Raw genomic sequence first — 83,461 nt, 5'->3', positions numbered from 1 at the left:
GCCTGCTGGGCCAGCCAGCGGCACAGGTTGCCCAGGGAAATAATATAGTTGCCTTCGTTGTGCATGGTCTTGGGCACGAAGAAGTCAGGGATTTTGCTCGCGGCCTCGGCGTTTCTCAGGACATAAATGTCATCGCGTGTGACAGGCGTATTCAGCGGCGCGCCGAGTTCTTTCCAGTCCGGGAAGAGTTCGTTCAGGGCGCGGGGCTCGAACACCGCGCCGGAGAGGATGTGGGCACCGACTTCTGAACCTTTTTCGACCACGCAGACGCTGATTTCCTTACCGGCTTCGGCGGCCTTCTGTTTCAGTCGGCAAGCGGCAGACAGGCCAGCGGGGCCGGCACCGACGATGACCACGTCGAATTCCATGTATTCGCGTTCCACAGGCTATCTCCTACTCAAGGCTCACAGTTTTTCTAATTGGAGGTTTGGCGTCGCATCCGTTGTTTCCTTCGCGAAAAGCGACGAAAGCGACAATGGATGAACCGCGGGTCTCTCTTAAGCGGCGCATTATATCTACACCACTCTCAGGGTCCAATACAAACGTTTGTTTGAAATTGCCGCAGCCCAGATAAATCACTGACGTACGGCTTATGACTGACCATTTTGCCGTATTGACCGGAATAGGCGTTCCGGTCAAGATACGGGCGGTTTTGCGCTCGCCGTAGGCTGACTGTTGGTTTCAAGAGCACCTCTAAAGACAGGGCGAAGGCAGCACAAAGTGACGTATTGCGCGGTTCCGAGGCGCAGTTTACACGCCGCGATAATGAATGACCCATCGGTCATCACTGACGAATGGTCTTCACTCCCGTGAGCAGGGTCATGTGTGGTTCATGCCGGCGTTTTTAGAGGTGCCCTTGCGCCCATGAGCATCAACCGCCAGGTTCGCCTAGGCGACTTTTTTTCACCGGAGAGTAACGAGGAATCCATGAAGGTTCTTGTAGCTGTCAAACGAGTGGTCGACTATAACGTCAAGGTCCGCGTCAAAGCGGACAACTCCGGCGTCGACCTCGCCAACGTCAAGATGTCGATGAACCCTTTCTGCGAAATCGCCGTAGAAGAAGCCGTGCGCCTGAAAGAAAAAGGCGTGGCGACTGAGATCGTCGTCGTCTCCATCGGCCCGACCACCGCCCAGGAACAACTGCGTACCGCGCTGGCTCTGGGTGCCGACCGCGCCATCCTCGTCGAATCCGCCGAAGACCTGACCTCCCTGGCCGTGGCCAAGCTGCTCAAGGCCGTTGTCGACAAGGAACAGCCTCAGCTGGTGATCCTCGGCAAACAAGCCATCGACAGCGACAACAACCAAACTGGCCAGATGCTCGCTGCACTGAGCGGCTACGGTCAGGGCACGTTCGCGTCCAAGGTCGAAGTCAGCGGCGACAGCGTTGCCGTGACTCGCGAGATCGACGGCGGCGCGCAGACCGTTTCCCTGAAACTGCCGGCCATCGTCACCACCGACCTGCGTTTGAACGAGCCGCGCTACGCGTCCCTGCCAAACATCATGAAAGCCAAGAAGAAGCCGCTTGAAGTGCTGACGCCTGACGCTTTGGGCGTTTCCACCGCCTCCACCAACAAGACCCTCAAAGTCGAAGCGCCGGCTGCACGCAGCGCGGGCATCAAGGTCAAGTCGGTGGCTGAACTGGTCGAGAAACTGAAAAACGAAGCGAAGGTAATCTAAACATGACTATCTTGGTAATCGCCGAACACGATAACAAGGCGCTGGCTCCGGCCACGCTGAACACCGTTGCTGCTGCCGCCAAAATCGGTGGCGATGTGCACGTCCTGGTGGCCGGGCAGGGCGCAAGCGCCGTTGCCGAAGCCGCTGCGAAAATCGCGGGCGTGGCAAAAGTGCTGTCGGCCGACAACGCCGCCTACGCGCACCAGTTGCCGGAAAACGTGGCGCCACTGGTAGCCGAGCTGGGCAAGGGCTACAGCCACATCCTGGCAGCCGCCACTTCCAACGGCAAAAACATCCTGCCGCGCGTCGCCGCTGCGCTGGACGTCGACCAGATCTCCGAGATCATCTCGGTAGAAAGCGCCGATACCTTCAAGCGTCCGATCTACGCCGGTAACGCCATTGCCACCGTGCAGTCGAACGCGTCGGTCAAGGTCATCACCGTCCGTGCCACCGGTTTCGACCCGGTTGCCGCCGAAGGTGGCTCGGCTGCCATTGAAGCTGTTGCTGCTGCCCACGACACTGGGATCTCCAGCTTCGTCGGCGAAGAACTGGCCAAGTCCGATCGTCCTGAACTGACCGCTGCCAAGATCGTCGTTTCCGGCGGCCGTGGCATGCAGAACGGTGACAACTTCAAGCACCTCTACGCCCTGGCCGACAAGCTGGGCGCTGCCGTCGGCGCTTCCCGCGCGGCGGTGGACGCAGGTTTCGTACCCAACGACATGCAGGTCGGTCAGACCGGCAAGATCGTTGCACCACAGCTGTACATCGCCGTCGGTATCTCCGGCGCGATCCAGCACCTGGCCGGCATGAAAGACTCCAAGGTGATCGTAGCGATCAACAAGGACGAAGAAGCGCCGATCTTCCAGGTGGCCGACTATGGCCTGGTAGCGGACCTGTTCGAAGCCATCCCTGAGTTGGAGAAGCTGGTCTAATCCGGCGTCTTCACTTATAAAGAGCCCGGCCCTTTGGCCGGGTTTTTTATTTCTGCACTATTTGTTTTCGCTGCAAGGGGAGCGTATTGCCATGGATCTTCGCCGTTTGGCCGGCTGGTCGTTGCTGTGGGCGTTGGCGGGTGTGCCGGGCCTATCTGCCGCCGCTGGCAAGTGTGAGCGGTTGATCGCCACCGGCAGCCCGGATGCGCCCCCCTACCTTTGGCAAGATCCTCAAGACCCCAAGCACTTGATTGGCGCTGGCGCCGACCTGCTCGCGCAGGTGGCGGGGGAGTTGGGCATCAAGATCGAATTGCTTTACGCCGGCAAGCGCGCCCAGGCAATGGACGAAGTGCGCAGCGGCCGCATGGACCTGCTCACCGATGCTCCGCTGACCAGCACCGGGCTTGAAGCCTTCGACTATGTTCATCCGCCCTTGTTGGAAAACGATTACCTGGTCTGGACCCGCAAGGATTCGACACTGGTCATCAACCAGCTCGAAGACTTACAGGGCCATCCCGGCGCGTTGTCGGAAAAGGCCCGTATGACCCAGGAATTCGGCGTTTTTGCCGAGCAGAAATTATCTCTGACCCGCACGCCTAACCTGACCCAGGCCTTTCAGAAATTGCTGTTGGGGGAAGTGGAATATGTCCTGGCGGGGCGCTATTCGGGCCTGGCGATGGCGCAGACACTGGGCATGGCCAACGACCTGCAAGCCGCACCGCAACCGGTGGACAAACCCGGGCTGTTCCTCGCGGTTTCCCACAACTCCGCCTGCAACGACCCATGGTTACGCGGACAGCTGGCGCAAAAGATGACAGAATTGGCCGCGTCCGGTCTGACGGAGGCTGTGTTGCAGCGCAATCTCGAGCGCTGGAAAACACAGTTGCAGCCACCTGTCAGTGCCCCAAAACAGTAGGGAACATTAGTGACTATTCGACCTCTTTTCGCTGCCCTGGCCGTTCTGGCTCTGGCGGGCTGCGCAGCCGATCCGGCGCCGAATGAACAGATCCGCCTGACCGAACAGGCACTGCAGCAAGCCCGGGCCGTTGGCGCTACTGCCGACGAAGTGCCCGAATTGAAACTGGCGGAAGAAAAATTCGCCCGCGCCAAATCCAACATGGCCGACGAATCCTACAAGAAGGCGCGCATGCGGGCCGAACAGGCTGAACTCGACGCACGCCTGGCCGAAGCGAAGGTGTTGACCCTCAAGAGCCAGGAGCAACTGAACGTGCTCGACACCCGCATCAAGCGCTTGCGCAAACAGCTGAGGGAGGATGCCCAATGAAGCACTCCCACGTATTGGGCGGTCTGGTCCTCGCTGGACTGGCCAGCTTGTATGGCTGCGCCGGCCAACGCAGCGAAGCGGCGCTCGAGCAGGCCAGTACCGATTTCCAGAAGGTCAAGGAAGACGCCAACGTATTGCGCGCCGCCCCCCGGGACGTGATCCGCGCCGGTGAATCCCTGGCCCGTGCCGATCGCTTGTCCAGTTACTGGGGCAGTGGCGAGGATGTGCAGCATTACGCCTACCTGAGCCAGCGCTACAGTGCGATCGCCCGGGAGCACAGCAATCAGGTGCTCAACGAGGAGCGCGCGGCGAAGCTCGAACTGGAGCGCCAGCGCTTGCAGCTGGCCCTGCGTGAATCCAAGTTGCTGAGTGTGCAGCAGCAGGGCAAATGGCTCGAAGAACAGATCATGGCGATGGCGACCACCCAGACCGATCGCGGCCTGGTGATGACCCTGGGCGACGTGCTGTTCGACACTGGCGAAGCGGAACTGAAGAATTCGGCCAACCGGGTGGTGCTCAAGATTGTGCAGTTCTTGCAGCTCAATCCCAAGCGCGTGGTGCGTATCGAGGGGTACACCGACAGCACGGGCGGCAAGCAGGAAAACCTCAAGTTGTCCCGAGACCGCGCACAGTCGGTGGCGGATGTGCTGGTGGACCTGGGGATCGATGAAAAGCGCATCCAGGTCGAAGGCTACGGTGATGAGTACCCGGTGGACGTTAACGCTACCGAGCGGGGCCGGGCACAGAACCGTCGCGTTGAAATTGTGTTCTCCGACGAAAAAGGCCAGCTCGGCGCCGCCCGCTAAGGGTTGCGTCACTGGAAAACCCGGCCCCTGTAGAAGGCGCCGGGTTTTTTTGGCCCTGCAATCGACGCGCTATGAGTACAGTTAGAGCTGTCACTCCACTGTACTGTCGAGTAATCTGGCAACTGTCCCAGTACACTTCTAAACTGTTCCGGTATCGTTTCCGACAAGAATAAAATGCCCGTGAAATCGAGTGCTGTGTCATGACCAACCTCCTGCTCTATCAACGTATTGCTCAACAGCTGGCTGAAGACATCCGGCGCGGTGTGTATCAGCCCGGTGAACGCGTGCCTTCGGTGCGCAAGATGAGCTCGCAACTCAACGTCAGCCACGCCACAGTGTTGCAGGCCTACGCGAACCTTGAAGATCAGGGGCTGATTCGTGCACGGCCGCAATCGGGCTACTACGTGCACCAGACACCGGCCCTGACGGCTCCGACGCCGGACATTGCCCGGGTAGAGCGCCCGGGGCTGGTGACGCGCAGCAGCATCATCCAGCAGGTATTGGTCGAGTCGCGCCGCGAAGGGGTGTTCCCCCTGGGCGCGGCGGTGCCGAGTGTCGAGTACCTGCCTGTCCGGGCCTTGCATCAGCAGTTGGCCAAGGTCACGCGTTTCCACAGCCCACGGGCGTTCAGCTACATGTTCAGCCCGGGCTTCGAGCCGTTGCGGCGCCAAGTGGCGATTCGCATGCGCGATGCCGGTGTCGTGGTGGACCCTTCCGAGGTGGTCATCACCCACGGCTGCGTCGATGCGCTGCAGATGTCCTTGCGGGTGCTGACGCGGCCGGGGGACTTGATCGCCGCCGAGTCGCCGACCTATTACGGCTTGCTGCAACTGGCGGATCTGTTGGGCCTCAAGGTCATCGAGATCCCCAGCGATCCGGTCACCGGCATGAGCCTGGAGGCCTTGCAGTTGGCGGCCAACCAGTGGTCGATCAAGGCGTTGGTGCTAACCACGCGCCTGAGCAATCCCCTCGGCGGCACCATGCCTGAAGAGCGGCAAAAACAATTGCTGCGCCTGGCGTCGGACTTCGACATCCAGATCGTCGAGGACGATATCTATGGCGAGCTGATGTTCGAGCAGGGCCGCACCAAGGCCCTCAAGGCCTACGATCGGCTGGACCGGGTCATCTACTGTTCGAGTTTTTCCAAGACGTTGTCGCCGGGTGTGCGCATCGGTTGGATGATCGCAGGGAAATTCCAACAGGAAATCCAGCGGCTCCAGACCTTCAGTACTCACTCGGCGTGCAGCGTCACGCAGATGGGCATTGCCGCCTACCTGGAAAACGGCGGCTATGACCGGCACTTGCGCTATATCCGCCAGGAGTACCGCAAGAACCTCAGCGCCTTTCAGCTGGCGGTGCAACAGCACTTCCCCGAAGGCACGCAAATGAGCCGTCCCAACGGCGGTTTCATCCTGTGGGTCAGCCTGCCGGGACGGGTCAATACCCAGGAATTGCACGTGCGGGCGCTGCAACAAGGCATCAGTATCGCGCCAGGGCTGATTTTCAGTAACACCGAGCAGTTCAACCACTGCATCCGCTTGAACTGCGGTACCCCCTGGAACCGTGAGGCAGAGCGGGCCTTGATGACGCTGGGGTTGTTGGCGACTCAATTGTGCCAAGAAACGGCCAACGGCCTTCTATAGAAATCAGCGGCTTAGCTTGATGTGCTTGTCAGCGCCTCATTATCAGGCGAGCATGGGGTTTTCTGCCGTCAGTACCGTTGTGTCTATGAAAGCCAATGTTCCTGTTGCCTGGATTTTGATCGGCCTGTTCAGTGTCTTCCAAATGGGAGGCGTCGTCGTGGCGGCTCCGGCGCAGGAAAAACCGGCCGTCAGTGCCACGAAGAATGCGCCGAAAAAAACCGCAGTGGCCAAGAAGCCTTCCGCTAAAAAGGCGACTGCGACGAAGAAAAAAAAGCGTGCGCCCATTGCTTCCAAGAGCAAATCCGCCCACGAGGTCGCCAAGACTCCATTGCCGCCGGCCAAGCTGGACCTGAGCCTGCCCCATGACATGGTCGAACAGCTGGAGCCACCGGGTAAGGTTGCGCCGCTCAAGCGCGAACCGCTCTTGCCGTCCATGTTCGGAGATAAACCCGGACCGTTCCAGCTCAATGGCCGGTTGTTGAGCAATGAAATGCAACTGCCGCTGCGCAATCAGGAGCGTAACGAGGTGGAAGGCGCAGCGCTGGATTTCGAATTCAAGCAGTAAGCCTTGCACAGGACATGCAGCTCGTCGCTGACCGTTCGGTCATTTGGCCAACGGTAAAAAAACACGCAGACGGTAATTTAAAACGAGTGTTTTAGCCGTTACTCTGTCTTCTGTTACTCATCATTACCCGCCGCGAGGATGTTGTCGTCATGAAGTGCCGTGAAGGCTGTGGCGCCTGTTGCATCGCCCCTTCCATCAGCTCACCTATCCCTGGCATGCCCCAAGGCAAACCGGCGGGAGAACGTTGTGTGCAACTGTCGGTCGATAACCTGTGCCGGATCTTCGGCCAGCCGGAGCGTCCGGCGGTGTGCTCGGCGTTCGAAGCCAACATCGAGGTGTGCGGCGGCAGCCGTGAAGAGGCCATCCGCTTGATCGGTTGGTGGGAGCAAGTCACGGCCGCGTAATGGGTCAATGAACAGATCCGAAATGAACGAACTTGGACAATAAGGAAAAAACTATGGGTTCGCTGCATCGTATGGCTGTGTTGTGTGGGTTGACCGTGTTGCTGGCGACGGCCACCGCCCAGGCAGAGGACTGGCAGGTTGCCAAGGAGAAGGAAGGTATCAAGGTTTCCCTCAGTGAAGTGGGGGGCTCCAAGTACAAGGCCTATCGCGGCGTGACGGTGATGAAAACCACCATGGCCAAGCTGCGGGCCCTGCAGGAAGACGTTCCCGGCGCCTGCGCCTGGATTCATGAGTGCAAGAGCCAGAAACTGCTCAAGCACGAAGGCGACAAGAGCTGGACTTATACCCAATTCAACACGCCATGGCCGGTGACGCCCCGGGACTCGGTGCTGGAAGTCACCACCGAGGAGGGGGCCGACGGCAGCCTGACCCGCAAGCTCAAGGGCGTGCCGACATACCTGCCTGAGGAGCAAGGTTTCGTGCGGGTGGCCCAGGTCGACGGCTTCTGGAAGTTCACGCCAAAGGGCGCGGACCAGATTGAAGTCGTTTATCAAGTCCACACCGAACCGGGTGGTGACGTGCCGTCCTGGCTGGCGAACAAGTTCGTGGTGGATGCGCCGTTCAACACCCTCAAGGCCCTGAAGGAACGCGCCGAAAAGTGATCGGCCAAGGCTGCACGAAGGAGACCGCCCCCGAGGCGGTCTTTTCATGTGTGCCGCCCAAGCACCCAGCGGAACGATTGTCCGCCGCTCAATGTCGAGATGAAGGTAAGCCCTGCCCTGAATTGATCAAGGAGACACTGATGCAAAAGTGGGAAATCACTTTCATTGACGATCACGGTGAAACCACCGTCGAGCAGTTCGACTATGACCACAAGCCCACCATGGAGCAGGCCGCCCAACTGATCCGCGAAAGGTTGCTACCCGTGCTCAGCCAATTGGACCTCAACGACCTGGTGGACCGCACCGAAGACCCGACCGTCAAAAACCTCAAGTCCCAAAACAGTATCGAAATCCTCAGCATTACACCGATTTCATGAAACGGTGGCTGGTCTCGCTTGGCAGTGGCCACCACTTGCGGCTACTCTGCAATTGAGATCAGCGAAAGGATCGCCAAGGTCCGGTCTTGTCAGCTACATGCTTGTGTCCCGACGGCCATTTGATGCCGTATCGCTTGCAGCCTGAAGGCTTCACGCACGGGAAGACGGAAAGTCTATCCATCGGTTTTAGGAGGACGTTTCATGAGCACAGCCTATCAAGAAGACATCAGCACCAGCGTATTGCGCCGCATGAAAGAAGGCGGTTTCGATTTTTCCCGATTCCATCCCATTGAGTTCTACGCCATTTTCCCGGACGAGGAGCGGGCGCGCAGGGCGGCAGGTCATTTTCGGGGCGAATCGTTGAACGCGCAGATCAGTGCACGGGACGACGGGGCTTGGTCATTGGAACTGAGCCGGGTGATGTACGCCACTTACGATGATATTGGCGACTTCGAGCAAGACTTCGAAGCCGTTGTCGAACCTTTGGGGGGTGTTATCGAGGGTTGGGGCGTCAAGCAAGAGATCCGGCGCCTGCAGGCCTGACAGTCACTCACCGCAACCACAGCAACGGCTGACCTTTGTGTCGGCCGTTTTCATGTCTGTGAGCTAACCGAGAGTCCCTGTGGGAGCCGAGCTTGCTCGCGATGGCGGCTGCAGGATCAACATCTTACCCGCTGACACACCACAATCACTTCCCCAGGTTTTGTACCTAACTGTATCCATACCAAGCCGCTTCGTTTTTCCATGGCTATGCTCAGGAGAGCGACGCCCCTGCGTCGCAATGAAGCGGGGGGCAGCGGGTGGGGGGTATTTGTCGCACCATAAAGGTGCGCTGCCTTTCGGTGGGGATTCCAACCCGTTGATCATAAAGCGTTTATGCCGATGGCACGGGGCTTGCGAAGCCTTGCTGCCAGGGTGACAAGGAGCACGGCATGATCCGCAGCGGTTTTGATGAAATGTACGATGCCGAAGGCCAGGTCCGCCCGCACTACCAGGCATTTGCCCGCTGGCTGGCCGACACGCCTGACGAACTGCTGGCGCAACGCAGGCGCGAAGCCGATCTGTTGTTTCACCGGGCCGGCATCACCTTCACGCTCTACGGGGACGAGCAGGGGACCGAGCGCCTGATCCCGTTCGACACGATCCCGCGCAGCATCCCGGCCAGCGAATGGCGGGTGGTCGAACGTGGCTGCATCCAACGGGTCAAGGCGCTGAACATGTTCCTGGCCGACCTCTACCACGAACAACGGATCATCCGGGCCGGCATCATCCCCGCCGAACAGGTGCTGGCCAACGAACAGTACCAACTGGCGATGCAAGGGCTCGATCTGCACCGTGACATCTACGCGCACATTTGCGGTGTCGACCTGGTACGCGACGGTGACGGCACCTACTACGTGCTCGAAGACAACCTGCGTACGCCCAGCGGCGTCAGCTACATGCTCGAAGACCGCAAGATGATGATGCGCCTGTTTCCCGAACTGTTCGCCGCCCAGCGCATCGCCCCCATCGATCATTATCCGAACCTGCTGCTCGACACCCTGAAAAGCTCCAGTCCACTGGATGACCCCAGCGTCGTGGTGCTGACGCCGGGGCGTTTCAACAGTGCATTTTTCGAGCACGCCTTCCTGGCCCGGGAGATGGGCGTGGAGTTGGTGGAAGGCGCTGACCTGTTCGTACGGGATGACAAAGTGTTCATGCGCACCACCGACGGGCCGAAGGCAGTGGATGTGATCTACCGTCGCCTCGACGACGCGTTCCTCGATCCACTGGCCTTCAATCCGGATTCGATGCTCGGCGTACCGGGGCTGTTGTCCTCCTACCGTTCCGGCAACGTGGTGCTGGCCAATGCCATCGGCACGGGGGTGGCGGACGACAAGTCGGTGTACCCGTTCGTCACCGACATGATCCGTTTTTACCTGGACGAAGACCCGATCCTGAAGAACGTTCCCACCTGGCAGTGCCGTAATCCTGCAGAGCTTTCCCATGTACTGGCGAATCTTCCCGACCTGGTGGTCAAGGAAACCCAGGGCTCCGGCGGGTATGGAATGCTGGTGGGGCCGGCCGCGACGGCCGCGCAAATCGATGCCTTTCGCGAGCGGATCAAGGCCAAGCCGCACGCCTACATCGCCCAGCCGACGCTGTCGCTCTCGACGTGCCCGACCTTTGTCGAAAGCGGTATCGCCCCACGTCACATCGACTTGCGCCCGTTTGTGCTGGCCGGCCGCGAGACCCGCGTGGTCCCTGGCGGGCTGACACGGGTGGCGCTGCGCGAAGGCTCCCTGGTGGTGAATTCATCCCAGGGCGGCGGTACCAAGGACACTTGGGTGGTCGAGGATTGAGGAGCTGCCATGCTGAGTAGAACCGCCTCGGACCTGTACTGGATGTCGCGCTACCTGGAGCGGGCGGAAAACCTCGCGCGGATGCTCGACGTCAGCTATTCGTTGTCACTGATGCCCCAGGACGGGCGTGGCGACGGCCTGCACGAACTGGCCATGCCATTGCTGATCACTGGCACGCTGGACGATTACCGGGAGCGACACGGCGATCTGCACGCCGAGCGCCTCCTGCACTTCTTTGCCCTGGAAGCGGCCAACCCGGCCAGCATCTACAGCTGTCTCGGTTCCGCGCGAGCCAGTGCCCATGCGGTACGTGGCCGAATCACCGCCGACATGTGGGAAAACATCAACGCCACCTGGCTAGAAATTCGTGGTATCGGCCAGCAAGGCTTGAATCGCTACGGCATGAGCCGTTTCTGCGAGTGGATCAAGGAGCGCTCGCACCTGTTTCGTGGCGCGACCTACGGCACCATCATGCGTAACGACGCGTTCCGGTTCATTCGCCTGGGGACCTTTATCGAAAGGGCCGACAACACCCTGCGCTTGCTCGATGCCCGCTACGAAATGGCCGGTGACCAGGCCGACGCAGTCAGCGACGGCACGGCCCACGCCTACTACCAATGGAGCGCCTTGTTGCGAGCCTTGTCGTCCTTCGAGGCCTATACCGAGATCTACCGTGAGGCCCCGGGCGCTCGCCATGTGGCTGAGTTGCTGCTGTTGCGCGCCGACGTGCCGCGCTCGCTGCGTGCCTGTACCGAAGAAATCGACCAGATCCTCGCGAGCCTGCCGGGCACCAACGGTCGGCAGGCACAACGACTGGCGGCGGAAATGGACGCACGCCTGCGCTACACCGGCATCAACGAAATCCTCGACGGGGGCCTGCATGCCTGGCTCACCGAATTCATCCCACTGGTCCGTGAACTGGGCAATACCATTCACAGTTCCTACCTGGAGGTCATATGAGACTCTCGATCAGCCACGAAACGGCCTACCACTATGACGATCAGGTTCGCGCCAGCATCCAGTACCTGCGCCTGACGCCCCACGACAGCGAACGCCAGCATGTGCTGAGCTGGCAGCTTGATTTGCCACGGCCGGTGCGGGCGCAACTGGATCCGTTTGGCAACATCCTGCACGTGCTGACCCTGGATGAACCCCACGAAACGGTCATCATCGGCGCCCGCGGACAGGTGGATATCGATCCGTTGCGCGAAGCCGAACACGAGAGCCAGTCGGCGCTGCCATTCCTGCGCTTCACCCGGCTGACCGAGGCGGACGAGGCCCTCCGAAACTTCGCCGCGCAGCAATGCCAGCAGCGTCGCGACCGCACCGCGTTGATCGACCTGATGCATGGGTTGAACCAGCACATGATCTACACCCCTGGCACCACGGCAGTCGAGACCAGCGCAGCCCAGGCGTTCGCCGGGCGTAGCGGGGTGTGCCAGGACCATACCCATGCCTTCCTGGCCTGCGCTCGTAGCCTGGGTGTGCCGGCGCGGTATGTGTCGGGTTATCTGTTCAGCGAAGAGAGCGAGCACCTGGCGAGCCATGCCTGGGCAGAGGCCTGGCTGGACGACGCCTGGTACAGCTTCGATGTGACCAACCAACTGGCTCGCCCGGAGCGCCACCTGAAACTGGCCGTGGGCCTGGATTACCTGGACGCCTGCCCAGTGCGTGGCATGCGCCGCGGCGGCGGTGGCGAGCAGATGCATGCCAGGATGATCGAGACCCCCGGCGCCCCAGCGATCACTGTGCAAATCCAGTAACCACCTGGCGAACGAGCCTTTGTGGCGAGGGAGCTTGCTCCCGCTCGAGTGCGAAGCGCTCGCAAGCTCGTCAAGAGGCTGCTGCGCAGCCCGGCGGGAGCAAGCTCCTTCGCCACAAAAGCGATCTCATGGAGCCAGCGGCTGCTTGCGTCCCGCCATATGCTTCAAGTAACCCACCAGCAAAGCCAGGTCCGAATCCGGCAACACCGCTGCCGAGAACCCAGGCATCTTGCCCTGGGGCCAGTGTCGCAGGCCTTGAGGGTCGCGAATGTAGCGCTTGAGGAAATCTCCGGAGAAGTATTCGGTGGGATTGAAAGGAATGTTCAGGTCAGGGCCGAACTGTGCGTCGCCAGCGCCATTGAGCCGATGACACGCCAGGCAGTTCTTCTGGAACAGTTCGAAACCTTTATTGATCGGGTCGTCCTTGGCCAGGTTGGGCGCTGGTAGCAGGGCCGGGAAGCGTTCAGCCACCGCCGACAGGCGCTTGATGTTGGCCACTGCATAGGGCCATTGTTCCGGGCTGATACGGCCAGCCTGCGGGTCGGTCCAGACCAGATAGAAAGGTCCGGCACTGGACTTGCCTTCCCCCAGCGACGGCCACGGCTTGGCCGGGTCTTCGATCGCCAACCAGGCCCGGGCCCCGCTCTTGTTGAGTAACGGCGCCGCGGGCATCTCGGCGGCGAAGCCATCCAGGGCAACGGCCTGCAGGTGGTCGTCCGGCTGGATGCCCGTCAACAGTGACGTCATCGGCACGGCTCGATAACTCATGGGCTTCTTGTAGGAAACGTCCTCAGCAATCTCGACCGTTTGAGCGTCCGGATGCTTGAGCAGTTCTTCGGTTTGCCAGGTGCGCGTGCTCGCGCCCAACTCCAGCACCAGTTGCGCGGCATACAGGGGCGTGCTGAGCAGCAACGCCCCGAACACAATGAGAGCTTTCAAGTCGATCGCCTTCCATGTCGAGGGGGAGGCCGCAAAGGTTGGCACAGCCATCGCAGCTCGAACAGTGAACCCATCACATTTTTTGGCGATACAACGTATTGGATGAAACAGGTGCCCCCGCGCAGGATTCAGCCAATCACCTTGGTGATATTCGGCAAAATCAACAGCAGCGTCGTGGCAAAGAGAATGAGTCCGGCTTGACGAACTTTCGAATGTTTGAACATGGCTGATCCGCCTTTTTTGTTATGTCCTGAAAACCAGCCTGCATATCCATGACAGCTGGCGTTGCACTTCCTGTTCCGACAAGTGCCTCGGCAAAACCCGACGACTGACTTGTACAAGGATTACATTAGGGGCCACGACCGCCTTGGCTTAGATCCAATTCGTATCAGCTTGGCACATATCGCTATTAAAACGGTATGAGGCCTAGTGCCACCTTCCTGCTGGCCCTTTTGCTAGACAGCTTGCCTTCCTGAATCGGTTAACCCGATAGCTCGCTACCGTTCGTCTGAGCGTGCCCGTCAACGCCATTGAGCACTGTGGTCATTGAATCCGGCGCCGCTGGGCTTATGGTTGGAGGCGTCGCATTACCCCCGTGGTTTCGAGGATGTCATGACCCAAGCTTTGATTTTCGACGCATTACGCACGCCTCGTGGTAAAGGCAAGGCTGATGGCGCCCTGCACAGCGTCAAGCCGGTGAACCTGGTGGGCGGCCTGCTCAGTGCCTTGCGCCAGCGCATGGATTTGGACACCAGCCAGGTCGACGACATCGTGCTCGGTTGTGTGACGCCAGTGGGCGAGCAAGGTGCCGATATCGCCAAGACCGCAGCGTTGGTGGCCAATTGGGATGTCAGCGTGGCGGGGGTGCAACTCAATCGTTTTTGCGCCTCGGGCCTGGAAGCGGTGAACCTGGCGGCGATGAAGGTGCGTTCCGGTTTCGAAGACCTGGTGGTGGCCGGCGGCGTCGAATCCATGTCCCGGGTGCCCATGGGCAGCGATGGCGGTGCATGGGCGCTGGACCCGCAATCCAACCTGCAGGGCCACTTCATTCCCCAGGGTATCGGCGCCGACCTGATCGCCACCCTGGAAGGTTTCAGCCGCGAGGACGTCGACCGCTACGCACTGCACTCCCAGCAAAAAGCGGCACGCGCCCGGGCCGACGGTTCGTTCGATAAATCCCTGGTCGCCGTGCGGGACCAAAATGGCATCGTGTTGCTGGACCACGACGAATTCATCCGCGCCGACTCCACCCTCGAAGGCCTGGGCAAGCTCAAGCCGAGTTTCGAAGCCATGGGCCAGATGGGGTTCGACGGCACGGCGCTACGGGTCTACAGCCATGTCGAACGCATCCATCATGTGCACACGCCGGGCAACAGTTCCGGCATCGTCGATGGCGCGGCGCTGATGTTGATCGGTTCCGAAGCCAAGGGGCGCGCCATGGGCCTGCAACCCCGGGCCCGGATCGTCGCCACGGCCGTCACCAGTACCGACCCGACCATCATGCTCACCGGCCCGGCGCCGGCCACCCGCAAGGCCCTGGCCAAGGCCGGGCTGCGGGTGGAGGACATCGACCTGTTCGAAGTCAACGAAGCCTTCGCCTCGGTGGTACTCAAGTTTATCCGGGACATGGCCATCGATCCCGCCAAGGTCAACGTCAACGGTGGCTCCATCGCCCTGGGGCATCCCTTGGGGGCCACCGGCTGCGCAATTCTTGGCACGTTGCTCGACGAGTTGGAGGCGCGTCGCCTGCGCTATGGCCTGGCGACCCTCTGTGTCGGCGGCGGCATGGGCATTGCCACCGTCATCGAACGCCTCTGAGCCCCTTCAAGGAACATTTTTCATGACCGCTGCCATCCGTTACGAAACCGGCCAGGACCGGATCGTCGTCCTGACCCTGGACATGCCGGGCCAGAGCGCCAACACCATGAATGCACGCTACCGCGAGGCCATGGCCGCTTGCGTTACCCGTTTGAAGGCTGAAAAGGACTCGATTGCCGGTGTGATCATCACTTCGGCCAAGCAGACGTTCTTCGCCGGTGGTGATCTCAATGAACTGGTCAAGGTCGGCAAGCCCGAGGCCAAGGCATTCTACGACATGGTCCTGCTGCTTAAAGCGCAACTGCGGGCCTTGGAGACCCTGGGCAAGCCCGTGGTGGCAGCCATCAATGGTGCGGCCCTCGGCGGTGGTTGGGAGATCTGCCTGGCTTGTCATCATCGCGTGGCGCTGGAGCAGCCATCGGTGCAGCTCGGCTTGCCGGAGGTCACTCTCGGGCTGCTGCCGGGGGGCGGTGGGGTGGTGCGGATGGTGCGCCTGCTCGGTTTGGAAAAGGCCCTGCCGTATCTGCTCGAAGGTAAGAAGGTCAATGCACAACAAGCGCTGCAGGCCGGATTGATCGACGAGCTGGCCAAGGATCGTGAGGAACTGCTGGCCAAGTCCCGGGCCTGGATTCTGGCCAACCCCAACGTCGTGCAACCCTGGGATGCAAAGGGCTATCGGCTCCCGGGCGGCACGCCGTCCGACCCGAAAGTCGCGCAAATGCTGGCGATCGCCCCCTCGATCCTGCGCAACAAGACCCAGGGCTGCCTGCCGGCACCGGAGAAAATCCTCTGCGCGGCGGTGGAGGGGGCCCAGGTGGATTTCGACACCGCGCACCTGATCGAAACCCGCTACTTCACCGAACTGACCACCGGCCAAGTGGCGAAGAACCTGATCGGTACCCTCTGGTTCCAGCTCAACGAGATCAAGGCCGGTGGCTCTCGCCCACAAGGTGTGGCGCCTTATCTGACAAAAAAAGTCGGCGTGCTCGGTGCAGGCATGATGGGGGCGGGAATCGCCTATGTCAGCGCCGTGGCCGGCATTGCCGTGGTCCTCAAGGACGTCGACCTGGCGGCAGCCGAGCAGGGCAAGGCCCGCTCGGCGGCGTTGCTGGATAAAAAGGTCGGCCGTGGCCAACTCACGGCCGAGCAGCGCGACGCCACGCTGGCGCGGATTCAAGCCACCGACAACAATGCTGACCTGGCCGGTTGCGACTTGATCATCGAAGCGGTGTTTGAAGATCGCGCCCTGAAAGCCAGCGTGTCGGCTGCCGCCCAGGCGGTGGCGGGCGACGACGCGGTGATCGCTTCCAACACCTCGACCTTGCCCATCACCGGCCTGGCCATGGCCGTGCCGGACCCGACGAAGTTCATCGGCCTGCACTTCTTCAGCCCGGTGGAAAAAATGCCCTTGGTGGAGATCATCAAAGGCGCGCGTACCAGTGACGCGACGTTGGCTCGGGGTTTCGATTTTGTCCTGCAGATCAACAAGACGCCGATTGTGGTCAACGACAGTCGCGGTTTCTTCACGTCGCGGGTGTTCGGTACCTTTACCAATGAGGGCATCGCCATGCTCGGCGAGGGCGTGAGTGCACCGATGATCGAGACGGAAGCGCGCAAGGCCGGGATGCCGGTCGGGCCTCTGGCGATCTCTGACGAAGTTTCCCTCAGCCTGATGAGCCATATCCGCGCGCAAACCGCCAAGGACCTGCACGCAGAAGGGAAAACGCCGATTGAGCACCCGGCATTAGCCGTGATTGACTTGCTGCTCAACGAATACAAGCGGCCGGGCAAGGCCGCCGGCGCCGGTTTTTATGAATACCCGGCCAACGGGCAGAAGTACCTGTGGCCGCAGCTAAAGAGCCGCTTCGAGCAAGCCGATGGGCAGATTTCGCCCCAGGATATCCGTGATCGCCTGCTATTCATCCAGGCCTTGGAGACCGTGCGCTGCGTGGAGGAGGGGGTGCTGACCTCGACGGCCGATGCCAACATCGGCTCGATCTTTGGCATTGGTTTCGCGGCCTGGACCGGCGGTGCGTTGCAGTTCATCAACCAATACGGCTTGCAGGACTTTGTCGGTCGCGCCCAGTACCTGGCCGAGCAATACGGCGAGCGTTTCTCACCGCCGGCCTTGTTGCTGGAGAAAGCCGCCCGGCACGAACTGTTCTGACAGACCGGGGAAGGGGCTTGCCTTGGAACCGTGTTTCAGGGCAGGCTCTGGGTGTGCAATATTCCCATCATCGTGTCAGGTATTTTTTATGTCGCTACGCATCTGCATTCTGGAAACCGATATCCTGCGTCCGGAACTGGTCGACCAATATCAGGGTTACGGGCAGATGTTCCAGCGCCTGTTTTCACAGCAGCCCATCGCGGCCGAATTCATCGTGTACAACGTGATGGAGGGGTATTACCCCAGCGATGATGAGCAGTTCGACGCTTATCTGGTGACGGGCAGCAAGGCTGACTCCTTCGGCACCGACCCTTGGATTCAAACCCTCAAGACCTACCTGCTGGAGCGCTACCAGCGGGGCGATAAATTGCTCGGTGTGTGCTTTGGCCATCAGCTGTTGGCGTTGTTGCTGGGCGGCAAGACCGAACGCGCCACCCAAGGCTGGGGCGTCGGCACCCATCGCTACAAACTCGCCGCCAAGGCGCCGTGGATGAGCCCGGTGATGGAAGAGCTGACCTTGCTGATCAGTCATCAGGACCAGGTCACCCAACTGCCCGAAAGCGCGACGGTCATCGCCTCCAGCGATTTCTGCCCGTTCGCTGCCTATCACATCAACGACCAGGTACTGTGCTTCCAGGGCCACCCGGAGTTCATCCACGATTATTCCCGGGCCTTGCTGGAGATTCGTCAGCAACACCTCGGCGAGCAGATCTACAGCCAGGGCATGGCGAGCCTGGCCCACGAGCATCACGGCACCACGGTGGCGGAGTGGATGATGCGTTTCGTCGCACACAAGCCGCAGGCCGAAACCACCCAAGGCTAACGATCACCCCTCTCCAATGTGGGAGCGAGCCTGCTCGCGATGCAGGCCGCGCAGCTCCCCCAGGAGAACAGGCCTACAGCCAACCCGACCGCTTGAAACTCGCCCACAAAGCCGTACATCCAATCCCGATGAATCCGAGCACCAGAAAGTAGCCATAGTGCCAGGTCAACTCCGGCATGTTCTCGAAGTTCATCCCGTAAATCCCGGCCACCGCGGTGGGGAATGCCAGAATCGCCGCCCACGCTGCAAATTTTCGCTGCACCACGCTCTGGCGTGAGGCTTCCAGCAGCACCCCGACTTCAATGGTCTGGCTGGCAATGTCCGCCAGGGTGGCCAAGTCTTCCATTTGCCGCGTGACGTGGATCTGCACGTCGCGGAAGTACGGCCCCATGTTCTTGTCGATAAAGGGGAAGTCCAGCCGCTGCAGCTCCTCGCTAATCTCCACCATGGGCGCCGCGTAACGACGCAGGCGCAATACATCGCGGCGCAAGCTGTGCAGGTTCTGGATGTCTCGCTCATTCAGGGCGCTGCACAGCACGTTGCGCTCCAGCTCATCGATCTCGGCGTGAATGGCTTCACCCACCGGTAGGTAGTTTTCGATCACGAAATCGAGGATCGCGTAGAGCACGAAATCTTCGCCATGCTCCAGCAGAATAGGACGAGCCTCACAGCGCTGTCGGACGTGGGCGTAGGAGGCTGAATGACCGTTGCGAGCGGTGATGATGTAGCCCTTGCCGGCAAAGATATGGGTTTCGATAAACTGCAGCTTGCCGTCCTTGCGTATCGGCGAATACGTGACGATGAACAGCGCATCGCCAAAGGTCTCCAGCTTGGGCCGGCTGTGTTTCTCCATGGCGTCTTCAATGGCCAATTCGTGCAGGTTGAATTGACGCTGCAGGTTGGTCAGCTCCAGGGCGCTGGGCTCTTCGAGACCGATCCACACAAAATGACCAGGTTTGGCAGCCCAGGCACTGCCTTCGTCGAGGGTGATATTGGTGACTTTCTTACCGGCGCTGTAAACCGCAGCAGCAACGACTCTACCCATAATGGTGGTTCACTTCTTATTGGAAAATGGCAGTAGCAGGCAATGTCCAGCTTAGCGCGCCCTCTAGCCTGAGAGTCAGCAAAATCTGCGGAGTTCGGCGGCAAAAGAAAACCCGCCGAGGGGCGGGCTTTCCATTAGGCAGTTTGCAACTGCCGGTCCATTACCGCGATGCATTCGCGCATCTGCTCACGGCATTGGGCGATGAGCCGGGGCATGTCATCCATGCTCAATCCGGCCGTAGGAATCGCCGGCAACGAGCGTATGAGGATGTCACCGCTGCGCCAGCGATCGAGGCGCATGTGCTTGATGTAGCTGCTGACGCACACCGGAATAATCGGGACCCCGGCGGCGATTGCCATCTGGAATGCGCCTTTCTTGAAAGGCAGCAGATCCTCGCCCAGATTCCGTGTGCCTTCCGGAAAGACCCAGATCGAGGTGTCCTCGTGTTGCAACGTATGGGTGGTGGTCAGCATTGACCGTCGTGCCTTGATCGCGTTGCTACGGTCGATCAACACATTGCCCGCCAGCCAGAACAACTGCCCGAACAGCGGCACCCATTTCAGGCTCTTCTTGCCGATGCACACAGTGCGGCGCGGCACTACGTTGCCGAACATGAACAAGTCATAGTTGGATTGATGGTTGGCGATGATGACGCAGCCGTTGGGCTTATCCACTAGGGTGTCGACCTGCGCCCGGACCCGCAGGCGCAAGATGCACATGGCCGGCAACGCGTACAGCCTTGCACATAAACGGCTGTTGTCCGGATTGAACGGCCTGCACAGGCCCAGAATCACTCCGAGCACACCCGCCAGGACAAAGTGCAGGCCCATCAACAACATACGCAATACAAACAGCATCTACAGGCCCCATCGGGACAAAAGGTGGCGCAGTGTACGGATGTGCACTGTTTTCGGCAATTGCCCCTATAGAGGTAGGAAATGGACGATGTTTAAGCGCATGTTTCCACATTGCGTGAGGGAAGCGGCCTAGAGCGGTTACGGACTTTTAAACGATGCGCGTAGGAAAAAGCCCCGCCCTAGGGAGGGGACATCTGTGACGAGGGCGCTTGCTCCCGCTGGGCTCGTAGGCGCTGACTCGCTCCGCTCGACAGCGCCTACAAGCGTCAGCCCATATGCTCCTGATCCAGCAAAATCGCAGTGTCCAGCGTCTCCAGCAGGGCCTTGCGAACTTTCAGCTTGGTGTTCTTGTGGGCGGACATGTTGATTTTCTTCAACTGACGCGCTGCTTCCAGGGCCGCGTCTTGCAGTTCCTCGGCCGACACCACCTTGTCGAGGAAACCCGCATCCACAGCGCTCTGGGGATTGAACATCTCGGCATTGATCACCGAGCGGTGAAACGCCGACTTGCGCAGGCGATCACGCGCCAGCTCGATACCGGCGTGGTGCATGGTCATGCCGATCTGCACTTCGTTCAGGCCAATGCTGAACGGCCCCTCCACACCAATGCGGTAATCCGCCGACAACAGCAGGAACGCACCTTTGGCCACCGCATGCCCGGGGCAAGCGACAACGACAGGGAAGGGGTGCGACAACAGGCGACGGGCCAGCGTCGAGCCGGCCGTGACCAGGCTTACCGCTTCCTTGGGACTGGCGGTCATCACCTTCAGATCGTAGCCACCCGACAGAATCCCCGGTTGCCCGGTAATGATCACCACCGCCCGATCCGCCGTCGCCTGGTCCAGCGCAGCGTTGAACGCGGCAATCACATCCGGCGAGATGGCATTGACCTTGCCGTTGTTCAAGGTCAGGGTCGCGATACCGTCTTCGAGATGGTAAGCAATCAAGTCGCTCATGACGCTATTCCTTGTAAGAGAAGTGTCGCAGACGTTACCCACCACCGCAGGCCAGGTAAAGCACCGTGACTGACTCACCGGTCAGCCCCAGGCCCCGTAAACAGCCCGGCCCGCCCATCCCGCCAAGCCTCCATCTATAGAGCCTTGCCTGTACAGCCCCGAAGATTGGCCGGTTTGCCCTGCCCAGACGCGTTTGAAATGCTCAACCAAGCTTAACCGCATGAAAATTCTGAAAAAAACCTTTGCCATCGGAAAAGCTTTCGACTACATTAGCGCGCCTCGACAGACTGAACAGTTTGCCGAGATACGGTGAAGTGTCCGAGTGGCTTAAGGAGCACGCCTGGAAAGTGTGTATACAGGAAACTGTATCGAGAGTTCGAATCTCTCCTTCACCGCCACATTCTGCAAGCACAAACCCCTGATTTTCCTAGAGAAAGTCGGGGGTTTGTGGTTTTTGGTGTCTGGAAAAGGGCGATATGGGAACAATTTGGGAACATGGCTTCTTTTTTCGGTCATGCTAGCTTTCCCAGAGGCCGGATTATCGCTGGCTGTTTGACCTGCCGGTACGAAAGGCCGCATCAACGTGACTATGCGATCTGATACGATCGATGAATGGGCTAGAGGTGGATATGGCGACTAATGAAGCTTATGTTGCGGTAGGAGCTGATTTCAGTAGGATATTTGAACCGAATGACTTCCTCGCAATGATCAATATCCCCGACGAGGCCCTTTGTGTGCTAAGGGCTCATTTGATACTTGAAGAGTTTTTAAATCTTTGGTCTAGGAAGTTGACTGGCACTGAAGATATGTACAACAAAGGTTTTGTACCCTTCAGGACCAAACTTTCTAAGTCAAAAGATCTTGGAATGCCGGACGATATCTACGTCGTGATGGATAAGATTAACGAGATTAGGAATCGTTTCTCCCATAGGAAGGGGTATGCCCTTGAAGGATCTATGGTAGACGCGCTGAAGAAAAAAATTGACGCCATAGAGTCAACGGCTCAAATTTTAAGGTGTGAAGATTTATCGGTGTACGCAGGAGGGAAAGATCAGCACGGTAATTCAATGACCATCACTCACTCTTGGGTGGGAGCTGATAACAGAATAAGATTTCTTATTATATTTATGGCTTTTATGCTTAAGTTCACTCTCTGGATTCAAGAGGCATTTACAGCTCACAGTATCACCTTCGAGATCGCCGCCATCCCTAAGCACTAACCGCGTTGACAGATAGGAATGAAAGCTTGTAGCCCGTTTGCTTCCAATATTTTAGACGGGGGGCGCTTCGTCGCCGGTTGGAGTTTCGAACGCAAACGGGAATTCCCAGGCGCACTCGTCCTTTAAGCGATCAAGGAGTTTTTGTTGATCGTCTAATTCTTTATGGTCAGCTAAATCTAAATAGTAGTTGAGCCCATCATGGATGTAGTAAATTAACCATTCACCTGTCAGGGCTCCCCTTCTTTTTCTCGCTTCGATTCCACCATAAACGATGGCGTGTGATATTTGGTTGGCCTTGGTTAGTCGATAATTTTCCATGTCTGAGTCATCTTCATCTATCATCAAAATTTCATGTAGCTTATCTTTCAGTAAGTCTTGATTTACTGCGTAGTCGCTGAACCATTTGTTAACTACATTCTGAGGTAAATGTTGTGCGTCGAAATAATGCTTGTGCCAGAAACGTCCCAGAATTGGACCTCTGAATTTTTCAGATTTTTTTGTGCCGGTAAATTTACTGGTTGATGTTTTTTCAAGTAGCGCGATTTCATCTAATACCGAAAATTTGTTGAGTCGCCTGAGCAAAGAATAATTATGAAGTCGCAATGCCAGGCATTGACTCATGCGATGGGAATAGGGTTGTGCAAGAGCAACATTCTTTTTCAATAGAAGTGAATCATATCGATGCAGTAAGGGCATTTTATGCCATCCATAAAGTAAAAAATTTATAAACCAAGCGCGTGCTGAAGCATACCAACAACATCCGGCCCATCCTCATTAATCCATGTCCCATAGTGCTGTCGAATCATATTCCCATTCGTATGCCCCATCTGCTCCGCGATCCAATCAATCGAAGATCGATCAGGAAGTGGGTTGGCACAAGACCCTGTCCAACGTCGCCGCTCTTTCACGCATTGCAGAACGAACCGCTCGAAGGGCAGACCGTTGCCAATACCGGGCGAATGGAGATTTTCACATGACCGAACAACTCGCCAGCCAAGCGCTACTGCCGGCCACCCTCGACGCCGCCAGTGCGGGTACCCAGGTATTCAGCTTCGGTGACCCGACGCCGGTGCTGGGTGGTCGGGAGGTGTTCGATTACCTGGAGTGTTGGTTTAACGGGCGGTGGTATGAGCCACCTCTGGCGCTCAACGGCCTGGCTCGGTCGGTGGGGGCGAGCGTGCATCTGCATTCAGGATTGATGTTCAAGCGCAACCTGTTGAGCAAAACGTTTATTCCGCATCCGATGTTGTCCCGGGCGGCTTTTGAACAGTTCGCCCTGGACTTCTTGTGCCTGGGGAATGGGTATCTGGAGAAACGCCGTTCGATGCTGGGCAACACTTGGCAACTGGTGCCGTCGCTGGCGAAGTACATGCGCGTTGGGCCGGAGGGGCAGTTCTACCAGGTGCAGGGCTGGAAGAATGAGCACGTGTTTGAGCCGGGGAGCATTTTTCATCTGCGTGAGGCGGATTTGCACCAGGAAATTTATGGGTTGCCGGAGTGGATCAGTGCGTTGCAGTCGGCGTTGTTGAATGAGTCGGCGACGTTGTTTCGGCGCAAGTATTACGAGAATGGCAGTCACGCCGGTTTCATTCTGTACATGACCGACGCGGCGCAGACTGAGGCGGATATCGATGCCTTGCGTAAAGCATTGAAGGAGTCCAAGGGGCCGGGGAATTTTCGAAACTTGTTTGTCTATTCGCCCACGGGCAAGAAGGACGGGATTCAGCTGATCCCCGTCAGCGAGGTGGCGGCGAAGGATGAATTCAACTCAATTAAGAATCAGACGCAGGATGATGTGTTGGCGAGTCTGCGCATTCCTCCGCAGTTGATGGGCATTGTGCCACAGAACGCAGGTGGGTTTGGATCGATCAGGGAGGCGGCGCTAATCTATACGGCTAACGAGCTGGAGCCTATTCAGACGCGGATGACCCAATTGAATTACTGGATCGGGGAGGAAGTGTTGCGCTTCAAACCCTATTATTTCGCTATCGAAAAAAGTTAAAATGGTGACTCTGGGGTTGGCTAGCATGTAATGTGTGTAGTCAACTTTTATAAGTATAAAGAGGTACATTGTATTATGTTTTTGTTTTTTTCTGGCGCGCTAGCAGGGATTGTTCTGTTTTTTTTCTTGTTACTGGTGTTGTTTGCCTTCTCTCAGGACCTGGTGCAAATGATAAGCCCCTTAATCGTCGCGGTGCTTAAGGATGTAGGCGGTCCTGTAGCGGCTGGTTTTGGTGGGGCAATCTCTGGTGCTGTATGTTCCTATGTTTTTCAAATAAAAAATGAGCGTAAAAAAGAAGAAAAGTCGGAGATTTCAACCGTACACAAAACTGTTGTTTGTCTTTCAGCGCAATTGAATGATCTTTATTCAATAAAAAAATATAACATTTATCCCAGTCGTGAGCACCCTGCTAGATTTCTCGATATTTCTAAGATCCCTAGCAATCCTAGTGTGACTGAGCGAATAGATCCGAAAATAATTGATGTCGCCCTGTCGGTAAAAGATGCGACAATCATAGATGTTCTTTATCTTGCTGATGCTAGATATAGAGCATGTTTTGAGAATTTTTCAAATCGTAACCTGTCGCTTGATGAATATAGGGCGACGCTCAAGCAGTCAAATCTAAAAAAAGGTGGGGGGCATAGCCTTGAAGAATTGTATAAAGCAGTGGGTGAAGGGCAGTTGGTCTCATTACACATTATGACGGAGCAAATGATTGAGGTTTTAGATGAGGCCATTCAAACTTTAGGTGAGGCAATGGCGAAGGTGTCCGCTGTTATCGATAAAAAATATAAAGGTACGGGAGTTACAAGTTTGAAAATGAATGTGGAGGAAAATGAGTATCTAAATTCCACCCCTAAGCCCTATTTTGATGTTGAATCACTTAAAGCCTATTTGAATAAATTTGACGGATAACTATTTTCACTTGGTTATGAGGCTTGCTTGGTCCCGCGCAGTGCTTGCATATGGGCTGCCCCGGTCCCGCCTGTCAGATTTTTCCTATACCAAATTGACCGCACACCTTGTATAAAGTTAACTGTATTCTTGTACAGTATTTTGGGTGTCGTGCGTCATGAGCTTCTCAATTTTAGGCCCTATCGCCACCGGTGCTTGAAGCTACCTTTGTGTTCGTTTCGAGTGCCCGCCGGGTTTCCGTCCCTAGCAGCGGACCACATCAAGGCGCACATCTCATTGGATGAGGTTCTGAACATTCGCGCCCCGCATGTGTACTTGGTGTCTATCGCGGGGGAGAGCATGCAGGCGCCGGCATTTTTGAGGGGGACCTCGCCGTGGTGGACCGCGCTCTTGAGCCTGCGCACGGTCACATCGTCGTAGCGCTGCTCAACAACGAGCCCGTATGCAAGCGACTTTGCATTCGCGGCAGAGAGGTGATTCTCCTATCGGAGAACCCAAAGTATCCACCGAGGTACGTGCTTGAGGGCGACGAGCTAGTGATCTGGGGCGTCATTACATTCAGCGTGCGCAGCCATGTCTAAACCCCAGCCGGTTTTGCCCTGATCGACTGCAACAGCTTCTACGCCAGTTGCGAGCGCCTGTTTCGGCCCGACCTGGCCCGCGTGCCCATCGTGGTCCTGAGCAACAATGATGGCTGCGTGATCGCCCGCAGTTACGATGCCAAGCCCTATGTGAAGATGGGCGAGCCGTATTTCCAGATCAAGCACAAGCTGCATAAGCACGACATCGTCCCGTTCTCGTCGAATTACGCGCTCTACGGCGATATGAGTGAGCGGGTCATAACACTCATTGAATCAATGGTGCCTGTCGTTGAGGTCTACAGCATCGACGAAGCCTTTGCCGACATGACAGGTATCGACGGCCGGGATGCCCTCGGGCGGAAGATCCGCAGCCAGGTGCTGCGCTGCACCGGCATCCCGGTCGGGGTATGGATCGCCCACACTAAAACCCTGGCAAAGCTAGCAAATCACACCGCCAAACGGCTCCAGGTGGAAACCGGCGGCGTCGTCGATATCTGCGACCCGTTCAAGCGTGACTGGGTTTTGCGCAACACCGACGTGTCAGAGGTCTGGGGTGTCGGTCGCAAGATGAAGCTGCACCTGGACGCCATGGGTATTAAAACCGCGATGGACCTGGCAAAAGCCGACCCATGGACGCTACGCAAGAAGTTCAGCGTAGTGATCGAGAAGACTGCACGGGAGCTGAGCGGCACACCGTGCCTGGAGCTGGACGAGCCGGACCCGCCGAAGCAGGAGATCTGTTGTAGCCGGATGTTTGGTAAGCGGCTCACGGAGTTGGCACCCATCAAGGAAGCAGTGGGCTACCTACATGATGCGTGCCTGGGAAAAACTCTGGGGACAGAAGTCGCTGTGCAAGAAGATCCGCGTCAGCATCCGCACCGGCATGTTCAACCCCGAGGAGGCGAAGTACGCCAACGGAGTGCTGATTGACCTGCCGTATCCCACCGATGATGTTCGGTTGCTGACCAAGGCTGCGGTGGACGCGCTCGACCGAGTCTTCCGGCCAGGCTTCAAGTACAGCAAGGCTGAGGTGTTGTTGATGAATCTCTGTCAGCAGGGAGAGTACACCGACGACCTGTTTGCCACCTCCCAATCTGCCGACGCCACGAAATTGATGGTGGTGCTGGACCAGATCAACGGGCGATGGGGAGGGGGACACTCCGGTCAGCCAGCGTGCCCGTCAATCCTGGTTGGGGGATGCGTCGGGAGATGATGAGTCGGAGTTTTACAACGAGACTGGATCAATTATGGGTTGTTGCTTGTAATTAGGCGACAACTGCCCCGTTCCGAGAGATCCAACATCTAAGTCAGATGACAGGATGACGGGCTGGTATCGGCCATAAGCGGTAAGTCATGGGCTGAGTGAGAGGAAGCCGACCATTTCTCACTTTGCCCTGACTGATCATCTACGAAAACTAATATCGGTTGAGGCTGACGATGTGATTTGCCCACTCCGTTAGCCGGCATCAAAAGGCACCATTTACTTCCGCGCAGTCAGACAGGCAAACCCTCAGCCTTACATCTATCTAGGAATGTAAGACGATTCAAAAACTCTGTATATGTGTCTCTACTACCTGTAGTCATCCCTATAAAACTCTTAATGTGTTTGAAGAAGTCATTTGCATCATCCGATTTTTCAAGGATCATTATAATTTGCGGAATGCTCATGAATAGAGAATTATGAAATGGCATTCTGTGTTCATCCAGTTCTCCATTTGCCATGGCAAGATTTTTTAGTTTTTCGGAATATTCTCTCCATTTTCTCAACTTCTTATCCTCATCGCTATTCGGGTGGCTAGCATGACTGAATGCCGCAATAGTAAGAAGTCTTTGTAATACTGTTTTATCTTGTAATGCACCGAAATCCGGAAGACTCACAGAAATTCGTTGCACCTGCCGGTTGTTCAAGCGAATAGTTTGCTCGCCCTCCTTGTTAATCAGATGTAGGGAGTCATTATTTTTTAGTACGTTCTCGATACGCATGGCTTGAAAGTGAGATGCAAGGACACTATCGGCGAGATCCGTCAGAATTTTGCTCTGATCCCCAGATTGAGCCTGACGAGTGAGTCCTTTTTTCTTCATCTCAAATATAAAAATATCTTTATCGGTCTCGCATAACAAGTCCACTTCGAGATCAGAATCGCCACCGAATCGGTCGCCATAGGTGATGCTTATACCTTTATCGACGAAGGCTCTCCGAAGGTACTCTTCGATGGCATAACCTAGTTCGCTATCGATTTCATTTGCCCATTTACCATTTGGAAGGCCGATAGAAGCACAAACTGTGTTAATGCAGCCTAGTGAAGCAATGCTTTTTGGAAAAATCTTATATGTTTTTCCTATTTTTATTGCTGGCTTGAAATAATGATCTATGTCTAGGCTTGAAGGCGGAAACTGCAGGCCTGAATTTACGTCTCCAGAAGCCACGCTCAATAGATTGTCCATTGCCGCTAAAATTTTGAACTCAGGTATCCTTGTTTTCAAAGCAAGGTCTTTGACAGTCACAGTGGTAAATTTTTTAGGCTCAGCTTTAGAAATCAACGCAAGGGCTACCCTGGCGACATCCTTTACTGGCACACCAAATGATTCATATTTAGCTCCATCAAATTTAGCATGCAAGAGCTTTATCAGGGACGAGGCATAACTCGCTTTTGTCTGCGCAATACCAACAAAATTGTCATACAAGATATTGGTTCTAATGAATTCAATAAGCCCCTCTTCCTTGATATACATAGCCTCAAGCTGGCTGTAAGGCTGTATCTCATAGACAACAATAATATCTGCAATCAACATCAACAAACGATCTAAAAGTCTAGGATCCTTATTTCCGCGGGTGCCTGCATACTTTGATGCTATAGCCAGGAGATAACCGAATGGCATTGCCGCGTGAACTTCTGTTGTGCCCATTGAAACTTGGCGGTACTCCATGAGGCGCCCAGTAATAGCGCTGTATGTTTTTCCAAGACGATCCAGCAAGGCGCTTAACAGCTCCTCGCCTCCATACTCGCGGCAAATCCGCTCAATATTAGTATTGATGAGCTCATGGCTACTGTCTGATATATAAAAATTGTAATCATTCTCGATAAATTCAACGCCAATACTTTTTAGCCTAAGGTATGAATAGGCAAACGTATGTAGTTTGCTCTCAAGCTGGGGGGGGTGTTTCGATTTCAAAAAAGTGAAGTTCTTTGCGATTCTCTATAACTATTCTGATCAGTTGTTCCCAGTTGGTCTCAGGCAACGCAGATAAACTAGGTTTCAGCTGTTCTCTAGCGATCTCACGAATAGAGTCCAGTACTGGGCTATATTTGGAGTAGTCTAGTTTCTTTTGATGATGCAGGATTACAAGCTTTTGCCGCAGGTAAATGATTGTCGAAAGCACTTGGCCGGTATCGCTAATCTGCTGCCTGGCTTTCTCATATACCTTTTCATAACCATTTCTGGTTCGATATTCTACGGCTTCGTGGTCGTTGAAAAAACCGTCACATATCGTGACGAAGTTAATATCGTCCATAACGTTCCCAAATCCTTAGTAAATTTGCGCAAGAAATATAGCACTTTGATATTGCTGGTTCCACTCTACTTATGTCTGAGGCTCGTGCTTTTTGAAGCCGTGAAATCAATAATCCGAAGGAGGCAACAGCTCGTCAAAACCGATCCCTACGCTGCCCGCTACTCCAAATCCGCTTCATGACGGAGTGAGCGCTTTGCTGCAGGGCCATTCAGCTCCGACATAACCCTCCAAGCATGTGCGGCTGCATCGCTCAGGGCCGCTATCGCCCCTAATGCTGGAGTTCGAAAAAGGTGAATGGCTAGACGCTTACTTGGATATGGATACGGATGTGGAGCACAGTAGAGTTATCCGGTGGCGGCGATAAATTCATTTAGGGGCCGCGGTAAGCTTCGTAGGCTCCAGCAGATCCCGGCGCGCGCCGTCATCCCCCCATCACGCCTGCGGTCTAGATAGGTCTTCTATTCTGCATTCCTGCACATTGCTGAGCGGGATTAAGGCTGGGCGTCACCGTGATGATCGTGGAGAGCAAAAAGCCTGCGAATCCCTGCGAAGGGTAGCCCGATGTGTCCCCCAGGACGTGGCTTGTCGCCAAGTGCGATTCACCATCAGACGCAGGATCGCAGTCGGAAAAAAGTAAGGTGGTGATTCGGAAACTATCGCATCGACAATCCCCGTATTTATTGGTTTTGCTGGATGATCTCGGGAAGTGATTTTGAGTAAGGAGAGAAGTGTTTTGCTGGTAACTAATTGATTTATATGAAATTAAAAAAAATAAAAATCACTTTCTTGAAAGGTAATTGCCTTACTTTCACACTGCTTAAAAATTACCTTGCACCAGTCCTATACAGGGCAGTGAAATCTAGCTCTCAGGTAAACCAGAGAATCGAGTTACCAAAATGGCTCATTTCCGACGCCGTTCCCAAAAAAACGCGTAAAGCCCTATATGGCAGCTCGCTTCCTGTTGCTGCACAGACTCCATGGGACTGCCATGGGAACGCTTGCGCGCTAACTATCGCCCTGAAACCCTTATAAACCGGGGGGCGACTTCGCGAAAATCGCAATCGGGTGCTTTCGAATCTCTCCTTCACCGCCACATTCTGCAAACACAAACCCCTGATTTTCCTAGAGAAAGTCAGGGGTTTGTGGTTTCTGGCGTCTGGAAAAGGGCGATATGGGGGACCGTGCTTTCCTTCGGATGCTGCAGGCAGCCAGCGGAACTTACACGATATCGCTACCATCCTGAGCAGGGGGACGCGGGGGCGCTGAGGACGTTGTTTGGGTCTGCGGAGCTGCGAGCGGCTGCATGGGTATGTTCTGACCTTGAACGGCTTGGCCTTGAGAGGAACCCACCGCACGTTGCCTCAGAGCTCCAATGCTTTTGTCCCAAGCCGATTGGGAGGTGGAACCAATGGCGCTCGCGGCGCTGATGACTCCATCCCCTGCCGCTTGAACTGCACTTTTGGTGTGGTTGGCCCCTGAAACAGCCACCTCTTTGGTAAATCTGGCGCCGGCGAGCGATGTCTTGAGTGCAAGCTCACCTCCCTTGACCGCCACTCTGCCAACTGCATCTGCGCTCCCTTCTACTGCTTTTGGTACATGGGCATCGACAGCAGCGGTGGCTTTTTTCGGTAATGACCCGCCTAGGGAGGCGCCAGCTGCCCACAGCCCGAAAGCCAGAGTACCCAATACGTTTCTTACACCCTCCCTGACTGCGGTAGTCGCCATGCTTCCCAGCTGGCTGGAGCTGGCCAAATTGGCTGTGGCGGCTGTAGCCGCGCCCATCGCAGAAAAACCCCCAATCAGGAGGCCATTTCCGAGAACGCTGACCGGGTCTAGCATCTCTTTCAGTGCCTCGCCGCTGATGATCGAATTCAGAGCCGTAGCCGAGCCTTCACCAAGTCGCGCGGAGACCATCTTAACCAGGGCAGTGGCATCGAGATCCTTTAAAGTCTTGAAGTCATCCAGCCATTCGGTCTCTTGATCGACAGGCTTATGCGGCTGCCCCTCCGGTACAGCATCTCGACGACCATAGAGCATTGCAGGATCAGCTATATGGTTCGTGCGGTCGAGGCTCACATTGTAATGCTCAATTGCCACACCCACGAGGATAGCCGTGACTGGGCGTAGCGCGGGCTGCAGGATTGCATCCAGACTCTGTCGGTCAGCCGCCGTCAGGGCAAACGACGTTGCATACATTAAAGTATTACGTACGGCAAACCCGGTCAGCCACTTATTGGCTTCGTCAAAGGCGTTCAGCAATGGACCTCTGTCCAATGCCATCAGTTTTTCCGCCACGGATGTTTGAAGCGCCGGGTGCAGTGTGTTGCTATCAGGTTTAAGGTAATAACCAGGCTTGAAGCCTGCAATCATCTTGTTGCCGGCAGCATCAGCCATACCGGCATACAAGCATGACATCGCGTTCTCTATAGCCGCTTCGCGTACTGTATTGGAATGCAGGCCTCCTACCTGGAGCATGGACGGATTGAAATTACCTGCCTCGGTAAGCGCCGCAAAGGGCGTCCCCCCCATCGCTGACTTTATTGACGCAAACAGTCTGTCGGCTCTGGCTGCGTTTTTTTCCGCCTTCTCCATGTCATGGACGTTATAGCCCTGCGCCTCTAACCGTTGGGCACGGTCATCGCGAATGGCGTTCAGCTCCGTGTTGTGAGTGCTTGAGGCAGGGGCAAGGACTTGACCGGAGTCAGTATCTATTTCGAGGTGGGGCTCGAAATGTGCCTGAAGCCGCATGCTCATCGCTGACCCGACAGGAGTAAGGTTGGGAGCGTGGGAAACCTGTTGCGCTGCATTGTGCTGTAGCTCATCAGGTACACGAGTCAGCTCGCGGTTTGCGCTTACATTGATTTTATCCATGGCATTACCCTCTGGTGATCGGCAGATAGAAGAATGCAAATGATTCCGGTGGCCTACACGGCCACCCACCATCATTCCCCGCCCCGACACATCTCGATCTGGACGCTATGAGCGGCGACATCCTCACCCTGAGTGGCGGTGGCGGAAGAAACGTTCCAAAGGACAGCGGTTATTTCATGGATTTGGCTGAGAACTCGTTGGGGGCTTCGATGAATCGGCGGATAGCTGTCTGGAGGTCGGCAACGCTGTGTACGATCTCCAATCGCACCAGGACGCATCCCCAGACAGCATCAGGCAAATTCGCAACAGTATCGAGCAACAGGATCCCAGCGCCTGCCGTTAAGGTTTCCTTCCAACGACTTTTTATCAACTGCATTGTTGGGAGAACAATCATGACCACTTGGATGAGTTCGGCTTTGCGCCCTATAGCTGTCGCACTGTCTCTGGCCCTTTCAACGAGCCCAGTCTGGGCGTCGGAAAACGCCAATGCAGATCGGCTGCGTCAAGCATTCACGAACTGGCAGCAAGGCAAAGGCACCGTGTTCGATCTATTGGCGCCCAACGCCACATGGATTGTTGCCGGATCCAGTCCTGTATCGGGCGTGTACAACAGCAAGGCAGATTTCATGGAACAAGCCGTACGCCCGATCAGTGCTCGGCTGGCGACGCCTATTTCCCCCACCGTCCAAAGCATTGTTGCCAAAGACGATGTCGTGGTGGTGCTGTGGAACGGTGAGGCAACGGCCTTGGATCGCAAGCCTTACCGCAACACCTACATGTGGCATATGACCTTCAAGGACGGTCAGGTCACCAAGGTACAGGCCTTCCTGGACACCTACGTGTTGAACGACCTTATGCATCGCGTAAAACCTGGGCAGTAAGCGCTACGTTTGCGAAATGCCGGGCACATCCATGTTGATCTTGCGCCAGGCCGCTTCGGCAAAGCTGTAGGCCGAAAAAGCGATCAGACCCAGCGCCATCGCCATTAGGAGCACACCGCCAGCCGGCAGGTTCTGCAGCGCGTCGAGGGCGTCTTTCATGCCGGGTGGGTCCATGGCCTTGTAGGTCGAGCCGCTGATGCTCAGCAGCAGGGCGATTTCAATGAAGACGACGCCACGGGCGATCAGACCGAAGCGCGATACCGGACGCACATAGCGCATGACGTCTTCGTCCGCTTCAAAGTACTTCTCGAACGTCGCTTTCCACCCCTTGATGATGTGAGCGATGCCCACCCCCAATGGCACCAGAGCGATGAGGTAGATCAGCAGGTTCGAATGGTCCCAGGACAGCAGGCGTGCCAGCAGGTCCTGGGTCTGTCCGCCACCGGAGCCGCCGGAGCTTTTCAGCCCGCTGACGAGCAGGCTCAACGCGAAGAACGCCAGCGCGCCGTTGATGAGCCCGCCCGCCAACAAGCCTGCGCGGATCACCAGGCCCTTGAGTGCCTTGCCGTGATGATCGACATCGCGAGTGGCCTGCAACACGCGCCATCCGGCGAAGGCGAGCAGGCCCATCACCACCAGACCCACCAGGGCGTGGCCGAAGGGCTGGCTCAACAGCGTTTCCAGGCTGCTGTGGCTGTCTTTCGGGTTGCTTGAGTCGCGAGCCGCCAGCAGGGCGAAGATACCCATGATCAGGTAAATAACGCCTCGAGCGGCGTAGCCACCTCGTGCCAGGAAAACGAGGCTTTGGTATGGGGACATAGGAGCAGATTCCAAAGAGGACATACAGGAGCAGACCCATGGCATGGCGAGTGGGTTCGATCAGTGTGATAGCGGTAGCGGCGGCATTGATCCTGCGCTGATCTCTAGGGTGTGAATCCGTGGCGAGGGCGCTTGCTCCCGCTTGAGTGCGAAGCACTCACAGGAAGGCGACACAGATAACCTGGCTACGCCGGCCAATCGCCTACTTGCCACAGTATGAGCCCCGCTGCCGCCAACCAATCGTCGTGGCCAGCACCTGGTATACAAGGAACAAAGGGGGTAAAACGATGAAAGAGGCTGGTACCGGTGCATACAACGTGGTGGCTTCGAAAGGCCTCAGAAAGACAGTTGGAGATGCGGAAAACGGCTAGGCGATAATTCTCCCCTTCCATCCAGGGGCCAGCCCAGCTAATGCAACATTTACAATGAGGGTCGTTGCTCATGGCAAACATTCAAAAGGCCGCCCAGGTTGGATACTCATCGCAAGCCCACACTTATGCCAAGGGGCGCCCGAACTATCCAAGTGAACTGAGTGCCTGGCTTAAACAAGAATTGGATCTTCTTCCGGGATCGGCAGTTATCGATCTAGGGGCCGGCACAGGAAAATTCACTCGATTGTTGAAGTCCATGGTGCTCGATGTCATTGCGGTCGAACCGGTTGAGGCCATGCGCGCCGAGTTTGCCCAAAGCCTGCCGGACGTCAGGATTGTGGAGGGGACGGCAGAAAGTATCCCGTTCGAATCTGGAATGGCACAAGCAGTGGTGTGTGCCCAGGCCTTCCACTGGTTTGCAAATGAAAAAGCGCTTGCCGAGATTCACCGAGTGCTCAGGGCGAATGGCCGATTGGGCCTGATCTGGAACGTACGTGATGAGTCGGTGGACTGGGTGGCCGCTATCACTGACATCATCACTCCATACGAAGGCGATACCCCGCGTTTTCACACCGGGTCGTGGCGGTTACCCTTCACAGGCAACTATTTTTCGACTCCTGAACCGACCTGCTTTCGATACACACATTCAGGAAGCGCCAGGGAAGTCATCATGGACCGGTTTCTGTCGGTGAGTTTCATCGCCGCCTTGCCTGCCGCCGAAAAGGCCAAGGTGAGTGATCAGTTGCAGCATCTTATCGACACGCATCCCTCCTTGAGGGGGCGTGAAACGATTGATTTCCCTTATCAAACCCAAGCCTATCTGTGTCGCCGTCTGGATTGAGGACAGCGCTGGAATGGGTTGTTTTTCAAGGACAGCATGATGTTTGAAAAGGACTTCCATGATGCAAACCATCCCCACATTCCAAACCCGTCGCCTCATCCTCACACCCCTTGAACTGACGGATGCTCCGGCGATTCAACAGTTATTCCCATACTGGGAAGTGGTCCGTTACCTGGACCGTCGCGTGCCTTGGCCCTACCCGAATGACGGCGCGCTGACGTACGTGCGCGACCAAGCGCTCCCCGCTGTCGCCGCCGGGCGCGAGTGGCACTGGATGATCCGTATTGCCGACGCCCCGCCACAGAGCATCGGCAGCATCAGCCTCTACGATCAGCCTGGCAACAACCGAGGTTTCTGGCTGGCGCCGCAATGGCAGGGAAAGGGCTACATGCGCGAAGCATGTGAGGCGATCAACGCCTATTGGTTTGAAACCTTGGGACGCCCCGTCATGCAAGTGCCCAAGGCGGTGGGCAACCTCGCTTCGCGCAGGGTTTCGGAGCGCGAAGGCATGCGCATGATCGGGACTCAGCAGGGAGACTTTGTCTGTGGACGTCTGCTTAAAGAGGTCTGGGAGATGACGCGTGAGGCGTGGCTTGAGAGAAAACCCGTCGTTAATGAAAGGGCGGGGAGTATCTGAGAGCCGCCAACCTCAATCGAACGGCCATCGTCGGGGGCATCGGTCCTCGCACCTCGTCGACAACAAGTAACAAGGAAGAGCACATGCAACCGTCACTCATCTCCAGCAGAGCGTTTGTATGCCACTGAGCTTTCATAAGATGCATGCCAATGGCGATGACTTCGTGATTGTCGATTCGCGAAATTCGGCCAGTGCGATGACGAGTGCCATGGCGCAACGGATGGGGAATCGGAACCGGGGCGTAGGCTTCAACCAACTCGCGGTGTTGCTCGATTGCGACGATGCCGATGCGCGGGTGATGTTCTGGAACGCGGATGGCTCCGCGCTGGACGTTTGTGGCAGCGCGACACGAGGTGCGGCGGACCTGCTCATGCGCGAAGCCAATGTGACTTCGCTGGTGCTATGCACTAACCGTGGTTTGCTTACTTGCGAACGTACCCCCACCGGCGACATTTCCGTCGACATGGGCGTGCCGCTTTTCGGCTGGTCGGACATTCCCTTGGCGCAAGAACTGGACTCCGCTGCCTTGCCACTTGCTGGCAGTCCAGCCGCCTGCAGCATGGGAAATCCCCACTGCACCTATTTTGTCGATGACCTGGCTAGTATTGATATCGCGACGATCGGACCGGCCATCGAAACCAACCCGCTGTTCCCGCTCAAGACCAACGTGCATTTTGTCCAGATCATTGATCGCACACATATTCGGTTGCGCATCTGGGAGCGCGGGGCGGGTATTGCGCTGGGGTCGGGGTCCTGTTCGTGCGGTGCGGTTGTCAATGGGATTCGTCGTGGTTTGTTGGACAGTACCGTCGAGGTTGAATGTGATGGCGGCAGCGTGACGGTGCAATGGGATGGCCTGGGCGCGGTCTTTCTGATCGGGCCGGTGGAGGCGAGTTTTTCGGGAACGATGAGTCAAGGTTGAGTGGATAGGATGAACTCCACAGAACCGGTGTCCACCGTCAATCTCCCGGGGGAGCGAGCTTGCTCGCGAAGGCGGCAGCAAGTGACATACATAGTCTTAAAGGTCCCTCGCCACAGGATTATGGCGGTTGCATCATTTCTCCATAATGCTGAGCCACGGCCAGCGAGCCTGATAACTTTTCGCCTTCTCATCGAACAAGTCCGGCTGGGGATTTCTTGGATTCATGCGAAGGACGCCTTGCTCTACGTCGTCCAGGCCATAGGGCGCATAGACCTCACCGGTTTCAACATCCAGCCCAATACACGTACCCGCAATCAAGTAACGATCAATGCCATCCTTGGCCGACTGTAGCTGAGGATACGGCTTGCCAAACCGCTGGCCGTACCAAAGGTGGACGCGCGCCTGGTTCTTGATCTCGATGTTGACGTCGAGGTCCTGAAACAGACGCTGGGCGGCGCTGATCACTTCATTCTCGGCTTCCCAAGACAGATCGGGGTCGAAGTAAAAAACGTCGTAGTCCTTCACGCCCCAAGCGGGTGGGCGCTGCGACTGATGATTCCAGACGGCTTGGAACAGGCAGCCAGCCGTGAGCATGCATTGATTCAAGCCGAGTGAAGGCAAGCGCGAAGTGATTTGCGCGTTGATTGGATTGGTCATTGCTATGCTGAGCAAACTTTCGACCGTCAATGTCATATTCATCCTTTTGAAATCGATCCAGGCATGGTGACTGAGCCTACATCAACTGCAATTTTCGGATAGGAACGTCCATGAATTTCTTCAAGAAGCTCTTCGGTTCATCGAAAACCCCTGAAACCCAAAACGACCAGCCCGCGCCGCAGTCCCACGAGCTTGGCGACCTGACCGAGGCTGAAGCAGCCAATCTGGCCGTCCGGGAAGCCGGCGCAGCGTGCCTGGACCGTCATTGGAGCGCTGTCGGCACGGTCGAGCGGGATGTTCTTTCCTACCTGATCAGTCCGACCTTTTCCGGCGGCCCGTACTGGCCTTCGACCCGCCAGGCCTACCGCGTGGTTCGCCGTGGTGACGCGATCATTCTCGCCACTGAAGGCCTGTCCGATCCATTCGATGATACGGAAGGAATGGGCAACGGCTTCGAAATGGAATTGTTCGTCGAAACCGCGGATATCCCCGAGCACGCTTATGGCCCGGTGGGAGAGGTCGATCCTTTCAAACGCAGTTGGGCATTCGAATTGTTGGAACACGTTGCCAAAACGGTGGCCGACGCGGGTGGTATCACCCATCAACTCGACCAGCACGGGGCGCTATCCCTTGAACTTCCCGGGCTGAGCCAATCGCACCACATGAGCGATCAACTGCCCAAACTCTTCGTGACCGATGACGACTCCACCGGCGTTCTGCTCGGCGCCCCGGCACCGGATTTCCCTACCCAACTGGATGACATGCCCTTGTCCCCGGTCAGATTGGTGCCGGTGGTATTGATCACCGCGGCGGAGCTGGAGTATGTCCGTTCCGGTGGACGAGCGGCTCGGGAGGATCTGGTGAGCCGTTTGAAGGCGGCGGGCGTTGGGCATATGAGCAGTCTGCATCGGGCGAGTGTGGTGTGAGGCTGGAACCGGTCATTGAACCTGGCGGTATCCCTTTGGCCTCCTGCAGACTCTTTCAATTCCATTTTCAAGGACGAACCTGTGACCGCATCCCCCGCCAAACTCATCTTCTTGCCCGGCGCCTCAGGCAACACCCAATTCTGGCATCCGGTGGCTGAGCGCTTGGCCCACCTGGCGCAGCAAGTTCATATCGGCTGGCCCGGCTTTGGAGACACACCGCCCATGCCTGGCGTGACCGGCATGAATGACCTGGTGGCGCGTGTGCTGGCCGAGATCGACCAACCCACAGCGCTTGTGGCGCAATCCATGGGCGGTATCGTCGCGGTGCTCACAGCACTTGAACGCCCTGAGCTGATCACCCACCTGGTGCTGACCGTCACCTCGGGCGGAGTGGACATGTCGGCGCTGGGTGCGTACGACTGGCGCCCGGATTTTGCGGCGGCCAACTCGACACTGCCGAGTTGGTTTCTCGACGACCGCACCGACCTCACATCCCGCTTGGTCGAGCTGCGCATGCCGGTCCTGCTGCTCTGGGGCGAAGCTGATCCGATCAGCCCCGTTCGCGTCGGCCAGTACCTTGCCCAACTGTTGCCCCGCGCTGAACTGCACGTTTTCCCTGGCGCCGATCACAGCCTGGGCTTTACTCACGCAGATGAGGCAGCGAGGCTGATCGAGAGACATCTGGCCAGCGAGTGAGCGCAGCACTTGCCGCTTGTTATCGATGCGTCGGACTGATTGTGCGACGCGGTGTGTTTCAAGACCTCTAGTGTCCCAATACCTTTTCGAGACAACAATGACTGACTATCGCGGACTCATCCTCGAAGACACCCGTGAAGGCGCCACCGACCGCTCCATCGCGCAACTGGAAACCAGCCTGGGTGCCCGCTTGCCGGACGACTATCGCCAATTCCTCAAGACCTGCAACGGCGCCTATGTGGAATACGATGTGCTGGCGACCCTGGCCAATGGCGATGAGGAGCTACTGAGTTTTTCACTGTACGGGCTGGACCCGGACAAAGAGTATGAATCCAACCCCTTCGAACTGGAGCAACTGCGGGCTCAGCCCGGCTTCCCCGCGACGGGATTGCTGCCGATCGGTCGCGACGGCGGCGCGAGTATCCTACTGCTGGATTTGCGCGAAGGGCGCCAGGACGTGGCGGCGATGGTGGCGGGCTTACCGGCCTGGACCGGGCGCCGTCAGCAGGGCGATGAGTACGTGGTGCTGGCGGATTCTTTCAATGGCTATCTGGATTCGTTGCATTTATCGGAAGAGCGGATCGAGGAGCATATCAATCACTTCATGATCAGCCCTGAGAGTATCGAGGCGACGTTGGAGTGGCTGGATAAGGGGAGTCCGGGCTGGCGGGAGCGGTATCGGGAATTGTGGAATGCGAGGGTTGTGGATCGGTTGATTTGAAGCCTGATTGGATGGCTGAAAGCCGATTTCCCGAATGAAGCCAGTCTTCAGTCGAGACGGTCGATGGCGCGTGCAAGATTGGCCCGTGCCTGCTGCTCGAATGCGTCGAAGTACGCTGCAGTCGTATAAATGTGCCCGCGCGCCAGAAAGCCTTCAAGGACCTGCCGGCGCTTTTGGCGGTACACAGACAGAGGTACAAACGAGTATTCGCGGCGGATTTGTTGGTCGTACTCCTCGAACCGCTCGAACGCTGCCCCAAGGATCGCCAGATCCGTGTCCACCAGCACCGCTTCGTCTGCCGACGCCGGAGCACCGTCGTGCCGCGTCACCATCACCAGCTCGTAAAGCCTGCGCCGCGTTTCATCGCCCAGGCCGTTATCACGTGCCACATCATCCAACCATTGGGCACTGCGCAGCTCATTGTCGCTGCGAACAGGGTCGTAGATCGCATCATGGAACCATAGCGCGAGGTCGACTTCGGCGGGGGCCGGGCAGGCCGCGTTGACGAATCGGCGCACCTGAAGGCATTCCTGCAGATGTTGGAGGGTGTGGTAAGCGCGGTGCGGCTCGCAGTAGTGTCGAATGAGTGCTTCGTACGTCTCTTGTGACGCGCATCCGATGCCAAGCTCCGCCCAAACGCGAGCCCAGGCAGCGAAACCCGTGCCATCAGCCACGTCGAGGTCGCCGTGTGTGCTGGTCGGCAACAGCGCACTCCCTTCTGGCGACGTCATCGTCTCTCCTGCGCTTCAAAAATGAAAAAGGGCACACCCATTTTGAATTACTGGGCATCGCCCGCTGGCGCCTCGTCCGCACCGTCCGGTGGCGCTCCGTAAGGTACACCAATCTCGACCCGGTCTGCCTTTACCCAACCGGTGTAGTCGTCGCCACTCTTGGCGATGAAATTCACTTGCAGCCATGATTCGTCTTCAAGGCTGGCGTAAACGGTGAGAGAGTCGCCGGGTATTACGAAAATCTTTTTATTGGCACAGGCTTCATCGGGCGCTTCGTGAAAATGCAGGCGTCCGGTGCCAATGACCTTGCCTTGCACCGACGGATGAAACTCAGGCACGGTTCCGGAGATCTTTTCCGCGAGGGCAGAACAGTTGACAGCGGCCTGGCTCAGGGTGCTGAAAAGGCATAGGCACAATAAGCTTGAGCGCAGATACATCTTGGTCGAATTCCGTTTGGGTTGGAGGCTTAGGACAGTTAGTCAGAAACTATTGGGGAAGGGACATACCTTGACTCCTTTCGGGCTAAAAGCTGCCGTTCCCAAACGGTCGCTTTATGTCCGAAACTGTCCCTGTAAATTTTCTCATTGGAATAGAAGATGGCTCATCACATTTTTGTCTTGATGGCGCGAATGGCTGCCAGGTAAGCGCTATTTCCGATTCCGACCTGACCCCAGACCTTGCGACTCTCTCCTCCTTGACGGTCGTATTGTTCATCCGCATCCCATAGCGTCAGGATTTGGTTAGGAAATAGGTATTCATATGTTGAGAATTCATGCGTACCGGAATTGTCCGAAGCAGCCATCAGCGAAAACACGTCGATGGCAGAGTGCCTGAAGACATCAATGCCCTTGAAGACGAATGTGACGTTCGGATTTCCGGAGGCACCAATGAAGCTGACTTCATCGTTTGGTCCGTGGGAAACCTGCATGCAGGACTCGCAAAAATAATCGACGCTGTTCCGGGAATGCTCAAGCGGGAACCCAATGGCGGCCATTGCTTGCCTCGCTACAGCGCGTGCTACACCAAGACGCACAGGACCAATAGCTTCGAGCGGTAAAATTTCAAAAGCAGGCATTTCCTGGGCTCCGTAAGGTGGATGGCTAGCCAACAGCTCCGCTGGGGAGGGCGCGGGAGTTTTGCGGTACATTGTCCGAGAGTGGCAACTCGGTACGTTGTCGACCTTATCTGATATGGAAATCATTAACATGGATGCGCACGCTCTGATCGCCAGAAATTTCGTCGGGTGCGAAGCATACGAAGACGCCTCGTTCATCGGACGGTTACACGAAGCAGGACTCTGGGATCGTGAAGAATACTGGTTACTGGAGTGGGCACTTTATCAAATCGCGACAGAGGCAAGCTTCAGTCAGGCGCTCTCACATAGGGTGTTCGAGATATTCAGCTACGGCTTTCTGTTATTCGGGTGCCACTTTGATCGCAAGGATCTCTTCAAGATCCGAAATCTAAAAAGAAAGCAGATCTATGATTTTCGCGAGAGATTCCAGATGGTTTTTGAGGGCTTCTTCGCAGGGGAAATGCCGACACCGGCTCGCTTTGACGAACCCAATCCGTGGCTCCGAGGGGGCCAGTGATTCTGACCGGACGGGATTAATAGCCACTGATATGTATGGGCGTAAAAATGGCTCCTCCGGCGTTTGCATCAAACCGCTTAAAGTCAGCACCACCCGGTTACAAACTACCTTCTTTATTGCCCGATGACTGCGCCAAAAACTCAACGATCAGCGATGCAACCTGCTGCTGAATCACCCCCCGAGCACGACCGCCATCACCTCAGGCAGGCCAACAACAGGGCGCCGAAAACTATTTTCAATGTCGTTTCTTCCTTGATCAGACGAATGGTGTTCTCAAAAAGCACGGGCATTAAAGCTCAGATTCGAACCGTTGCGCACAACTTTCATCGACCCACAAACCTAGCCCTCGAAAGTAAACTCCGAGGGGGCGAATCGATCGCGGGTGTCCATGCGAATATTGCGCAGCGCCACGGTTTCCAGGTGTGACGCGTAGAGCGATTCTGCGAAATAGCTGATCAGGATGGAGCGACGGCGTGCACCGATCGCGTTCAGGCTGCCCGCGTGCACCAGGTCGACATCGAACACCAGGATGTCACCGGCACTGCCTGAAAGCTGTACCGCGCGTGACTCGTCATTGAAGTCGAAGGGTGGCGCATCCGGCTCGGGGCGATGGCTGCCGGGGACGATCCGTGTCGCACCGTTCTCGGGGCCGTAATCGTCGAAGAATGCCAGGGCGATGGCGATGTCGCCTGGTCGTTGGGCCGACAGATCGCGGTGCAGTGGTTGCTGGCCGCCACCGGCAAGGGGCTCGCGGCCTTCCACTTGGGAGAGGAAGAATTGCTCGCCGATCAACTCACCTGCCACGGCCAGTAGCTGGGGTAGGCGACATACGGCCTGAATCCTCGAATCATCGTCCAACATCGAATAGCGCCAGTCCGTGCCACGGGGCACTGGCCATTGATCTGACGGCCGCACGCCTGCATCGAACACGCTACGCAAGTCAGCCAGCCACTCGTTCGGGATGGCTCGGCGGAGCAGGGCGTAGCCGTCTTGGTGGAGTCGTTTGCGGTCAACCATGGTTCGTCCTTGGGCGGGCATTTGGAAGGCTAGCCTGTAAACCAAAGTGGGCAACTGCGCTGAATGATCAATCGCGGGTTGGTGTGATGACGTTTGTGGAGTTGTTCAGGTCGACGAGGTACCCGTGGCGGACAGGCTTATAGCGTGGAGCCTGCCGGTGCCGCATCCAATCGTCGTGCAATCACATCCATCACGTCGCACCCATCGCGCAGTGGGATGCAGCACAGTTGTGCGAGGTCCTGAAGGGTTGCGGGATCGATGGTCAATTCATCACGCATCGCCAGGTTCTCCAGGAATTGGGTGGCGGCACGGATTCGGTAGGCGGCTGAGTCGAGCAGGATGTGTAGCGGGGCGGTGGTATCGACGTAGAGGGGTTGGTCGTCGGCGTTGCTGGTAAGGCCCATATATTGATTCATAAGTAAGCTCCACTGGAAAAGTTTCACCACCTAATCGTCGCCAAACGAAAGGTGGCAACTGTACGCAGGTTGGCGAACCGGAGTGGAAGCCGGCAGACCCGAAGGTCTCCCGCGTACAGCTGCCATAACGACAACTCTACAGATGCAAGAACGCCTGCAACAAAGCAAGCGCTTTTGCATCCCACTGCGGGTCGCCAAACCCGGCCACCATCTGGGCGACGCGAAGACTATAGTCGCCGCCGCAAAAAATACGCAAGGGATTGATAGCGAAGGGGATTCCCAATCATGTGTAGGACGTTGCCACAGCCGTAAGTATCTGAGCTATATGTCTTACAACTGAGCAAGCCCCTCACTTACATCGGGCCAAATCCCAACGATATGTAGGATATTTCTGTAGCCTCATCGCCATTATCTGCCCGTTCCCCCCCATTTGCCCCCCGACGCCTCCCACAATCCAATCGCGCATTCCCACCCGGCGCGGGATAATACGGCCCTGCCTGGGGTCACAAGCGTTTCCCCCCTCGTTGGTATTGGCGTCTCAGAAGGATCGAACGCAATGACAGATTGGCTTCAGAGCTCTGGAGAAATGGCTGAACGGGTTCGGCGCCATCCTTGGGAGGGCACACCGCTCGGGCCGCCTTCGCAGTGGCCTGATGTGCTGAAGACCACCGTGGCCCTGAGCCTCGCCTCGCATTTTCCCCAGGCCATTGTGTGGGGACCGGACCTGATCACGTTGTACAACGATGCGTTCCTGACCATCCTCGGCAACAAGCCTGAGGCGTTGGGGCGGCGGTTCGATGAGGTGTGGCGGGAGGTCTGGAACGATATCGGGCCGATCGTGCGCGCGGCCTTCGATGGACAAGCCACTTATATAGAGAACTTCCCCCTGGTCATCGAGCGCGGCGGCGGTCCTGAGCAGGCTTATTTCACGTTCTGCTACAGCCCCATCCGTGACCAGTTCGGTACAGTGGTGGGCATGTTGGATACGGTCACCGAAACCACGTCCACGGTGTTCATGACCCAGCGGCTGGCCGTGCTGGATGCCATCGGCAATGCCGTGGCCAACGCCACCGACCCGCAGGCCATCATGGCAACCACCACGCGGATTCTGGCAGCGCACTTGAACCTGTCCAATTGTGCCTATGCGGACATGGATGAGGACGAGGACGGTTTCACCATTCGCGGTGATTGGGCCAGGGCCGGTTCGCCTCACATTCTCGGGCATTATCGGTTGGCTGATTTTGGGCGGCTGGCCGTCGCCAACCTGCGGGCCGGCAAGCCGCTGGTGATCAACGATAACCTCAAGGAACTGGCGCCGGAGGAAGCGGCGACGTTCCAGGCCATTGGCATCGCGGCCACCATTTGCGTACCGTTGATCAAGGGCGGCCGCTTGACCGCGCTGATGGCCATTCACGACAAAACGCCGCGGGTCTGGTCATCCAACGATCTGGCGCTGCTGATGGAAGTCACCGAGCGCTCCTGGGCCCACATCGAGCGCGCCCGTGCCGATGCTGCCGTGCGCGAGGGTTTGGCGGCCCTGGCCGAATTGAACGCGACGCTGGAAGAACGGGTCGAGGAACGTACCACGCGTTTGAAACAGACCGAAGCGGCGCTGCGCCAGTCGCAGAAACTCGAAGCCATCGGCCAGCTCACCGGTGGCGTGGCCCATGATTTCAATAACTTGCTGACGATCATCCGCTCTTCGGTGGACTTCCTGCGCATGCCCAACTTGTCCGAAGAGCGCCGACAACGCTACATGACGGCGGTGTCCGAAACCGTGGAGCGCGCCTCCAAGTTGACCAGCCAGTTGCTCGCGTTTGCCCGGCGCCAGCCGTTGAAGCCAGAGGTCATCGATGTGGGCAAGCAAGTGCAGAGCCTGGGGGACATGCTGCAAACCGTCACCGGGGCGCGGATCCAGGTCAACGTCGAATTGTGCGATCGGCCCTGTTACATCCGCGCGGACCTGAGCCAGTTCGAGACGGCGTTGATCAACATGGCCCTCAATGCCCGGGATGCCATGAACGGCCAGGGCACATTGTGGCTTCGGCTCAGTTGCGGCGGTGGCATACCGCCGATCCGTGGTCATGCCGGGGCCGGGCAATCCTTTGCCGCCATTGCCCTGGCCGATACCGGCACCGGCATTGACTCGCAAGTGCTCGAGCACATCTTCGAACCTTTCTTCACCACCAAGGAAGTGGGCAAGGGCACGGGGCTGGGCTTGTCCCAGGTGTTCGGTTTTGCCAAGCAGTCCGGTGGCAACGTCGATGTTTCGACCGTGGTGGGCGAGGGCACGGTGTTCACGTTGTACCTTCCGGAAGTGGCGCCCGAGCAAAACCACGAGCCGGTCAGGGAAGAAGTCGCGCACCTGGTGCTGGAAAAGGGCAAGCGCCGGGTGCTGATCGTGGAAGACAACCTGGAGGTGGGGCGTTTTGCCAACCAGATCCTCCAGGATCTGGGCTACGAAACCGCCTGGGCGACCAACGCCGAAGAAGCGCTGGAAATGGTCGGGCCGGATGCGATGGCATTCGACGCGGTATTTTCTGACGTGGTGATGCCTGGTATCGGCGGTATCGCCTTGGCCCGGGAACTGCGCCAGCGTCGCCCGGATCTGCCAGTGGTGCTCACTTCCGGCTACAGCGAAGAGTTGGCCCACAGTGGTCATGAAGGCTTTGAGTTCTTGTCCAAACCCTATTCGGCCGACCAGGTTTCCCGGGTTTTGAACCGGACGATACGGGGGGCTGAATGAGTGTTTCCTTTTTGCAACAGTGAGTTCCACTCGTCGGCGAAGGACCTTGTTGAATCAACAGTCTGTTGATGACCAACTAGTCTCATTGTCGTGAAGGTCGATATTGTCAGGCAACTGGTTGTTGTCGGTATGGACCTCAATGAAAGGGGAAAGGCAATGGGAGCATCGTACAGCGAGGAGCACGGAGCCGCGTATCCGATCAATGAAGGATTGCAGTGTGGTCAGTCGACCTACCATGCAGACTTTGGAGACGAGCCGATCAAGTCCATCAGGACGAAGGTGGCCAAAGTGCAGCGAGGGGAGAAGGCCAAGTTCTTGCCCAGGGTTCCGGTCAAGAAGTGACAGGCTCCCACCGGGCTGCGATCTTTCTCCTATCGATTGAATCCACAGCGAACGATAAAAGGTCGCAGCCTTCGGCAGCTCCTACAGGCGGAAATATTTTTCATCTTTTCTCAACCATTGGTTTCTTTCACGTTTCTTTCACAAGCAGGTACGTACTCTCAGCTCATCCGTTAGAAAGCAGTACCTGCCCGTTTCCCCAGCGGGCTTTTTTTTGCCTGTCACAAAATAATCCGCCGTTTCGTTGTCCAACCATTATGGTTGAGGCTGTTTGGCGTACACTCGCGCCCGCGCGCACTGGCCATTTCTCCCCGATGCGGCATTCTTGAGGTTTCTATCATGCGTTTGACTTTGTCCACCTTGGTACTGGGGCTGGTGGTTGCCCAGGGCGCGATGGCTGCCGGTGACGGTACTGCTGCAGTCGGCGGCGGTCTGGGCGGTGTGCTGGGCAACGTGGTCGGCCAGCAGATGGGCGGCAGCACAGGTGCCGCGATCGGCGCGGGTGTCGGCGGCGCAGCCGGCAGCGCCGTGGGTGCGCGCAAGGGCAGCCGCACGGAAGCCGCCATCGGTGGTGGCCTGGGGTCGGCCGGTGGTTCGATCGTCGGTAACCGTCTGGGCGGCTCCACCGGTTCCACCATCGGCGCTGGCGTCGGCGGCGCGGCGGGCGGCGCGTTGGGCAGCAACCTGTCCAATGACAACGACGGTCACTCTGGCGGCAAGAAGCACAAGTACAAGCACAAGAGAAATCATCGTTAAGCGGATGCTTGGATGAAAAGACCCGGCCTCTGTGCCGGGTTTTTTATTGACCTGCCATTCCCGTGTACAGGGCTCTCCTGAACTTTTCTCGGAACGATTGCCGCCCCCCCACCTCAAATTCATACATCCATCAGCGATTGCGAGGTGTGCCATGACGCCGGAAACCGAAGGCAAGGAAGAAAAAGGCCCGACGGGCGTGCCCTTCATCAATGATCCGGGCCCCAACGACCCGGGCAACGAAGACCCCGGTTCCCTGATGGATGACGCCCAGGTGCCCTTGCTCGACGATGAAGACGCTGAACTCGAGGACGAATCCTACGAGTGAAGGCGTTCAAACTGAACGTCCGCGTTCTCTAAGCTGCAGGACAGGTGCGTGCACCTGTCAGGAGATTGTATGACTGCCGATTCCCCCGTTCCCAATGACGAAGAAACCCCGGAGTACCCGCTGCCATCGCCCACCAATCCGTTGAGCCGCGACCAGCTCCCGCCCGATGACGAGGCGGGCGTCGAGCAGGTACCCAGCGACGACGAGGACGTCGAAGCGACTCCGGATGATCCGGACATCGCCGGTGACGACGCCTCTGGCACGCCGAGCTGATCGACGGGCCCGCCTGTCGATTCAGTGGCACCATCGCCCCGCCACGCGTGCCAGACATCAGGTAAGTATCTTGAAAAGGAGACTCACCATGATGAATTCCAATCTGACAGCGCTGACACTCGCCGGGATTCTTTCCGTCAGTTCATTAGCCGCTTTCGCACAAGCTTCGAGCGGCACGCCCCCCGTGGACAAGGGCGGGATGCCACCTTCCTCGGAAATGGAAGCCGGCTCCAATTCTGGTGCCAGCGGTAACGCCTTGCCTCCGGGCTCTGTAGGCGGCGGTAATGGCGGCGATGCCAGCGGCAGCAGCACCAGCCCTGGCACGGGCAGCGGTTCGCTGAGTGGTGGTAGTACGATGGGCGGTGCCGACGCGGGTGGTGGTACCAACGGCGGAACCGGTAGCAGTGGCAGCGGGGGCAGCTCGGGCAGCAGTGGTTCGGGGTCGGGCGGCTCCGGTCAGTAACTTCCCATCATCATCCGACACTACTGGCGAGGGAGCTTGCTCCCTCGCCACAAAGCTCATCCTCATTTCCCATTGCCGGTTCCAAGCCCCCTTCGTTATCCTGCTGAATCCTTTAAGGCGAACACGCTGCCCTGGCCGCACCTGAGCCATCCCTGGAATGTTGTGTTGATAACGGATCAGATGCGATGAATGCACCGCTGAAAGAGTTTGGCCCGATCAAGGCTGTGATTTTCGACATGGATGGGCTGTTGCTGGACACCGAGGGGATCTACACCGAGGTCACCTCCATCATCGCCGAGCGCTACGGGCGCACGTTCGATTGGAGCGTCAAGCAGAACATCATCGGGCGCGGGGCCACGGACCTGGCCAATTACGTCGTCCAGGCCCTGGAGTTGCCGATCACCCCCCAGGAATTCCTGGTCATCCGCGAACCCTTGATGCGCGAGCGTTTTCCTCACGCCCTGGGTATGCCCGGTGCCGAGGAACTGGTGCGGCATCTCAAAGCCCACAACGTTCCGATCGCGGTGGGTACCAGTTCATCGAGTGCCACGTTCGAACTCAAAACCACCTTGCACCGGGACTGGTTCGCGCTGTTCGATTGCATCGTGACGGCGGACGATCCTGAAGTCGGCGCGGCGAAACCGGCACCGGATATCTTCCTCACCGCCGCCCGGCGCCTGGGTGTCGAGCCGCGCGATTGCCTGGTGTTCGAGGATTCGCCGTTCGGCGTGACAGCCGCGAAAGCCGCCGGCATGACCGCCATCGCCATTCCGGACTCGGCCATGGCGGACGAAAAATACGCCCATGCCGACGGGATCATCCGCTCCTTGAGAATGTTCCAGCCGAGCCTTTGCGGTTTGCCGGAGTTGGAATGGACCTGACAGCGAAGGGCTGCTGCGCAGCCCTGCGGGAGCAAGCTCCCTCGCCACAATGATCGGCTCGGGTCAGGCGCCGAAACCACCGTCGATGGTCAGGCTGGCGCCGGTGATATAACCGGCTTCCGGCCCTGCCAGGTAGGCGACGAAACTGGCGATTTCATCGACGTTGCCGTAGCGCCCGACGGCCATCAGAGACAGCAGGCTGGAGGCGAAGTCGCTGTCGGCCGGGTTCATGTCGGTGTCCACCGGGCCGGGCTGCACGTTGTTGACGGTGATACCGCGCGGGCCGAGGTCGCGGGCCAGGCCTTTGGTCAGGCCCACCAGCGCGGATTTGCTCATGGCGTAGGTCGCGCCGCCGACGAAGGGCATGCGGTCGGCGTTGGTGCTGCCGATGTTGATGACCCGGCCACCTTCGCCCATGTGCCGCGCTGCCGCCTGGGTGGCGACGAACACGCTGCGCACATTGACGGCCAGGGTCTGGTCGAAATCTTCGAGTTTGAATTCATCCAGCGGCCCCATGGCCAGCACGCCCGCGTTATTGACCAGGATGTCCAGCCGCCCGAACGCTTCGACGGTGGCGGCGACGGCGTTACGGACGGCATCGGCGTCGGCGCTGTCCGCCTTGATTGCCAAGGCCTTGCCGCCGGCTGCGGTGATGCTGTTCTGCAGTTCTTCGGATTTTGCGCCAGAGCTGACGTAGGTGAAGGCCACGGCGGCGCCTTCTGCGGCAAGGCGTTTGACGATGGCGGCGCCGATGCCGCGAGAACCGCCCTGGATCAAGGCGACTTTACCGTTCAGTGCTTGGGTACTCATGATGTTCTCCAAAAAGTGCCGGGGCGAGGTGCCGCGGTGATGGAGCGAGTATCAAGAAGACGTCGTGGGCTGTGTAGATCGTCATTGCTATAGTCTGTCTAAACCAAAAGTTTAGAGTGAGGCTCATGGAGACCTTCAACAGTATCGAATGCTTTGTGCGCAGCGCCGAAGTCGGCAGCTTTGCCGAAGCGGCGCGCCGCTTGAGCGTGACCCCGGCGGCGGTGGGTAAAAGCGTCGCCAAGCTGGAGGCGCGGATGGGCGTGCGCCTGTTCCAGCGCAGCACCCGCAGCCTGAGGCTGACCGAAGCCGGCCAGTTGTTCCTGAGGGAAGTCGGTAGCAGTTTCAACACTATCCAGAACGCCGTCGCCAACCTGGCCAGCGCCGGTGGGCAACCGGCGGGAACGCTGAAGGTGAGCATGGGCACAGCGTTCGGTCGATTGTATGTCGTGCCATTGCTAGGAGAGTTTTTGCGGCGCTACCCGGCGATCAACCCGGATTGGCATTTCGATAACCGCCAGGTGGACCTGATCGGCCAGGGGTTCGATGCCGCCATCGGCGGTGGTTTCGAGCTGCCCCAAGGCGTGGTGGCGCGCAAGTTGGCGGTGGCCCATCGGGTGCTGGTTGCATCCTCGGACTATCTGAACACCCACGCTGCATTGGTGGAGCCGGAAGATCTGGCGCAGCACCAGGGCATCCTGATTCGCTCGCCGCAAACCGGCCGCGTGCGTTCCTGGCAACTGACCAGCCGAACCCAGCAACACAGCCCGCTCATGCTCAAGACCCGCATGACCATGAGCGATTCGGAAGCCGACTGCGCGGCCGCGGCCCAAGGGCTGGGCATCGGGCTGGTGAGCATGCCGGTGGCCGTGCCCTACCTGGAGTCCGGTGCGCTGCGACGGGTGCTACCGGACTGGTACGTCGATGACGGCAATATCTCCATTTACTACGCCGAGCATAAGTTGCTGCCGGGCAAGACCCGGGCGTTCGTGGATTTCATCATCGAGCAGTTTGCCGAGCAGGGGTTGGCGCGGCGGTTCAGTTCGGTTTGAGTTGGGCGCTGGACCGCGTTGGCCTCAATCGCGAGCAAGCTCGCTCCCACAGTCGGTGGATGATCAGCAGTTTCGTGAGCACCACAAACCCTGTGGGAGCGAGCTTGCTCGCGATTAGGGGCACCTCGGTCCAAACCTGTGAACTCACCGCCCAAACCGTCCCGGCCAGCCAATGATGGTCTTGGGTCGAGGCGTGGCGTAGGTGCGCACTTTCGAGGTCGACAACCCCAGTCGCACCAGCGACTCGGCAATGGTCACCGCCGCCGTTACGCCATCGACCACCGGCACCCCGGTGCGCTGGCGGATCTGCTCATCGAGCCCGGCCATGCCGCCGCAGCCCAGGCAGATCACTTCGGCCTTGTCCTGGCTGACCGCCAGTTCGGCCTGGCGCACGATGGCCTCGACCGCCCGTTGCGGGTCTTGCTCCAGTTCCAGCACCGCCAGGCCGCTGGCCCGTACCGAGGCGCAGCGGTCGAACAGGCCGGACAGCTTGAGCCGGTCTTCGATCAGCGGCACGGTGCGGTCCAGGGTGGTGACCACCGAATAAGCGTGACCGAGGAACATGGCGGTACTGGCCCCGGCATCGGTGATGTCCACCACCGGCACGTTCAGCAGTTCTTGCAGACCTTCGCGGCCATGTTCGCCGTAGCCGGCCTGGATCACTGCGTCGAACGGCTGGTCGTAGGACATCACCCGGTCCATCACCGCAATGGCCGCCAGGTAGCTTTCAAAATTGCCCTCGATGGAATCGGCACCGAAATGCGGCGTGAGCCCGACGATCTCGGTGCCCAGTGCGGCCACGGCCTGGGCCTGGCGGGCGATGGCCTGGGTGATGGATTCGGTGGTGTTGACGTTGACCACGAGAATTCGCATGAGCTGTCCTCCTTGATGCATGAAAGTAAGCGGCCCGTACTGGCCGGGCCGTTTTAGGGATCAATGATGAACGTTATCCACAGCGATGGATTCGCCGCTGACGTCGTCGTAATACGGTTCGCGCTTGGCGATGATCAGGTACAGCAGCCCTGCAATCGAAGCGCCAATCAGCCAGGAAAACGCTGAGACGGCGTCAAAACCCGGCACCAGGGCCAGGATAATGGCGATCAGCGCGGCCGGAATGAACGCCGCCACCGCCCGCAGATTGACTCCATTGCTGTAGAAATACGCACCGTTCGGGTCCTCGCTGTACAGTTGTGGCACGTTGATGCGGCCTTTTCGCAGCAGCCAGTAGTCGACCATGATCACCCCGTACAGCGGCCCGAGCAGGGCGCCGAGACCGGACAGGAAATACACGATCACCAGTGGGCTGTTGTACAGGTTCCACGGCAGGATCAGCACGGCAATGGCGGCGCTGATCAGCCCGGCGCGGCGGAAGGTCAGGTACTTGGGCGCCAGGTTGCTGAGCACGAACGCCGGGGCGACGAAGTTGGCCATGATGTTCACCGCCACGGTGACGATCAGGAAGGCCAGGCAGCCCAGCACTAGAAGGAACGTGTTGGGGATCGAGGCGACGACCTGGGTCGGGCTTTCGATGATTTGCCCGTTGATCTGGAACTGCGCACCGCAGAGCAGGATGGTGATCCCGGCAAACACCAGGATGTTTACTGGCAGGCCCCAGAAATTGCCGACGATGATGGTTCGGCGGCACGGTGAGGAGCGGGCGAAGTCGCAGAAATTGAGGATCAAGGTGCCGTAGATCGACAGCCACAGGGCGCCGCCGGCAAAGATATTGCGCCACATTTCGCCACCGGTCAGCGGCTCGCGGATCGACCAGGCAATGGTGGCACCGGCCTGGGTGTACATCCAACCGGCCAGGGCCGCGACGGTCACCAGGATCACCGGACCGGCGAAACCTTCATAACGGCGCACCGTCTCCATGCCGTAGGCCAGGATCACCAGTTGCACGAACCAGATCGCCACGAAACACACCCAGCCCAGGCTCGACAGACCCAGGATCGAGTCGCGGTCGTAGTCGGCGAAGCCCGGGTGGATCGCCACCAGCAACACGCGGAACACCACCGACGCCAGGTAGGTCTGGATCCCGAACCAGGCAATTGCAATGACCGCCCTGATCAGCGCAGGAATCTGCGCGCCGTGGATCCCGAAGCTGATCCGGCTGATCACCGGGAACGGCACCCCGGTTTTCTGGCCCATGTAGCCGGACAGGTTCATGAAGCCATACACCAGTGCCGCGCCTATCCCCAGGGACAGCAAGATCTGCCAGCCACCCAATCCCAGGGCATAGAGGCCAATGGCGAAGGAATAGTTGGCAATGTTGTGCACGTCGTTGGTCCACAGGGCAAAGATGCTGTAGCGGCCCCAGCGGCGACCTTCGGCCTTGGTGGGCGCCAGGTCCTTGTTGTGCAGCCGCGGGCTCAAGGCCAGGGACGCTGCGGCGTTGTCATCGGGGGCAGAGGTGGAGGAGGGCAGATCCAGCGCGATGTTATTGGAGAGACTTGTACGCATTCCGGCAGGCTCCTGATTCTCGGCGCTGCGATGACTGTGCATGAGCGCGGGGCTCGACAAATCTTCGTCGCGGCGGGCGAGCATCATTGGTTACGGGGCATCTGCAGCCTGTACGGGATAGGGCGCTTCAGGCTTGCGGATCTAGAGTGTGTGTATGTTTTACAAATGTTGTATACAAAACACTTGTCGACTCAAGCCAGATTTATGCCACTTGTGGATCTATCCAACGTAGCGCTAATTTCGTTTCGTTATGTTCTTTGAATAACTGGCTGAAATACGGAGATTTAAAGCTGACCGTTTAAACAGGTATTTATTTTTGGGCGAGCGCCGATGAGGGAAGGAAACCAGGTGGTGCGGGGAACTGGGTGTAACCTTTCGGGGCAGTAACGATATAAGTGCACACAAAAAATGCCACTTGCGGTGACATTTTTGTGTACAGAGGGCGATGGACGCTTAGACGGTCTTGGATTTGGCGATGATGTTTCCGGCGTGCAGCCCGCATTCTTTCTGCGTGGCTTCTTCCCACCACCAGCGGCCTTCGCGTTCGTGCTGGTTCGGCAGCACCGGGCGGGTGCAGGGTTCGCAGCCGATGCTGATGAAGCCACGTTCATGCAAGCTGTTGTAAGGCAGCTCGAGCATGCGGATGTAGCCCCAGACTTCTTCGCTGGTCATCTGCGACAGGGGGTTGAACTTATACAGGGTGCGTTCCGGGGTGGAAAACGCCGTGTCGATTTCCAGCACGGCCACCTGGCTGCGGGTGCCGGGGCTCTGGTCGCGGCGCTGGCCGGTGGCCCAGGCACGGACATCGGTCAGCTTGCGACGCAACGGCTCGATCTTGCGGATGCCGCAGCACTCGCCGTGACCGTCCTTATAGAAGCTGAACAGGCCTTTTTCCTTCACGAAGGGTTCAAGTTTCGTGTAGTCCGGCGAGACCAGTTCGATGTCGATCTTGTAGTGCTCGCGCACCTGATCGATGAAGCGATAGGTCTCCGGGTGCAGGCGACCGGTGTCGAGGCTGAACACCTTGACGTTCTTGTTCAGTTTCCAGGCCATGTCCACCAGCACCACGTCTTCGGCGCCACTGAACGATATCCACAGCTCGTCGCCGAATTCGGCGAAGGCCAGCTTGAGGATGTCCTGAGGGGACTTGTTGGCATAGGTCGTGGCGAGTTCCACGACGTCGAACGATGGGCTCATCAGGGCGGTTTCCTACAGGTCGGTGGCGCTGGGCGCTCTATATGGGGCTGATGGTAACAAAAGCTGTCGGGGCTGGCGCGCTCCTGTGCGTTGCGCGGGCTCTGGCGAATGGCTAGAGTCGGCAAGCCTTTTATTCGCTCAACCGATAAACATCAGAAAAAATGGGAGTGTCTTGTGGAAATTGCCTGTCTCGACCTGGAAGGTGTGCTGGTCCCGGAGATCTGGATCGCCTTCGCTGAAAAAACCGGGATTGACTCCCTCAGGGCAACCACTCGGGACATTCCCGACTACGACGTGCTGATGAAGCAACGGTTGCGCATTCTCGATGAGCACGGCCTCAAGCTCTCCGACATCCAGGAAGTCATCGCCACTCTCCAGCCGCTGGACGGCGCCATCGAATTCGTCGACTGGCTGCGCGAGCGCTTCCAGGTGGTGATTCTTTCCGACACGTTCTACGAATTTTCCCAACCGTTGATGCGCCAGCTGGGCTTCCCGACGTTGCTCTGCCATCGCTTGATTACCGATGACAGCGGGCGGGTGACGGGGTACCAGTTGCGTCAGAAAGATCCCAAGCGCCAGTCGGTTCTGGCTTTCAAGAGCCTGTATTACCGTGTGATTGCGGCGGGGGATTCCTATAACGACACCACGATGCTGGGCGAAGCCGACGCCGGGATTCTGTTCCATGCGCCGGAGAACGTGATCCGTGAATTCCCGCAATTCCCGGCGGTGCACACGTTTGTCGAGTTGAAGCAGGAATTTATCAAGGCGTCGAACCGCGATCTCAGCCTGTAAGTAAAAAACCTGTGGGGGCGAGCTTGCTCGCGATAGCGGTGTGCCAGTCGGCTCAAATGCTGCTGATCCAATGCAATCGCGAGCAAGCTCGCTCCCACAGGGGTATAGCGCCAGTCTGTGGGAGCAAGGCTTGCCCGCGATGCTTTTAGAGGTTCTGCAAGGTTTCCAGCAACACCCGAACCTTGGTAATCGACTCCTGATACTCGGCCTCCCAGTCCGAATCCGCGACAATCCCGCCGCCGCCCCAGCAGCACACCTGCCCATCCTTGACCAGTAAACTGCGGATGGCGATGGAGCTGTCCATTTCTCCGCGCACGTCCAGGTACAGCAACGAGCCGCAATACAGCCCGCGCCGGGTCGGTTCGAGTTCGTCGATGATTTGCATGGCGCGGATTTTCGGCGCGCCGGTGATCGAGCCGCCGGGGAAGCTGCCGGCGATCAGGTCCAGGGCGTCCTTGTCGTCGGCCAGTTCGCCGGTCACGCTGCTGACCAGGTGATGCACGTTCGGGTAGCTTTCCAGGCTGAACAACTCCGGCACCCGCACCGAGCCGATACGGCAGGTGCGGCCCAGGTCGTTGCGCAGCAGGTCGACGATCATCAGGTTTTCCGCCCGGTCCTTGGGGCTGGCCAGCAGTTCGGCGGCGTGGGCCGCGTCTTCCTCGGGCGTCGTGCCGCGGGGGCGGGTGCCCTTGATCGGCCGGGTTTCCACCTGGCCTTCGCTGATTTTGACGAAGCGCTCTGGGGACAGGCTCAGCACCGCGCCGCCCTCCGGCAGGGTCTGGAAGCCGGAAAACGGCGTCGGGCAAGCCGCCCGCAACGCCTGGTAAGCGGCCCAGGCATCACCCTGGCAGGGCGCGCGGAAGCGTTGGGCGAAGTTGACCTGATAGCAGTCGCCGGCCTGGATATACGCCTGGATACGTTCGAACGCCTGTCGGTAGGCTTCGGCACTGAGGTCCGGCGTCATCGGTCCTTCAAGGCTGAACGAGGGAATGGCGGCGGTGGTCGGTTGGCTGAACAACGCGATCAGGCGTTGGCGTTCGTCTTCGCCACAATGGGGATGGAACACCAGTTGGCTGGTGCCCGCCTGGTGGTCGCTGATCAAAGCCCAGTCGTACACGCCAAAACGCGCGTCGGGCAGTTGCAGGTCGTCCTGGGCGTGGGATGGCAGGGTTTCGAGGTGTCGGCCGAAGTCGTAACTCAAGTAGCCGATCAGGCCGCCGGCGAAGGGCAATTGCACCGTGGCTGGCAGCACCGCGTCGCCCAGTTGCGTCAGCTGAATGCGCAGGCGTTGCAGGAAATCGCCGCCGCTCTCGTTCGGCAACACCGCCAATTGTGCCAGCGGCCAGGCACTGAGCAGGTCGTAACGCCCACGCTCGGCACTCGGCCGGCCACTGTCGAGCAGCACGCTGCCGGGGGCATGACGGATCGCCGCGAAATACTCGGCGGGGTTGGTGCGGTAGGGCAGCGGGTGTACGGAGCAGGTTGGCATGGGCGGGGCGGGTCAGCCATTCAGGCGGGGGAGCGATTGTAATCCCCTGTAGGATTTGCTCCTAGGGGGATGTCGGAGATGAGCAAGTATGGGGGCTATCGAAAATATTCGGGTGTGAACACCTTGTGGCGAGGGAGCTTGCTCCCGCTGGGTTGCGAAGCAACCCCCAGGCAGTTGAACGCGCTCAGCCTGGTGCACTGCGGGGCTGGGTTTTGAGGGGCGCTTCGCACCCCAGCGGGAGCAAGCTCCCTCGCCACAGGGTTTCACACTCCAGCCTTCAGCATCAGCTTCAGACTCCCGCTTTCAAGCCTCAGCCCTCAACCGGCGGAATATGTCCAAACAACTCCTGGGCAAACGCCACGCGTTCTTCCGCGGTTTCGATAACGCCCCGTTCCTTGAGTTCTTCCAGGCGGGCTTCCACCGCATGGGTGCGCAGGGTCAGGCCGCAGTCGTTGGCGATCTGGATGTTCAGGCCCGGTCGGGCATTCAGTTCCAGGATCAACGGTCCTTTCTCTTGGTCCAGCACCATGTCGACGCCGATGTAGCCCAGCCCGCACAGTTCATAGCAACCGGCGGCCAGTTTCATGAAGCCGTCCCAATAGGGCAGTTGCACGCCGTCCACCGCATTGGTGGTGTCGGGGTGTTTGGTGATGATGTTGTTCAGCCAGGTGCCGCGCAGGGTCAGGCCCGTGGCGAGGTCGACGCCCACACCGATGGCGCCCTGATGCAGGTTGGCCTTGCCGCCGGACTGACGGGTTGGCAGCCGCAGCATGGCCATCACCGGATAGCCCATCAGCACGATGATGCGGATGTCCGGCACGCCTTCGTAGCTGATGCTCTTGAAGATCTGGTCCGGCGTCACGCGGTACTCGATCAGCGCCCGGTCACGGTGACCGCCCAAGGAATACAGGCCCGTGAGGATGCTGGAGACATGGTGCTCGATTTCCTCATGGCTGATGATCTTGCCGGACACCGTGCGGTAGCGGCCTTCGAAGCGGTCGGCGATGACAATGATGCCGTCGCCGCCAGCGCCCTGGGCCGGCTTGATCACGAAGTCGGTGCGCCCGCCGATGATGTCGTCGAGCTTGTCGATTTCTTTCTCGGTGGAGATCACCCCGTACAGCTCCGGCACATGGATGCCGGCGGCGATGGCCCGTTCCTTGGTGATGATCTTGTCATCGACGATGGGGTACAGGCTGCGCTTGTTGTACTTGAGCACGTAATCGGCGTTACGCCGATTGATGCCCATGATGCCCCGGGCTTCCAGGGCCTTCCAGGTCTTCCAGAAGCCGAACATCAGGAGTCTGCCTTGAGGAAGGCCTTGAACCGGACCAGCTCGGTCAGGCGGTAGCCGCGATACCGTCCCATGGCCAGCATGAAGCCCACCAGGATCAGCAGGATCGCTGGGAAGGTGAACACGAAGTACACCAGTTCCGGCACGCTCATGATCAGGTGCGCCAGGGACGCGGCGAACAAGGTGCCGATGGCGACTTTCATCGCGTGGCCGGCGCCGCGCTCTTCCCAGGTGATGGACAGGCGTTCGATGGTCATGGTCAGGATCACCATCGGGAACAGCGCCACTGACAAGCCGCGCTCCAGGCCCAGCTTATGGCTGAACAGGCTGATGGCGGCGATCAGCACCACCACGAACGTCAGTACCACCGAGAGCCTTGGCAGCATCTGCAGCTTGAGGTGCTCCAGGTACGAACGCAGCGACAGGCCCAGCGTGGTAATCACCGTGAACAGGATGATGCCGAAGCCCAACTGGGTTTCACGGAAGGCCAGGGCGATCAGCACCGGGGTAAAGGTCCCGAGGGTTTGCAGGCCGATCAGGTTGCGCAGTATCAGGATCACCAGCACGCCGATCGGGATCATCACCATGATCATGAAGGTTTGCTGGGTTTGCAGCGGCAGGCCGTAGAGCGAGTATTCGAGGAAGTTGGCGTCGGTGTTCTCGTCCGTCAGCTTGGCCAGGCGGATGGCGTTCATTTCGCTGTTGTTCATGCTGAAGGTGACGGTGGCTTTCTTGCCGCCATCGACGGTGATCAGGTTTTCATCGCCGGTCCACCACAGCAGGCGGTCGGTGGGCAGGCCCTGTTCGCCGGAGTCCGGGTTGAAATACAGCCAGTCGGTGCCGTTGAAGCTGCGCAGCCACAGTTCGGGCGTCTGCGGCTGGTCGGCCACCAGGCGGATGGTGTGGACCTTCTCCACCGGCACGTGGGCGATGGACAGCACCAATTCGACGATGCGCGCCTTGTTGGCCGAGGAAGGATCACCGGCCAGCAACAGCTTGACGTTGTCGTCGTTGAGGTTGTTGACCCGCTTGATCGCTTCGCTGATGAACGTCTCGACGTCGGCCGAGTGCTGGCGGATCGGCGCGAGCAGGGCTTCGGCGGCCAGTTTCTCCGGGCCTTCGACGGCGATGCTGTCACGGAAGGTCGGGCCCTTGACCTTGGTTTTCTCGGCGCTGTAGCGCTTGGTCAGCACCAGGCGGTAATAAAGGGTCTGGTTGCCCTTGGCGCGCCGGGCTGACCAGGTCACTTTGCGGTTACCGTCGACCCGGTTCACCGCCACGCCGTAATTATTGGAAATAAAACTCTCGTTGAGGCTCACGTAGTCGCGGCTCAGGGGCGGCACGAACATCTGGATCTTCACCGGATCCTTGGCGTTGGGCACGAATTCGACCTTGGCGTCGATGTTCCACAGATCGTCGGTGGCGTCTTCGGTGACTGGAATGCCGAGCACGAAAATCTGATAGGCCGTCACCGACAGGCCCAGCACCACCAGGATGGCGATCAGCATTTTCAGATGGAGGGTAAGGGAGCGCATTGGAATTACTCTGCGGTTTGAGCGGCATTGGCGCAGGCGGGTTTGCCGGCAGCGTATTTAAGACTGGGGTCGACCAGCGCGTCGAAGCGCTTGAGCGCCTCGGAGCCGATCAGCAACGGGTATTGGAAGGCGCTACGGTCGGTCAGGTTCACTTCGATGCTGCGCAAGGCCGAGCCCATGCAGATGTCCAGTTCGATGACCGGCCGGGCCGTGTATTTCTTGCCTTCTTCCGGGTCGTAGTCACCGGCGCGACGCTTGATCTTGCTGACCCGCGCCAGCGGACGTTCGATGGGGTGCGAGTGGGCGGCGTCGATGGCCAGGTAAAAACGCACCCAGGATTCGCCATTGCGCTTGAAGCGCTTGATGTCCCGGGCGCTGAGGGATGCGGTCTTGGCGCCGGTGTCGAGCTTGGCGGCGACCTCCAGGTCGATACCCTGCAGGGCGGCGTATTCGTTGAGGCCATACACGGTTTTTTCACCCGCCACGGCAAGCCCCGGCAGGCACATGAAATAGAAAGCGGCAGATAAGGGCTTGAGTGTCATAGATCCTGGTGCGCAGCGTTCCGTTTATCGGTTCAGGCCCTGGCATTACTGCACAAGCTCCCTAGGCAGCCTTTCTCTAATAAAAGGAGAGCGGCGAATAACCGCGGCATTCTAGCACGGTGGTTTTCTGACGCCACCGCTGGCCGGAGGCTACGAGTCTTCATGCAACAGGGTTATCTTCAGGGCGTTTATTAGACGATTGTCGACAATGTTGATTTTTGTTTTGACGTAAAGGTCGTTGTTGGTTAGTTTTTGCCATATTGATTTCCAAGGTGTCGACAATATGCTCGATCAGCTCGAAACCCCGGTGATGGTCCAGGACGACTCGGAGACCCTGTCCGAGAACGTCTTCCGGCGTATCCAGGCCGCCATCGTCAAGGGCGAGATCGCCCCCGGCAGCAAGATCTCCGAGCCTGAGCTGGCGCGCACCTACGGCATCAGCCGCGGGCCGTTGCGCGAGGCCATTCACCGCCTGGAAGGCCAGCGCCTGCTGGTGCGGGTGCCTCATGTCGGTGCCCGGGTGGTGTCGCTGAGCCACGCCGAACTGCTGGAACTCTACGAAATCCGTGAATCCCTCGAAGGCATGGCCTGCCGCCTGGCGGCCGAACGCATGACCTTGGAAGAAATCGACGAACTGCGCCGGGTGCTGGAAACCCACGAGCGCGATGCGGCGTTCCAGGCCGGTGTCGGTTATTACCAGCAGGAAGGCGATTTCGACTTTCATTACCGGATTATCCAGGGCAGCGGCAACCGCACCCTGACGCAGATGCTGTGCGGCGAGCTGTACCAACTGGTGCGCATGTACCGGATCCAGTTCTCCACCACGCCCAACCGTCCGCGCCAGGCCTTTGCCGAGCACCACCGGATTCTCGACGCCATCGCCGACCGTGACGGCGAACTGGCTGAATTATTGATGCGCCGGCACATCGGCGCTTCCAAACGCAATATCGCGCGTCATTTCCAAGACAGCGCCGCCACTGAACGAGGTGAGTCATGAGCAACAGCACTCCAGGCCAGCGTTTCCGCGATGCGGTCGCCAGCGAGCATCCGCTGCAAGTGGTGGGCACGATCAACGCCAACCACGCGCTGCTGGCCAAGCGCGCCGGTTTCAAGGCGATCTACCTGTCGGGCGGCGGCGTGGCGGCCGGTTCCCTCGGCGTGCCGGACCTGGGCATCACCGGCCTGGATGACGTGCTGACCGATGTACGCCGCATCACCGATGTGTGCGACCTGCCGCTGCTGGTGGACGTGGACACCGGCTTCGGTTCCTCGGCGTTCAACGTGGCGCGCACGGTCAAGTCGATGATCAAGTTCGGCGCCGCGGCGATTCATATCGAAGACCAGGTCGGCGCCAAGCGTTGCGGCCATCGTCCGAACAAGGAAATCGTCTCCCAGCAAGAAATGGTCGACCGCATCAAGGCCGCCGTCGATGCCCGTACCGATGACAGTTTCGTGATCATGGCGCGTACCGATGCCTTGGCGGTGGAAGGCTTGGAGTCTGCCCTGGACCGCGCCGCCGCATGCATCGAGGCCGGTGCCGACATGATTTTCCCCGAAGCCATCACCGAGCTTGAGATGTACAAGCTGTTCGCCAGCCGTGTGAAAGCGCCGATCCTGGCCAACATCACCGAATTCGGCGCGACCCCGCTGTACACCACCGAACAGCTGGCCGGTGCCGACGTGTCCCTGGTGCTGTACCCGCTGTCGGCCTTCCGGGCCATGAACAAGGCGGCCGAGAACGTCTACACCGCGATCCGCCGCGACGGCACGCAACAGAATGTCATCGACACCATGCAGACCCGCATGGAGCTTTACGATCGCATCGACTACCACACCTTCGAGCAGAAGCTCGATGCGTTGTTCGCGGCGAAGAAGTAAGGCGCGACTCCCCCACAATTTCAAGAAAATGGAGACAGCAAATGGCCGAAGCAAAAGTACTCAGTGGCGCCGGGCTCCGTGGCCAGGTGGCCGGGCAAACCGCATTGTCCACCGTGGGCCAATCGGGTGCCGGCCTGACCTATCGCGGCTACGATGTTCGCGACCTGGCGGCAGATGCGCAATTTGAAGAGGTGGCCTACCTGCTGCTGTACGGCGAACTGCCGACCCAGGCACAGTTGGACGCCTACACCGCTAAACTGCGCCAGTTGCGCGATCTGCCACAAGCCTTGAAGGAAGTGCTGGAGCGCATTCCCGCCGACGCCCACCCGATGGACGTGATGCGCACCGGCTGCTCGTTCCTGGGCAACCTGGAGCCCGAGCAGGATTTTTCCCAGCAACATGACAAGACCGATCGCCTGCTGGCCGCGTTCCCGGCGATCATGTGCTACTGGTATCGCTTCAGCCATCAAGGCCAGCGCATCGAATGCGTGACCGACGAGGTGTCCATCGGCGGCCACTTCCTGCATTTGCTGCACGGCAAGAAGCCGAGCGAGCTGCACGTCAAGGTGATGAATGTCTCGCTGATCCTGTACGCCGAGCACGAATTCAACGCCTCGACCTTCACCGCCCGGGTCTGCGCCTCCACGCTGTCGGACCTGTTCTCCTGCATCACCGCCGCCATCGGCTCGCTGCGTGGCCCGTTGCATGGCGGTGCCAACGAAGCGGCGATGGAAATGATCGAGCGCTTCAGCTCACCGCAGGAGGCCATTGAAGGCACCCTCGGCATGCTCGCGCGCAAGGACAAGATCATGGGGTTCGGCCACGCGATCTATAAGGACAACGACCCGCGCAACGAGGTGATCAAGGGCTGGTCGAAAAAACTCGCCGACGAAGTGGGCGATACCGTGCTGTTCCCGGTCTCCGAAGCCATCGACAAGACCATGTGGGAACAGAAGAAGCTGTTCCCCAACGCCGATTTCTACCATGCCTCGGCGTACCACTTCATGGGCATCCCGACCAAGCTGTTCACGCCGATCTTCGTCTGCTCGCGCCTGACCGGCTGGGCCGCCCACGTGTTCGAACAACGCGCCAACAACCGCATCATCCGACCGAGCGCCGAGTACACCGGCGTCGAACAGCGCAAGTTCGTGCCAATCGAACAACGCTGAGCTGGAGGGCGCTGACGTAGCGACTGAAGGAGCCGACCCTCCATGTGGGAGCGGGCTTGCTCGCGAAGACGGACTGACATTCAACATCGATGTCGACTGATGCACCGCCTTCGCGAGCAAGCCCGCTCCCACAGTTGATCGAGTTCACTTCAGCGGCTGCGCCAGCCCTTCTGAAACCACCGTGACCGAGTCCTGACGATGAACACAGAATTTCGCAAACCGCTGCCTGGCACTTCGCTGGATTATTTCGACGTTCGCGGCGCCGTGGAGGCCATCCGCCCTGGCGCCTATGACGGCCTGCCGTACACCTCCCGCGTGCTGGCGGAAAACCTGGTGCGTCGCTGCGACCCGGCCACGCTGCGCGAGTCGCTGCTGCAACTGATCGAGCGCAAGCGTGACCTGGATTTCCCGTGGTTTCCGGCCCGCGTGGTGTGCCATGACATCCTCGGCCAGACCGCCCTGGTGGACCTGGCCGGCCTGCGCGACGCCATCGCCTTGCAGGGTGGCGACCCGGCGCAGGTCAATCCGGTGGTGCCGACCCAACTGATCGTCGACCATTCCCTGGCGGTGGAAAGCGGTGGTGCCGATCCGCAAGCCTTCGCCAAGAACCGCGCCATCGAAGACCGGCGCAACGAAGACCGTTTCCACTTCATCAACTGGACCAAGAAAGCCTTCAAGAATGTCGACGTGATTCCGCCGGGCAACGGGATCATGCACCAGATCAACCTGGAAAAAATGTCGCCGGTGATCCAGCAGCGTGATGGCGTGGCCTTTCCCGACACCTGCGTCGGCACCGACAGCCATACCCCCCACGTCGATGCCTTGGGCGTGATTGCCATCGGCGTCGGTGGCCTGGAGGCCGAAAGCGTCATGCTCGGTCGCGCCTCGTGGATGCGACTGCCGGAAATCATCGGCGTCGAGCTGACCGGCAAGCTGCAACCGGGCATCACCGCCACCGACATGGTGCTGGCGCTGACCGAATTCCTGCGCAAGCAAAAAGTCGTCGGTGCCTGGCTGGAGTTTTTCGGTGAAGGCGCCAGCGCCCTGACCTTGGGCGACCGTGCGACCATTTCCAACATGGCCCCGGAATACGGCGCCACGGCGGCGATGTTCCATATCGATCAACAGACGATCGACTACCTGAAGCTCACCGGCCGCGAAGACACCCAGGTGCAGTTGGTGGAAACCTATGCCAAGCACGTGGGCCTGTGGGCCGATAGCCTCAAGGGCGCGCAGTACGAGCGTGGCCTGACCTTCGACCTGTCCTCGGTAGTCCGCAACATGGCTGGCCCGAGCAACCCCCACGCCCGCGTCGCGGTGTCGGAGCTGGCCGCCAAGGGCATTTCCGGCCAGTGGGACGATGTGCCCGGGCAAATGCCCGACGGCGCGGTGATCATCGCCGCGATCACCAGTTGCACCAACACCAGCAACCCGCGCAACGTGATCGCCGCCGGCCTGCTGGCGCGCAACGCCAACCGCCTGGGCCTGGCCCGCAAGCCGTGGGTGAAGTCGTCCCTGGCGCCGGGCTCGAAAACCGTGGCGCTGTACCTGGATGAGGCCGGCCTGACGTCCGAACTCGAGAAGCTGGGCTTCGGCGTGGTGGCATTCGCCTGCACCACCTGCAACGGCATGTCGGGCGCGCTGGACCCGGTGATCCAGCAGGAAATCATCGACCGCGACCTGTACGCCACCGCCGTGTTGTCGGGCAACCGCAACTTCGACGGGCGTATCCATCCGTACGCCAAGCAGGCGTTCCTGGCATCGCCACCCCTGGTGGTCGCATATGCCATCGCCGGGACCATCCGTTTCGACATCGAAAAAGATGTGCTGGGCGTGGTGGACGGTCGCGAGATCCGCCTCAAGGACATCTGGCCGAGCGACGAAGAAATCGACGCGGTGGTCAAGGCTTCGGTGAAACCTGAGCAGTTCCGCCAGGTGTACATTCCGATGTTCGCCATCCAGGAAGACACCGGGCCGAAAGTGACGCCGCTGTACGACTGGCGCCCACAAAGCACCTACATCCGTCGTCCGCCGTATTGGGAAGGGGCGCTGGCCGGTGCGCGGCCGCTCAAGGGCATGCGCCCGCTGGCGGTGCTGCCGGACAACATCACCACCGACCACTTGTCGCCGTCCAACGCCATCATGCTGGACAGCGCCGCTGGCGAGTACCTGGCGAAAATGGGCCTGCCGGAAGAGGACTTCAACTCCTACGCGACCCACCGTGGCGACCACCTGACCGCGCAGCGCGCCACCTTTGCCAACCCGAAACTGTTCAACGAAATGGTCCGGGAAAACGGCAAGGTCAAGCAGGGCTCTCTGGCCCGCGTCGAGCCGGAAGGCAAGGTCATGCGCATGTGGGAGGCCATCGAGACCTACATGGAGCGCAAGCAGCCGCTGATCATCATTGCCGGTGCCGACTACGGCCAGGGTTCGTCCCGGGACTGGGCGGCCAAGGGCGTGCGCCTGGCCGGTGTCGAGGCGATCGCCGCCGAAGGTTTCGAACGCATCCACCGCACCAACCTGGTGGGCATGGGCGTGTTGCCGCTGGAGTTCAAGCCGGGCACCGATCGCAAGACCCTGGGCATCGACGGCAGCGAAGTCTATGACGTGATCGGCGAACGCACGCCGCGGGCGACGCTGACCCTGGTCATCACTCGCAAGAACGGCGAGCGCATCCAAGTACCGGTGACCTGCCGTCTCGATACCGCCGAAGAAGTGTCGATCTATGAAGCCGGGGGCGTGCTGCAACGCTTTGCCCAGGACTTCCTGGAATCGGCGGTGGCCGTTTAAATCGCTTGGGTGGTCCGTTCTCCGGCCATCCTTTTTTTCAGGAGTTAGAGCACATGGCTCACTCGCCTCAAATCAAGATCCCCGCGACCTACATGCGTGGCGGCACCAGCAAAGGCGTGTTCTTCAGCTTGCAGGACCTGCCCGAAGCGGCCCGCGTGCCTGGCCCGGTCCGGGATGCCCTGCTGTTGCGGGTGATCGGCAGCCCCGACCCGTACGAGAAACAGATCGATGGCATGGGCGGCGCAACGTCCAGCACCAGCAAGACCGTGATCCTGTCCAGGAGCTCCCGGGCCGACCACGATGTCGATTACCTGTTCGGCCAGGTGTCCATCGATAAGCCGTTCGTGGACTGGAGCGGCAACTGCGGCAACCTGTCGGCGGCGGTGGGGTCGTTTGCCATCGGCAGTGGTCTGGTGGCGCCCGACCGTATTCCGCAAAACGGCGTGGCCGTGGTACGGATCTGGCAGGCCAACATCGGCAAGACCATCATCGCCCATGTGCCAATCACCGAGGGCGTGGTCCAGGAAACCGGTGACTTTGAACTCGACGGCGTGACCTTTCCAGCGGCCGAAGTGCAATTGGAATTCATGGACCCGGCGGCCGAGGAGGAGGGCGGTGGTGGCTCGATGTTTCCCACCGGCAACCTGGTGGACGACTTGGAAGTGCCCGGTGTTGGCACCTTCAAGGCGACGCTGATCAACGCGGGGATCCCGACGATTTTCATCAATGCCCGCGATGTCGGCTACACCGGCACTGAATTGCAGGGGGCGATCAACAGCGATCCCAAGGCGTTGGCCATATTCGAAACCATTCGCGCCCACGGTGCCTTGCGCATGGGCTTGATCAAGCACCTGGACGAAGCCGCCCAGCGCCAGCACACACCGAAAGTGGCGTTTGTCGCACCGCCGGCGGATTACCTTTCCTCCAGCGGAAAAGCCGTGGCGGCGGGGGATGTCGACTTGTTGGTGCGGGCGTTGTCCATGGGCAAGTTGCACCACGCCATGATGGGCACCGCAGCGGTGGCCATCGGCACGGCCGCGGCGATTTCCGGCACCCTGGTGAACCTGGCCGCCGGCGGCATCGAACGTAACGCCGTACGCTTCGGCCACCCCTCCGGCACCTTGCGCGTCGGCGCCGAGGCCAGCGTGGTCAACGGCGAATGGACCGTTAAAAAAGCCATCATGAGCCGCAGCGCGCGGGTGTTGATGGAAGGGTTCGTGCGGGTGCCGGGGGATGTCCTGAACTGAGTCGAAAAAACTGTGGGAGCGAGCTTGCTCGCGATGGCGGTGTGTCAGCCGACACCAATGTTGAATGTGCCGGCCTCATCGCGAGCAAGCTCGCTCCCACAGGGGATTTTCAGTGGATCCGGAATCTCGATCAGTCACCGATCAAACTGTGGGAGCGAGCTTGCTCGCGATGGCGGTGTGTCAGCCGACACCAATGTTGAATGTGCCGGCCTCTTCGCGATCAAGCTCGCTCCCACAAGGGATGGCCGTCAGCCTTCCGTCAGCGCGGTGACGACCAGCCCCACATTGCTTTCCAGCTCCGCCACCGGATCGGCGGCATCGGTGCTGAGCACCAGCAATCGGCTGCCGCCCTCGGCAATGGCTGCCTTCAGCGCATCCGAAGGCTGGCGATGATGGAGCACCAGCGCCACGTCGTTGTCCTTCAACGTCGCACTCAATTGCTTGAGGGTTTCGGCGGTCCATTCGGCATCGGGCCGGGTATCGGTGCTGATGGCGTCCAGGTTGAGCCCGCTGATCAGGTAGCCGAAATGCTCGCTCAGGCTGACCACGCTCAGGTTATCGGCGCTGGCGAGGCGTTTTTCGCTGTCGGCGCTGAGTTTGAGCAGGCGCTGCTTGAGTGCCGCCAGGTTGGCGTCGATTTTCGCTTTGTCCGCCGGGGCCAGGCGCACCAGGTCGGCGGCGATCACGTCGGCCATGCGCCCGAGGTTATGGCTGGCCATCCACGGCTGGCTCGCCAGCCCGTCGGCCATGCCCGGTTGCACGGCGATGCCGGGAAGGGCGCCGTCCACCGGGCGCGCGGCATCGACTTCGACGATGCGGATATTGCTGCGTCGGGCCATGGGGTACAGCGGATCGTCCGGCCATAGCGAGCGCAGGCCGATCACCCCGTCGGCAGCGCTGGCCAGTTTGCTCAAGGCCGGCGCGCCACGACCGCTGAAGTAGGCACTCTGGCGGGTGCCGGGCAGATTGGCGGGCGCGGCCCGCTCCAGGCTGACCTCGGTGCCCTTGAGCAACGCTTCGCCCAACCCATAGGTGACTGGCAGCGATGCCAGCAGATGAACCTTTTCGCCGGCGAATGATGAGGTGGCGGCCACGCCGCACAACGCGACGGCCAGGGTCAGTTGTCGCAATGAAAAAACCATTATCCAAGATTCCCTTTGAGGCTGGGGACGACACCACGGGCGATGGCGCTCAGGGCGAAGGCGATGCCGGCCACCAGGATGATCGCGGCACCGGACGGGATCGGCAGGTCGAACACAATCGGCGCGAGAATCCCACACAAGGTGCTGACGGTGGCGATCAGCACCGAACACCAGAAAAAGCCTTTCAATGATTGACTGAGCAAGCGCGCCGCCGCGGCGGGAATCACCAGCAACGCGCCCACCAGAATGGCGCCGATGACTTTCACCGCCGCCACGGTGATCAGCGTCACCAGGACCACGAACAGGTAGTCCAGGGTCTTGACCGCCACCCCGCGCACCGCTGCCAGTTGCGGGTTGAAGCTGGCGAGCATGATGCGGTTGTACAGCGGCAAGGCCAGGGCCATCACCAGCGAGCCGACCACCGCCAGCACCAGCAGGTCATTGCCATTGACCGTCAGCACCGAGCCGAACAGTACGTTTTCCAGGATGTGCACATTGATCTTGCCCGCCAGGATCAACAGCAGGCTGGCGCCCAGGGCCAGGGACACCGACAGGAAGACGCCGATCAGCGTATCGGGTGCCAGGCCGGTGCGGTTGCGCAGGTAATTGAGCAGGATGCCGAACAACAGGCAGTAGCCGAACAGGCTGCCGTAAGGCCCGGTGTAGGGTTCGCCGAGCAGGATGCCGATGGCCACGCCGGTGAGCGCCGCATGGCCCACCGCCTCGGAGAAAAACGCGAAGCGCTTGACCACCACCAGCGTGCCGAGGCCGCCCAGCACCGGGCCGATCAGCAGTCCGGCCAGCAACGCATTGACCACGAACCCATAGGCCAGCGCTTCTGGCAGGTAACCGGCCGAGGCCCAGCCCTGGACCATCAAACGAAAGGCTTCATAACTCATCAGGCCGCGCTCCCGTTCGTGCGTGGATGGGTGGAAAACAGCGTCAGCAGCCGTTCCGGGGTCAAGGTCTGGCGTGGCGGGCCGTCGAACAGCACGCGGCGATTCAGGCCGGTGACACGGTCGGCCAGGCGCCCGACGGCTTCCAGGTCATGTTCGATCCACAGCACGGTGATCCCTGCCAGGCGCCAGTCCTGCAGCAATCGTTCGAACACCTGGATACCGGCCTCGTCCAGGGCCGACATCGGTTCATCCAGCACCAGCAATTGCGGCGAGGGAATCAACCCTTGGGCCAGCAACACCCGCTGGCGCTCGCCGCCGGACAGCGCGCCCATGCGCCGCTTGCGCTTGTCCTGCATGCCGACCCGCTCCAGGGCCTGGCCGATGGCGCCGGCGTAATGCTTGCTCAAGCCGAGAAACGCCGGCCGCCGCTGACACATCGCCGCCATGAAATCGTCCACGGTCATGGGCAGGCCCCGGTCGAATTCCAGCGCCTGGGGTACGTAGCCGATCACTCCGGGTTCGCCCGGCCATTGCAGGCTCAAGCGTCCCTGGTGTGGCATCTGCCCCAGCAAGGTCTTGATCAGCGAACTCTTGCCGCCGCCATTGGGACCGACCAGGGCATGGATGCTGCCGGACTCCACCTGAAAGGCCACGTTGTCGAGAATGGTGGTGCGGCCCAGATTCAAGCTGACCTCGGCAAACTCGATCAAGGGCCCGACGTGTTGCAGGGTGAGGGGTTCCTGGACAGTCATGCGCCGGACTCCTGGATCGCCCGGACCACGGTGTCGAGGTTGCCGGCCATTTCCTTTTCGTACTTCTCGGCGCTGTAGTCGCCATAGGAGATGTGCGAGAGCGGGTACAGCTTTACGCCCGATTCACGCTGGATGGTGTCGACGTAGGTGGAGGGAAAATCCATCTCCGAGAAGATCACCTTCACGTCCAGCTCCCGCAGTTGGTCGATGGTTTTCTTCAATTGGCTGGGGCTCGGTTCGATGCCATGGGCCGGTTCGACCACGGCGGTCACTTCCAGGCCGAATTCGCGCAGCAGGTAGTCGTAGGCGGCGTGCACCGTGGCGACGCGCAATTCGGCATTGGGGGCCTGGGTCAGCTTCGCCAGGGCGGCGGCGCGCATCTGTCGCAGGCGCTTGCCATAGGCGCGGGCGTTCTGGGTATAGGCCTTGGCGTTGTCCGGGTCGAGCTTGCCCAGTTCCCGGGCAATGTTATTGACCTGGGCGATGGAGGCGCTGATGGACAGGAAGGTGTGCGGGTTCACGACCTTGCCCGCGCCTCGGGCCGCCGTGCCGGTGGCGGCCAGCAGGGGCACGTTTTCGTTGGCCTCGATCACCTTCACGTCCGGGGTCTCGCTGGCGGCGATCATGCGGTCGGCAAAATCGTCGTGACCTACGCCATTGAGCACGATCACGTCGAGGCCGCTGATGCGCTTGATGTCTTCGGCCCGTGGTTCATAGGCGTGGGGGTTGAAACCGGCCGGTATCAGCGGTACGACCTCGGCCTTGTCGCCGACGATGTTGGCCACGTAGCTGTAATACGGGTGCAAGGTGATGCCAATGCGCAGGCGCTTGGCTGTTTCGGCGCTCACCGGCGAGGTGAACAGGCAGGCCAGCAGGCCGATCAACAGCAAGCGCAGCAAGGGTCGGCGTTGGGATGCAATAGGCATGGGCAAACGGTCTTCTCTCGAATGAGGGCGTGGAGGTCAGTGCCGGTGCTGGCGGGTTACGCCGGCATCGAATTGCGCGACGATCTGTTGCCAGCCAGCGGCGGACAACGCCGCATCGTCCAGGACGGTGGGCGTCGCGAGGCCAGTGCCGCGGTTGAGCCAGATGTCCGGGGCGGCGTCGGACGCTTCGCCGATGCGCATCAGAAACGAACCGGCCACCGACGGATTGGCACTGGCGCCGAAGTAGGCCCGGTCCTGCAGTTGTTGCCAGGCGTGGCCGCCCCGGCTGACGGAACTGGCGTCCTGGGCGAACGGCGCGAAGCCTTCTTCGGCCAGGGTTTGCGGGCTGGGCAGAGTGGGTTGGTCTTCGCGCAGCAAGCGGATTTCATCCAGGGTCACCCGCAGGTCGGTATAGATGCCTTGCTCGGCGGCGCTGAGGTCGCGGCGGGCGTCGAGCTGGTTCGAGGCCAGGTGAGGCGTGTCTTCGGCCTTGCCATGCCAGGCCACCACGGACCCGGCCACCAGCACGATCACCAGGCACAACAGCAACACATACAGGGTTTCATGGCCCGCGCCGGCGGGGCGGATGACTTGAGTCGTGGCGTTGCTCATGGGGCCTCGATGTCGGCTTGGTCGATTTCCACCACGTGGCCGGGGCCGGCGTCGAAGAGCACGTAGAATTCAGCGTTCGGTTTCTTGAAGGTCAGCTTCGAGTCGGCGCCGAGCTTGCCCGGGACGAGGATGGTTTCGTCATAACCGATCACGTCCAGGGTCACTCCGGGTGCACCGCTGCCGTCGGAAAAGCCGCCGGTGCATTGGATCTGTTCGGCGTCGATGGCCTTGCACTCGCACATCGGGTTATGGGCCAGGACGCTGGTGCTTGCGCCTGCGCAGAGCAACAGCGCCAGGCCCTTGAATAAAACGCGGAGGGTCATGGTTTGGCTCCTTGGTTCTTCAGCCAGGCGACGGTGGCCGGGGAGGCCTGGCTCAGGGGAATGGAGGCCTGATGCATCGAACCGTCCCAACCTTCGAGGGTTATCCACAGTTCGGCATCGGGCTGGGTCTTTGGCGGGACCAGCAACAAGGCGCCCATGCGATAGGGCGAACCGAAGAAAATCACCCCGGCGGCGCGCAGGCTGCGGGGCTTGCCGATGCGCAGGTAGGTGGCCTTGACCTGGCCGATACAGCTCTGGCACAGGGTCGCGTTGAAGTGCTTCATCGGCCCGGCAGGCCCTTGGACGCGGGGGGCTTCGTTGCGAAATTCCGCCAGGCGCAGGCTCCAGGGACCGACCTGGACTTCGCCGACGTCCCGCTCGCCAAGCCCGGCATCACCGCGGAACAGGGCGGCTTCGGAAAGGTATTTGGGCATGAACCCCAGGGGAATCAGCAGCAACAACACGTTGAGATGGAAGCGCCATTTATGCCAGAACAGGCTCAGGCGTGACGGTGATGAAGCGGTACTGGACGGGTTCACAGGCTGCCCTCCGACGATTCACGTTGGACGGACGGCTGCAGTGCCTGCGCGATTCGGGCGCCACGGGTGGGTTTCTGGCTACGCTTGAAGGCATTGGCGGTGGCCAGGGCCGTGCGTTTGGTCCAGATCAGCAGGCCGCTGAGGACCATCATGCTCAGGATCAGACCGAAGAAAAACCAGATGAGCTTGATCCAGAGTCCGCCGAAGTCCCCGGTGTGCAAGGGCCGCATGGATTCGGTGACGAACTCCAGGGTCGTGCGGTCCGACAGCAACCGGGAGGCGGCCACGTCGCCGTTGTAGGGGTTGATGGTGGCAGTCTGGAACATCAGCGGATACCAGCCGCGGCCACCGATTTCCAGATGGCTGTAGGCATTGCCGGGCAGGCTGATGAAACTCGCTTCCAGTCCCGGGATGCGTTGCTGGGCGATTTCGATGGCCCGGTCCAGGTTCAACTGCGGTGGCGCCTGGCCGTCAACGGACAACGGCACGTTTTCACGGGCCACCACCGGGATGACCGGTTCGCTGGAAATGGAGATCTGGTTGTCGCCCAGCAAGGCCTGGATCAGGAACCAGGTGCCGGTGACAGAGATGACCGCGATGAACCAGATCGACCAGATCCCGCTGAGCCGGTGGAAATCACCCCAGAAAATCCGTGCGCCGTGGCGAATCCGCAGGGTCGGACGGAGGAAGCCTTTCCAGAAGCGCTTGTAGACCACCAGCCCGGTCACCAGGGATGCGAGCAAGGGCAGGCCCAGGAACGACACCAGATACCAGCCCCAACTGTAGCCGTTGGTGAACGGCACCAGCCACCAGCCATGCAGGGCGCGGGTGAAGGCCTGGAAGTTGAACGTCGGCGCCGAGCCCTGGATGACGCCGCTGTACGGGTTGACGTAGACCGTGTCCGGGCGTCCGTCGGGGTAGGTCACGCCGACTTCCAACGCAAAGTGCGACTCGTCCGGACGGATGATGCTTTGCACCTGGGTTTGCGGCTGGGCCTGCTTGATCGCGGCGATCACCTGGTCATAGCTGAGCAGCGTGGCCTCGTCCGAGGGCTTGCTGGCCCGCATGTCGGGGTTGGCCAGCCAGACGATCTCCTGGCTGACCACCGCCAGGGTGCCGGTGACGCAGACGATGAGCACGAAGAACCAGATGGGCAATGCCAGCCAGCTATGGACCAGGAACCAGAGTTTGGAGCGGGATTTCTTCGACATGATTGAACGTCTTGATTCGATGAAAGGTTCCGTATTACGGGCTTCGCGACACCGTGAACCCAAAAAGGCAGACCGTGGCTTTTGCCGACGCGGCCTGCTGCATCTAATTAAGACGAACGAGCGATCGTAATCCTGAAGGGGAAGATGAAAGAAAATGTTTCGCGTTCAGTTTCAGTGTCTGCTGTGGCTAGGGAGCGGGCCCCCTAGCCACGGACACCGGTCAGCCCTGTTGAAACATCTCCCTGGCCCGTTGCTCGATCTGTTCCTGGCTCAGATCTTCCTTGTGCGTCGCGAGGAACCACAGATGCCCATAGGGATCCTTCAGGGTGCCGCTGCGATCTCCGTAAAACTGGTCCTTGACCTCGGAAATCACCGTGCCGCCGGCGGCAATGGCCTGGGCAAATGCGCTGTCCACGTCCTCGACATATAAATGCAGGCCGACCGATGGCGATGGGTCCGGATTCCTCAAGGGGCCTTGATCGCAAGGCGTGCCCAGCATGATCGGATAACCGTTGATCCGCAGCTCGGCATGCCCGATGCCCCCGTCGGGCATGGCCAGGCGCATGACCTCGGTGGCATTGAAGGCTTTTTTGTAGAAGTCGATGGCTTCGGCAGCTTTTTGAATGCCCAGGTAGGGCGTGATGTTATGGAAACCTTCGGGAATGGCATTGACGCCCATGACGTTTCTCCTTTTGTTATAGGGAGGCGAAGAGAGTCTTCGTCGATTTGCGCTCCTCCACTATAGGCCAGCGACCCTGGCTGGACGCGGGGGCCGACGAACGCTTCAAGGCGATTCCAGCAGATGCGCCCCCGGCCCGCGTTGGCCCAGTACGTCGCCCTGATTGCGCAGCGGACAAGTTTCCATCGACAGGCATCCGCAGCCGATGCAACCGTTGAGTCGATCACGCAGCACCATCAATTGGTTGATGCGTTCGTCCAGGTCCCGGCTCCACTGTGCCGACAAGGTCTGCCAGTCGGCGGCCGTCGGGGCGCGGTTGTCCGGCAGGTTGTTCAACGCCTCGCCGATTTCCGCCAACGGAATGCCCAGGCGCTGGGCGACCTTGATCAGTGCCACGCGACGCAATACCGCCCGTGGGTAACGACGTTGGTTACCCGGGTTGCGCGTGCTTTTGATCAGCCCCTTGGATTCGTAGAAGTGCAGGGCGGTGACCGTCACGCCGCTGCGGGCAGCCACCTGGCCGACGGTGAGTTCCTTGTGGATATCGATCTGCGCCATTGTTTCAATTCACCGCTTGACCTCAAGTTAACTAGAGGTTTTACCCTGCACGCCTTCGGATCGCAAGATTCGCCTGACCTGCATAGGGGACCTTTCATGCAATCGCCAAGGAACAATCGCAGTTTCACCCAACTGATGGAATTCGACATCGAACCTCAATGGCAGCAGGCGCTGATAACCGCCTTGTCGGAACAGACCGAGCGCCTGGCCCGGGACCACCAGGGGTTCCTGAGTGCCAGTATCCAGGCCAGCGACGATGGTCGACGCGTGCTCAACTATTTGCAGTGGCAGACCCGCGAGGCAGGCGAGGCGGCACTTCGAAGTGTCGAAAAGGGCGAGCAGGGTTTCTGGCGGCTGATCCAGGCTCACCGCGCCAAAGCCGTGACGTTCGCTTCGTTCCAGGTGCTACGCAACATCGAGCGCAGCCTGGACAACGCGTTGCATTGCCAGTTGGTCGATTAAGCGCAACGGTTGATCCAGGCAGGCAATACCCACTATCGAGAGGGTTGATTTCTGCCGCGCAGGGCCGGCGGGTAGCCTTTGTTCATCGCCCAACTCCAGAACACCGGACACTCGCCATGAACCGTACCTTTGCCGTTTTGCTGCTCTTGACCGCCACCCTCCTGGGCGGCTGTGCCAGCTCTTCCCCGGAGCTGCGCCCCTACACCGCCGATGAGACCCGCGAGCTGGCCCTTGAAGCCTTGAATCGCCGTGGCCTTTCATTCGAGGAATACCACGCGAAAAAAGCCGAACTGCTTGGCTCGTCGCAGAAAAACGTGGGGTTCGACGATCAGGGCCAGATGAGTGCCGAGCAGGTCGTGCAACAGCCTGGCCGGTCTAGCTGAAGGACTGTACCGCTCAAAGTTTTGCCCACTGTCCGTGGGTTTGCGCCAGGACGTGGGGTAGGGTCATGACTTGACTGACCGCCCCTGATGGACTGACCTGACATGACCCTTTCGCTTGACCTGCTGCTGGGCTTCGCCCTGTTTGCCCTGGTGACTTCGATCACGCCAGGTCCTAACAACACCATGTTGCTGGCCTCGGGTGTCAATTTCGGTTTCAACCGCACCATTCCACACATGCTGGGTATTACCTGCGGCTTCTTTTCCCTGGTGCTGGCGGTGGGCCTTGGCCTGGGCGCGGTGTTCCAGACGTATCCACTGCTCTATACCGCGCTGCGCTACATCGGCGCGGCGTACCTGTTGTACCTGGCGTGGAAAATAGCCCACTCCGGCCCGGTTTCGGACAGCCAGCCGGGGAACAATACGCCGATCAGCTATTGGGGCGCAGCGGCGTTCCAATGGGTCAATCCCAAGGCTTGGATCATGGCCATTGGCGCTATCAGTACCTACACGCCCCTCCAGGGTTATTTCTTCAATGTGCTGGTGATTGCGGCGGTGTTTGCCTTGATCAACCTGCCAAGCGTGAGCCTGTGGGTGGTATGCGGCAGCCTGTTGCGCAACCTGTTGCGTGATCGTCGCTGGCTGCGCTTGTTCAACTGGGGCATGGCGCTGTTGCTGGTCGCTTCGATGTATCCCTTGTTGCTCGAAAGCATCCGTTGAGGGCTGAGCTTCGAGGCGATGCCTGCTAAGCTCGCTGTTCAGGAGCGTTCCTACGCACTTTTAAACGAAGTCCGACCTCTTTAAGGTTTACGATCAGGTATTGCTAGTCTCGAATCCAACGAGGGCACCTGATCCCGGAGCAGGCTCTGCGAGTTTCCTATGAATAAACGTCCTTTGTATTTCGATTACGCCGCCACCACGCCGGTGGATGAGCGGGTCATCCGGGTCATGGTCGAGTGTCTGGGTTTTGACGGCAACTTCGGTAACCCGGCTTCCAGTTCCCATGCCTTCGGCCAGGAGGCCCGGCGCTCGGTGGAGCATGCCCGCCAGCAGGTGGCGCAATTGGTGGGGGCCCAGCCCGAACAGATCGTCTGGACTTCCGGCGCCACCGAATCCAACAACCTGGCCCTCAAGGGTGTGGCTCAGGCACGCAGGGGGTCCGCCGGCCATTTCATCACCAGCCTGATCGAGCACAAGGCGATTCTCGATACAGCACGCCAGCTCGAGGAAAGTGGCGTCGCGGTTACCTGGCTGGCGCCGGACGCCGAGGGCCTGATCAGCCCGCAAGCGGTTCGCGAGGCGTTGCGCGAAGACACGTTCCTGGTCTCGCTGATGCTGGTGAACAACGAGCTGGGCACCGTCAACGACGTCATCGCCATTGGCGAGATCGTTCGCGAGCACGGTGCGTTGTTTCATGTGGACGCGGCCCAGGGCGCCGGCAAGGTGCGGATCGACCTGTCTCGCTGGCCGGTGGACCTGATGTCTTTTTCCGCGCATAAAATCTACGGTCCCAAGGGCATCGGTGCGCTCTACGTCGGCGACCGTGCCCGGCCACGGCTATCGGCGCAGATTCATGGCGGTGGACATGAGGGCGGTTTGCGCTCCGGAACCCTGGCGACCCACCAGATTGCAGCCATGGGCGCCGCATTCGAACTGGCAGCCGCGGCATTCGACGAAGAACTCGCTAAAATCGCCCGGTTGCGCAATCGTTTGCTCGAGCCGCTGCTGGCGTTGCCCGGTGTGCGTATTAACGGCAGTGCGAGCCGCCGGATTCCCCACACGCTGAGCCTGACGTTCAACGAAGGTGAGTTCAACCCGGCGACATTGGGCGCATCGATTGCATTTTCCGCGACCTCGGCCTGCAATTCGGCGCACAACACCCCGTCCCACGTGCTGCTGGCCTTGGGGCACGATGCCCGGGCGGCCGGGCGGACCATTCGCTTGAGCCTGGGGCGCTTTACCAAAGAGCAGGATATCGACGAGGCGGTGCGGCTGATCAAGGCGGCGTGCGCGGCTGCGCCGGCGTTCTGGGCCACGACCCCATAAGCCGAATTCGGCATCGAACAACAACATCAATGAGCAGGAGAAACAATGAGCACCGAGCCTTTGCCCCATGGACTGGTTCCCCAGCGCCTGGCCCGAATCCGCCAACTGATGAGCCGAGAGGGTATTCACGCGCTGCTGGTGCCATCGGCCGACCCGCACCTGTCTGAATACCTGCCGGGTTACTGGCAGGGGCGGCAATGGTTGTCGGGGTTCCATGGTTCGGTGGGGACCTTGATCGTGACCGGCAGTTTCGCCGGCGTCTGGGCCGACAGCCGTTATTGGGAGCAGGCCACCAAGGAGCTGGAGGGCAGTGGTATCGAGCTGGTCAAGCTGATCCCAGGCCAGCCCGGCCCCCTGGACTGGCTGGCCGAACAAACGCCTGAAGGTGGGGTGGTTGCGGTCGACGGTGCGGTCATGGCCGTGGCATCGGCCCGCACCCTGGGCGGCAAGCTCGCCGAACGCGGCGCGCGGTTGCGCACCGACATCGACCTGCTCAAGGACGTCTGGACCGATCGTCCAGGCCTGCCGGATCAACCGGTCTACGCCCATTTGCCGCCCCAGGCGACCGTCGGCCGGGTCGAAAAACTCGCCAAGTTGCGCGAATCCCTCCAGGAGCGTGGTGCCGACTGGCATTTCATCGCCACGCTGGATGACATCGCCTGGTTGTTCAACCTGCGTGGAGCAGATGTGTCGTTCAACCCCGTGTTCGTTTCCTTTGCCTTGATCAGCCAGCAGCAAGCAACGCTGTTCGTGGCCCTGGACAAGGTTGACGCACCGCTGCGTACCGTCCTGGAGCAGGACGGCGTGACCCTGCGCGATTACAGCGAAGCCGCCGCCGCGTTGCGCGAAGTGCCGGACGGCGCGAATCTGCAGGTCGACCCGGCGCGGGTGACGGTCGGCTTGCTGGATAACCTGGGCAGTGGCGTGAAGCTGATCGAAGGTCTCAATCCAACGACGCTGGCCAAGTCCCGTAAAAGCCTGGCCGACGCCGAGCACATCCGTCGGGCCATGGAGCAGGACGGCGCGGCGCTCTGTGAATTCTTCGCCTGGCTGGAAGGGGCCTGGGGGCGCGAGCGTATCACCGAGTTGACCATCGACGAGCACCTGACTGCCGCCCGCACACGTCGGCCGGATTTCGTCTCCCTGAGCTTCAATACCATCGCCGCCTTTAACGCCAACGGCGCGATGCCCCATTACCATGCCACGCAAGAGGCCCACGCCGTCATCGAAGGTGATGGCCTGTTGCTGATCGATTCCGGGGGCCAGTACCTGGGGGGCACCACTGACATCACCCGCATGGTGCCGGTCGGAACGCCCACCGCCGAGCAGAAACGTGACTGCACCCGTGTGCTCAAGGGTGTGATTGCCCTGTCCCGGGCCAAATTTCCGCGGGGCATTCTTTCGCCCTTGCTGGATGCCATCGCCCGTGCACCGATCTGGGCGGAGCAAGTCGATTACGGCCACGGCACCGGCCATGGTGTCGGCTATTTCCTCAATGTCCACGAAGGCCCGCAGGTGATTGCCTATCAAGCCGCTGCCGCGCCGCAAACGGCGATGCAGGCCGGCATGATCACCTCGATCGAGCCGGGCACTTATCGTCCCGGCCGCTGGGGTGTGCGCATCGAGAACCTGGTGTTGAACCGCGAAGCCGGAAGCAGCGAGTTCGGCGAGTTCCTCGAGTTCGAAACCCTCACCCTGTGCCCGATCGACACCCGTTGCCTGGAGCCTTCGCTGCTGACCCAGGACGAAAAAGACTGGTTCAACGCTTACCACGCCGAGGTTCAGCGTCGATTGAGCCCGTTGCTGGACGGTGACGCATTGCAGTGGCTCAACACCCGGACGATGGCGATTTGAGGTAGAGGATCAGGCGAGGGCTTCACGGACGAAGTCCAGCCGATCCTGGCCGAAGAACAGCTCGTCGCCGACAAACATGCTCGGGGCACCGAACACGCCTCGTCCAATGGCGTCTTCGGTGGCGCTCTTGAGTGCTTGCTTGACCTGCTCGTCGCTCGTCAGGGTCAGCACATGGTCGGCGTCGAAACCGCCTTCGTTCAGGACGGCTGCGACAGTCGCGGGGTCATTGAGGTTGCGGGCGTCCACCCAAAAGGCGCGGAACAGGCAATCGACGAAGGCCTCGAAGCGTTCGGGATGGCGCAGTTGCATGGCGGTCACCGCGCGCATCAGCAGCAGTGTGTTGATGGGGAAGTATGGATTGAACTGGAAGGCGACGCCGTAGCGCTTGGCGAAGCGATTCAGATCCTTGAACAGGTAAGGGGTCTTGGCTGGCACTGTCGCCGGTGATGCGTTGCCGGTTGCCTTGAAGACGCCGCCCAATAACATCGGACGATAGATCAACTGGCTGTTTGTCTGCGTACACAACGCCGGCAACTGAGTATAGGCCAGGTAGGTGGTCGGGCTGCCGAGATCGAAATAGAACTCCACTGATTTGCTCATGGTATTTGCTCTCTTGTTGTTATGAGGGGAGGGCTTACCAGCGTTCATTCCAGGGGCGCAGGTCCAGCTCGAAGGTCCAGGCGTCGCGAGGTTGGCTGTGCAGATACCAGTAGCTGTCGGCGATATGTTCAGGATTCAGGATGCCGTCCTGATCCTTGGTGGCATATTTTTCCGGGAAATGATCGCGGATGAAGTCGGTGTCGATGGCGCCATCCACCACCACATGGGCCACATGAATATTCAGCGGTCCCAGTTCCCGGGCCATGCTTTGTGCCAGTGCACGAATGCCATGTTTGGCGCCTGCGAACGCAGCGAACCCCGCAGCGCCGCGCAGTCCCGCCGTTGCCCCGGTAAACAGGATGGTTCCGCGTTCGCGCTTGACCATGCGCTTGGCCACTTCCCGGGCATTGAGAAAACCTGAGAAACAGGCCATCTCCCAAATCTTGAAATACTTGCGTGCGGTTTCTTCGAGGATGCTGCAGGGAACGTTGGCGCCGATGTTGAACACAAAGGCTTCAATCGGGCCGATCTGGTTCTCGATTTGCTCGATGAGTGCGATCACATCGTCTTCTTTACGTGCATCACAGGCAAACCCGTGGGCTTCGCCGCCCTGGGCGCGGATTCCATCCACAAGCGGCTGGAGTTTGTCAGCACTGCGACGGGTAACACAGGCCACGAAACCTTCCTGAGCAAAGCGTTTGGCAATCGCTCCGCCGGTGGCATCGCCGGCGCCAACAACCAGTACGACCTTCTTGTTATTCATGGGTTGCCTCATAGGTAAACGATCGTTAACTAAACGGACGTTATGCTAAGATTCGGCAAGCGTCAAGGTGAGCAATCAGGGGGCAGGGCCATGCGTTATTCAGCCAATCACAAAATGGAAACCCGCGAGAAACTGCTGGCCAGCAGTGCCGTGTCCGCTAAGAAATCAGGTTTCTCTACGGTCGGTGTCGACGGCCTGATGAAAGCGATCGGGTTGAGCGGCGGTGCGTTCTATAGTCACTTCTCGTCCAAGGATGAGCTTTTCAAAGCCATTGTCGAGCGGGAGTTGACTCAAAGCCTGGGTCGCTTGGGCGGCGACGGCACCATGGACTCGATGAAGCTGGAGCGCTGCCTCAAGCAGTACCTGAGCATGAGCCATGTCGAGCAGCCGGAGGGAGGGTGTGCGTTACCGGTATTGGGCGCTGAGATCGCACGATCGGATGTCCAGGTGAGGGAGGCGGCGCAAACGTGGATCTGTCGTCTGCACGAAAGCTGGGCGCGGATACTGGGGAGCGACAGCCTGGCCTGGGCCATTCTGTCTCAATGCGTGGGGGCGTTGGTTGTCGCGCGGATGCTGGTCACACCGCAGGTCCAGCATGACGTCCTCAAGTCCAACCATGAGGACATCAGTCGTCGAATCGCCGAACAAGGGCTCGGCTAAGCTGATCTATTTGCAGATGACGATCATGCTGCGGCTGGTATAGCCAGCGGGATTGAGCCCGAAGGGATAATCCCCTGGTTCTTCGACGACGTCGCCGGACTTGGCAATGACCTTGTAACCCTTGGGAGCACATGCATTGGCGGCACTGGCAGCGCACTGGTCCCAGGATGAGGACAAGCCGGAGCAGTTGATGTGCAGACCCTTTTTGCCGCGTTTGACTTCAGTTTTCGATGTTGCCGCACAGCCCGCTACTGCAAGTACGGCGATCAGTATCAAAATTCGTTTCATTCCCGTCCTTATAACCGCCGCGGATCTTATGCCTGCGTGCGATCGCGTTCGCTCTTGCTTGAAGCGTTCATGACGTCCTGTATGAAAAAATCCATGTCTGGCATTAGGTTACTGGCCTAAACATGGCCTAAATGCGCGGCAAATACCAGACCTTCGTTAAATCCTGATTCAATCTACCGCGACAGCAGGCTTTGCGGTGCTGGCCATGGTCAGCGTTGCGCCCACCGACGCGAGGATGATGCAGGTAATGGCCATCCACTGGGCCAAGGACAGGTATTCCTGGAGAAAGACCAGCCCCGACAAGGCCGCGATGGCTGGTTCGACGCTCATCAAGGTGCCGAAGGTGCGGGCAGGCATTCGAGTCAGGGCGATCATTTCCAGTGTGTAGGGCAGGGCTGTGGACAGGATGGCGACGCCGATGGCGATTGGAATCAGGCTCGGTGTGAGCAGTGCGGCGCCGGCGTGGACAATGCCGATAGGCGCGACGAACAGGGCTGCGATCATGACTCCCAGTGCGGCAGTCTGCACGCCATTGTCCGCTCCGGCTTTCTGGCCGAACAGGATGTACAACGCCCAGCAGAAACCGGCACCCAGCGCGTAGCCGGCTCCAATCAGATCGATACCGGTACTGGTCGCGCCGGTCGGTATGAGCAGCAGCAGGCCAACCACTGCCAAGGCAATCCAGAGAAAGTCGATTGCCCGGCGGGAGGCGTAAATGGCGACTGCCAGAGGCCCGGTGAATTCCAACGCCACGGCAATGCCCAGTGGAACGGTGCGAACCGACATATAGAAGAGGAAGTTCATGCCGCCCAGTGCCATACCGTAAACGATCACCGTGCGCAGGGATTGGCCGGTGAGCTTGGCGCGCCAGGGGCGGAGCATTAACAGCATGATGAGGCTGGCGAAAATGAGTCGCAGCGTCGTAGTGCCTTGTGCACCCACTACCGGGAACATGCTTTTGGCGAGGGAGGCTCCTGTTTGAATGGAAGCCATGGCGATCAATAGCAGGGCAACCGGGTACAGGGTAGAAGCCAGGCTGCGATGTGGGGGGAGCGTCATTACGAAGTGTCGTCCAGAATAAAGGCGGGGAGGCTGCGTTGAGCAGTATATTGCGCATACGCAGCGATTCCGTCTACATACCGGGCATATTTAAGTGCCATGTCGGGCTATAGATAGAAAAATCGAATTAAGGGTTGACGGCAGATTCTGGAAGTCTATAATTCGCCCCACTTCCGGCGCAGTCGAAACGGAAAACTCCTTGAGATTCAACGAGTTAAGTAGGTTTCGAAGGTGCAGGGCTTCAGTTCATCGAAGTCCGGAAGGAGCAGGTAGAGCAAT

General features: G+C 59.2%; 86 protein-coding genes, 1 tRNA gene and 3 pseudogenes. 51 read left to right on the top strand and 39 right to left on the bottom strand.

What is annotated here, in order from left to right:
• Positions 1 to 383, bottom strand: a 383-nt coding sequence (locus tag BLO80_RS25555; protein ID WP_139197118.1) for an NAD(P)/FAD-dependent oxidoreductase, incomplete at its 3' end; no start/stop codon positions are given.
• A gap of 544 nt (positions 384 to 927) precedes the next feature.
• Between BLO80_RS25555 and BLO80_RS25550 the strand changes: the two genes are divergently transcribed.
• From BLO80_RS25550 to BLO80_RS25485, 14 genes are all read left to right on the top strand, one after another.
• Positions 928 to 1,677, top strand: a complete 750-nt coding sequence (locus tag BLO80_RS25550) for an electron transfer flavoprotein subunit beta/FixA family protein (RefSeq protein WP_007908338.1) — start codon at positions 928 to 930, stop codon at positions 1,675 to 1,677.
• Between the two features lie 2 nt (positions 1,678 to 1,679).
• Positions 1,680 to 2,609 (top strand): electron transfer flavoprotein subunit alpha/FixB family protein, encoded by a 930-nt coding sequence (locus BLO80_RS25545; RefSeq protein WP_092332405.1) that lies wholly within the window; start codon positions 1,680 to 1,682, stop codon positions 2,607 to 2,609.
• Positions 2,610 to 2,700: 91 nt separating this feature from the next.
• A complete protein-coding gene (locus BLO80_RS25540) occupies positions 2,701 to 3,525 on the top strand; it encodes a substrate-binding periplasmic protein (protein ID WP_092332407.1) in 825 nt (274 codons plus the stop codon).
• 9 nt (positions 3,526 to 3,534) lie between these two features.
• On the top strand, positions 3,535 to 3,894 hold the full coding sequence (locus BLO80_RS25535) for a DUF4398 domain-containing protein (protein WP_072406275.1): 360 nt from the start codon (positions 3,535 to 3,537) through the stop codon (positions 3,892 to 3,894).
• Positions 3,891 to 4,700 (top strand): OmpA family protein, encoded by an 810-nt coding sequence (locus tag BLO80_RS25530; RefSeq protein ID WP_092204671.1) that lies wholly within the window; start codon positions 3,891 to 3,893, stop codon positions 4,698 to 4,700. The genes BLO80_RS25535 and BLO80_RS25530 overlap by 4 nt, the downstream gene beginning before the upstream one ends.
• A gap of 200 nt (positions 4,701 to 4,900) precedes the next feature.
• Positions 4,901 to 6,343: an aminotransferase-like domain-containing protein gene (locus BLO80_RS25525; RefSeq protein ID WP_092204672.1), complete on the top strand. Its 1,443-nt coding sequence runs from the start codon at positions 4,901 to 4,903 to the stop codon at positions 6,341 to 6,343.
• Between the two features lie 85 nt (positions 6,344 to 6,428).
• Positions 6,429 to 6,908, top strand: coding sequence for a translation initiation factor 2 (locus tag BLO80_RS25520; protein ID WP_092332409.1), 480 nt, complete (start codon positions 6,429 to 6,431; stop codon positions 6,906 to 6,908).
• A 149-nt stretch (positions 6,909 to 7,057) separates the two neighbouring features.
• Complete coding sequence (locus tag BLO80_RS25515) at positions 7,058 to 7,312, top strand: YkgJ family cysteine cluster protein (protein ID WP_092332411.1); 255 nt, start codon at positions 7,058 to 7,060, stop codon at positions 7,310 to 7,312.
• A 53-nt stretch (positions 7,313 to 7,365) separates the two neighbouring features.
• A complete protein-coding gene (locus tag BLO80_RS25510) occupies positions 7,366 to 7,974 on the top strand; it encodes an START domain-containing protein (RefSeq protein ID WP_072406266.1) in 609 nt (202 codons plus the stop codon).
• 140 nt (positions 7,975 to 8,114) lie between these two features.
• Entirely contained in the window at positions 8,115 to 8,351 is a 237-nt protein-coding gene (locus BLO80_RS25505; protein ID WP_072406264.1) for a hypothetical protein, read from the top strand.
• A 201-nt stretch (positions 8,352 to 8,552) separates the two neighbouring features.
• On the top strand, positions 8,553 to 8,894 hold the full coding sequence (locus BLO80_RS25500) for a ribonuclease E inhibitor RraB (RefSeq protein WP_003179463.1): 342 nt from the start codon (positions 8,553 to 8,555) through the stop codon (positions 8,892 to 8,894).
• A 389-nt stretch (positions 8,895 to 9,283) separates the two neighbouring features.
• Complete coding sequence (locus BLO80_RS25495) at positions 9,284 to 10,693, top strand: circularly permuted type 2 ATP-grasp protein (RefSeq protein ID WP_092332413.1); 1,410 nt, start codon at positions 9,284 to 9,286, stop codon at positions 10,691 to 10,693.
• A gap of 9 nt (positions 10,694 to 10,702) precedes the next feature.
• Positions 10,703 to 11,653: an alpha-E domain-containing protein gene (locus tag BLO80_RS25490; protein WP_092204677.1), complete on the top strand. Its 951-nt coding sequence runs from the start codon at positions 10,703 to 10,705 to the stop codon at positions 11,651 to 11,653.
• Positions 11,650 to 12,456, top strand: a complete 807-nt coding sequence (locus BLO80_RS25485; protein WP_092332415.1) for a transglutaminase family protein — start codon at positions 11,650 to 11,652, stop codon at positions 12,454 to 12,456. The genes BLO80_RS25490 and BLO80_RS25485 overlap by 4 nt, the downstream gene beginning before the upstream one ends.
• A 126-nt stretch (positions 12,457 to 12,582) precedes the next feature.
• On the opposite strand, the gene BLO80_RS25480 is transcribed toward BLO80_RS25485, so the two are convergent.
• Positions 12,583 to 13,395, bottom strand: a complete 813-nt coding sequence (locus tag BLO80_RS25480; protein WP_092332417.1) for a c-type cytochrome — start codon at positions 13,393 to 13,395, stop codon at positions 12,583 to 12,585.
• A gap of 612 nt (positions 13,396 to 14,007) precedes the next feature.
• Here BLO80_RS25480 and BLO80_RS25475 point away from each other — a divergent pair.
• The 3 genes from BLO80_RS25475 (at position 14,008) to BLO80_RS25465 (ending at position 18,203) form a co-directional block, all read left to right on the top strand.
• Complete coding sequence (locus tag BLO80_RS25475; RefSeq protein ID WP_092332525.1) at positions 14,008 to 15,213, top strand: acetyl-CoA C-acetyltransferase; 1,206 nt, start codon at positions 14,008 to 14,010, stop codon at positions 15,211 to 15,213.
• A 22-nt stretch (positions 15,214 to 15,235) separates the two neighbouring features.
• On the top strand, positions 15,236 to 17,380 hold the full coding sequence (locus tag BLO80_RS25470) for a 3-hydroxyacyl-CoA dehydrogenase NAD-binding domain-containing protein (RefSeq protein ID WP_092332419.1): 2,145 nt from the start codon (positions 15,236 to 15,238) through the stop codon (positions 17,378 to 17,380).
• A gap of 88 nt (positions 17,381 to 17,468) precedes the next feature.
• Positions 17,469 to 18,203 carry an amidotransferase gene (locus BLO80_RS25465; protein WP_092332421.1) on the top strand — a complete coding sequence of 245 codons (735 nt, stop codon included), beginning with the start codon at positions 17,469 to 17,471 and terminating at the stop codon, positions 18,201 to 18,203.
• Positions 18,204 to 18,276: 73 nt separating this feature from the next.
• On the opposite strand, the gene BLO80_RS25460 is transcribed toward BLO80_RS25465, so the two are convergent.
• The 3 genes from BLO80_RS25460 to BLO80_RS25450 all read right to left on the bottom strand — a co-directional run bounded on the left by BLO80_RS25460 (position 18,277) and on the right by BLO80_RS25450 (position 21,061).
• Positions 18,277 to 19,248 (bottom strand): magnesium and cobalt transport protein CorA, encoded by a 972-nt coding sequence (locus tag BLO80_RS25460; RefSeq protein ID WP_092332423.1) that lies wholly within the window; start codon positions 19,246 to 19,248, stop codon positions 18,277 to 18,279.
• Between the two features lie 134 nt (positions 19,249 to 19,382).
• A complete protein-coding gene (locus tag BLO80_RS25455; RefSeq protein ID WP_092332425.1) occupies positions 19,383 to 20,105 on the bottom strand; it encodes a 1-acylglycerol-3-phosphate O-acyltransferase in 723 nt (240 codons plus the stop codon).
• A gap of 266 nt (positions 20,106 to 20,371) precedes the next feature.
• The gene (locus tag BLO80_RS25450) at positions 20,372 to 21,061 is read right to left on the bottom strand and encodes a crotonase/enoyl-CoA hydratase family protein (RefSeq protein WP_092332427.1); all 690 of its coding nucleotides are present in this window, start codon (positions 21,059 to 21,061) and stop codon (positions 20,372 to 20,374) included.
• 308 nt (positions 21,062 to 21,369) lie between these two features.
• Between BLO80_RS25450 and BLO80_RS25445 the strand changes: the two genes are divergently transcribed.
• Positions 21,370 to 21,459: transfer RNA gene (locus BLO80_RS25445), tRNA-Ser, on the top strand.
• A 231-nt stretch (positions 21,460 to 21,690) separates the two neighbouring features.
• Positions 21,691 to 22,281, top strand: a complete 591-nt coding sequence (locus tag BLO80_RS25440) for a hypothetical protein (RefSeq protein WP_092332429.1) — start codon at positions 21,691 to 21,693, stop codon at positions 22,279 to 22,281.
• Positions 22,282 to 22,332: 51 nt separating this feature from the next.
• Here BLO80_RS25440 and BLO80_RS29705 read toward each other — a convergent pair whose 3' ends face one another.
• Together BLO80_RS29705 and BLO80_RS30390 are read right to left on the bottom strand one after the other, a co-directional pair.
• On the bottom strand, positions 22,333 to 22,977 hold the full coding sequence (locus BLO80_RS29705; protein WP_139197116.1) for a hypothetical protein: 645 nt from the start codon (positions 22,975 to 22,977) through the stop codon (positions 22,333 to 22,335).
• Between the two features lie 26 nt (positions 22,978 to 23,003).
• Positions 23,004 to 23,135 (bottom strand): annotated as a pseudogene (locus BLO80_RS30390) (site-specific integrase); the annotation flags it as partial.
• A 119-nt stretch (positions 23,136 to 23,254) separates the two neighbouring features.
• Between BLO80_RS30390 and BLO80_RS25430 the strand changes: the two are divergent.
• The 4 genes and pseudogenes from BLO80_RS25430 (at position 23,255) to umuC (ending at position 27,048) form a co-directional block, all read left to right on the top strand.
• Positions 23,255 to 24,283, top strand: coding sequence for a phage portal protein (locus tag BLO80_RS25430; protein WP_092332433.1), 1,029 nt, complete (start codon positions 23,255 to 23,257; stop codon positions 24,281 to 24,283).
• Positions 24,284 to 24,358: 75 nt separating this feature from the next.
• Positions 24,359 to 25,198, top strand: coding sequence for a hypothetical protein (locus tag BLO80_RS25425; RefSeq protein ID WP_092332435.1), 840 nt, complete (start codon positions 24,359 to 24,361; stop codon positions 25,196 to 25,198).
• A gap of 150 nt (positions 25,199 to 25,348) precedes the next feature.
• Positions 25,349 to 25,779, top strand: a pseudogene (locus BLO80_RS25420) (LexA family protein).
• Positions 25,772 to 27,048, top strand: a pseudogene (umuC, locus tag BLO80_RS25415) (translesion error-prone DNA polymerase V subunit UmuC). Before BLO80_RS25420 ends, umuC begins: the two co-directional pseudogenes overlap by 8 nt.
• 225 nt (positions 27,049 to 27,273) lie before the next feature.
• Here the strand turns inward: umuC and BLO80_RS25410 are convergent.
• The 3 genes from BLO80_RS25410 to BLO80_RS25400 form a co-directional block, all read right to left on the bottom strand.
• Positions 27,274 to 28,953 (bottom strand): hypothetical protein, encoded by a 1,680-nt coding sequence (locus BLO80_RS25410; RefSeq protein ID WP_092332437.1) that lies wholly within the window; start codon positions 28,951 to 28,953, stop codon positions 27,274 to 27,276.
• Entirely contained in the window at positions 28,925 to 29,293 is a 369-nt protein-coding gene (locus tag BLO80_RS25405; RefSeq protein ID WP_092332439.1) for a hypothetical protein, read from the bottom strand. Before BLO80_RS25405 ends, BLO80_RS25410 begins: the two co-directional genes overlap by 29 nt.
• Positions 29,294 to 30,511: 1,218 nt before the next feature.
• Entirely contained in the window at positions 30,512 to 32,164 is a 1,653-nt protein-coding gene (locus tag BLO80_RS25400) for a RopAA-2 (protein ID WP_092332441.1), read from the bottom strand.
• A 392-nt stretch (positions 32,165 to 32,556) separates the two neighbouring features.
• Here BLO80_RS25400 and BLO80_RS25390 point away from each other — a divergent pair, with 392 nt between their 5' ends.
• The gene (locus BLO80_RS25390; protein ID WP_256573498.1) at positions 32,557 to 33,045 is read left to right on the top strand and encodes a nuclear transport factor 2 family protein; all 489 of its coding nucleotides are present in this window, start codon (positions 32,557 to 32,559) and stop codon (positions 33,043 to 33,045) included.
• 3 nt (positions 33,046 to 33,048) lie between these two features.
• On the opposite strand, the gene BLO80_RS25385 is transcribed toward BLO80_RS25390, so the two are convergent.
• Positions 33,049 to 33,864 carry a DUF1206 domain-containing protein gene (locus tag BLO80_RS25385; protein ID WP_092332447.1) on the bottom strand — a complete coding sequence of 272 codons (816 nt, stop codon included), beginning with the start codon at positions 33,862 to 33,864 and terminating at the stop codon, positions 33,049 to 33,051.
• Between the two features lie 441 nt (positions 33,865 to 34,305).
• Here BLO80_RS25385 and BLO80_RS25380 point away from each other — a divergent pair, with 441 nt between their 5' ends.
• From BLO80_RS25380 to dapF, 3 genes are all read left to right on the top strand, one after another.
• Entirely contained in the window at positions 34,306 to 35,076 is a 771-nt protein-coding gene (locus tag BLO80_RS25380) for a class I SAM-dependent methyltransferase (protein WP_092332449.1), read from the top strand.
• Between the two features lie 61 nt (positions 35,077 to 35,137).
• A complete protein-coding gene (locus tag BLO80_RS25375) occupies positions 35,138 to 35,713 on the top strand; it encodes a GNAT family N-acetyltransferase (RefSeq protein ID WP_092332451.1) in 576 nt (191 codons plus the stop codon).
• Between the two features lie 118 nt (positions 35,714 to 35,831).
• On the top strand, positions 35,832 to 36,635 hold the full coding sequence (gene dapF / locus BLO80_RS25370; RefSeq protein ID WP_092332453.1) for a diaminopimelate epimerase: 804 nt from the start codon (positions 35,832 to 35,834) through the stop codon (positions 36,633 to 36,635).
• 132 nt (positions 36,636 to 36,767) lie between these two features.
• Here dapF and BLO80_RS25365 read toward each other — a convergent pair whose 3' ends face one another.
• The gene (locus tag BLO80_RS25365) at positions 36,768 to 37,328 is read right to left on the bottom strand and encodes a nucleotidyltransferase family protein (protein ID WP_092332455.1); all 561 of its coding nucleotides are present in this window, start codon (positions 37,326 to 37,328) and stop codon (positions 36,768 to 36,770) included.
• Positions 37,329 to 37,402: 74 nt separating this feature from the next.
• Here BLO80_RS25365 and BLO80_RS25360 point away from each other — a divergent pair, with 74 nt between their 5' ends.
• The 3 genes from BLO80_RS25360 (at position 37,403) to BLO80_RS25350 (ending at position 39,635) form a co-directional block, all read left to right on the top strand.
• On the top strand, positions 37,403 to 38,218 hold the full coding sequence (locus BLO80_RS25360) for a suppressor of fused domain protein (RefSeq protein ID WP_092332457.1): 816 nt from the start codon (positions 37,403 to 37,405) through the stop codon (positions 38,216 to 38,218).
• Positions 38,219 to 38,233: 15 nt separating this feature from the next.
• Positions 38,234 to 38,914: an alpha/beta fold hydrolase gene (locus tag BLO80_RS25355; RefSeq protein WP_256574245.1), complete on the top strand. Its 681-nt coding sequence runs from the start codon at positions 38,234 to 38,236 to the stop codon at positions 38,912 to 38,914.
• Positions 38,915 to 39,011: 97 nt separating this feature from the next.
• Positions 39,012 to 39,635, top strand: a complete 624-nt coding sequence (locus tag BLO80_RS25350; protein WP_092332459.1) for an SMI1/KNR4 family protein — start codon at positions 39,012 to 39,014, stop codon at positions 39,633 to 39,635.
• A 47-nt stretch (positions 39,636 to 39,682) separates the two neighbouring features.
• Here BLO80_RS25350 and BLO80_RS25345 read toward each other — a convergent pair whose 3' ends face one another.
• The 3 genes from BLO80_RS25345 to BLO80_RS25335 form a co-directional block, all read right to left on the bottom strand.
• Positions 39,683 to 40,366: an HD domain-containing protein gene (locus BLO80_RS25345; RefSeq protein ID WP_092332461.1), complete on the bottom strand. Its 684-nt coding sequence runs from the start codon at positions 40,364 to 40,366 to the stop codon at positions 39,683 to 39,685.
• A gap of 47 nt (positions 40,367 to 40,413) precedes the next feature.
• On the bottom strand, positions 40,414 to 40,704 hold the full coding sequence (locus tag BLO80_RS25340; protein ID WP_175459550.1) for a hypothetical protein: 291 nt from the start codon (positions 40,702 to 40,704) through the stop codon (positions 40,414 to 40,416).
• A 266-nt stretch (positions 40,705 to 40,970) separates the two neighbouring features.
• A complete protein-coding gene (locus BLO80_RS25335; RefSeq protein WP_092332465.1) occupies positions 40,971 to 41,441 on the bottom strand; it encodes a hypothetical protein in 471 nt (156 codons plus the stop codon).
• A 130-nt stretch (positions 41,442 to 41,571) separates the two neighbouring features.
• On the opposite strand from BLO80_RS25335, the gene BLO80_RS25330 reads away from it, so the two are divergent.
• Positions 41,572 to 41,958, top strand: coding sequence for an Imm41 family immunity protein (locus BLO80_RS25330; protein WP_158264772.1), 387 nt, complete (start codon positions 41,572 to 41,574; stop codon positions 41,956 to 41,958).
• 339 nt (positions 41,959 to 42,297) lie between these two features.
• Here BLO80_RS25330 and BLO80_RS25325 read toward each other — a convergent pair whose 3' ends face one another.
• Positions 42,298 to 42,975 carry a phytanoyl-CoA dioxygenase family protein gene (locus tag BLO80_RS25325; RefSeq protein WP_092332469.1) on the bottom strand — a complete coding sequence of 226 codons (678 nt, stop codon included), beginning with the start codon at positions 42,973 to 42,975 and terminating at the stop codon, positions 42,298 to 42,300.
• Between the two features lie 137 nt (positions 42,976 to 43,112).
• Entirely contained in the window at positions 43,113 to 43,391 is a 279-nt protein-coding gene (locus BLO80_RS25320) for a hypothetical protein (RefSeq protein ID WP_058544244.1), read from the bottom strand.
• Positions 43,392 to 43,947: 556 nt separating this feature from the next.
• Between BLO80_RS25320 and BLO80_RS25315 the strand changes: the two genes are divergently transcribed.
• The 7 genes from BLO80_RS25315 to BLO80_RS25290 all read left to right on the top strand — a co-directional run bounded on the left by BLO80_RS25315 (position 43,948) and on the right by BLO80_RS25290 (position 49,174).
• Positions 43,948 to 46,137 (top strand): GAF domain-containing hybrid sensor histidine kinase/response regulator, encoded by a 2,190-nt coding sequence (locus BLO80_RS25315; protein ID WP_092332471.1) that lies wholly within the window; start codon positions 43,948 to 43,950, stop codon positions 46,135 to 46,137.
• Between the two features lie 90 nt (positions 46,138 to 46,227).
• Positions 46,228 to 46,479 carry a hypothetical protein gene (locus BLO80_RS25310; protein ID WP_256574244.1) on the top strand — a complete coding sequence of 84 codons (252 nt, stop codon included), beginning with the start codon at positions 46,228 to 46,230 and terminating at the stop codon, positions 46,477 to 46,479.
• A 336-nt stretch (positions 46,480 to 46,815) separates the two neighbouring features.
• Positions 46,816 to 47,232 carry a glycine zipper domain-containing protein gene (locus BLO80_RS25305; RefSeq protein WP_060741339.1) on the top strand — a complete coding sequence of 139 codons (417 nt, stop codon included), beginning with the start codon at positions 46,816 to 46,818 and terminating at the stop codon, positions 47,230 to 47,232.
• 151 nt (positions 47,233 to 47,383) lie between these two features.
• On the top strand, positions 47,384 to 47,557 hold the full coding sequence (locus BLO80_RS30005; protein ID WP_170842313.1) for a hypothetical protein: 174 nt from the start codon (positions 47,384 to 47,386) through the stop codon (positions 47,555 to 47,557).
• Positions 47,558 to 47,626: 69 nt separating this feature from the next.
• A complete protein-coding gene (locus tag BLO80_RS25300) occupies positions 47,627 to 47,830 on the top strand; it encodes a hypothetical protein (RefSeq protein WP_060741340.1) in 204 nt (67 codons plus the stop codon).
• 88 nt (positions 47,831 to 47,918) lie between these two features.
• Positions 47,919 to 48,293 (top strand): hypothetical protein, encoded by a 375-nt coding sequence (locus tag BLO80_RS25295; RefSeq protein ID WP_092332473.1) that lies wholly within the window; start codon positions 47,919 to 47,921, stop codon positions 48,291 to 48,293.
• Positions 48,294 to 48,478: 185 nt separating this feature from the next.
• A complete protein-coding gene (locus BLO80_RS25290) occupies positions 48,479 to 49,174 on the top strand; it encodes an HAD-IA family hydrolase (protein ID WP_092332475.1) in 696 nt (231 codons plus the stop codon).
• Between the two features lie 63 nt (positions 49,175 to 49,237).
• Here the strand turns inward: BLO80_RS25290 and BLO80_RS25285 are convergent, their stop codons facing one another.
• Positions 49,238 to 49,984, bottom strand: coding sequence for a 3-oxoacyl-ACP reductase family protein (locus BLO80_RS25285; protein WP_060741343.1), 747 nt, complete (start codon positions 49,982 to 49,984; stop codon positions 49,238 to 49,240).
• A gap of 125 nt (positions 49,985 to 50,109) precedes the next feature.
• On the opposite strand from BLO80_RS25285, the gene BLO80_RS25280 reads away from it, so the two are divergent.
• Positions 50,110 to 51,033: a LysR family transcriptional regulator gene (locus BLO80_RS25280; protein ID WP_092332477.1), complete on the top strand. Its 924-nt coding sequence runs from the start codon at positions 50,110 to 50,112 to the stop codon at positions 51,031 to 51,033.
• A gap of 144 nt (positions 51,034 to 51,177) precedes the next feature.
• Here the strand turns inward: BLO80_RS25280 and BLO80_RS25275 are convergent, their stop codons facing one another.
• From BLO80_RS25275 to BLO80_RS25265, 3 genes are all read right to left on the bottom strand, one after another.
• The gene (locus BLO80_RS25275; protein ID WP_092332479.1) at positions 51,178 to 51,906 is read right to left on the bottom strand and encodes an aspartate/glutamate racemase family protein; all 729 of its coding nucleotides are present in this window, start codon (positions 51,904 to 51,906) and stop codon (positions 51,178 to 51,180) included.
• Between the two features lie 60 nt (positions 51,907 to 51,966).
• Positions 51,967 to 53,496, bottom strand: a complete 1,530-nt coding sequence (locus tag BLO80_RS25270; RefSeq protein ID WP_092332481.1) for an NCS1 family nucleobase:cation symporter-1 — start codon at positions 53,494 to 53,496, stop codon at positions 51,967 to 51,969.
• Between the two features lie 453 nt (positions 53,497 to 53,949).
• Positions 53,950 to 54,693 (bottom strand): phosphoadenylyl-sulfate reductase, encoded by a 744-nt coding sequence (locus BLO80_RS25265; protein WP_013693959.1) that lies wholly within the window; start codon positions 54,691 to 54,693, stop codon positions 53,950 to 53,952.
• Positions 54,694 to 54,867: 174 nt separating this feature from the next.
• Here BLO80_RS25265 and thrH point away from each other — a divergent pair, with 174 nt between their 5' ends.
• The gene (thrH, locus tag BLO80_RS25260) at positions 54,868 to 55,485 is read left to right on the top strand and encodes a bifunctional phosphoserine phosphatase/homoserine phosphotransferase ThrH (RefSeq protein ID WP_092332483.1); all 618 of its coding nucleotides are present in this window, start codon (positions 54,868 to 54,870) and stop codon (positions 55,483 to 55,485) included.
• 145 nt (positions 55,486 to 55,630) lie between these two features.
• On the opposite strand, the gene pabB is transcribed toward thrH, so the two are convergent.
• The 4 genes from pabB to BLO80_RS25240 form a co-directional block, all read right to left on the bottom strand.
• On the bottom strand, positions 55,631 to 56,974 hold the full coding sequence (pabB, locus tag BLO80_RS25255; protein ID WP_092332485.1) for an aminodeoxychorismate synthase component I: 1,344 nt from the start codon (positions 56,972 to 56,974) through the stop codon (positions 55,631 to 55,633).
• Between the two features lie 310 nt (positions 56,975 to 57,284).
• Positions 57,285 to 58,271: an alpha-L-glutamate ligase-like protein gene (locus BLO80_RS25250; protein WP_092168683.1), complete on the bottom strand. Its 987-nt coding sequence runs from the start codon at positions 58,269 to 58,271 to the stop codon at positions 57,285 to 57,287.
• Positions 58,271 to 59,803, bottom strand: a complete 1,533-nt coding sequence (locus BLO80_RS25245) for an osmotic stress tolerance membrane protein RloB (RefSeq protein WP_060741350.1) — start codon at positions 59,801 to 59,803, stop codon at positions 58,271 to 58,273. Before BLO80_RS25245 ends, BLO80_RS25250 begins: the two co-directional genes overlap by 1 nt.
• 5 nt (positions 59,804 to 59,808) lie before the next feature.
• Positions 59,809 to 60,345, bottom strand: coding sequence for a retropepsin-like aspartic peptidase RloA (locus BLO80_RS25240; protein WP_053186065.1), 537 nt, complete (start codon positions 60,343 to 60,345; stop codon positions 59,809 to 59,811).
• A gap of 283 nt (positions 60,346 to 60,628) precedes the next feature.
• On the opposite strand from BLO80_RS25240, the gene BLO80_RS25235 reads away from it, so the two are divergent.
• From BLO80_RS25235 to prpF, 5 genes are all read left to right on the top strand, one after another.
• Complete coding sequence (locus tag BLO80_RS25235) at positions 60,629 to 61,342, top strand: GntR family transcriptional regulator (RefSeq protein ID WP_053186063.1); 714 nt, start codon at positions 60,629 to 60,631, stop codon at positions 61,340 to 61,342.
• Positions 61,339 to 62,223: a methylisocitrate lyase gene (gene prpB / locus BLO80_RS25230; RefSeq protein ID WP_030137801.1), complete on the top strand. Its 885-nt coding sequence runs from the start codon at positions 61,339 to 61,341 to the stop codon at positions 62,221 to 62,223. Before BLO80_RS25235 ends, prpB begins: the two co-directional genes overlap by 4 nt.
• A gap of 41 nt (positions 62,224 to 62,264) precedes the next feature.
• Positions 62,265 to 63,392 (top strand): bifunctional 2-methylcitrate synthase/citrate synthase, encoded by a 1,128-nt coding sequence (prpC, locus tag BLO80_RS25225; protein WP_092147410.1) that lies wholly within the window; start codon positions 62,265 to 62,267, stop codon positions 63,390 to 63,392.
• 198 nt (positions 63,393 to 63,590) lie between these two features.
• Positions 63,591 to 66,182 (top strand): Fe/S-dependent 2-methylisocitrate dehydratase AcnD, encoded by a 2,592-nt coding sequence (gene acnD, locus BLO80_RS25215; protein ID WP_092332489.1) that lies wholly within the window; start codon positions 63,591 to 63,593, stop codon positions 66,180 to 66,182.
• 53 nt (positions 66,183 to 66,235) lie between these two features.
• The gene (gene prpF, locus BLO80_RS25210; RefSeq protein ID WP_092332491.1) at positions 66,236 to 67,429 is read left to right on the top strand and encodes a 2-methylaconitate cis-trans isomerase PrpF; all 1,194 of its coding nucleotides are present in this window, start codon (positions 66,236 to 66,238) and stop codon (positions 67,427 to 67,429) included.
• Between the two features lie 248 nt (positions 67,430 to 67,677).
• Here the strand turns inward: prpF and BLO80_RS25205 are convergent, their stop codons facing one another.
• The 10 genes from BLO80_RS25205 to soxR form a co-directional block, all read right to left on the bottom strand.
• Positions 67,678 to 68,571 carry a metal ABC transporter substrate-binding protein gene (locus BLO80_RS25205; protein WP_092332493.1) on the bottom strand — a complete coding sequence of 298 codons (894 nt, stop codon included), beginning with the start codon at positions 68,569 to 68,571 and terminating at the stop codon, positions 67,678 to 67,680.
• Positions 68,571 to 69,470: a metal ABC transporter permease gene (locus BLO80_RS25200; protein WP_014339414.1), complete on the bottom strand. Its 900-nt coding sequence runs from the start codon at positions 69,468 to 69,470 to the stop codon at positions 68,571 to 68,573. The genes BLO80_RS25205 and BLO80_RS25200 overlap by 1 nt, the downstream gene beginning before the upstream one ends.
• Positions 69,470 to 70,222, bottom strand: coding sequence for a metal ABC transporter ATP-binding protein (locus BLO80_RS25195; RefSeq protein ID WP_092332495.1), 753 nt, complete (start codon positions 70,220 to 70,222; stop codon positions 69,470 to 69,472). The genes BLO80_RS25200 and BLO80_RS25195 overlap by 1 nt, the downstream gene beginning before the upstream one ends.
• A complete protein-coding gene (locus tag BLO80_RS25190) occupies positions 70,219 to 71,148 on the bottom strand; it encodes a metal ABC transporter solute-binding protein, Zn/Mn family (protein ID WP_092332497.1) in 930 nt (309 codons plus the stop codon). The genes BLO80_RS25195 and BLO80_RS25190 overlap by 4 nt, the downstream gene beginning before the upstream one ends.
• 36 nt (positions 71,149 to 71,184) lie before the next feature.
• Positions 71,185 to 71,760, bottom strand: a complete 576-nt coding sequence (locus BLO80_RS25185; RefSeq protein WP_092332499.1) for a DUF6162 family protein — start codon at positions 71,758 to 71,760, stop codon at positions 71,185 to 71,187.
• The gene (locus BLO80_RS25180) at positions 71,757 to 72,083 is read right to left on the bottom strand and encodes a hypothetical protein (protein WP_092332501.1); all 327 of its coding nucleotides are present in this window, start codon (positions 72,081 to 72,083) and stop codon (positions 71,757 to 71,759) included. Before BLO80_RS25180 ends, BLO80_RS25185 begins: the two co-directional genes overlap by 4 nt.
• Positions 72,080 to 72,622: a thiamine pyrophosphate-binding protein gene (locus BLO80_RS25175; protein WP_092332503.1), complete on the bottom strand. Its 543-nt coding sequence runs from the start codon at positions 72,620 to 72,622 to the stop codon at positions 72,080 to 72,082. Before BLO80_RS25175 ends, BLO80_RS25180 begins: the two co-directional genes overlap by 4 nt.
• Complete coding sequence (locus BLO80_RS25170; protein ID WP_092332505.1) at positions 72,619 to 73,833, bottom strand: PepSY-associated TM helix domain-containing protein; 1,215 nt, start codon at positions 73,831 to 73,833, stop codon at positions 72,619 to 72,621. The genes BLO80_RS25175 and BLO80_RS25170 overlap by 4 nt, the downstream gene beginning before the upstream one ends.
• Before the next feature lie 220 nt (positions 73,834 to 74,053).
• Positions 74,054 to 74,512 (bottom strand): VOC family protein, encoded by a 459-nt coding sequence (locus BLO80_RS25165; RefSeq protein WP_092332507.1) that lies wholly within the window; start codon positions 74,510 to 74,512, stop codon positions 74,054 to 74,056.
• A gap of 105 nt (positions 74,513 to 74,617) precedes the next feature.
• Positions 74,618 to 75,070, bottom strand: a complete 453-nt coding sequence (gene soxR, locus BLO80_RS25160) for a redox-sensitive transcriptional activator SoxR (protein ID WP_092332509.1) — start codon at positions 75,068 to 75,070, stop codon at positions 74,618 to 74,620.
• A 96-nt stretch (positions 75,071 to 75,166) separates the two neighbouring features.
• Between soxR and BLO80_RS25155 the strand changes: the two genes are divergently transcribed.
• The 5 genes from BLO80_RS25155 (at position 75,167) to BLO80_RS25135 (ending at position 79,812) form a co-directional block, all read left to right on the top strand.
• A complete protein-coding gene (locus BLO80_RS25155) occupies positions 75,167 to 75,532 on the top strand; it encodes an antibiotic biosynthesis monooxygenase (RefSeq protein ID WP_092332511.1) in 366 nt (121 codons plus the stop codon).
• Positions 75,533 to 75,648: 116 nt separating this feature from the next.
• Positions 75,649 to 75,915: a hypothetical protein gene (locus tag BLO80_RS25150; protein WP_053123631.1), complete on the top strand. Its 267-nt coding sequence runs from the start codon at positions 75,649 to 75,651 to the stop codon at positions 75,913 to 75,915.
• 102 nt (positions 75,916 to 76,017) lie between these two features.
• On the top strand, positions 76,018 to 76,632 hold the full coding sequence (locus tag BLO80_RS25145) for a LysE family translocator (RefSeq protein WP_092204725.1): 615 nt from the start codon (positions 76,018 to 76,020) through the stop codon (positions 76,630 to 76,632).
• A gap of 159 nt (positions 76,633 to 76,791) precedes the next feature.
• Positions 76,792 to 77,958: a cysteine desulfurase family protein gene (locus BLO80_RS25140; protein ID WP_092332513.1), complete on the top strand. Its 1,167-nt coding sequence runs from the start codon at positions 76,792 to 76,794 to the stop codon at positions 77,956 to 77,958.
• Between the two features lie 45 nt (positions 77,959 to 78,003).
• Positions 78,004 to 79,812, top strand: coding sequence for an aminopeptidase P family protein (locus tag BLO80_RS25135; RefSeq protein WP_092332515.1), 1,809 nt, complete (start codon positions 78,004 to 78,006; stop codon positions 79,810 to 79,812).
• Between the two features lie 9 nt (positions 79,813 to 79,821).
• Here BLO80_RS25135 and BLO80_RS25130 read toward each other — a convergent pair whose 3' ends face one another.
• Together BLO80_RS25130 and BLO80_RS25125 are read right to left on the bottom strand one after the other, a co-directional pair.
• Positions 79,822 to 80,412, bottom strand: coding sequence for a 2-hydroxychromene-2-carboxylate isomerase (locus BLO80_RS25130; protein ID WP_092332517.1), 591 nt, complete (start codon positions 80,410 to 80,412; stop codon positions 79,822 to 79,824).
• Positions 80,413 to 80,446: 34 nt separating this feature from the next.
• Positions 80,447 to 81,175: an SDR family oxidoreductase gene (locus BLO80_RS25125; RefSeq protein WP_092332519.1), complete on the bottom strand. Its 729-nt coding sequence runs from the start codon at positions 81,173 to 81,175 to the stop codon at positions 80,447 to 80,449.
• A 90-nt stretch (positions 81,176 to 81,265) separates the two neighbouring features.
• Between BLO80_RS25125 and BLO80_RS25120 the strand changes: the two genes are divergently transcribed.
• Positions 81,266 to 81,835, top strand: coding sequence for a TetR/AcrR family transcriptional regulator (locus tag BLO80_RS25120; RefSeq protein WP_092332529.1), 570 nt, complete (start codon positions 81,266 to 81,268; stop codon positions 81,833 to 81,835).
• 6 nt (positions 81,836 to 81,841) lie between these two features.
• Here BLO80_RS25120 and BLO80_RS25115 read toward each other — a convergent pair whose 3' ends face one another.
• Together BLO80_RS25115 and rhtA are read right to left on the bottom strand one after the other, a co-directional pair.
• On the bottom strand, positions 81,842 to 82,123 hold the full coding sequence (locus tag BLO80_RS25115) for a hypothetical protein (protein ID WP_092332521.1): 282 nt from the start codon (positions 82,121 to 82,123) through the stop codon (positions 81,842 to 81,844).
• 168 nt (positions 82,124 to 82,291) lie between these two features.
• Positions 82,292 to 83,182 (bottom strand): threonine/homoserine exporter RhtA, encoded by an 891-nt coding sequence (rhtA, locus tag BLO80_RS25110; RefSeq protein WP_092332523.1) that lies wholly within the window; start codon positions 83,180 to 83,182, stop codon positions 82,292 to 82,294.
• Positions 83,183 to 83,461 lie beyond the last annotated feature (279 nt).

Origin of the sequence: Pseudomonas sp. NFACC56-3, from assembly GCF_900100025.1 — a bacterium.
Lineage (GTDB): Bacteria > Pseudomonadota > Gammaproteobacteria > Pseudomonadales > Pseudomonadaceae > Aquipseudomonas > Aquipseudomonas fluorescens_AA.
This window is presented reverse-complemented; position numbering and strand designations above follow the sequence as displayed.

What these genes read in the sequence shown, in the direction of transcription:
- BLO80_RS25295 (WP_092332473.1), top strand. Translation starts at nt 47,919, where the DNA reads ATGATGAATTCCAATCTGACAGCGCTGACACTCGCCGGGATTCTTTCC.
- BLO80_RS25540 (WP_092332407.1), top strand. Translation starts at nt 2,701, where the DNA reads ATGGATCTTCGCCGTTTGGCCGGCTGGTCGTTGCTGTGGGCGTTGGCG.
- BLO80_RS25245 (WP_060741350.1), bottom strand. Translation starts at nt 59,803, where the DNA reads ATGCGCTCCCTTACCCTCCATCTGAAAATGCTGATCGCCATCCTGGTG.
- BLO80_RS25460 (WP_092332423.1), bottom strand. Translation starts at nt 19,248, where the DNA reads ATGGGTAGAGTCGTTGCTGCTGCGGTTTACAGCGCCGGTAAGAAAGTC.
- BLO80_RS25325 (WP_092332469.1), bottom strand. Translation starts at nt 42,975, where the DNA reads ATGGTTGACCGCAAACGACTCCACCAAGACGGCTACGCCCTGCTCCGC.
- BLO80_RS25525 (WP_092204672.1), top strand. Translation starts at nt 4,901, where the DNA reads ATGACCAACCTCCTGCTCTATCAACGTATTGCTCAACAGCTGGCTGAA.
- BLO80_RS25280 (WP_092332477.1), top strand. Translation starts at nt 50,110, where the DNA reads ATGGAGACCTTCAACAGTATCGAATGCTTTGTGCGCAGCGCCGAAGTC.
- BLO80_RS25490 (WP_092204677.1), top strand. Translation starts at nt 10,703, where the DNA reads ATGCTGAGTAGAACCGCCTCGGACCTGTACTGGATGTCGCGCTACCTG.
- BLO80_RS25500 (WP_003179463.1), top strand. Translation starts at nt 8,553, where the DNA reads ATGAGCACAGCCTATCAAGAAGACATCAGCACCAGCGTATTGCGCCGC.
- BLO80_RS25530 (WP_092204671.1), top strand. Translation starts at nt 3,891, where the DNA reads ATGAAGCACTCCCACGTATTGGGCGGTCTGGTCCTCGCTGGACTGGCC.
- BLO80_RS25270 (WP_092332481.1), bottom strand. Translation starts at nt 53,496, where the DNA reads ATGCGTACAAGTCTCTCCAATAACATCGCGCTGGATCTGCCCTCCTCC.
- BLO80_RS25240 (WP_053186065.1), bottom strand. Translation starts at nt 60,345, where the DNA reads ATGACACTCAAGCCCTTATCTGCCGCTTTCTATTTCATGTGCCTGCCG.
- acnD (WP_092332489.1), top strand. Translation starts at nt 63,591, where the DNA reads ATGAACACAGAATTTCGCAAACCGCTGCCTGGCACTTCGCTGGATTAT.
- BLO80_RS25425 (WP_092332435.1), top strand. Translation starts at nt 24,359, where the DNA reads ATGTTTTTGTTTTTTTCTGGCGCGCTAGCAGGGATTGTTCTGTTTTTT.
- BLO80_RS25385 (WP_092332447.1), bottom strand. Translation starts at nt 33,864, where the DNA reads ATGTCCCCATACCAAAGCCTCGTTTTCCTGGCACGAGGTGGCTACGCC.
- BLO80_RS25550 (WP_007908338.1), top strand. Translation starts at nt 928, where the DNA reads ATGAAGGTTCTTGTAGCTGTCAAACGAGTGGTCGACTATAACGTCAAG.
- BLO80_RS25265 (WP_013693959.1), bottom strand. Translation starts at nt 54,693, where the DNA reads ATGAGCCCATCGTTCGACGTCGTGGAACTCGCCACGACCTATGCCAAC.
- BLO80_RS25155 (WP_092332511.1), top strand. Translation starts at nt 75,167, where the DNA reads ATGCAATCGCCAAGGAACAATCGCAGTTTCACCCAACTGATGGAATTC.
- BLO80_RS25275 (WP_092332479.1), bottom strand. Translation starts at nt 51,906, where the DNA reads ATGCGAATTCTCGTGGTCAACGTCAACACCACCGAATCCATCACCCAG.
- BLO80_RS25380 (WP_092332449.1), top strand. Translation starts at nt 34,306, where the DNA reads ATGGCAAACATTCAAAAGGCCGCCCAGGTTGGATACTCATCGCAAGCC.
- BLO80_RS25290 (WP_092332475.1), top strand. Translation starts at nt 48,479, where the DNA reads ATGAATGCACCGCTGAAAGAGTTTGGCCCGATCAAGGCTGTGATTTTC.
- BLO80_RS29705 (WP_139197116.1), bottom strand. Translation starts at nt 22,977, where the DNA reads ATGCCCTTACTGCATCGATATGATTCACTTCTATTGAAAAAGAATGTT.
- BLO80_RS25135 (WP_092332515.1), top strand. Translation starts at nt 78,004, where the DNA reads ATGAGCACCGAGCCTTTGCCCCATGGACTGGTTCCCCAGCGCCTGGCC.
- BLO80_RS25115 (WP_092332521.1), bottom strand. Translation starts at nt 82,123, where the DNA reads ATGAAACGAATTTTGATACTGATCGCCGTACTTGCAGTAGCGGGCTGT.
- BLO80_RS25455 (WP_092332425.1), bottom strand. Translation starts at nt 20,105, where the DNA reads ATGCTGTTTGTATTGCGTATGTTGTTGATGGGCCTGCACTTTGTCCTG.
- BLO80_RS25335 (WP_092332465.1), bottom strand. Translation starts at nt 41,441, where the DNA reads ATGCCTGCTTTTGAAATTTTACCGCTCGAAGCTATTGGTCCTGTGCGT.
- BLO80_RS25235 (WP_053186063.1), top strand. Translation starts at nt 60,629, where the DNA reads ATGCTCGATCAGCTCGAAACCCCGGTGATGGTCCAGGACGACTCGGAG.
- BLO80_RS25430 (WP_092332433.1), top strand. Translation starts at nt 23,255, where the DNA reads ATGACCGAACAACTCGCCAGCCAAGCGCTACTGCCGGCCACCCTCGAC.
- BLO80_RS25450 (WP_092332427.1), bottom strand. Translation starts at nt 21,061, where the DNA reads ATGAGCGACTTGATTGCTTACCATCTCGAAGACGGTATCGCGACCCTG.
- BLO80_RS25330 (WP_158264772.1), top strand. Translation starts at nt 41,572, where the DNA reads ATGGATGCGCACGCTCTGATCGCCAGAAATTTCGTCGGGTGCGAAGCA.
- BLO80_RS25485 (WP_092332415.1), top strand. Translation starts at nt 11,650, where the DNA reads ATGAGACTCTCGATCAGCCACGAAACGGCCTACCACTATGACGATCAG.
- BLO80_RS25350 (WP_092332459.1), top strand. Translation starts at nt 39,012, where the DNA reads ATGACTGACTATCGCGGACTCATCCTCGAAGACACCCGTGAAGGCGCC.
- BLO80_RS25515 (WP_092332411.1), top strand. Translation starts at nt 7,058, where the DNA reads ATGAAGTGCCGTGAAGGCTGTGGCGCCTGTTGCATCGCCCCTTCCATC.
- BLO80_RS25345 (WP_092332461.1), bottom strand. Translation starts at nt 40,366, where the DNA reads ATGACGTCGCCAGAAGGGAGTGCGCTGTTGCCGACCAGCACACACGGC.
- BLO80_RS25170 (WP_092332505.1), bottom strand. Translation starts at nt 73,833, where the DNA reads ATGTCGAAGAAATCCCGCTCCAAACTCTGGTTCCTGGTCCATAGCTGG.
- BLO80_RS25185 (WP_092332499.1), bottom strand. Translation starts at nt 71,760, where the DNA reads ATGAGCAACGCCACGACTCAAGTCATCCGCCCCGCCGGCGCGGGCCAT.
- rhtA (WP_092332523.1), bottom strand. Translation starts at nt 83,182, where the DNA reads ATGACGCTCCCCCCACATCGCAGCCTGGCTTCTACCCTGTACCCGGTT.
- BLO80_RS25390 (WP_256573498.1), top strand. Translation starts at nt 32,557, where the DNA reads ATGACCACTTGGATGAGTTCGGCTTTGCGCCCTATAGCTGTCGCACTG.
- BLO80_RS25470 (WP_092332419.1), top strand. Translation starts at nt 15,236, where the DNA reads ATGACCGCTGCCATCCGTTACGAAACCGGCCAGGACCGGATCGTCGTC.
- BLO80_RS30005 (WP_170842313.1), top strand. Translation starts at nt 47,384, where the DNA reads ATGACGCCGGAAACCGAAGGCAAGGAAGAAAAAGGCCCGACGGGCGTG.
- BLO80_RS25205 (WP_092332493.1), bottom strand. Translation starts at nt 68,571, where the DNA reads ATGGTTTTTTCATTGCGACAACTGACCCTGGCCGTCGCGTTGTGCGGC.
- BLO80_RS25150 (WP_053123631.1), top strand. Translation starts at nt 75,649, where the DNA reads ATGAACCGTACCTTTGCCGTTTTGCTGCTCTTGACCGCCACCCTCCTG.
- prpF (WP_092332491.1), top strand. Translation starts at nt 66,236, where the DNA reads ATGGCTCACTCGCCTCAAATCAAGATCCCCGCGACCTACATGCGTGGC.
- BLO80_RS25250 (WP_092168683.1), bottom strand. Translation starts at nt 58,271, where the DNA reads ATGTTCGGCTTCTGGAAGACCTGGAAGGCCCTGGAAGCCCGGGGCATC.
- BLO80_RS25120 (WP_092332529.1), top strand. Translation starts at nt 81,266, where the DNA reads ATGCGTTATTCAGCCAATCACAAAATGGAAACCCGCGAGAAACTGCTG.
- BLO80_RS25365 (WP_092332455.1), bottom strand. Translation starts at nt 37,328, where the DNA reads ATGACATTGACGGTCGAAAGTTTGCTCAGCATAGCAATGACCAATCCA.
- BLO80_RS25315 (WP_092332471.1), top strand. Translation starts at nt 43,948, where the DNA reads ATGACAGATTGGCTTCAGAGCTCTGGAGAAATGGCTGAACGGGTTCGG.
- dapF (WP_092332453.1), top strand. Translation starts at nt 35,832, where the DNA reads ATGCCACTGAGCTTTCATAAGATGCATGCCAATGGCGATGACTTCGTG.
- pabB (WP_092332485.1), bottom strand. Translation starts at nt 56,974, where the DNA reads ATGCCAACCTGCTCCGTACACCCGCTGCCCTACCGCACCAACCCCGCC.
- BLO80_RS25320 (WP_058544244.1), bottom strand. Translation starts at nt 43,391, where the DNA reads ATGAATCAATATATGGGCCTTACCAGCAACGCCGACGACCAACCCCTC.
- BLO80_RS25495 (WP_092332413.1), top strand. Translation starts at nt 9,284, where the DNA reads ATGATCCGCAGCGGTTTTGATGAAATGTACGATGCCGAAGGCCAGGTC.
- BLO80_RS25285 (WP_060741343.1), bottom strand. Translation starts at nt 49,984, where the DNA reads ATGAGTACCCAAGCACTGAACGGTAAAGTCGCCTTGATCCAGGGCGGT.
- soxR (WP_092332509.1), bottom strand. Translation starts at nt 75,070, where the DNA reads ATGGCGCAGATCGATATCCACAAGGAACTCACCGTCGGCCAGGTGGCT.
- BLO80_RS25510 (WP_072406266.1), top strand. Translation starts at nt 7,366, where the DNA reads ATGGGTTCGCTGCATCGTATGGCTGTGTTGTGTGGGTTGACCGTGTTG.
- BLO80_RS25200 (WP_014339414.1), bottom strand. Translation starts at nt 69,470, where the DNA reads ATGAGTTATGAAGCCTTTCGTTTGATGGTCCAGGGCTGGGCCTCGGCC.
- prpB (WP_030137801.1), top strand. Translation starts at nt 61,339, where the DNA reads ATGAGCAACAGCACTCCAGGCCAGCGTTTCCGCGATGCGGTCGCCAGC.
- BLO80_RS25145 (WP_092204725.1), top strand. Translation starts at nt 76,018, where the DNA reads ATGACCCTTTCGCTTGACCTGCTGCTGGGCTTCGCCCTGTTTGCCCTG.
- BLO80_RS25440 (WP_092332429.1), top strand. Translation starts at nt 21,691, where the DNA reads ATGGCGACTAATGAAGCTTATGTTGCGGTAGGAGCTGATTTCAGTAGG.
- BLO80_RS25190 (WP_092332497.1), bottom strand. Translation starts at nt 71,148, where the DNA reads ATGCCTATTGCATCCCAACGCCGACCCTTGCTGCGCTTGCTGTTGATC.
- BLO80_RS25305 (WP_060741339.1), top strand. Translation starts at nt 46,816, where the DNA reads ATGCGTTTGACTTTGTCCACCTTGGTACTGGGGCTGGTGGTTGCCCAG.
- BLO80_RS25130 (WP_092332517.1), bottom strand. Translation starts at nt 80,412, where the DNA reads ATGAGCAAATCAGTGGAGTTCTATTTCGATCTCGGCAGCCCGACCACC.
- BLO80_RS25375 (WP_092332451.1), top strand. Translation starts at nt 35,138, where the DNA reads ATGCAAACCATCCCCACATTCCAAACCCGTCGCCTCATCCTCACACCC.
- BLO80_RS25545 (WP_092332405.1), top strand. Translation starts at nt 1,680, where the DNA reads ATGACTATCTTGGTAATCGCCGAACACGATAACAAGGCGCTGGCTCCG.
- BLO80_RS25195 (WP_092332495.1), bottom strand. Translation starts at nt 70,222, where the DNA reads ATGACTGTCCAGGAACCCCTCACCCTGCAACACGTCGGGCCCTTGATC.
- BLO80_RS25180 (WP_092332501.1), bottom strand. Translation starts at nt 72,083, where the DNA reads ATGACCCTCCGCGTTTTATTCAAGGGCCTGGCGCTGTTGCTCTGCGCA.
- BLO80_RS25475 (WP_092332525.1), top strand. Translation starts at nt 14,008, where the DNA reads ATGACCCAAGCTTTGATTTTCGACGCATTACGCACGCCTCGTGGTAAA.
- BLO80_RS25125 (WP_092332519.1), bottom strand. Translation starts at nt 81,175, where the DNA reads ATGAATAACAAGAAGGTCGTACTGGTTGTTGGCGCCGGCGATGCCACC.
- BLO80_RS25405 (WP_092332439.1), bottom strand. Translation starts at nt 29,293, where the DNA reads ATGGACGATATTAACTTCGTCACGATATGTGACGGTTTTTTCAACGAC.
- BLO80_RS25465 (WP_092332421.1), top strand. Translation starts at nt 17,469, where the DNA reads ATGTCGCTACGCATCTGCATTCTGGAAACCGATATCCTGCGTCCGGAA.
- BLO80_RS25400 (WP_092332441.1), bottom strand. Translation starts at nt 32,164, where the DNA reads ATGGATAAAATCAATGTAAGCGCAAACCGCGAGCTGACTCGTGTACCT.
- BLO80_RS25505 (WP_072406264.1), top strand. Translation starts at nt 8,115, where the DNA reads ATGCAAAAGTGGGAAATCACTTTCATTGACGATCACGGTGAAACCACC.
- BLO80_RS25300 (WP_060741340.1), top strand. Translation starts at nt 47,627, where the DNA reads ATGACTGCCGATTCCCCCGTTCCCAATGACGAAGAAACCCCGGAGTAC.
- BLO80_RS25140 (WP_092332513.1), top strand. Translation starts at nt 76,792, where the DNA reads ATGAATAAACGTCCTTTGTATTTCGATTACGCCGCCACCACGCCGGTG.
- BLO80_RS25165 (WP_092332507.1), bottom strand. Translation starts at nt 74,512, where the DNA reads ATGGGCGTCAATGCCATTCCCGAAGGTTTCCATAACATCACGCCCTAC.
- BLO80_RS25360 (WP_092332457.1), top strand. Translation starts at nt 37,403, where the DNA reads ATGAATTTCTTCAAGAAGCTCTTCGGTTCATCGAAAACCCCTGAAACC.
- BLO80_RS25520 (WP_092332409.1), top strand. Translation starts at nt 6,429, where the DNA reads ATGAAAGCCAATGTTCCTGTTGCCTGGATTTTGATCGGCCTGTTCAGT.
- prpC (WP_092147410.1), top strand. Translation starts at nt 62,265, where the DNA reads ATGGCCGAAGCAAAAGTACTCAGTGGCGCCGGGCTCCGTGGCCAGGTG.